General features: G+C 60.5%; 107 protein-coding genes, 2 tRNA genes and 2 rRNA genes (1 of these 111 only partly in view). 46 read left to right on the forward strand and 65 right to left on the reverse strand.

Features of this window, described 5'->3' with window-relative positions; all coding sequences use genetic code 11:
- The 5 genes from BLW22_RS00005 to BLW22_RS00025 form a co-directional block, all read left to right on the forward strand.
- Positions 1-2,846 (forward strand): 23S ribosomal RNA (locus tag BLW22_RS00005); the annotation flags it as partial.
- Positions 2,847-2,998: 152 nt separating this feature from the next.
- A 5S ribosomal RNA gene (gene rrf, locus BLW22_RS00010) occupies positions 2,999-3,114 on the forward strand.
- Positions 3,115-3,266: 152 nt separating this feature from the next.
- Positions 3,267-3,926, forward strand: a complete 660-nt coding sequence (locus tag BLW22_RS00015; protein WP_065923981.1) for a paraquat-inducible protein A — start codon at positions 3,267-3,269, stop codon at positions 3,924-3,926.
- Positions 3,913-4,536, forward strand: a complete 624-nt coding sequence (locus BLW22_RS00020) for a paraquat-inducible protein A (RefSeq protein WP_027606959.1) — start codon at positions 3,913-3,915, stop codon at positions 4,534-4,536. The genes BLW22_RS00015 and BLW22_RS00020 overlap by 14 nt, the downstream gene beginning before the upstream one ends.
- Positions 4,529-6,832 carry a PqiB family protein gene (locus tag BLW22_RS00025; RefSeq protein ID WP_074843604.1) on the forward strand — a complete coding sequence of 768 codons (2,304 nt, stop codon included), beginning with the start codon at positions 4,529-4,531 and terminating at the stop codon, positions 6,830-6,832. The genes BLW22_RS00020 and BLW22_RS00025 overlap by 8 nt, the downstream gene beginning before the upstream one ends.
- Before the next feature lie 60 nt (positions 6,833-6,892).
- Here BLW22_RS00025 and mksF read toward each other — a convergent pair whose 3' ends face one another.
- From mksF to mksB, 3 genes are read right to left on the reverse strand one after another with little or no spacing between them, the layout of a single operon-like run.
- Entirely contained in the window at positions 6,893-9,733 is a 2,841-nt protein-coding gene (mksF, locus tag BLW22_RS00030; protein ID WP_074843607.1) for an Mks condensin complex protein MksF, read from the reverse strand.
- Positions 9,730-10,437, reverse strand: a complete 708-nt coding sequence (gene mksE, locus BLW22_RS00035; RefSeq protein WP_065923985.1) for an Mks condensin complex protein MksE — start codon at positions 10,435-10,437, stop codon at positions 9,730-9,732. The genes mksF and mksE overlap by 4 nt, the downstream gene beginning before the upstream one ends.
- Complete coding sequence (mksB, locus tag BLW22_RS00040; RefSeq protein WP_065948505.1) at positions 10,427-11,704, reverse strand: Mks condensin complex protein MksB; 1,278 nt, start codon at positions 11,702-11,704, stop codon at positions 10,427-10,429. Before mksB ends, mksE begins: the two co-directional genes overlap by 11 nt.
- Positions 11,705-11,891: 187 nt before the next feature.
- On the opposite strand from mksB, the gene BLW22_RS00045 reads away from it, so the two are divergent.
- Together BLW22_RS00045 and rimI are read left to right on the forward strand one after the other, a co-directional pair.
- The gene (locus tag BLW22_RS00045) at positions 11,892-12,635 is read left to right on the forward strand and encodes a hypothetical protein (RefSeq protein WP_051429386.1); all 744 of its coding nucleotides are present in this window, start codon (positions 11,892-11,894) and stop codon (positions 12,633-12,635) included.
- Positions 12,628-13,080: a ribosomal protein S18-alanine N-acetyltransferase gene (gene rimI / locus BLW22_RS00050; RefSeq protein WP_003188286.1), complete on the forward strand. Its 453-nt coding sequence runs from the start codon at positions 12,628-12,630 to the stop codon at positions 13,078-13,080. The genes BLW22_RS00045 and rimI overlap by 8 nt, the downstream gene beginning before the upstream one ends.
- Before the next feature lie 74 nt (positions 13,081-13,154).
- Here the strand turns inward: rimI and BLW22_RS00055 are convergent, their stop codons facing one another.
- Entirely contained in the window at positions 13,155-13,559 is a 405-nt protein-coding gene (locus BLW22_RS00055; protein ID WP_065923988.1) for a serine kinase/phosphatase, read from the reverse strand.
- 151 nt (positions 13,560-13,710) lie between these two features.
- On the opposite strand from BLW22_RS00055, the gene can reads away from it, so the two are divergent.
- The gene (gene can, locus BLW22_RS00060) at positions 13,711-14,355 is read left to right on the forward strand and encodes a carbonate dehydratase (protein WP_003188288.1); all 645 of its coding nucleotides are present in this window, start codon (positions 13,711-13,713) and stop codon (positions 14,353-14,355) included.
- On the opposite strand, the gene BLW22_RS00065 is transcribed toward can, so the two are convergent.
- The 3 genes from BLW22_RS00065 to BLW22_RS00075 form a co-directional block, all read right to left on the reverse strand.
- A complete protein-coding gene (locus tag BLW22_RS00065) occupies positions 14,352-14,864 on the reverse strand; it encodes an SET domain-containing protein-lysine N-methyltransferase (protein WP_065948503.1) in 513 nt (170 codons plus the stop codon). The genes can and BLW22_RS00065 overlap by 4 nt on opposite strands.
- 143 nt (positions 14,865-15,007) lie before the next feature.
- Entirely contained in the window at positions 15,008-16,177 is a 1,170-nt protein-coding gene (locus BLW22_RS00070; RefSeq protein WP_074843609.1) for a hypothetical protein, read from the reverse strand.
- Between the two features lie 121 nt (positions 16,178-16,298).
- Positions 16,299-17,999 carry an acid phosphatase gene (locus BLW22_RS00075; RefSeq protein WP_074843611.1) on the reverse strand — a complete coding sequence of 567 codons (1,701 nt, stop codon included), beginning with the start codon at positions 17,997-17,999 and terminating at the stop codon, positions 16,299-16,301.
- A 158-nt stretch (positions 18,000-18,157) separates the two neighbouring features.
- Here BLW22_RS00075 and BLW22_RS00080 point away from each other — a divergent pair, with 158 nt between their 5' ends.
- A complete protein-coding gene (locus tag BLW22_RS00080; protein ID WP_053134104.1) occupies positions 18,158-18,448 on the forward strand; it encodes a nucleotidyltransferase family protein in 291 nt (96 codons plus the stop codon).
- On the forward strand, positions 18,445-18,789 hold the full coding sequence (locus BLW22_RS00085) for a HepT-like ribonuclease domain-containing protein (protein WP_053134107.1): 345 nt from the start codon (positions 18,445-18,447) through the stop codon (positions 18,787-18,789). The genes BLW22_RS00080 and BLW22_RS00085 overlap by 4 nt, the downstream gene beginning before the upstream one ends.
- A gap of 38 nt (positions 18,790-18,827) precedes the next feature.
- Here the strand turns inward: BLW22_RS00085 and BLW22_RS00090 are convergent, their stop codons facing one another.
- On the reverse strand, positions 18,828-20,246 hold the full coding sequence (locus BLW22_RS00090; RefSeq protein ID WP_027606949.1) for a short-chain fatty acid transporter: 1,419 nt from the start codon (positions 20,244-20,246) through the stop codon (positions 18,828-18,830).
- A 185-nt stretch (positions 20,247-20,431) separates the two neighbouring features.
- Between BLW22_RS00090 and BLW22_RS00095 the strand changes: the two genes are divergently transcribed.
- Positions 20,432-21,721, forward strand: a complete 1,290-nt coding sequence (locus tag BLW22_RS00095) for an MFS transporter (RefSeq protein ID WP_065923992.1) — start codon at positions 20,432-20,434, stop codon at positions 21,719-21,721.
- A gap of 3 nt (positions 21,722-21,724) precedes the next feature.
- Here BLW22_RS00095 and BLW22_RS00100 read toward each other — a convergent pair whose 3' ends face one another.
- The gene (locus tag BLW22_RS00100) at positions 21,725-23,095 is read right to left on the reverse strand and encodes a GntT/GntP/DsdX family permease (RefSeq protein WP_065923993.1); all 1,371 of its coding nucleotides are present in this window, start codon (positions 23,093-23,095) and stop codon (positions 21,725-21,727) included.
- 185 nt (positions 23,096-23,280) lie between these two features.
- Here BLW22_RS00100 and BLW22_RS00105 point away from each other — a divergent pair, with 185 nt between their 5' ends.
- Genes BLW22_RS00105 through BLW22_RS00115 form a run of 3 tightly spaced genes read left to right on the forward strand, consistent with a single transcriptional unit; the run spans position 23,281 to position 28,791 of the window.
- Entirely contained in the window at positions 23,281-24,501 is a 1,221-nt protein-coding gene (locus BLW22_RS00105; RefSeq protein WP_074843613.1) for a TolC family protein, read from the forward strand.
- An 18-nt stretch (positions 24,502-24,519) separates the two neighbouring features.
- Entirely contained in the window at positions 24,520-25,626 is a 1,107-nt protein-coding gene (locus BLW22_RS00110; protein WP_074843615.1) for an efflux RND transporter periplasmic adaptor subunit, read from the forward strand.
- An 18-nt stretch (positions 25,627-25,644) separates the two neighbouring features.
- Entirely contained in the window at positions 25,645-28,791 is a 3,147-nt protein-coding gene (locus BLW22_RS00115; RefSeq protein ID WP_074843617.1) for a CusA/CzcA family heavy metal efflux RND transporter, read from the forward strand.
- Here the strand turns inward: BLW22_RS00115 and BLW22_RS00120 are convergent.
- The 3 genes from BLW22_RS00120 to BLW22_RS00130 form a co-directional block, all read right to left on the reverse strand.
- Positions 28,715-30,151 carry a heavy metal sensor histidine kinase gene (locus tag BLW22_RS00120; RefSeq protein ID WP_074843619.1) on the reverse strand — a complete coding sequence of 479 codons (1,437 nt, stop codon included), beginning with the start codon at positions 30,149-30,151 and terminating at the stop codon, positions 28,715-28,717. The two genes, BLW22_RS00115 and BLW22_RS00120, sit on opposite strands and share 77 nt — an antisense overlap.
- Positions 30,148-30,822, reverse strand: coding sequence for a heavy metal response regulator transcription factor (locus tag BLW22_RS00125; protein WP_027606942.1), 675 nt, complete (start codon positions 30,820-30,822; stop codon positions 30,148-30,150). The genes BLW22_RS00120 and BLW22_RS00125 overlap by 4 nt, the downstream gene beginning before the upstream one ends.
- Positions 30,823-31,161: 339 nt before the next feature.
- A complete protein-coding gene (locus BLW22_RS00130; protein WP_065948498.1) occupies positions 31,162-32,481 on the reverse strand; it encodes an OprD family porin in 1,320 nt (439 codons plus the stop codon).
- Between the two features lie 225 nt (positions 32,482-32,706).
- On the opposite strand from BLW22_RS00130, the gene BLW22_RS00135 reads away from it, so the two are divergent.
- Both BLW22_RS00135 and BLW22_RS00140 read left to right on the forward strand, forming a co-directional pair.
- The gene (locus tag BLW22_RS00135; protein ID WP_065923999.1) at positions 32,707-33,039 is read left to right on the forward strand and encodes a DUF2790 domain-containing protein; all 333 of its coding nucleotides are present in this window, start codon (positions 32,707-32,709) and stop codon (positions 33,037-33,039) included.
- Positions 33,040-33,149: 110 nt separating this feature from the next.
- Entirely contained in the window at positions 33,150-33,725 is a 576-nt protein-coding gene (locus BLW22_RS00140) for a flavin reductase family protein (RefSeq protein ID WP_065924000.1), read from the forward strand.
- Between the two features lie 6 nt (positions 33,726-33,731).
- Here BLW22_RS00140 and BLW22_RS00145 read toward each other — a convergent pair whose 3' ends face one another.
- A complete protein-coding gene (locus tag BLW22_RS00145; RefSeq protein ID WP_065948496.1) occupies positions 33,732-34,541 on the reverse strand; it encodes an AraC family transcriptional regulator in 810 nt (269 codons plus the stop codon).
- 137 nt (positions 34,542-34,678) lie between these two features.
- Here BLW22_RS00145 and BLW22_RS00150 point away from each other — a divergent pair, with 137 nt between their 5' ends.
- On the forward strand, positions 34,679-35,317 hold the full coding sequence (locus BLW22_RS00150) for a LysE family transporter (RefSeq protein WP_065924002.1): 639 nt from the start codon (positions 34,679-34,681) through the stop codon (positions 35,315-35,317).
- Positions 35,318-35,361: 44 nt separating this feature from the next.
- Complete coding sequence (ddlA, locus tag BLW22_RS00155; RefSeq protein WP_065948495.1) at positions 35,362-36,456, forward strand: D-alanine--D-alanine ligase; 1,095 nt, start codon at positions 35,362-35,364, stop codon at positions 36,454-36,456.
- Positions 36,457-36,622: 166 nt separating this feature from the next.
- Here the strand turns inward: ddlA and pgeF are convergent, their stop codons facing one another.
- The 9 genes from pgeF to BLW22_RS00200 all read right to left on the reverse strand — a co-directional run bounded on the left by pgeF (position 36,623) and on the right by BLW22_RS00200 (position 47,718).
- Complete coding sequence (gene pgeF / locus BLW22_RS00160) at positions 36,623-37,345, reverse strand: peptidoglycan editing factor PgeF (protein WP_074843622.1); 723 nt, start codon at positions 37,343-37,345, stop codon at positions 36,623-36,625.
- Between the two features lie 23 nt (positions 37,346-37,368).
- Complete coding sequence (gene ggt, locus BLW22_RS00165) at positions 37,369-39,198, reverse strand: gamma-glutamyltransferase (protein WP_065948493.1); 1,830 nt, start codon at positions 39,196-39,198, stop codon at positions 37,369-37,371.
- Between the two features lie 36 nt (positions 39,199-39,234).
- A complete protein-coding gene (locus tag BLW22_RS00170; RefSeq protein WP_065924006.1) occupies positions 39,235-40,014 on the reverse strand; it encodes a PhzF family phenazine biosynthesis protein in 780 nt (259 codons plus the stop codon).
- A gap of 100 nt (positions 40,015-40,114) precedes the next feature.
- Positions 40,115-42,556, reverse strand: a complete 2,442-nt coding sequence (locus tag BLW22_RS00175; RefSeq protein WP_065924007.1) for a TonB-dependent siderophore receptor — start codon at positions 42,554-42,556, stop codon at positions 40,115-40,117.
- 104 nt (positions 42,557-42,660) lie between these two features.
- Positions 42,661-43,617, reverse strand: coding sequence for a FecR family protein (locus BLW22_RS00180; protein ID WP_074843624.1), 957 nt, complete (start codon positions 43,615-43,617; stop codon positions 42,661-42,663).
- Positions 43,610-44,137, reverse strand: coding sequence for an RNA polymerase sigma factor (locus BLW22_RS00185; protein WP_065948510.1), 528 nt, complete (start codon positions 44,135-44,137; stop codon positions 43,610-43,612). Before BLW22_RS00185 ends, BLW22_RS00180 begins: the two co-directional genes overlap by 8 nt.
- Before the next feature lie 132 nt (positions 44,138-44,269).
- Positions 44,270-45,103, reverse strand: coding sequence for an EamA family transporter (locus BLW22_RS00190; RefSeq protein ID WP_065924009.1), 834 nt, complete (start codon positions 45,101-45,103; stop codon positions 44,270-44,272).
- A gap of 226 nt (positions 45,104-45,329) precedes the next feature.
- Positions 45,330-46,280, reverse strand: a complete 951-nt coding sequence (locus tag BLW22_RS00195) for a transporter (protein WP_235865543.1) — start codon at positions 46,278-46,280, stop codon at positions 45,330-45,332.
- Between the two features lie 190 nt (positions 46,281-46,470).
- The gene (locus BLW22_RS00200; RefSeq protein WP_074843626.1) at positions 46,471-47,718 is read right to left on the reverse strand and encodes an acyl-CoA dehydrogenase family protein; all 1,248 of its coding nucleotides are present in this window, start codon (positions 47,716-47,718) and stop codon (positions 46,471-46,473) included.
- A gap of 226 nt (positions 47,719-47,944) precedes the next feature.
- On the opposite strand from BLW22_RS00200, the gene BLW22_RS00205 reads away from it, so the two are divergent.
- Positions 47,945-48,634, forward strand: coding sequence for an AraC-like ligand-binding domain-containing protein (locus BLW22_RS00205; RefSeq protein WP_074843628.1), 690 nt, complete (start codon positions 47,945-47,947; stop codon positions 48,632-48,634).
- Positions 48,635-48,927: 293 nt separating this feature from the next.
- Here the strand turns inward: BLW22_RS00205 and BLW22_RS00210 are convergent, their stop codons facing one another.
- From BLW22_RS00210 to BLW22_RS00235, 6 genes are all read right to left on the reverse strand, one after another.
- Entirely contained in the window at positions 48,928-49,605 is a 678-nt protein-coding gene (locus BLW22_RS00210; RefSeq protein ID WP_065924012.1) for an energy-coupling factor ABC transporter permease, read from the reverse strand.
- Between the two features lie 68 nt (positions 49,606-49,673).
- Positions 49,674-50,114 (reverse strand): nitrile hydratase accessory protein, encoded by a 441-nt coding sequence (locus BLW22_RS00215; protein ID WP_065924013.1) that lies wholly within the window; start codon positions 50,112-50,114, stop codon positions 49,674-49,676.
- On the reverse strand, positions 50,111-50,764 hold the full coding sequence (nthB, locus tag BLW22_RS00220) for a nitrile hydratase subunit beta (protein ID WP_074843630.1): 654 nt from the start codon (positions 50,762-50,764) through the stop codon (positions 50,111-50,113). The genes BLW22_RS00215 and nthB overlap by 4 nt, the downstream gene beginning before the upstream one ends.
- A gap of 20 nt (positions 50,765-50,784) precedes the next feature.
- Positions 50,785-51,417 (reverse strand): nitrile hydratase subunit alpha, encoded by a 633-nt coding sequence (nthA, locus tag BLW22_RS00225; RefSeq protein WP_074843632.1) that lies wholly within the window; start codon positions 51,415-51,417, stop codon positions 50,785-50,787.
- Between the two features lie 91 nt (positions 51,418-51,508).
- Entirely contained in the window at positions 51,509-51,997 is a 489-nt protein-coding gene (locus BLW22_RS00230) for a group I truncated hemoglobin (protein ID WP_074843634.1), read from the reverse strand.
- A gap of 716 nt (positions 51,998-52,713) precedes the next feature.
- Positions 52,714-52,790, reverse strand: a tRNA-Met gene (locus BLW22_RS00235).
- An 86-nt stretch (positions 52,791-52,876) separates the two neighbouring features.
- Between BLW22_RS00235 and BLW22_RS35570 the strand changes: the two genes are divergently transcribed.
- Complete coding sequence (locus BLW22_RS35570) at positions 52,877-52,999, forward strand: hypothetical protein (protein ID WP_268876142.1); 123 nt, start codon at positions 52,877-52,879, stop codon at positions 52,997-52,999.
- 151 nt (positions 53,000-53,150) lie between these two features.
- On the opposite strand, the gene BLW22_RS00240 is transcribed toward BLW22_RS35570, so the two are convergent.
- Positions 53,151-53,702 carry an RNA polymerase sigma factor gene (locus tag BLW22_RS00240; RefSeq protein WP_065924015.1) on the reverse strand — a complete coding sequence of 184 codons (552 nt, stop codon included), beginning with the start codon at positions 53,700-53,702 and terminating at the stop codon, positions 53,151-53,153.
- A 262-nt stretch (positions 53,703-53,964) separates the two neighbouring features.
- On the opposite strand from BLW22_RS00240, the gene sctW reads away from it, so the two are divergent.
- From sctW to sctU, 11 genes are read left to right on the forward strand one after another with little or no spacing between them, the layout of a single operon-like run.
- On the forward strand, positions 53,965-55,056 hold the full coding sequence (gene sctW, locus BLW22_RS00245) for a type III secretion system gatekeeper subunit SctW (protein ID WP_162844253.1): 1,092 nt from the start codon (positions 53,965-53,967) through the stop codon (positions 55,054-55,056).
- The gene (gene sctV, locus BLW22_RS00250; protein WP_027606910.1) at positions 55,053-57,146 is read left to right on the forward strand and encodes a type III secretion system export apparatus subunit SctV; all 2,094 of its coding nucleotides are present in this window, start codon (positions 55,053-55,055) and stop codon (positions 57,144-57,146) included. Before sctW ends, sctV begins: the two co-directional genes overlap by 4 nt.
- Positions 57,147-57,180: 34 nt before the next feature.
- On the forward strand, positions 57,181-58,098 hold the full coding sequence (locus BLW22_RS00255) for an FHA domain-containing protein (protein ID WP_074845109.1): 918 nt from the start codon (positions 57,181-57,183) through the stop codon (positions 58,096-58,098).
- A complete protein-coding gene (locus BLW22_RS00260; protein ID WP_027606908.1) occupies positions 58,095-59,453 on the forward strand; it encodes a FliI/YscN family ATPase in 1,359 nt (452 codons plus the stop codon). Before BLW22_RS00255 ends, BLW22_RS00260 begins: the two co-directional genes overlap by 4 nt.
- On the forward strand, positions 59,440-59,868 hold the full coding sequence (gene sctO, locus BLW22_RS00265; protein ID WP_074843636.1) for a type III secretion system stalk subunit SctO: 429 nt from the start codon (positions 59,440-59,442) through the stop codon (positions 59,866-59,868). Before BLW22_RS00260 ends, sctO begins: the two co-directional genes overlap by 14 nt.
- Complete coding sequence (locus BLW22_RS00270) at positions 59,865-60,326, forward strand: type III secretion system HrpP C-terminal domain-containing protein (RefSeq protein WP_065924017.1); 462 nt, start codon at positions 59,865-59,867, stop codon at positions 60,324-60,326. The genes sctO and BLW22_RS00270 overlap by 4 nt, the downstream gene beginning before the upstream one ends.
- Entirely contained in the window at positions 60,320-61,333 is a 1,014-nt protein-coding gene (locus BLW22_RS00275; RefSeq protein ID WP_065924018.1) for a FliM/FliN family flagellar motor switch protein, read from the forward strand. Before BLW22_RS00270 ends, BLW22_RS00275 begins: the two co-directional genes overlap by 7 nt.
- Positions 61,330-61,983 carry a type III secretion system export apparatus subunit SctR gene (sctR, locus tag BLW22_RS00280; protein ID WP_065924019.1) on the forward strand — a complete coding sequence of 218 codons (654 nt, stop codon included), beginning with the start codon at positions 61,330-61,332 and terminating at the stop codon, positions 61,981-61,983. The genes BLW22_RS00275 and sctR overlap by 4 nt, the downstream gene beginning before the upstream one ends.
- A 7-nt stretch (positions 61,984-61,990) precedes the next feature.
- Positions 61,991-62,254 carry a type III secretion system export apparatus subunit SctS gene (gene sctS / locus BLW22_RS00285; protein WP_027606903.1) on the forward strand — a complete coding sequence of 88 codons (264 nt, stop codon included), beginning with the start codon at positions 61,991-61,993 and terminating at the stop codon, positions 62,252-62,254.
- 10 nt (positions 62,255-62,264) lie between these two features.
- On the forward strand, positions 62,265-63,053 hold the full coding sequence (gene sctT / locus BLW22_RS00290) for a type III secretion system export apparatus subunit SctT (protein ID WP_074843638.1): 789 nt from the start codon (positions 62,265-62,267) through the stop codon (positions 63,051-63,053).
- Positions 63,050-64,147, forward strand: a complete 1,098-nt coding sequence (sctU, locus tag BLW22_RS00295) for a type III secretion system export apparatus subunit SctU (RefSeq protein ID WP_074843639.1) — start codon at positions 63,050-63,052, stop codon at positions 64,145-64,147. The genes sctT and sctU overlap by 4 nt, the downstream gene beginning before the upstream one ends.
- Here sctU and BLW22_RS00300 read toward each other — a convergent pair whose 3' ends face one another.
- The 18 genes from BLW22_RS00300 to BLW22_RS00385 all read right to left on the reverse strand — a co-directional run bounded on the left by BLW22_RS00300 (position 64,148) and on the right by BLW22_RS00385 (position 78,579).
- Positions 64,148-64,498, reverse strand: a complete 351-nt coding sequence (locus BLW22_RS00300; RefSeq protein ID WP_074845112.1) for a transcriptional regulator — start codon at positions 64,496-64,498, stop codon at positions 64,148-64,150.
- Between the two features lie 11 nt (positions 64,499-64,509).
- Positions 64,510-64,713, reverse strand: coding sequence for an HrpT family type III secretion system protein (gene hrpT, locus BLW22_RS00305; RefSeq protein ID WP_065924022.1), 204 nt, complete (start codon positions 64,711-64,713; stop codon positions 64,510-64,512).
- Entirely contained in the window at positions 64,710-66,833 is a 2,124-nt protein-coding gene (gene sctC, locus BLW22_RS00310; RefSeq protein ID WP_065924023.1) for a type III secretion system outer membrane ring subunit SctC, read from the reverse strand. The genes hrpT and sctC overlap by 4 nt, the downstream gene beginning before the upstream one ends.
- 14 nt (positions 66,834-66,847) lie before the next feature.
- Entirely contained in the window at positions 66,848-67,258 is a 411-nt protein-coding gene (locus BLW22_RS00315) for a type III secretion protein (protein WP_323145765.1), read from the reverse strand.
- Positions 67,242-67,460, reverse strand: a complete 219-nt coding sequence (locus tag BLW22_RS00320; RefSeq protein WP_065924025.1) for a hypothetical protein — start codon at positions 67,458-67,460, stop codon at positions 67,242-67,244. Before BLW22_RS00320 ends, BLW22_RS00315 begins: the two co-directional genes overlap by 17 nt.
- Before the next feature lie 84 nt (positions 67,461-67,544).
- Positions 67,545-68,138 (reverse strand): type III secretion system stator protein SctL, encoded by a 594-nt coding sequence (gene sctL / locus BLW22_RS00325; protein ID WP_065924026.1) that lies wholly within the window; start codon positions 68,136-68,138, stop codon positions 67,545-67,547.
- Positions 68,139-68,149: 11 nt separating this feature from the next.
- Positions 68,150-68,698 carry a type III secretion protein gene (locus BLW22_RS00330; RefSeq protein ID WP_065948507.1) on the reverse strand — a complete coding sequence of 183 codons (549 nt, stop codon included), beginning with the start codon at positions 68,696-68,698 and terminating at the stop codon, positions 68,150-68,152.
- A 13-nt stretch (positions 68,699-68,711) separates the two neighbouring features.
- Positions 68,712-69,512: a type III secretion system inner membrane ring lipoprotein SctJ gene (gene sctJ, locus BLW22_RS00335; RefSeq protein ID WP_065924027.1), complete on the reverse strand. Its 801-nt coding sequence runs from the start codon at positions 69,510-69,512 to the stop codon at positions 68,712-68,714.
- 5 nt (positions 69,513-69,517) lie between these two features.
- Positions 69,518-69,886 (reverse strand): EscI/YscI/HrpB family type III secretion system inner rod protein, encoded by a 369-nt coding sequence (locus BLW22_RS00340; RefSeq protein WP_074843642.1) that lies wholly within the window; start codon positions 69,884-69,886, stop codon positions 69,518-69,520.
- Positions 69,887-70,430: 544 nt separating this feature from the next.
- Entirely contained in the window at positions 70,431-71,354 is a 924-nt protein-coding gene (locus BLW22_RS00345; protein WP_065924028.1) for a sigma 54-interacting transcriptional regulator, read from the reverse strand.
- A gap of 312 nt (positions 71,355-71,666) precedes the next feature.
- Positions 71,667-72,767: a redox-regulated ATPase YchF gene (ychF, locus tag BLW22_RS00350; RefSeq protein WP_065924046.1), complete on the reverse strand. Its 1,101-nt coding sequence runs from the start codon at positions 72,765-72,767 to the stop codon at positions 71,667-71,669.
- 22 nt (positions 72,768-72,789) lie between these two features.
- Positions 72,790-73,374 carry an aminoacyl-tRNA hydrolase gene (gene pth, locus BLW22_RS00355; RefSeq protein ID WP_010213318.1) on the reverse strand — a complete coding sequence of 195 codons (585 nt, stop codon included), beginning with the start codon at positions 73,372-73,374 and terminating at the stop codon, positions 72,790-72,792.
- A gap of 167 nt (positions 73,375-73,541) precedes the next feature.
- Positions 73,542-74,141, reverse strand: a complete 600-nt coding sequence (locus BLW22_RS00360; protein ID WP_027606889.1) for a 50S ribosomal protein L25/general stress protein Ctc — start codon at positions 74,139-74,141, stop codon at positions 73,542-73,544.
- A gap of 138 nt (positions 74,142-74,279) precedes the next feature.
- On the reverse strand, positions 74,280-75,221 hold the full coding sequence (locus BLW22_RS00365) for a ribose-phosphate pyrophosphokinase (RefSeq protein WP_003171603.1): 942 nt from the start codon (positions 75,219-75,221) through the stop codon (positions 74,280-74,282).
- Positions 75,222-75,267: 46 nt separating this feature from the next.
- Positions 75,268-75,342: transfer RNA gene (locus BLW22_RS00370), tRNA-Gln, on the reverse strand.
- Between the two features lie 37 nt (positions 75,343-75,379).
- Positions 75,380-76,183 carry a 4-(cytidine 5'-diphospho)-2-C-methyl-D-erythritol kinase gene (ispE, locus tag BLW22_RS00375; protein WP_235865563.1) on the reverse strand — a complete coding sequence of 268 codons (804 nt, stop codon included), beginning with the start codon at positions 76,181-76,183 and terminating at the stop codon, positions 75,380-75,382.
- Between the two features lie 49 nt (positions 76,184-76,232).
- The gene (gene lolB, locus BLW22_RS00380; protein ID WP_074843646.1) at positions 76,233-76,850 is read right to left on the reverse strand and encodes a lipoprotein insertase outer membrane protein LolB; all 618 of its coding nucleotides are present in this window, start codon (positions 76,848-76,850) and stop codon (positions 76,233-76,235) included.
- 4 nt (positions 76,851-76,854) lie between these two features.
- A complete protein-coding gene (locus tag BLW22_RS00385) occupies positions 76,855-78,579 on the reverse strand; it encodes a tetratricopeptide repeat protein (protein ID WP_074843648.1) in 1,725 nt (574 codons plus the stop codon).
- A gap of 274 nt (positions 78,580-78,853) precedes the next feature.
- Here BLW22_RS00385 and hemA point away from each other — a divergent pair, with 274 nt between their 5' ends.
- From hemA to BLW22_RS00415, 6 genes are all read left to right on the forward strand, one after another.
- Positions 78,854-80,140: a glutamyl-tRNA reductase gene (gene hemA / locus BLW22_RS00390; protein ID WP_053131843.1), complete on the forward strand. Its 1,287-nt coding sequence runs from the start codon at positions 78,854-78,856 to the stop codon at positions 80,138-80,140.
- The gene (prfA, locus tag BLW22_RS00395; protein ID WP_027606884.1) at positions 80,137-81,219 is read left to right on the forward strand and encodes a peptide chain release factor 1; all 1,083 of its coding nucleotides are present in this window, start codon (positions 80,137-80,139) and stop codon (positions 81,217-81,219) included. The genes hemA and prfA overlap by 4 nt, the downstream gene beginning before the upstream one ends.
- Positions 81,220-82,050 carry a peptide chain release factor N(5)-glutamine methyltransferase gene (prmC, locus tag BLW22_RS00400; protein WP_074843650.1) on the forward strand — a complete coding sequence of 277 codons (831 nt, stop codon included), beginning with the start codon at positions 81,220-81,222 and terminating at the stop codon, positions 82,048-82,050.
- Entirely contained in the window at positions 82,044-82,799 is a 756-nt protein-coding gene (locus BLW22_RS00405) for a molybdopterin-synthase adenylyltransferase MoeB (RefSeq protein WP_074843652.1), read from the forward strand. Before prmC ends, BLW22_RS00405 begins: the two co-directional genes overlap by 7 nt.
- Positions 82,792-83,586 (forward strand): glutamate racemase, encoded by a 795-nt coding sequence (gene murI / locus BLW22_RS00410; protein ID WP_065924050.1) that lies wholly within the window; start codon positions 82,792-82,794, stop codon positions 83,584-83,586. Before BLW22_RS00405 ends, murI begins: the two co-directional genes overlap by 8 nt.
- 102 nt (positions 83,587-83,688) lie before the next feature.
- Positions 83,689-84,207, forward strand: coding sequence for an acyloxyacyl hydrolase (locus BLW22_RS00415; RefSeq protein ID WP_027606880.1), 519 nt, complete (start codon positions 83,689-83,691; stop codon positions 84,205-84,207).
- Between the two features lie 75 nt (positions 84,208-84,282).
- Here BLW22_RS00415 and BLW22_RS00420 read toward each other — a convergent pair whose 3' ends face one another.
- From BLW22_RS00420 to BLW22_RS00475, 12 genes are all read right to left on the reverse strand, one after another.
- A complete protein-coding gene (locus tag BLW22_RS00420; RefSeq protein ID WP_074843655.1) occupies positions 84,283-84,588 on the reverse strand; it encodes a YkgJ family cysteine cluster protein in 306 nt (101 codons plus the stop codon).
- 54 nt (positions 84,589-84,642) lie between these two features.
- The gene (locus BLW22_RS00425) at positions 84,643-85,131 is read right to left on the reverse strand and encodes a DUF2878 domain-containing protein (protein ID WP_065924051.1); all 489 of its coding nucleotides are present in this window, start codon (positions 85,129-85,131) and stop codon (positions 84,643-84,645) included.
- Positions 85,124-86,395 (reverse strand): SAM-dependent methyltransferase, encoded by a 1,272-nt coding sequence (locus BLW22_RS00430; protein ID WP_074843657.1) that lies wholly within the window; start codon positions 86,393-86,395, stop codon positions 85,124-85,126. The genes BLW22_RS00425 and BLW22_RS00430 overlap by 8 nt, the downstream gene beginning before the upstream one ends.
- Entirely contained in the window at positions 86,382-87,191 is an 810-nt protein-coding gene (locus tag BLW22_RS00435) for a DUF1365 domain-containing protein (RefSeq protein WP_065924053.1), read from the reverse strand. Before BLW22_RS00435 ends, BLW22_RS00430 begins: the two co-directional genes overlap by 14 nt.
- A complete protein-coding gene (locus BLW22_RS00440) occupies positions 87,188-88,435 on the reverse strand; it encodes an NAD(P)/FAD-dependent oxidoreductase (RefSeq protein ID WP_074843659.1) in 1,248 nt (415 codons plus the stop codon). The genes BLW22_RS00435 and BLW22_RS00440 overlap by 4 nt, the downstream gene beginning before the upstream one ends.
- Complete coding sequence (locus tag BLW22_RS00445; RefSeq protein WP_065924055.1) at positions 88,432-89,214, reverse strand: SDR family NAD(P)-dependent oxidoreductase; 783 nt, start codon at positions 89,212-89,214, stop codon at positions 88,432-88,434. The genes BLW22_RS00440 and BLW22_RS00445 overlap by 4 nt, the downstream gene beginning before the upstream one ends.
- On the reverse strand, positions 89,211-89,633 hold the full coding sequence (locus BLW22_RS00450) for a nuclear transport factor 2 family protein (RefSeq protein ID WP_065924056.1): 423 nt from the start codon (positions 89,631-89,633) through the stop codon (positions 89,211-89,213). The genes BLW22_RS00445 and BLW22_RS00450 overlap by 4 nt, the downstream gene beginning before the upstream one ends.
- Entirely contained in the window at positions 89,626-91,068 is a 1,443-nt protein-coding gene (phrB, locus tag BLW22_RS00455) for a deoxyribodipyrimidine photo-lyase (RefSeq protein WP_074843661.1), read from the reverse strand. The genes BLW22_RS00450 and phrB overlap by 8 nt, the downstream gene beginning before the upstream one ends.
- A complete protein-coding gene (locus BLW22_RS00460) occupies positions 91,069-91,998 on the reverse strand; it encodes a MerR family transcriptional regulator (RefSeq protein ID WP_065924058.1) in 930 nt (309 codons plus the stop codon).
- A gap of 15 nt (positions 91,999-92,013) precedes the next feature.
- Complete coding sequence (locus tag BLW22_RS00465; protein ID WP_074843663.1) at positions 92,014-92,979, reverse strand: YbgA family protein; 966 nt, start codon at positions 92,977-92,979, stop codon at positions 92,014-92,016.
- A gap of 112 nt (positions 92,980-93,091) precedes the next feature.
- Positions 93,092-93,307, reverse strand: a complete 216-nt coding sequence (locus BLW22_RS00470) for a TIGR02450 family Trp-rich protein (RefSeq protein WP_065924060.1) — start codon at positions 93,305-93,307, stop codon at positions 93,092-93,094.
- Entirely contained in the window at positions 93,304-94,290 is a 987-nt protein-coding gene (locus BLW22_RS00475; protein ID WP_074843665.1) for an NAD(P)/FAD-dependent oxidoreductase, read from the reverse strand. The genes BLW22_RS00470 and BLW22_RS00475 overlap by 4 nt, the downstream gene beginning before the upstream one ends.
- A gap of 212 nt (positions 94,291-94,502) precedes the next feature.
- Between BLW22_RS00475 and BLW22_RS00480 the strand changes: the two genes are divergently transcribed.
- Together BLW22_RS00480 and hemH are read left to right on the forward strand one after the other, a co-directional pair.
- Positions 94,503-95,402, forward strand: coding sequence for a TIGR01777 family oxidoreductase (locus BLW22_RS00480; protein WP_065924062.1), 900 nt, complete (start codon positions 94,503-94,505; stop codon positions 95,400-95,402).
- 15 nt (positions 95,403-95,417) lie between these two features.
- Complete coding sequence (hemH, locus tag BLW22_RS00485) at positions 95,418-96,443, forward strand: ferrochelatase (RefSeq protein WP_065924063.1); 1,026 nt, start codon at positions 95,418-95,420, stop codon at positions 96,441-96,443.
- A gap of 118 nt (positions 96,444-96,561) precedes the next feature.
- On the opposite strand, the gene BLW22_RS00490 is transcribed toward hemH, so the two are convergent.
- Together BLW22_RS00490 and algW are read right to left on the reverse strand one after the other, a co-directional pair.
- A complete protein-coding gene (locus BLW22_RS00490; RefSeq protein ID WP_074843667.1) occupies positions 96,562-98,658 on the reverse strand; it encodes a TonB-dependent siderophore receptor in 2,097 nt (698 codons plus the stop codon).
- Positions 98,659-98,770: 112 nt separating this feature from the next.
- Positions 98,771-99,925 carry a Do family serine endopeptidase AlgW gene (gene algW, locus BLW22_RS00495; RefSeq protein WP_053131789.1) on the reverse strand — a complete coding sequence of 385 codons (1,155 nt, stop codon included), beginning with the start codon at positions 99,923-99,925 and terminating at the stop codon, positions 98,771-98,773.
- Positions 99,926-100,027: 102 nt separating this feature from the next.
- Here algW and BLW22_RS00500 point away from each other — a divergent pair, with 102 nt between their 5' ends.
- The 3 genes from BLW22_RS00500 (at position 100,028) to cysN (ending at position 103,748) form a co-directional block, all read left to right on the forward strand.
- Positions 100,028-100,786: a Nif3-like dinuclear metal center hexameric protein gene (locus BLW22_RS00500; protein WP_074843669.1), complete on the forward strand. Its 759-nt coding sequence runs from the start codon at positions 100,028-100,030 to the stop codon at positions 100,784-100,786.
- A gap of 136 nt (positions 100,787-100,922) precedes the next feature.
- On the forward strand, positions 100,923-101,840 hold the full coding sequence (gene cysD / locus BLW22_RS00505) for a sulfate adenylyltransferase subunit CysD (RefSeq protein ID WP_017137614.1): 918 nt from the start codon (positions 100,923-100,925) through the stop codon (positions 101,838-101,840).
- Between the two features lie 9 nt (positions 101,841-101,849).
- Positions 101,850-103,748 (forward strand): sulfate adenylyltransferase subunit CysN, encoded by a 1,899-nt coding sequence (cysN, locus tag BLW22_RS00510; protein WP_065924067.1) that lies wholly within the window; start codon positions 101,850-101,852, stop codon positions 103,746-103,748.
- Between the two features lie 280 nt (positions 103,749-104,028).
- On the opposite strand, the gene BLW22_RS00520 is transcribed toward cysN, so the two are convergent.
- From BLW22_RS00520 to BLW22_RS00530, 3 genes are all read right to left on the reverse strand, one after another.
- Positions 104,029-104,928, reverse strand: coding sequence for an acyltransferase (locus BLW22_RS00520; RefSeq protein ID WP_065924068.1), 900 nt, complete (start codon positions 104,926-104,928; stop codon positions 104,029-104,031).
- Entirely contained in the window at positions 104,929-107,028 is a 2,100-nt protein-coding gene (gene pta / locus BLW22_RS00525) for a phosphate acetyltransferase (RefSeq protein ID WP_074843673.1), read from the reverse strand.
- A 79-nt stretch (positions 107,029-107,107) separates the two neighbouring features.
- Positions 107,108-107,398, reverse strand: coding sequence for a DUF3565 domain-containing protein (locus BLW22_RS00530; RefSeq protein WP_065948463.1), 291 nt, complete (start codon positions 107,396-107,398; stop codon positions 107,108-107,110).
- Here BLW22_RS00530 and BLW22_RS00535 point away from each other — a divergent pair.
- A complete protein-coding gene (locus tag BLW22_RS00535; RefSeq protein WP_027606858.1) occupies positions 107,397-107,882 on the forward strand; it encodes an FKBP-type peptidyl-prolyl cis-trans isomerase in 486 nt (161 codons plus the stop codon). The genes BLW22_RS00530 and BLW22_RS00535 overlap by 2 nt on opposite strands.
- 204 nt (positions 107,883-108,086) lie before the next feature.
- Here BLW22_RS00535 and rpsT read toward each other — a convergent pair whose 3' ends face one another.
- Positions 108,087-108,365 (reverse strand): 30S ribosomal protein S20, encoded by a 279-nt coding sequence (rpsT, locus tag BLW22_RS00540; protein ID WP_003188401.1) that lies wholly within the window; start codon positions 108,363-108,365, stop codon positions 108,087-108,089.
- A 253-nt stretch (positions 108,366-108,618) separates the two neighbouring features.
- Between rpsT and murJ the strand changes: the two genes are divergently transcribed.
- The 3 genes from murJ to ileS all read left to right on the forward strand — a co-directional run.
- Positions 108,619-110,157 carry a murein biosynthesis integral membrane protein MurJ gene (gene murJ, locus BLW22_RS00550; RefSeq protein ID WP_065948462.1) on the forward strand — a complete coding sequence of 513 codons (1,539 nt, stop codon included), beginning with the start codon at positions 108,619-108,621 and terminating at the stop codon, positions 110,155-110,157.
- Between the two features lie 119 nt (positions 110,158-110,276).
- Complete coding sequence (gene ribF / locus BLW22_RS00555) at positions 110,277-111,215, forward strand: bifunctional riboflavin kinase/FAD synthetase (protein ID WP_065924072.1); 939 nt, start codon at positions 110,277-110,279, stop codon at positions 111,213-111,215.
- A gap of 14 nt (positions 111,216-111,229) precedes the next feature.
- On the forward strand, positions 111,230-113,811 hold the 5' portion of the coding sequence (ileS, locus tag BLW22_RS00560; protein ID WP_065924073.1) for an isoleucine--tRNA ligase. It continues 250 nt past the right edge of the window; the window shows 2,582 of its 2,832 coding nt (coding positions 1-2,582); its start codon is at positions 111,230-111,232; its stop codon lies off the right edge, out of view.

Here is a 113,811-nt window from a genome sequence, read left to right on the forward strand (position 1 = left end):
GCGATGAAAGACGTGGTAGCCTGCGAAAAGCTTCGGGGAGTCGGCAAACAGACTTTGATCCGGAGATGTCTGAATGGGGGAACCAGCCATCATAAGATGGTTATCTTGTACTGAATACATAGGTGCAAGAGGCGAACCAGGGGAACTGAAACATCTAAGTACCCTGAGGAAAAGAAATCAACCGAGATTCCCTTAGTAGTGGCGAGCGAACGGGGACTAGCCCTTAAGTGGCTTTGAGATTAGCGGAACGCTCTGGAAAGTGCGGCCATAGTGGGTGATAGCCCTGTACGCGAAAATCTCTTAGTCATGAAATCGAGTAGGACGGAGCACGAGAAACTTTGTCTGAATATGGGGGGACCATCCTCCAAGGCTAAATACTACTGACTGACCGATAGTGAACTAGTACCGTGAGGGAAAGGCGAAAAGAACCCCGGAGAGGGGAGTGAAATAGATCCTGAAACCGTATGCGTACAAGCAGTGGGAGCCCACTTTGTTGGGTGACTGCGTACCTTTTGTATAATGGGTCAGCGACTTATTTTCAGTGGCGAGCTTAACCGAATAGGGGAGGCGTAGCGAAAGCGAGTCTTAATAGGGCGTCTAGTCGCTGGGAATAGACCCGAAACCGGGCGATCTATCCATGGGCAGGTTGAAGGTTGGGTAACACTAACTGGAGGACCGAACCGACTACCGTTGAAAAGTTAGCGGATGACCTGTGGATCGGAGTGAAAGGCTAATCAAGCTCGGAGATAGCTGGTTCTCCTCGAAAGCTATTTAGGTAGCGCCTCATGTATCACTGTAGGGGGTAGAGCACTGTTTCGGCTAGGGGGTCATCCCGACTTACCAAACCGATGCAAACTCCGAATACCTACAAGTGCCGAGCATGGGAGACACACGGCGGGTGCTAACGTCCGTCGTGAAAAGGGAAACAACCCAGACCGTCAGCTAAGGTCCCAAAGTTATGGTTAAGTGGGAAACGATGTGGGAAGGCTTAGACAGCTAGGAGGTTGGCTTAGAAGCAGCCACCCTTTAAAGAAAGCGTAATAGCTCACTAGTCGAGTCGGCCTGCGCGGAAGATGTAACGGGGCTCAAACCATACACCGAAGCTACGGGTATCACGTAAGTGATGCGGTAGAGGAGCGTTCTGTAAGCCTGTGAAGGTGAGTTGAGAAGCTTGCTGGAGGTATCAGAAGTGCGAATGCTGACATGAGTAACGATAATGGGTGTGAAAAACACCCACGCCGAAAGACCAAGGTTTCCTGCGCAACGTTAATCGACGCAGGGTTAGTCGGTCCCTAAGGCGAGGCTGAAAAGCGTAGTCGATGGAAAACAGGTTAATATTCCTGTACTTCTGGTTATTGCGATGGAGGGACGGAGAAGGCTAGGCCAGCTTGGCGTTGGTTGTCCAAGTTTAAGGTGGTAGGCTGGAATCTTAGGTAAATCCGGGATTCTAAGGCCGAGAGCTGATGACGAGTTAACTTTTAGTTAACGAAGTGGTTGATGCCATGCTTCCAAGAAAAGCTTCTAAGCTTCAGGTAACCAGGAACCGTACCCCAAACCGACACAGGTGGTTGGGTAGAGAATACCAAGGCGCTTGAGAGAACTCGGGTGAAGGAACTAGGCAAAATGGCACCGTAACTTCGGGAGAAGGTGCGCCGGTGAGGGTGAAGGACTTGCTCCGTAAGCCCATGCCGGTCGAAGATACCAGGCCGCTGCGACTGTTTATTAAAAACACAGCACTCTGCAAACACGAAAGTGGACGTATAGGGTGTGACGCCTGCCCGGTGCCGGAAGGTTAATTGATGGGGTTAGCTAACGCGAAGCTCTTGATCGAAGCCCCGGTAAACGGCGGCCGTAACTATAACGGTCCTAAGGTAGCGAAATTCCTTGTCGGGTAAGTTCCGACCTGCACGAATGGCGTAACGATGGCGGCGCTGTCTCCACCCGAGACTCAGTGAAATTGAAATCGCTGTGAAGATGCAGTGTATCCGCGGCTAGACGGAAAGACCCCGTGAACCTTTACTATAGCTTTGCACTGGACTTTGAATTTGCTTGTGTAGGATAGGTGGGAGGCTTTGAAGCGTGGACGCCAGTCTGCGTGGAGCCAACCTTGAAATACCACCCTGGCAACTTTGAGGTTCTAACTCAGGTCCGTTATCCGGATCGAGGACAGTGTATGGTGGGTAGTTTGACTGGGGCGGTCTCCTCCTAAAGAGTAACGGAGGAGTACGAAGGTGCGCTCAGACCGGTCGGAAATCGGTCGTAGAGTATAAAGGCAAAAGCGCGCTTGACTGCGAGACAGACACGTCGAGCAGGTACGAAAGTAGGTCTTAGTGATCCGGTGGTTCTGTATGGAAGGGCCATCGCTCAACGGATAAAAGGTACTCCGGGGATAACAGGCTGATACCGCCCAAGAGTTCATATCGACGGCGGTGTTTGGCACCTCGATGTCGGCTCATCACATCCTGGGGCTGAAGCCGGTCCCAAGGGTATGGCTGTTCGCCATTTAAAGTGGTACGCGAGCTGGGTTTAGAACGTCGTGAGACAGTTCGGTCCCTATCTGCCGTGGACGTTTGAGATTTGAGAGGGGCTGCTCCTAGTACGAGAGGACCGGAGTGGACGAACCTCTGGTGTTCCGGTTGTCACGCCAGTGGCATTGCCGGGTAGCTATGTTCGGAATAGATAACCGCTGAAAGCATCTAAGCGGGAAACTAGCCTCAAGATGAGATCTCACTGGGACCTTGAGTCCCCTGAAGGGCCGTCGAAGACTACGACGTTGATAGGTTGGGTGTGTAAGCGCTGTGAGGCGTTGAGCTAACCAATACTAATTGCCCGTGAGGCTTGACCATATAACACCCAAGCAATTTGCGTCGAAAGGCCAGATTGCGGTGTGTGAAGACGCAATGAACCGAAAGTTCGAGATTTCACAAAACACCGACAGCTGTCACATACCCAATTTGCTGAAGCGAGGCCAGCTGGCCACGACTCAGTACCCGAATTTCTTGACGACCATAGAGCATTGGAACCACCTGATCCCATCCCGAACTCAGCAGTGAAACGATGCATCGCCGATGGTAGTGTGGGGTTTCCCCATGTGAGAGTAGGTCATCGTCAAGATTAAATTCCGAAACCCCATTTGCGAGAGCAGATGGGGTTTTGTTTTGGGCGGTCGGAAAGTGCGGAAAGATGCACGACAAATTTGCACAGTTATTTCTGAACCAGACCACTAGAATAGGCACCTAACCTTTTTTAGAGTCAGAGCCCTACCTATGCCGGATCCGGTTGATGCCCTTGAGGTGTCGGATTTACCACTGGACAACTTGGTGGCATGCCATGAGTGCGACTTGCTGATGCGCAAACCCATGCTCGCCCTCGGTGAAAAAGCCCAATGCCCGCGTTGCGGTTATGAACTCTACGCTCACCGCCATAATGTCGTTGAGCGCAGCCTCGCTCTGGTACTCGCCGCGCTGTTGCTCTACGTCCCGGCGAACTTTCTGCCCATCATGCAGCTCAATCTGCTCGGGCAGTCCTCAGAGGACACTGTGTGGAGTGGCGTAGTCGGTCTATTCGATACCGGGATGCAAGGCGTCGCCGCCGTGGTGTTCCTATGCAGCATGGGTATTCCGCTGCTCAAGCTGCTTTGCCAGCTGGCGGTGCTGCTCAGTATTCGTTGGAAGATCGGCCGTAGTTACGGCCTGCTGCTGTACCGCATTTACCACCACATGAAAGATTGGGGAATGTTGGAGGTCTACTTGATGGGCGTACTGGTGGCGATCGTGAAACTCGCCGACATGGCCTCAATCACCATCGGCCTGGGTCTGGTTTGCTTTGTCAGCCTATTAATGGTTCAGGTTCTGCTTGAGGTGGTGATGTCGCCGCACCAGATCTGGCAAGCACTGTCAGGGGAAGATGATCATGCGGGCGATTGATGCGGGCATTCTGATTTGTACTGAATGTCACGAGCTGAACAAACAAGAGCCTGACACCGATGAGCAAACCTGCACCCGATGCGGTGCGCTGATCCACGCCCGTCGCCCCAACAGCCTCACTCGCACCTGGGCCTTGCTGATCACGGCGGCCATTCTGTATATCCCCGCCAACCTGTTGCCGATCATGACCGTCAACTCCCTCGGCCAGGGCGAGCCAAGCACCATCATGGCCGGTGTGATCCAGTTGGTGCAGCACGGCATGTTCCCGATTGCGGCTGTGGTGTTCATCGCCAGCATCCTGGTGCCGACGTTCAAGCTGGTGGGCATTGGCCTGTTACTGTTCTCGGTTCAACGTCACCAACCGCTTTCCGCGCAGCAGCGCATTATCATGTACCGCTTTATCGAATTCATTGGCCGCTGGTCCATGCTGGATATCTTCGTGATCGCCATCCTGGTGGCGGTCGTAAACTTTGGGCGGCTTGCCAGCGTCGAGGCCAACCTCGGCGCTGCAGCGTTCGCCAGTGTGGTGATCTTGACGATGCTTGCCGCAGTAACTTTTGATCCCCGACTGATTTGGGATAATACGGAGTCGGACGACGACCATGAGTGATTTGCCTAAAGCTAAAACCCGCCCGGCCTCCAACTGGTCAGCCATTTGGGTTCTTCCCCTGATTGCCTTGATCATCGGCGGTTGGCTGGGGTGGCGTGCCTATTCCCAGCAGGGTATTGAGATCCAGGTGCGCTTTGAAAGCGGCGAAGGCATCCAGGCCAACAAAACCGAAGTGGTCTACAAAGGCATGTCCGTGGGTAAGGTCAAGACCCTTGCCCTTGACGACGAGGGCAATAATCGCGGGGTGATTGCCACCATCGAGATGAACAAGGATGTCGAGCAATACCTCAAGACCAACACGCGTTTCTGGCTGGTCAAGCCCAGTGTCAGCCTTGCCGGTATCACCGGCCTGGAAACCCTGGTCTCGGGTAACTACATCGCCGCCAGCCCCGGTGACGGTGAGCCCACACGCAAATTCAAGGCGCTCTCCGAAGAGCCGCCTTTGTCCGATGCCAAGCCTGGCCTGCACCTGACCATCAAGGCCGACCGCCTCGGCTCGCTCAACCGTGGCAGCCCGGTGTTCTATAAGCAGATACAGGTCGGCCAGGTCAAAAGCTACTTGCTCTCCGAGGACCAGAGCACCGTCGAGATCAAGGTCTACATCGAGCCGACCTACGCCAACCTTGTGCGCAAACACACCCGTTTCTGGAACGCCAGCGGCATCAGCATCGATGCCAATCTCTCCGGCGTGAAGGTGCGCAGCGAATCCCTCTCCAGTATCGTCGCCGGCGGCATTGCCTTCGCCACGCCGGAGAATCGCAAGGACAGCCCGCCGACCGATCCGAGCCTGCCGTTCCGCCTGTACGAAGATTTCGATGCGGCCGCTGCCGGTATCAAGGCCAAGGTCAAGCTCACGGACTTCGAAGGCCTGCAAGCCGGTCGTACACCGGTGATGTACAAAGGCATTCAGGTGGGCAGCCTGAAAACCTTGAAGATCGACCCGGACCTGTCCAGCGCCAACGCCGAGCTGACCCTCGACCCATTGGCCGAAGACTACCTGGTTCAAGACACCCAGTTCTGGGTGGTCAAACCTTCCATCTCGCTGGCCGGCATTACCGGCCTGGAAGCCCTGGTCAAAGGTAATTACATCGCCATTCGTCCTGGCGACAAAGGCAGCGCCCCGCAACGCGAATTCGTCGCCCGCGCCAAGGCGCCACCGCTGGACCTGCGCTCCCCGGGCCTGCACATGGTGCTGTTCACCGACAACCTCGGCTCCCTGGATGTCGGCAGCCCGATACTCTACAAACAGGTCAAGGTCGGCTCGGTGCAGAGCTACCAGTTCTCGCGCAAGAACAAGCAGCTGGTGATCGGCGTTCATATCGAGAAGGAATACGAAAACCTGGTTAACGGTTCGACACGTTTCTGGAATGCCAGCGGTGTGACCCTGACCGGCGGCCTCACCGGTGGTATCCAGGTGAAGAGTGAGTCCCTGGCCAGCCTGATGGCCGGTGGTATTGCCTTCGAAACACCGCAGCCGAACGTACCGCTGAAAAAGCGCATTCCACGTTTCCGCTTGTTTGCCGACCGTGAGGCGGCCAATCAGCATGGCACCCTGGTGACCATCAAGGTCGACCGTGCTGACGGTATGCGTCCAGGCACACCGGTACGTTTCAAAGGCCTGGATGTGGGTAAGATCGAGAGCGTGGACCTCAGTGCCGATATGCAATCGGTGCTGCTCAGTGCGCGTATTACCCAAGTAGCGGACCGCATCGCGCGCGTCGGCAGCCAGTTCTGGGTGGTCAAGCCAGAACTGGGCCTGATGAAAACCTCCAACCTGGAAACCCTGGTCACCGGGCAATACATCGAAGTGCAGCCGGCTGCGAAAAACGCCGGTCCGCAGAAGAGCTTCGTCGCACTGGCCCAACCCCCTGAAGCTGTCCGTCAGGAGGCTGGCCTCAGCCTGACACTTAGCGCCGCACGCCGTGGCTCGTTGAAGGAAGGTGTGCCGGTGACCTACCGTGAAGTCACCGTGGGCAAAGTGACCGGCTACGAGTTGGGCCAGACCGCCGACCGTGTACTGATCCACATCCTGATCGAACCCAAGTACGCGCCGCTGGTACGCAGTGGCAGCCGCTTCTGGAACACCAGCGGCTTTGGCCTCGACTTTGGCCTGTTCAAGGGGGCGACGGTGCGCACCGAGTCCCTGGAGACTCTTGTGGCCGGCGGTATCGCATTTGCCACGCCAGACGGCGAGCGTATGGGCAACGCCGCGCGGCCGCAGCAAACCTTCCCGCTGTTCGACAAATTCGAAGAGGAATGGCTGACCTGGGCACCGAAAATCCCACTCGGCAAATAAAGCTACAAAAAAGGCCGCGATCCATCGGATCGCGGCCTTTTTATATTTCAGCGCAAAACGTCAGACCTCATCCAGCTCCGGCTCATCCGCCTGCACATTCACTGTCGCCTTCACCACATCATGGCGACGGATGTACTTCCAGTCCGCCTCATCGATGTAGATACCGTTCGGCCCGCTGCCGCCTTCCAGGTCGATTGCCACCTGGGCAGACACCTGTGGCTTCACACTGGCGAGGATCGGCACAAAGCCCAGTTGCAAACTGGTTTCCAGCAACGCCGCCTGATTCTTCTCATCGATATCCGCTGCTTCGTCGAGGTAGTACGGCAAGCGCACACGCCCGGCCTGGTCACGGTCCATCAAGTGCAGCAACAAGTACATGTTGGTCAGCGCCTTGATGGTCATGGTGGTGCCGTTGGACGCCGCGCCGTCGATGTCGGTGTGGATCACCGGCTGACCGTGCACCTTGGTGATCTCGAAAGCCAGTTCGAACAGGTCCTTGAGGCCCAACTGGTTATGGTTGGCCGCCACCAGGCGGGCCAGGTATTCCTTGGCTTCTTCGTTCTTGTTGTCCTGCTCGGCACTTTGGCTGAGGTCGAACACCGACAGGGTTTCGCCTTCTTCGTACTGGCCAGCACTGTGGATGATCTGGTCGATATGTTTGAGGGCTTCCTTATTCGGCGCGAGTACGATGCGGAAGCTTTGCAGGTTGGACACCTGACGCTTGTTGATCTCGCGGTTGAACAGCGCCAGCTGGTGTTCCAGGCTGTCGTAGTCGCTGCGGATATTGCGCAGGGTTCGTGCAATGTCAGTGACCGCCGCCCGGCGCGCCTTGCCCAGTGTCAGCGCCTCATCGGTGCGGTGCGCATAAGCGTTGATCAACAATTGCAGGCGACGCTCTACGTCATCCTCGCTGTCGAACTTGGCCACGCCCTTGAGGCGCACCTGAGCGTACAACGCCTCGATCTGGCCATCGGCACGCAGCAAGCCCTGCCAGCTGTCCTGATAGTCATTGAGCAGCGGCAGCAGGTTATCCATGGAGTCATCGACCGGGTCCATGAACGGCGTGCCAAACGGCAAGTCGGCCGGCAACAGCTGCCGGCGGCGCAAGGCGTCATCCAGCGTACGTTGCTTGGCTTCCATATCGCCGATCTGGCGGCCCACCAGCTGCAGCTTGGCGGACAGTTGCTGGACGCGCTCGGTGAACGCATCGCTGGATCGTTTCAACTCATCCTGGGCCGCTTCCATCTGTGCCAGGTTTTCCAGTTTTTCGCCTTCTTCGGCACTCAGGGTTTGCGCGCGACGGAAGTCTTCCAGCGCCTTTTGCGCGTCCAGCACCTGCTGGTACAGCGCTTCGGTCTGGGTCTTGCTCGCCGCGCGGTCGGAGGCCACGGCTTGCTGGGTTTTCAGCTGCTTGAGTTCTTTCTCCAGGCGTTCCTTTTGGTCGCGCAACGCTGCGCGGTCCGCCAGGGCCTGCAGCGCCGGTGGTTCGATGTGGGAGATGTCGATGGACAGCCCCGGCACTTCAAAACGTTCGCCCTTGAAGCCATCGAGGATCTGCTCCAGGGATTTGACCCACTGGCCGTCCTCATCCAGCGTGATGCCGTGTTCACCCAATGGCAGGCTGAACAACGAACTGTTGAACAGGCGCATCAGGCGCTCGACGTCCTGCTGCGAAAACTCTTCGCGCAGCTTGGCATAGCTGTTGTTATCCGCGTGATCCAGCTGCTGCTTGACCGACTTCAAGCGTTTTTCCAGATCGCGCAGACGCTCGTCCAGATCCTCGGCGCTGAACTGCCGCGACTGCGCCAGTGCGCCCGCCAGTTCATCGTGAGCGTCCTTGGCCGCCAGCAATTGCTGCTCCAGGACCCTGACGTCATCCACCAGGGCAAAGCGATGCTTGAGCACCGACAACTCGCCCAGCCAACGCTGGATGCCGCTGATTTCCCGCTCCAGGCGCATCAGCTCCTGGGTGCCGCCACGCTGGTCGTTCTGCAGTGCGTCCTGCTCGTTGCGGTAGTGCTCGGCCTGGATGGTCAGCTCTTCCTTGCGCGCACTGGCATAGTCCGACCAGGTGCCGAGCAGCGAATCCAGCAGCGGCGACAGGCGATGCAGCTTGCCGCGCAGGGCGTCGCGCTGGCGAACGCCATTGGCCAGGGCTTCCACCAGCGGGCCGGCAGCGACCAGGGCGTTGTAGTCCTGCTCCATGCGTCGCACATCGCGGAAGGCTTCTTCGCACGCTGCGATGTAATCCACACTACCCGAACGCAGGCTGTGCTCGAACGCATCGAGGAACAGCTGCTTGAGCTTGGCCGCGGTGATTTCGCGCATGTGCAGCAGGTTGATAAACAACGCGCGGAAAGTTTTCAGGCTTTGCTCACTGGTGGAGCGCAGCGGGATCAGGGTCAGGTCCAGCGGGATCGACGTATGACCACCCACCAGCAAACGGCGCAGTTCATCCGGCTTGAGTTCGTAGGCTTTCAGGCCTTCGCGCTCAAGGTTGGTGAACAGCTCCTTCTGACGCAGGCAGGTGTCGTTTTTCTGATAGTGGGCCAGGTCCAGCTTGCCGGCGTAGGCAAAGAACTGGTGCCCGAAACCACCGCCCGGGCCGCGCCCGACCACGCCGATTACGTGGGGGCCATGGGGCAGGGAGACTTCCACCAGGATGTAGCTGGTGTCGGTGGCGAAGTAGAAGCGTCGCGATTGCTCCAGGGTGTACTTGCCGAAACTCATGTCCGACATGCGCGCCAGGATCGGGAACTGCAAGGCGTTGATCGACGCGGATTTACCCAGGTTATTAGCGCCATACACCGACAGCGGTTCTTCCAGCGGGAACAAGCCCAAGCTGTAGCCGGCAGTGTTCAATAGCGCGAAGCGGCGGATGCCGTAGCGTTCCTTGCTCATGCGTCGGTCTCCTGTTCTTCGGCAATGGCGCGGGCCAGTGCGTCTTCTTCGCTTTCGTCCGCGAAGTCGCTGAGGTCCAGCGGGTCATCGGTCTTCAGCAGTTTTTCATCGCTGTCTTCGTCAATGATCACCGGCACCGGCAGTGGCAACACGCTGTGTACGCTGGCCGCCAGGTCGCGGTCCTGCTGCACCGAAAGGCACACGTCGAGGAAGCGGTGCATCGGCGGCAGGAAGCGGTAAATGCCGTTGTCTTCGCTGGCAAAACCCAGCTGGGTCATACGGCGCATGATTTTTTCTTCGAGTTCTTCCTGGGTCTGCACTTCGGCCTGGATAAACAGGTCGCGGTACTTTTCCAGCAGCGACGGCAGCTCGTCACGGCCCAGGCTGCCACCGTCGAGCACGGCGATCGGGTCGCGGCCCTGGTCGGCCAGGTGCTCGACAATGATGAAGGTGAACAGCGCCAGGCGCTGGGCGGTCTTGTTGACCTGCGCACTCGCAATCGCGGAGTCCGGCACGAAGTAGTAGAAGCCACGGGTATCGCACACCAGCTCAAAGCCCAGGGCCTTGAACAGCGTGCGGTACTGGTCCTGGAAGTTCGACAGTTGCGCGTACAGCTCGGGGTCGCGGCGGCTGACGTGGTAACCCTTGAACAGCTCGCGAAAGATCGGCGCCAGCTGGGACAGTTCGGATAGATCAAGATGCATGAGGTGTACTCGCAGGATGCTCGGCGGCGTCGGTGCCGGCCGGGAGCAGGGCGAATGAGCGCAGGCTGACCTGGTGCTCGTGTGTGTGGTAGTCGCGGCGTTCCAGGCGCTCGCGCTTGAAGCGTTTCTCCCGCGAGAGCCGCGAGAACCAGTACAGCAATTCGTCGGTGGCACCGTCCGGTTCCTGCTCCAGCAGCCAGGTCATCAGGTCCGGCATCGGCAGCGCGTCTTCGCAGCGCTCGAGCATTTCCTTGACCGTCCGAGGTGCGCGCTGGGCTTCGCCCTTGTGGGACTTGTGCGCCTTGGGGAACCGGGCCGGTTTCGGCTCGAAGTTCGCCAGGGCATACACATAGGCCTCGACCTGGCTGGCACTGCCGAGGAAGGTGCTTTGCGGTCGGGTAAACATCGGCATCGCCGCCTGCGGCACCGCGTCCAGGCCTTTACGGCGGATGGCCGACAGCGCCAGCGCCGCACCGCGGGTCACGGCATTGTGCCGACGCGCTTCTTCGCGCAGCGGCAACAGCAGCTCGCGGGCATGCCGCAAGGTCAGCTGGGCGCTGGTCTGCATTTCGAGGATGCGCGCGTGGGTGCGCAGCAGCATGTCGTCGTCCACCAGGTGGCCGAGGCGCTGTTGCTCGGTGAGCATGCGCAGCAGCACGTTTTCCACCTTGCGCACGCCTTGCTCGAAGGCACCGTCGGCGTTCACCAGCTGGATCATCGGTTCGACGTACTCGTCCCAGGTCGCCAGGACTTCGGCGTAACGCTGGCGCAGCGGGATCTGCCGGTCGCTGGTCTTGGCACGGTCGGCCACGGCCGCGAGGGCCTGTTCGTCGTTGGCGAGTTTTTTCAGTACGTCGCGTACGCGCATGTCGAGCAGGCGCAGTTGGCGGGCCAGGTCGTGGCCATCACGGATGTCGAAGGCATCCTGGATATAACCGGCCAGGCGCTCAAGATGGCGCAGGTAGGCTTCGATCTCCAGGCACAGGCCAAGCCGGTGCTCCTTGCGAAGATAAGCCAGGAAGTCGTGGATCTGCGCGTTGAGCTCGAAACGGTTCGGGCTCTTGGCGACAGGCACCAGGATATCCAGGCGAATCCACACGTCCAGCAGGCTGGTGATGTCCTGGGGCGTGCTGTCCAGTTGTTGGGCGGCCAGTTGTGCGCGCAGCTCGCCGAGGCTCAGGGTGCCTTGGTCGAAGTGTTCGCACAGTGGCTCAAGTAAGGCCCAGTGTTCGGCGAGGGCGCGCAGGACGCGCTTGGGTTCGATCATGGGAATGGCCGGCTGGTTGGCGATTAAAAGTCGCGATTGTACTGCATCAGGCGCGGGATTTATCCACAGCCGGTCAGTGCACAGTGGGCGATTGTTACCGAACAGCGGTAGAATCCCCGCTCTTTACTTATCCACAAGTGGCCGAGCTGTGCTTATCGAGTCCCGACGTCGCGCTTACTTGACCGCCATGCAGGTGGTCAACTGGCTGCCCCGCACCGAACTGCCGTTCGCCGCCCCGTCGCGGCCCGAGCTGTTAGCGGCGCTTGAGCCCTATGAGGCGTTCGAGGTTTCGGGGGAGGAGGCGGCTGCACCGGTGGCCGTGGTCAAACCCGTACTGGAAGCTCGTCCTGCGGTTGAACGCGTCAAGGTCGAGGTGCCGCGCCCGGGGCCAATGGCCAAGCCCGTAGTGGCCGAAGCGGCTGCGCCGGTTGCCAAGGCCCCCGTGGTGCCGCCGCCACGCTTTGCCCTGCAGTTATTGCGGGCCGGGCGTTGCCTGCTATTGGTGGAGTTACCCACCGGCGAGCGCTTCCAGACCCGCGACCCCGCCTACATGCTGCTCAAGGACATGCTGCGCGCCGCCGGCCTGCCCGACAGCCCGCAAATCGTCGGCGACCCGGTCCGTTGGCCGCTGCTGGTACGCGGCACCATGGACCAGGGCCCGGAAGCGGCGCGGGATTTCGTGCAAGGCTTCGTCTCGGCACGCCTGGAGGACGAACCCTGCGTGTGCCTGTGGCTGATCGGCCTGCCCGCCGTACGGTTTGCCGGTGAAGCGAACGCCGAAGCCTGGTACCGCGAACTGCAGGTCGAGGGCCTGGGCTCTGTATGGGCCCTGCCGGGCCTGGAATTATTAATGGAAGAGCCACAGCGTAAGGCTGATGTCTGGCAAGCCATGCGCCGGCTGATGGCGCGCTGGAAAACAACCGATGAGTGAGGCTTTATCCTTCCGCCCGATGACCGAGGCCGACCTCGACGCCGTGCTGAAAATCGAATACGCGGCATTCAGCCATCCCTGGACCCGCGGGATCTTTCTCGACGGGCTGGGCAAGTACCAGATCTGGCTGATGTTCGAAGGCGAGCAGCAGGTAGGCCACGGCGTGGTGCAGATCATCCTCGATGAAGCGCATTTGCTGAACATCACCGTCAAGCCGGAAAACCAGGGCCGTGGCCTGGGCCTGGCACTGCTGGAACACCTGATGTCCCGCGCCTATGCCGCCAACGCGCGGGAATGCTTCCTGGAAGTGCGCGACAGCAATACCGGAGCGTTCCGCCTCTATGAGCGCTATGGCTTCAACGAGATTGGGCGTCGCCGGGACTACTACCCGGCTGTCGGCGGGCGCGAAGATGCGGTTGTCATGGCCTGCACCCTCGTCGATTAAACACACGGACCAATGTGGGAGGAGGGCAAGTCGAATCGTCGCACCGCCCCTCCCACATTTGGATTTGCGCAGTGTCAGCGGTTTCCGTCTACCGGGTCCAGATCAGCCAGTTCCGCTTCATCCAGGCCATTTCCGCCGCCAATGTCATCTTCATCGACAATGCTCAGGTCAAAATCCGCCGGGTTGTCTTCCCCCGCCTCCCGAGCGTCCCGCGCACCGTCTTCATGGATCAGGGTTTCCGGGCTCATATCATCATCGGTCGACTCATGATCAGCCGTTGAAGCCCCGGTCAGTCCGGCCTCGCGCACCCGTTCGTCGGGCATCAGCTGTTCTCGCTCGCCACGGGGGATCTCATTGCCAATCTCCGCCGTCGGTTCTTCCTCGTCAAAATCCAGCTCGCGCATCGAGCCCATGCGGTCTTCGTTGTCGTCAATCGGTTCGGGCTGTGTAGCGCCGTAGGGACGTCGTGATTCAGTCATGGCCAATCCTCATACTGTGGGGCTTATAGTGTGTGGACAGGCATGGCCCCCCAAGATTCAAGTAATTGCCCGCCGGCTATCTTTATCATCGGCGTGACCCGGACGGGCGGTCGTCTGTCAAAGCTGCGCATCATTCCTGAGGCTTTCCCTGATGAACGAACTACAAGACCTGCTTGATAACAACGAACGCTGGGCGGATGCGATCAAACAGGAAGATCCCGAATTCTTCGCCAAGCTCGCCCGCCAGCAGACCCCTGAATACCTGTGGATCGGTTGTTCCGATGCGCGGGTACCGGCCAACGAGATCGTCGGCATGCTGCCCGGTGATCTGTTCGTACACCGCAACGTGGCCAACGTGGTGCTGCACACTGACCTCAATTGCCTGTCGGTGATCCAGTACGCGGTCGATGTACTCAAGGTCAAACATATCCTCGTCACCGGCCACTATGGCTGCGGCGGCGTGCGCGCCTCGATGCAGGACCGCCAGTTCGGCCTGATCGACGGCTGGCTGCGCACCATCCGCGATCTCTACTACGAAAACCGTGACGTGCTGGCCCAACTGCCGACCGAAGAGGAACGTGTGGACCGCATGTGCGAGCTGAACGTGATCCAGCAGGTGGCCAACGTCGGCCACACCAGCATTGTGCAAAATGCCTGGCACCGTGGGCAGAGCCTGTCTATCCACGGCTGCATCTACGGCATCAAGGACGGCCGTTGGAAAAGCTTGAACACCACCATCAGTGGCTTCGAGCAGCTGCCTCCGCAGTATCGCCTGCGTCCGCTGGGCGAAGCCTAAGGCCGTTTGCGGTCGCGCCAATGGGTCATGAACGCCTGGCCTTCGGCGTTCAAACACTCTGTGCTGCCGGTGATCCAGCCCCGGCAGTTCAGCTCGCCGCATTGGCAGGCGAACTGTCGGAACAAGGCGTCCTCGGTACTGGCGTAGTCCAGGGTCAGCGGGGCGCCAGCGACTATGGGCTGCACGGTCCATAGCTCCAGGTAGGTGGTGTCGAAAAACACATTCGGGTTGCAGGAGTGTCGCAGCAGGCCGCAGAACCAGCTGTCATACAGGTGGATGCGGGCGGACAGCTGCAGCGTACGTGGGCGTCGCTCGTTCACGGCGTAACCGGACACCCGGGCAATGCGCACGCGGCCGTCGAAACCCACGCGAGCCCTGACGCCGCCGCCGTCGCGCTCAACCTTAAAGTGCTTGGCCGAGGGATAGCCCTGTTCAACGAGCAGTGTCTTGAACGGGTACAAACCATCACTCACAGTGGTTTTAGCCTGGTCCATGGCTTGAGTTTTCATAACTCTCCTTGGTTAGGCTGCATCGACCTGCGGGTGGTGGCTGACTACCAGTCTTGCAGCGGATGGGCCCGGCTCAAGACTCGCTGAACGTGGAGCCGATTTCTACTGTCAACTTTGACAGTAGAAATCGGATTTTCTGCTGTCTACAGCGCAGGCGCCATGATGCTGGGGGCGGGCGCTGCGTTCTTCAGTTGCTTGAGCTGCGTCTTGATCGAAGGCGTGGCGCATTTGGCGTTCGCCTGTTCCGGGGTCAGGTTGCGCACCGAGGTGTAGAACAATTCGCAGGTCTGCTCTTTGCGCGTGACCTGCCAGGTGTTAATGCAGGCCTTGAGCAGCACATTCGGATCGCTCGCGGGTTTCTGGCCCATTCCGGCCTGCCAGCAGGCGGCGCTCAAGTCCTGGCCCATCACTTTTAAACCCGCGTCGTCGGCTTTCTGCTCGTTACCGTCATAGGTGTCCGGGCTGGCCGCGTACCAGATGTAGCTGGGGTGGTTGGCGCCCAGCACCGAGACGGTCTTGCCCGCGGCAGGGCTGATCTGCGCCAGGCCCAGTACACCCACGGTTTGTCCGTATTGCTGCTTGATCCAACTGCGCACCGGCGCGCCGAACGCGACCATTGGCAGCGAGCCGTTGGGGTGCAGGCTCAGTTCGCTGACCATGCGGGTCTGGTAGTCGGTGAAGTAGCCGTAGACGTTCTCCAGGTCCTTGCCCGCATTGGAAGGGGCGGCGATGGGGGCGATATCGATGATGGTCTGGTAGGCCGGGGTTTCGGTGGCCGGCACGCCGTTATCGGTGAGCAGGCTGGCCCAGCGGTCGGTGGTGGCCGACTCCAGGTAATCCTGGGCCTGGGTCAGCGAATAATCCGGCGGGAAATGCAGCAACTCGATGCTCTTGCGGTTTTCCAGGGCCATGCCCAGTGGCAGGAACAGGTACCAGTTGTACGCCCACTTGCCGTCGCTGTTGAGTCTGCTCGCGCCCTGGTAGGCCAGGTCAGCGGTATTGAGCAGCGCGGTCAGAGGCTGGCCGTAACTGTCGGGTACACCGCTGAAGGTCGCGGCGAGCTGCCCTTCATGGTTCTTGACGCTGACCTTGGCTCGGCTGTAGCCATCGCGCTGCAGGCTTTGGTTCAGGTAGTGCTCGGCGGTCTGCTCCAGCGTCCATGGCCGAAAGCAGATCACATTGCAGTTATTGGGGTAAGCGAACAACTGGGTCACCCGTTGAGTGCTGCCCAGCGGTACTTCGATGTCGGCGTGTACGACCGCACTGGCCATCAGTGCGGCCAGGGTGAAGGACAACCTGGTCGGTTTGAACATACTTGATTCCTTGTCAGCGAAAGCCCGTCTGCGCGGGGTGAAAGCCCACCTCCTCACAGTAGCGGTTGGCCAGGAAAACCGCGTGCTAAATCGCCAGGCATGTCGCTATTGGATAAGCGTCCTACACGCTGAACTGCAACGCGTTGCTCAAATCCCCCATGGGTTTCTGGCCTCGGGCAATCATGGCGTCATCGCGTTGCTTGAGCCCGTCCAGGGTCTCCAGCTGGAAGACCCGCGTAATCAAGCGCAGGATCGACGCGGTGTCGTACACCGTATGGTCCACGGTGCCTTTACGCGCGAAGGGCGAGACCACCAGCGCCGGAACCCGTGTGCCTGGGCCCCAGCGGTCGCCTTTGGGCGGGGCGACGTGGTCCCACCAGCCGCCGTTTTCATCGACGGTCACCACCACCACCATGTTTTTCCACTGCGGGCTTTCCTGCAGCACCTTCAAGGCGCGGACGATATGGCGGTCGCCCGACGCCACGTCGGCGTAACCGGCGTGCATATTCAGGTTGCCCTGGGGCTTGTAGAAGCTCACGGCTGGCAGCTTGCCGGCCTGGGCATCGGCGAAGAACTTATTGGTGCTCGCCTCATCGCCCAAACCGCCATCGCGCAGGCGCTTGTCACGCTCGGCACGGTTCTCGGGGCCCTGCTGCTTGAAGTAGTTGAACGGCTGGTGGTGGTACTGGAAGTTAGGGATCTTCGGGATACCGCCCGAATCCTTGAACTGATCCAGCGTTGCCTGCCATGCCCCGGCGTACCACGCCCAGTCGACGTTCTTTTTCGACAGCTTGTCGCCGATGTGCTCATGGGTCTGCGGCACCAGTACGTTGGGCAGGTCGGCTTTTGCGTAGTCCGGGTTTTCCGGGTCACGAATCCAGGTCGGCCAATACGGCGGCGCCAGGGTGTTCACGCCGTAACCGTCCGGGGTCAGCGCGCTGGGGCCGAACTGCGGCGGGCCGGTCATGGCGCTCGCCGGGGATTTATCCAGCGGCTTGAGACGCGGGTCGGTGGGGTCATCGCTTTGCAGCGTGGCGATCTGCGCCTTGGCCACCGACTGCGCGGCATTCGGGTAGAACGGCGCGGTGGCGCTGATCAGGTATTGATGGTTGAGGAACGAGCCACCAAACGCCCCCTGGAAGAAGTTATCGCAGAGCACAAACTCCTTGGCTACATCCCACAGGCGCAGGGAATAACGGCTCTGGGCGTAATGGCCCATGACCAGGCCGCCGGAGTCGGCCCAGGCGACGAAACCGTCGTTCTTGCCGCCGTTGATCTGCATCTGGTTCTGGTAGAACACGTGCCACAAGTCGCGGGTGACCAGGCTCAACGGCAGGTCTTCGGCGTTCGGGCCCTTGAGGGCGAACGGGGCGTTGGGCAGGTTTTCCTGGAATTGCACTTCGCTGGGGTAAGTCACCCCATCCACGCTTTGCGGGCCCACTTGCAGCACACCGCCCCAGGCCGGGGGCAGGGTGGTCAACAGGCTGCCGTCGCGGTCGCGTTGCTGTGTGTCGGCGGCGGAAAGCGCCGACAGCGGTTTCTCAACGCCTGGGAAGTCCGCAAACAGGTTGTTGAAACTGCGGTTCTCGGCATAGATCACCACCACGGTCTTCACCTGGTCGTGCAAGGCCTTGTCCAGCTCCTGAGGCGTGAGCGGCCGCGCCACGGGCTTGCCGGGCGCCTCACTGCTGTTGCCGCAGGCACTCAAGGTCGCGCCCACCCCCAACACCGCCGCACCCCCCAGGAAGCGCCGACGGCCGGTGTCTACCGGCGGTTGGGCTATGGAATCTGGGGAAGGGCGGTCTTCGTGATCATCACTCATTGCGGGGAGTCCTTGCTGGCGAGATGTTGCAAGATATTTCGCAGGACGGTAGCAATGCAATGTGACGGAACGAAGACAGCGGTGTGATGAGCAAGACGTGTCTACGCTTGGCCAGCGCTGCTAGACTTGCCCGATAATGGACATCACTGAGGTGAACCGTGAAACCTTCAACCGCCCTTGATCTAAAACGTGCAGCCGTCAGAGAAGTGGTGGGCCGATTTCGCATCTCAAACCCAAGGGTATTTGGGTCTGTATTGCTGGGTACCGACCAAGAAGGCAGCGACCTTGATTTGCTGGTCGATGCGCCGCCGGGAACCACTTTGTTTGATCTTGGCGGGCTGCAAGTCGAGCTTGAGGACCTGCTAGGGGTCAATGTCGATCTACTGACGCCTGCCGATTTGCCGTTGAAGTTCCGCGCAAAAGTGCTGGCTGAGGCACGGCCTGTATGACAGCAAATCGCCTCGGGGATTATCTGGATCACATAAGGCAGGCCACTGCTGACGCGATCAGTTTTGTAGAGGGCCTTAGCAAAGAAGAGTTTCTGGAAGACAGGCGTACTCAACAAGCAGTGGTCATGAGTCTGATCATCATTGGTGAGGCGTCGACGAAAATCATGGATCTGCACCCGCACTTCGCTGAGGCTCATTCACACATTCCTTGGCGCAGCATGCGGGGAATGCGTAACCGCATCGCCCACGGTTACTTCGATATCAACCTTGATGTGGTTTGGGACACCATCCAGAGCGCGCTGCCTGATCTATTGGCGCGTCTTCCTGTAACTGCAGTGTGATTGCACCTGTTGCAACAACAGGTGCAGTCATCAGTTATTCAAGGCATGACGGGCGGTAAATACTTCAACGTCGTCCCCAACGCCCACAGCAGGAACAATACCAGCGGCGTGTGCACCAGCAGCTGCACAAACGAAAACCCGATCAAATCCCGCGCCTTCAACCCCAACACTCCCAGCAACGGCAGCATGTAGAACGGGTTGATCAGGTTCGGCAGCGCCTCGGCCGCGTTGTAGATCTGCACCGCCCAGCCCAGGTGGTATTGCAGGTCATTGGCCACTTGCATCACATAAGGCGCTTCGATGATCCACTTGCCGCCGCCTGACGGAATAAAGAAGCCCAGCACCGCCGAGTACACGCCCATCAGCAGTGCATACGTGTCGTGGGAGGCGATGGACGTGAAGAAGGTCGAGATATGGTGCGCCAGGGTCTGGCCGTCGCCGCCCTTGACCACGGTCATCAGCGCCGCAATCGAGCCGTACAGCGGGAACTGGATCAACACGCCGGTGGTGGTCGGCACTGCACGGGCCACCGCATCGAGGAAACTGCGCGGGCGCCAGTGCAGCAGGGCACCGACCATGATGAACAGGAAGTTGTAGGTGTTCAGCCCCGAAATCGCGCTGATCGCCGGCTTGGTCGAGAACTCATGGAACAACCAGCCCGCCGCCAGCAATGCCAGCAGAATGGTCAGCAACGGGCTGTGTTCCAGCCATTCGCCGGGGCGGCCCGGTGGTTGCAGCTTGGGCAGGTTGAAGGCCGGGTCGACGCCACAGGCCTTGGCGTCACGGGCGCTGTTGGGGCCGGGCGCGGTGGCGTAGGCGATGATCAGCGACACCACGATCAGTGCCAGCAACAGCACGCCGGATTGCCACAGGAAGATGGTGTCGGTAAACGGGATCACCCCGGTGATCGACAGGATCGACGGCGGCAAGCTGGCCGGGTTGGCCTGCAATTGTGCGGCTGACGACGACAGCCCCAGCGCCCACACCGCGCCCAACCCAAGATAGGCCGCCGCACCCGCAGCACGGTAGTCCATGCGCAAATCCGTACGACGGGCCAGCGCACGCACCAGCAAACCGCCGAACACCAGGGACAGGCCCCAGTTGAGCAATGACGCCACCATGGAAATCAACGCAACCCACGCCACGGCTGAGCGGCCGTTCTTCGGGATACGCGCCAGGCGGTCGATCAGCTTGACCGCCGGTGGCGAGCTGGCGACCACGTAGCCACCGATCACCACGAAGGCCATCTGCATGGTGAACGGGATCAGGCTCCAGAACCCGTCGCCAAAGGCCTTGGCGGCTTCGGTCGGCGCGGCGCCCATGCCCAGGGTCGCCACGGCGACGATGATCACGGCGAGGGCGGCGAACACCCAGGAGTCGGGGAACCAGCGCTCGGCAAAGTTCGAGCAGCGCAGGGCAAAGCGGGCATAGCGGCTTTCTTCGATAGCATCGGCCACGAGTCTTTCCTCTTGTATTTATTATGGTGTCGGCAATTTTTCGGCATGTTCCTCCACGGCCATTGATATGGGAATGCAGTTATCTTCATCGATCCATGAGGAAAACAAATATATCTGCCGCGATTGCCATCAACCGGCGCAGCTCATAACCTGCACGCCATTTTGTTTGTCTGCCGAGCCTCAACATGACTGCCACCTCTGTTCCACAGGCGCAGCGTTTTTCCCGCTCCGACTACAAGACCCTGGGCCTGGCCGCCCTGGGCGGCGCCTTGGAAATCTACGACTTCATTATCTTTGTGTTCTTCGCGCTGACCCTCAGCCAACTGTTCTTCCCGGCGGAAATGCCCGAGTGGCTGCGCCTGCTGCAAAGCTTCGGCATCTTCGTCACCGGCTACCTCGCGCGTCCGCTGGGCGGCATCCTGATGGCGCACTTCGCCGATCACCTGGGGCGCAAGCGCGTGTTCAGCCTGAGCATCCTGATGATGGCGTTGCCGTGCCTGCTGATCGGGATCATGCCCACCTACGCACAGATCGGTTATTTCGCACCGCTGATCCTGCTGGTGCTGCGCGTGCTGCAAGGTGCGGCGGTGGGCGGTGAAGTACCCAGCGCCTGGACCTTCGTCGCCGAACACGCACCGCGCAACCATCGTGGTTATGCCCTGGGCTTCCTGCAAGCCGGCCTGACCTTCGGCTACCTGCTCGGTGCGCTGACTGCCACGCTGCTGGCACAGGTCTTCACCCCGGCCGAAATCCTCGACTACGCCTGGCGCTTCCCCTTCCTGCTCGGCGGTGTGTTCGGCGTGATCGGCGTGTGGCTGCGACGCTGGCTCAGCGAAACCCCGGTCTTCCTCGAAATGCAGGCCCGCCGCCAGGCCGCTGCCGAGCTGCCGCTGCGCACCGTACTGCGTGACCATCGCGCCGTACTGTTGCCGGCGATGATCCTCACCTGCGTGCTCACCTCCGCCGTGGTGGTGCTGGTGGTCATCACCCCGACCATGATGCAGAAAACCTTCGGCATGAGCCCCAGTCACACCTTTGCCTTGAGCGCCCTGGGCATCGTCTTCCTGAATATCGGCTGCGTCCTCGCCGGCCTGCTGGTGGACCGCATCGGCGCCTGGCGCGCGGTGCTGGTCTACAGCCTGCTGCTGCCGGTGGGTATTTTCCTGCTGTACGCCAGCCTGATCAGCGGCGGCATCTGGCTTGGCGCGGCGTACGCGCTGGCGGGCTTGAGTTGCGGGGTAGTGGGCGCGGTGCCGTCGGTGATGGTCGGCCTGTTTCCGGCGCAGGTGCGGGTGTCGGGCATTTCCTTCACCTACAACATCGCTTACGCACTGTGGGCGAGTACCACGCCGCTGATGCTGATCGCGCTGATGCCGACCAGCCCGTGGATTTGCGTGGGGTATTGCGTGGTTATGGGCGCGGTGGGGGTGGGGTGTGTAGCGCTGTTTGGCAAGCGCCACACCTTGGCGGCCTGAAGGTCAGGTCAAGAAGTGCCACAGCAACAGCGTACCGACCAACCCGACCACCGAAACAATCGTCTGCAACACCGACCACACCCAAATCGTCTGCTTCAGCTGCAAGCCAAAGTACTCGCGCACCATCCAGAACCCCGCATCATTGACGTGGCAGAAGAACACCGAACCTGCGCCGATCGCCAGCGCCACCAGTGAGCTTTGTGTCGCCGCCAACCCGGCCATCATCGGCGCGAGGATGCCGGCGGTCGTGGTGGTGGCGACCGTGGCCGAGCCGGTGGCCTGGCGCAGCGCCACGGCGATCAACCAGGCCAGCAGCAGGTACGGCATGTGCGCTCCTTCGGCGACTTTGCTGATGGTTTGGCTGACGCCGGCATCCAGCAAGGTTTGCTTGAGGCCGCCGCCGGCGCCGATGGTCAGCAGCAACACGGCGATGGGGGCAAGGGCCTTGCGCAGGGTGTTGCCGACCTCAGCGCGCGGCATCCCGGCGGCCCAGCCCAGGCAGATCACGGCGGCGATCACCGCCAGGCCCAGGGCGATCAGCGGTTCGCCGAGGAATTTCAGGGTCAGGCCCACGCTGCTTTCCGCTGGCAGCGCGACTTTGGCCAAGGTGCTGCCGAGCATCAGAATCACCGGCAACAGAATGATCAGCAATGACACGCCAAAGCTCGGCTGGCGCGGGGCCTTGGGCGGGGCGCTGAACAGCGCGCCGATGTCGGCCGGCTCATCCACATGCAGGCGCTTGGACAGCCAGTTGCCATAGAGCGGCCCGGCGAGGATCACGGCCGGCACCGCCAGGCAAAAGCCCAGCAACATGGTCAGGCCCAGGTCGGCGTGCAACGCGCCCACCGCAATCAGCGGCCCTGGGTGCGGTGGCATCAAGGCGTGCAAGGTGGTCATGCCCGCCAGCGCCGGGATGGCGATTTTCAACAGCGGCTGGTTCGAACGTTTGGCCATCACAAAGATGATCGGCACCATCATCACCAAGCCCACTTCGAAGAACAGCGGCAGGCCGATCACCATCGCCACCAGCGCCATCACCCATGGCAACGACTTGCCCTTGCCCAGCCCGAGCAGGGTGGTGGCGATGCGGTCGGCCGCGCCGGATTCCGCCATCAGCGCACCCAGCATCGAGCCCAGGGCAATGATGATCCCGGCTTCACCGAGGATCGCCCCGGCGCCCTTGCTGAAGGCCTTGGCCACCTCTTCCGCTGGCAACCCGGCGCCGACCCCGGCGATAAAGGTGCCGATCAGGATCGACAGGAACGGCGGCAACTTGGTCGCGCTGATCAGCACGATGATGCTGGCGATGGCCAGCAGTACGCAGAGCATGAGGCGGGTGTCGTGAACCATCCACGCGGCAGTCGATAACGCCAAGGCGAGACTCCTTATCGAACAGGTTGGGAAAATTGTTTCTTTTTGTTTCCTGGCCCAAAAGCATACCTGATAACGCCCGCCCCAGAGCCATTGCTGTCGGATTTGTAATCTTTGCTCCACCGCTTTGATAAGTCGCGAACGCTACATTCTCCCGGCTTTTACTTTATGGGCGTGGAACTCTCGTTATGGCAATTTCCGTTAGAAAGCTGGTGGGGGCGACGCTGTTGTGGGGAGCTGCCAGCGTTGCCCAGGCACAAACCCTCACCCTCGACGCGGCCCTGCAAACCGCCTTCGCCAACAACCCCGACCTGGCGGCCGCGCAATGGGAAATCGAGATCGCCGCGGGCGGTCGCCAGCAGGCCGGGTTGATCCCCAATCCGGTGGCGTCCTGGGATGCCGAAGACACACGTCGCGATACGCGTACCACCACCCTCAAGCTCAGCCAAACCCTGGAACTGGGTGGCAAGCGCGATGCCCGCATTGACGTGGCGACGCGTGCCCAGGACGCCGCCGTACTGGCCTTGGAACAGCGCCGCAACACGCTGCGCGTCGAGGTGATCGACGGCTACTACGGTGCCCTGCGCGCCCAGGAACGTCTCGACCTGGTGCAGCGCTCCCTGGCCTTGGCCGAGCGCGGGCTGGTGGTCGCCAACGGCCGCGTGACTGCCGGCAAATCCTCACCGGTGGAAGCCACGCGGGCCCAGGTGCAGTTGTCGGAGATCCGCCTCGAACTCAATCGCGCACACATGGGCCTCACCGACGCCTATCGCCGCCTGGCCGCCAGTACCGGCAGCGCGGCGACCGACTTCCAGACTGTCGCCACGCCAAGCCACTCCACACCGCCGTTGCCGTCCGCCACACAACTGTTGGCGCGCCTTGAGCAGACCGCCGAACTGCGCCTGGCCGAACTGCAGATCGTGCAGAACGAAGCCAGCGTGGGCCTGGAAAAAGCCCAGCGTATTCCCGACCTGGATGTGTCCATCGGCAGTCAGTACGACGCCAGTGTGCGCGAGCGGGTGAACCTGGTCGGCGTGTCGATGCCGATTCCGTTGTTCAGCCGCAACCAGGGCAACGTACTTGCCGCCACGCGCCGTGCCGATCAGGCCCGCGACCAGCGCAACGCTGCCGAATTGCGCCTGCGTACCGAAACGCGCCAGGCCCTGGACCTGTGGCAAACCGCGAACAGCGAAGTGCGCGCATTCAACCAGCAGATCCTGCCCGCCGCCCAACGCGCGGTGGACAGCGCCACCCGCGGCTTCGAGATGGGCAAGTTCAACTTCCTCGACGTGCTCGACGCCCAGCGCACCCTGATCGCGGCGCGCACCCAATACCTTGCGGCCACCGCCCAGGCCACCGATGCCTGGCTGCGCATCGAACGGATTTACGGCGACCTCGCCCGGTTTTGATTTTTTCTGGAGTGCCTTATGAATAAACGACACCGCGTGGCGCTTGCCGTCGCCTTGGGCCTGATGCTGTCCGGCGTGGCCAACGCCGAGGAAGAAGAAGGCATGCTCGAGCTGACTGAACAACAAATCCAGGCCGCCGGTATCGAGCTCGCCGAGGCCCAACCCCGGTCGATCAGCACATTGCTGACGCTGCCGGGGGAGGTGCGTTTCGACGAAGACCGTACCTCGCATATCGTCCCGCGCGCGGCCGGTGTGGTGGAATCCGTGAAGGTCAATCTTGGCCAGGCGGTGAAGAAGGGCGAGCTGCTCGCGGTGATCGCCAGCCAGCAGATTTCCGACCAGCGCAGTGAGCTGGCGGCCAGCGAGCGTCGGGTTGAACTGGCGCGTATTACCTTCCAGCGTGAACGCCAGTTGTGGCAGGACAAGATCTCCGCCGAGCAGGATTACCTGCTGGCGCGCCAAACCCTGCAAGAAGCTGAAATCGCCTTGAACAATGCCCGCCAAAAGATGACCGCGCTCAGCGGCAACACCGTGCTGGCCGGCGGCAATCGTTACGAACTGCGTGCGCCGTTCACAGGCGTGGTGGTGGAAAAGCACCTCGGTGTCGGCGAGGTGGTGAGCGAGACCAGTAACGCCTTCACGCTGTCTGACCTGTCCCAGGTGTGGGTCACCTTCGGCGTATTTCCCAAGGATTTGAACAAGGTCCGGCTCGGCAAACCGGTGAAAGTCAGCTCCACGGAAATGGGCACCGATGTGCAGGGCAGCGTGGCCTATGTCGGCAATTTGCTCGGCGAGCAAACACGCACCGCCACCGTGCGTGTGACGGTGCCCAACCCCGACGACGCCTGGCGCCCAGGACTGTTCGTCACCGTGCAACTGGCCACGGACACCTACCAGGCCAAGGTCACCGTGCCGCAAACGGCGATCCAGACCGTCGAGGAAAAACCCTCGGTCTTCGTACGCACGCCTGACGGTTTTATCACCCGCCATCTTGAGCTTGGCGCCAGTGAAAACGGCTACGTCGAAGTGCGCCAGGGCCTGGAGGCCGGTGCTCAGGTGGCCACCACCGGCAGCTTCATCCTCAAGTCCGAATTGGGCAAGGGCTCGGCCGAGCACGCCCATTGATCCTGCGAGTGATTTCCCATGTTTGAGCGCCTTATCCAATTCGCCATCGAGCAGCGCATCATCGTGCTGCTGGCGGTGCTGTTGATGGCCGGTGTCGGCATTGCCAGCTATCAGAAACTGCCCATCGACGCGGTGCCCGACATCACCAATGTACAGGTGCAGATCAACTCGGCGGCGGCCGGTTTTTCGCCGCTTGAGACCGAGCAGCGCATTACCTATCCCATCGAAACCGCGATGGCCGGCTTGCCGGGGCTGCAGCAGACCCGTTCGCTGTCACGCTCCGGCTTGTCCCAGGTGACGGTGATCTTCAAGGACGGCACCGACCTGTTCTTCGCCCGCCAGTTGGTCAACGAGCGCCTGCAAGTGGCCCGCGAGCAATTGCCTGTGGGGATTGAAACCGCGATGGGGCCGATTTCCACCGGCCTCGGGGAAATTTTCCTGTGGACCGTGGAGGCCGAGGAGGGCGCACGCAAGGACGACGGCACGCCCTACACGCCGACCGACCTGCGGGTGATCCAGGACTGGATCATCAAGCCGCAACTGCGCAACGTGCCCGGTGTGGCCGAGATCAACACCATCGGCGGCTTCGCCAAGGAATACCAGATCGCCCCCGACCCCAAGCGCCTGGCGGCCTATAACCTGACCTTGAACGATCTGGTCACGGCGCTGGAGCGTAACAACGCCAACGTCGGTGCCGGCTACATCGAGCGCAGCGGCGAGCAATTGTTGATCCGCGCGCCGGGGCAGGTGGCGTCCATCGACGACATCGCCAATATCGTCATCACCACGTCCGACGGCACGCCGATCCGTGTGCGCAATGTCGCCCAGGTCGAGATCGGCCGTGAGCTGCGTACCGGCGCCGCCACGGAAAACGGCCGTGAAGTGGTGCTGGGCACGGTGTTTATGTTGATCGGAGAAAACAGCCGCACGGTGTCCCAGGCGGTGGCTTCCAGGCTCGAACAAATCAACCGTTCGCTGCCCGAAGGCGTGGTGGCGGTGACCGTCTACGACCGCACCAACCTCGTCGAAAAAGCCGTTGCCACCGTGAAGAAAAATCTCTTCGAGGGTGCGCTGCTGGTGGTCGCGGTGCTGTTCCTGTTCCTTGGCAATATCCGCGCGGCGCTGATCACCGCGATGGTGATTCCCCTGGCGATGTTGTTCACCTTTACCGGCATGTTCACCCACAAAGTCAGCGCCAACCTGATGAGCCTCGGCGCGCTGGACTTCGGCATTATCGTCGACGGCGCGGTGGTGATCGTCGAGAACGCCATCCGCCGCCTGGCCCATGCGCAGCAGCGCCATGGTCGTTTGCTGACCCGCAGCGAGCGCCTGCACGAGGTGTTCGCGGCGGCCAAGGAAGCGCGGCGTGCGCTGATCTTCGGGCAGCTGATCATCATGGTCGTGTACCTGCCGATCTTCGCCCTCACCGGGGTGGCCGGGAAGATGTTCCACCCCATGGCGTTTACCGTGGTGATTGCGCTGCTGGGGGCGATGATTTTGTCGGTGACCTTCGTACCGGCGGCGATTGCGCTGTTCGTCACCGGCAAGGTCAAGGAAGAAGAAAACCTGGTGATGCGTACCGCACGCCGGGCCTATGGGCCGGTGTTGGATTGGGTGATGGCGCGCCGGCCACTGGTGTTCGGCTTGGCCGTGCTGGCCATTGTTGCGTCGGGCGTGGTGGCCAGCCGCATGGGCAGTGAGTTTATCCCCAGCCTCAGTGAGGGCGACTTCGCCCAACAGGCCCTGCGCGTGCCCGGCACCAGCCTGACGCAATCGGTGCAGATGCAGCAGCAACTGGAAAAAACCTTGATGGCCCAGGTGCCGGAAATCGAACGGGTATTCGCCCGTACCGGCACGGCGGAAATCGCCTCCGACCCGATGCCGCCGAATATTTCCGACAGCTACGTGATGCTTAAACCGAAGGCGCAATGGCCGAACCCGAATAAATCCCGCGAAACCCTGATCGCCGATATCCAGCGCGCCAGTGCGATTGTGCCGGGCAGTGCGTACGAGCTGTCGCAACCAATCCAGCTGCGTTTCAACGAGCTGATCTCCGGGGTGCGCAGTGATGTGGCGGTGAAGGTATTCGGCGACGACATGGCGGTGCTCAACACTACCGCCGCAGACATTGCCGAGACCTTGCAAGGCCTCGATGGCGCTTCGGAAGTGAAGGTCGAACAGACGTCCGGCCTGCCGGTGCTGACCATCAATATCGACCGTGACAAGGCCGCGCGCTTTGGCCTGAATGTCGGCGATGTGCAGGACACCATTGCCGTCGCCGTCGGTGGGCGCCAGGCCGGTACCCTGTATGAAGGTGACCGGCGTTTCGACATGGTCGTGCGCTTGTCCGACGCGCTGCGTACTGATATCGACGGCTTGTCGCGGCTGTTGATTCCAGTGCCGGCGGTGGCCGGGAATGCGGCGGGGCAGTTGGGGTTCATTGCGTTGTCCCAGGTCGCCAGCCTGGACCTGGTGCTCGGCCCGAACCAGATCAGCCGCGAGAACGGCAAGCGTCTGGTGATCGTCAGTGCCAACGTGCGCGGGCGGGATATGGGGTCGTTCGTGGAAGAGGCCGAGGCGGCGATCACGGCGCAGGTGAAAGTCCCGGCAGGTTACTGGACCACCTGGGGCGGCCAGTTCGAACAGTTGAAGGAAGCCGCCGAGCGTTTGCAGATCGTGGTGCCGGTGGCGTTGCTGCTGGTGTTCGGGTTGTTGTTCATGATGTTCAACAACCTCAAGGACGGACTGCTGGTGTTTACCGGGATTCCGTTCGCGTTGACCGGCGGGATCATGGCGCTGTGGTTGCGCGATATTCCGCTGTCGATCTCGGCAGGCGTGGGCTTTATCGCCTTGTCCGGCGTGGCGGTGCTCAACGGCCTGGTGATGATTGCCTTCATCCGCAACCTGCGCGAGGAAGGACGCTCGCTGTCGGTGGCTATCCACGAGGGTGCGCTGACCCGCCTGCGCCCGGTATTGATGACCGCGCTGGTGGCCTCCCTGGGGTTTATCCCCATGGCCCTGGCCACCGGCACCGGCGCCGAAGTGCAGCGTCCGTTGGCGACGGTGGTGATCGGCGGGATCATTTCTTCTACCTTGCTGACCTTGCTGGTGCTGCCGGCGTTGTACCAGTGGGCTCATCGCCGGGAAGAGGAAACACCAGGTTGAACCGTGTGAACCGTCCGGGCTGGCTGCTGACGTCGGTGTGCCCCTGATGCAGCTGCATGATCGACTGCACAATGGCCAGCCCCAGCCCGGTGCCACCTTCGGCGCGGGTGCGGCTGCTGTCGGCGCGGTAGAAACGTTCGAACAGATGCGGCAGGTGGTGTGCTTCGATGCCGCGCCCGGGGTTGCCTACCGACAACGACGCGCTCTGGTCATAGGTCTCCACCAGCAGCAGAACGCTGGAGCCTTCGGGCGTGTGGCGGATGGCATTGGACAGCAGGTTGGAAATGGCTCGCTGGATCATCAGGCGATCGCCCGTTACCCAGGCGTCGCCGCGCAGGCTGAGGGTCACGTGTTTGTCTTCGGCGCTGAGGGCGAACAGCGCCATCACCCGTTGTGCTTCTTCGCCCAGTGACACCGGGCCAAACCCGGCCCGCGCCGCCGGATGGCTGACCTGGGCCAGGAACAGCATGTCGGAGACGATGCGCGACAGGCGTTCCATTTCCTCGGTGCAGGATTCCAGCCCCGCCTTGTACTCCTCCGAGGGCCGTTCGCGGGACAGGGTCACCTGGGCCTTGCCCATCAGGTTGGTCAGCGGCGCGCGCAGCTCGTGGGCGAGGTCGTCGGAGAACTGCGACAGCTGCTGCACACCGGCGTCCAGGCGACGCAGCATTACGTTGATGCTTTGCGCCAACTCGCCCAGCTCCTGGGGCAGGTTGTCGATGGATAAGCGGTGGGTCAGGTCCTGGGTCGTTACCTGGGCCGCGACATGGCTGAACTGCTTCAAAGGTGCCAACCCACGCTGCACCAGCCACCAGGCGCCCATGCCGATAAGGATCAGCAGCATCGGCAGGGCGATGAGGGTGGCGCGCAGGTAGGCACTGAGCAGGGCCTGGTCATCCCTGCGGTCCAGCGACAGCAACACCCGTACGCGCTCGCCGCTGGCCAGGCGCATCAGGCTGGAGGCACTGAGTACCTGGTTGCCGTCTTGGTCTTGCCAGTTGAGGTAACCGAGGGTTTCCCGGGGGGAGAAGTCGGTCAGCAACGGTTCCTGGGGTTTGGCACCGACACTGAGCAGCACCGCGTTATCGGGTGCGGTGCCGACGATGGTCAGGTAGAAATTGTCGTGGCCCATCACCAGGTCCAGCAACGAGTGGGGACGGGCTTTGATTGCGTGGGTGTCCAGGCCCAGCGCGAGGCTGTGCTGGAGCTGTTCCATCTTGCTTTCCAGGCCCTTGCGCGCGAGCTTTTCCAGCTCATGGGTCAAGGCCAGGTAGGCCAGGGTCGCCAGCAGCACCACCAGCCCGGCGCCCATGAGGCTGACCGTCAGTCCCAGGCGCATCGACAGGCTGCTGGTCCTCATTGGCGCGCCTCCAGCACATAACCCACGCCGCGAATGGTGTGGATCAGCTTGACCTCGCTCTGGTCATCGACCTTGCCCCGCAGTCGGCTGATGGAGACCTCGACCACGTTGGTGTCGCAGTCGAAGTTCATGTCCCACACCAGCGAGATGATCTGCGTGCGGGTCATTACCTCGCCGGCCTGGCGCATCAACACATGCAGCAGGGCGAATTCCTTGGTGGTCAGGTCGATACGCCGGCTGCCGCGATAGGCGCGATGGCGGCGCGGGTCCAGCTCCAGGTCCGCGACGCGCAGCACATCCGGCAGCGGGATATGTTCGCTACGGCGCAGCAAGGTGCGCACACGGGCCAGCAGTTCGGGGAACTCGAAGGGTTTGACCAGGTAATCGTCGGCGCCCATGTCCAGGCCCTTGATCTTGTCGGCCAGGCGGCCGCGCGCGGTCAGCATCATCACGCGCTGGTTGCCGTCCCGGCGCAGTTGTTCCAGTACCTCCCAGCCGTCGGTGTTGGGCAGGTTCACGTCGAGGATCACCAGTTCGTAGGTGTGCTGCCGGGCCAGGTGCAGGCCGTCGATGCCGCTGGCGGCGCAATCGACGACGTAGCCACTTTCGGTCAGGCCTTGCTGCAAGTAATCGGCGGTTTTCTGCTCGTCCTCAACCACAAGGATACGCATGGGGATTTACCTTCAAGGAAAACGAAAGGAGATGGCCTCATAGAGGCTTGAATAGGCTGTAGGAAAACTCTGAAGCCTGAAGTAGCTTTAGGGTCAAGCCGCGTCAGGCCGGTGCGACGATTCGTCACTGACCGGGCACGCAAAAAAAACGCCCCGGCTGGGGCGTATAAAATTCATCTCTGTTCCAAAGGAGCTACACAAAAGCCGCAGAGATGAGAAGTGTTCGATGCGCAGTATAAAAAGTGCAACTTAACGAGAAGGTGAGGCCGATATTACAGTTCTGACAGACTTCAACCTGTGAACAGATGTAGGGCATCGGCAAGTGAATGTAAGCGCGTCTTAAAGCACCGCCAGTGGGTATTCGATAATGACGCGGACTTCTTCAAGGTCGGACTCGAATGAACTTGAGCGCACGGTGGCCTGGCGCAGACGCAGTGATAAATCCTTCAAGTTGCCGCTTTGCACCACGTACTTGGCTTCGATATCCCGCTCCCAGCGGCGCTGGTCGGTGAGCGGATCGCCGGCGGCATCGCGGCGCATATACACCGCGTTGGCGTTGCTGTAGTCGGCGCCGGTGCCCTTGCCGTAGCGGGTCATGAACGACAGGCCGGGAATGCCGAATGGCTGCATGTCCAGGTCGTAGCGCAGCATCCACGAGCGCTCCTTGGGCGAGTTGAAGTCGCTGTACTGGATCGAGTTGTTGAGGAAGATCGAGTCCGACTGGCGCAGGTAATCGAAGTCGTCATCGCCGTTGTTGCGCTGGTGCGACACGGCCAGGCTGTGGGCGCCCACCTTCACGCCGAGCCGGGCGCTCCAGATGCTGTTATCGAATTCACCCAGCAGCTTTTTGCCTTCATCCACGGCCTTGTAGTAGTTGATGTCGCCGAACAGCGAAACGTCTTCGTTCAGCGGGTAACTGGCGGCGCTGCCGACGTAGTACTGGTCCCAGGCGTCCTTCAGGCGGCTGCTGTACAGGCTCAGGCCGAGGTGTTTGTTCACGGTGTAGTCGCCGCCGAAGTAGCCGATCCAAGGTGAATCGACCGGGCCGGCGTAAAACGTTGCGAACCCTTTGTTCATGCCGCTTTCGTTGGGTTGGCTCATGCCGCTCAAACGCCCGCCCTGCAAGGTCAGGCCTTCCAGGCTGGTGTTTTGCAGGGTCACGCCACGGAAGCTTTCCGGCAACACCCGCGAATCGCCGTAGGCCACCACGGGAGTCAGCGGGAACACGTCGCCGGCCTTGATCACCGTGTCCAATACCCGCAGTTTCGCCGCGCCGCCGACCTTGCTGTAGTTGTCTTCGGGATGGTTGTTGCTGTCCACCGGCAGCATGCCGAACGAGCCCTTGCCGCCGCTGCGGCCGGTGCCCGAGTCGAGTTTCACGCCGACCATGGCGAAGGCGTCCAGGCCAAAACCCACGGTGCCCTGGGTAAAGCCGGATTCGAATTTACCGATCAGTCCCTGGGCCCAGGCTTCGGAATAGCCATTACCGGTGGGGCTGGATTGGCCCTTGCGGTCATCGCGATTGAAGTAAAAATTGCGCGCCAGCACGTTCACGCTGCTGCCTTCGATAAACCCTTCAGGTTTGTCTTCCGCGGCCGCGGCTGCCAGGGGCAATGTGGCGATCAGTGAAAGGGGAAGGGTGTAGTAACGGATCCGCATGTTTCGCTCCTCGGTGTTGGCAGTTATCAGCTTCTTATGGAGGCGGGCGTTCTTATTGATCTGGCCCGGGCTGATAGTTGCAAACCGTGGATAACGATTGGGTGGCGTGAACATTACAATTCTGGAAGCTCGTCGCCACCTAACAAATAAGTAATGTTCTGGTGAACATCGCGTCAGGGTTCGTTCGTTAGTCTCGGCACTGAACTTTCAGTCGAGGAATAGGTGATGAACTTTTATAAAACCGCTCTGGGTGTATTAACGGCCGTCCTGTCTTTCGGTGCATTGGCCGAAGGCGGCGGTGATCGCACCTTTGCCCTGATGATGGAGCGCAATGAAAAGGCCATGGCCGATTACGCCGTGAGAAACGGCAAGCCAGTGCCCCAAGTGCAGGCGTATCGCTATGGGATGAAGCTGGACATTGCCAAGGTGGTCAACGTGACGCCGCCGATCCGCGCGTGCAGTACCGTGCCTTCGCGCATGACCTATGAAGACTCCAGCGGCAAGCTCACTACGTTGGAGTACCAAGTCATGGGCGTGTGTCGAAATAACGGCAGTTAAATATGCTGGCGCTCAACGCGTAGGACGATTCACTAACCAACTGTCGAGCTGATCCATAGGGCTGACGCTTGGGGTATCGTAGGCTTTTTCGTTTGAAGAGCCGATCCTCCATGAGCCCTACTCACTGCCGCCCCGTTCCGTTGTCCAAGTCCTACCGTTTGCTCAATCACGGGCCAACCGTACTGGTGAGTGCGGCCCACAACGGCCAGCGCAATATCATGGCGGCTGCCTGGGCTATGCCGCTGGATTTCGAACCGCCGAAAGTCGCGGTGGTGTTGGACAAGGCCACCTGGACTCGCCAATTGCTGGAAGGCTCCGGCACCTTCGTGCTGCAGGTGCCCTGTGTGGCCCAGGTCGACCTCGTGCAGACGGTCGGCAGTACCACCGGCACCGAGCGTGACAAGTTCGCCGCTTATGGCCTGCAAACCTTCAGCGGTGAACACACGGAGGCGCCGTTGCTGGAAGGCTGTGTAGCCTGGCTGGAATGCCGCTTGCTCCCCGAGCCCCACAACCAGCAGACCTATGACCTGTTCCTCGGCGAAGTAGTTGCGGCCTATGCCGACGAGCGCGTGTTCAGCGAAGGCCGCTGGCACTTTGAAGGGCATGATCAGTTACGCACCTTGCACCATGTAGCGGGTGGGCATTTCCTGAGCATCGGCGAGCCCATCGATGGGCATTCGCTATAAGCGCACTCAGCGCCCGAGCATCTTCACCCATCGCGACGGCGGCATACCGTAGGTGCTGCGAAATTGCCGGGTCATATGGCTCTGGTCGGTGAAGCCGGCGGTCAGCGCCGCGTCCACCAGCGACTGCCCCTGCGCCAGCAGACTGCGCACCAGGTCCAGCCGGCGCATCGTCAGGTAGCGATAGGGGCTGGTGCCGAACAGCACGCGAAAGTCCCGTGACAATGCCCAGCGGTCGCGGCCGGCGTGGTCGGCCATTTCGTCCAGGGTGATGCTGCGGCCCAGGGCGCTGTGGATAAACTCGCGGGCGCGCTCGGCGGCGACGTAATCGAAGGTCTTGCGGCTGACGATGGCGCCAGCGGCGTTGCTCAACGCGTGGGCCAGGTCGAACATCGCGTCCTGTTCCTGCAACGGGTCAATCGGATGATCAAGGTTCTGCAGCAGCACTTCGCTGGCGCGGAACAGCCTTGGGTCAGTGGATAAACCACTGGGGATAAACGGCAACGGCTTGCCGCCAAGGATCTGCTGGATCAGCGACGGCTCCACGTAAATCATTCGGTACTTGAAACCCTCGTCACTGCCGGCGTGACCGTCATGGGTCTCATCGGGGTGAAGCACCATAGTGGTGCCGGGCAGGCTATGGATCATGTCGCCGCGGTAGTGAAAACTCTGCACGCCAGACAAGGTACGCCCGATGGCATAGGTGTCGTGGCGATGGGGGTCGAAGGCGAAACCGGCGAAGTACGCCTCGATACGGTCCAGGCCGCTGGCATGGGGGGCACGGTGCAGCCAGTCGAAGTTGCGGGTCGGTTTGCCCATGGTGGCTTGTCACAAAAAGAGGTGGAAACACGTTAACCCAGTCTGCATCCCTTGTCTGCCGGGGTCTTGTACGTTTGTGCAGGCGGCGGGCGAGGTCTATGCTCCCTGCTCGTGCCCTGCGCTGATGGAACCGCCCAATGGAATTTATCAACCCCACCTATGTGGCGCCTCTGGTCTCGCTGGCCCTGCTGTGGACGGTGGCGGTGGTGACGCCGGGTCCCAACTTCTTCAATACCGCGCAGTTGGCCGCCAGTTGTTCGCGCCGTCATGGCGTGGTGGCGTCGGCGGGCGTGGCTACCGGCACGATCATGTGGGGGCTGGCGGGTGGGCTGGGCATCAAGTCGCTGTTTACCGCCGCGCCCATGTTGTACCTGGCGTTCAAGATCATCGGCGGCTGCTACCTGATTTACCTGGGGCTGAAACTGTTCAAGCGCTCGGCACCGGCGATGGGCCAGAGCTTGTTGCCGGACGAAGCGCGCCGCTCGTTGTTTTCCGCCTGGCGCCTGGGGTTACTGGGCAACCTGTCCAACCCCAAGGCCGCATTGTTCGTCGCCACCATCTTCGCCTCCACCATGCCGCCGTCGCCGTCGCCGATGCTGCTGACCCTGGCGGTGATCACCATGGCCAGCTTGTCGTTCAGCTGGTATGCCTGCGTGGCCCTGGTGTTTTCCAGTGCGCACATGGCCAACCTCTACAGCCGCTCGCGCAAATGGCTCGACCGTTTTGCCGGCGGTTGCTACGTGTTGTTCGGCGCACACCTGGTAGCGAATCGCTGACCGTCCGTGGTAAGAAGCCTTACTTTCAACAGTGAGGCCGGGTCATGAGCAAGGTGCGGGTAGGGATTATTTTTGGTGGCCGTTCGGCCGAGCACGAAGTCTCGTTGCAGTCGGCGCGCAATATTGTCGATGCACTCGACCGCACACGCTTCGAGCCGGTTTTGATCGGCATCGACAAGGCCGGCCACTGGCACCTCAACGACACCTCGAACTTCCTGATCAACCAGGAAAACCCGGCACTCATCGCCCTTAACCAATCCAATCGCGAATTGGCGGTGGTACCCGGCAAGGCCAGCCAGCAGGTGGTGGAAACCTCCGGCAACGGGCTGCTGGCACACATCGATGTGATCTTCCCCATCGTCCACGGCACCCTCGGCGAAGATGGTTGCCTGCAAGGCCTGTTGCGCATGGCTGACCTGCCTTTCGTCGGCTCCGACGTGCTCGGCTCGGCAGTGTGCATGGACAAGGACATCAGCAAACGCCTGCTGCGTGATGCCGGTATTGCCGTGACCCCGTTCATCACCCTGACCCGCAGCAACGCCGCGCGTACTTCCTTTGACACAGCGGTGAATAAACTCGGCCTGCCAATGTTCGTCAAACCGGCCAACCAGGGGTCTTCGGTGGGTGTGAGCAAGGTTGGCAACGAGGCTGAGTACCACGCCGCGGTTGAACTGGCCCTGGGTTTTGATCAAAAGGTGCTGGTGGAGTCGGCGGTCGAGGGCCGCGAAATTGAATGCGCCGTGCTGGGCAACGAAAACCCTGTCGCCAGCGGCTGTGGCGAGATCGTGGTGAACAGCGGCTTTTACTCCTACGACAGCAAATACATCGACGGCCAGGCGGCCCAGGTGGTGGTGCCGGCCGACATCAGCCATGCAGCCAGTGAGCGGATCCGCCGCTTGGCCCTTGAGGCGTTTGAAGTGTTGGGGTGCGCAGGGTTGGCGCGGGTCGATGTGTTCTTGACCGACGATGGTGAAGTGCTGATCAACGAAATCAACTCACTGCCCGGCTTCACCCGCATCAGCATGTACCCCAAGCTGTGGCAGGCAGCGGGCATGAGCTACAGCGAGCTGGTGAGCCGGTTGATTGAGCTGGCGTTGGAGCGGCATGCGGGGCGGAAGGGGTTGAAGATCAGCCGTTAACGGATGGGATAAATACCTGTGGCGAGCGGGCTTGTCCCGCGTTGGGCTGCGTAGCAGCCCCAATAAGAGCGCTGCAGTGTGCCAAGCAGGTCCGGGGCTATGTTTTGGGGCTGCTTCGCAGCCCAACGCGGGGCAAGCCCGCTCGCCACAAGGGCGCGTAGGTTCGTCAGGGTCTACGAGCAATCCACGAATAAATCAACGTCTTCGCTTCCTCCGGCTGATGCGTCCTTCTGCGGTAGCTGGCAAACGTCGGCGACGTGCAGTAGGTGCACACTTCGCTCACGTCGATCTGCTCACGCTTGACACCCGCCGCTTGCAGCAGCAACAAACCATACCCGCTCAAGTCAAACCACGCACTGCCTGCTTGTCGTGCATGGGGCGGGGTAATTTCCGGGGACCGCAGCGGTGCCGGTTGCACGAAGCACCACGGTGCCTGGGCGTGTTGCCACAGGTGCCCTTGGTCACTCTGGAACTCGGCGATAAACCCTTCGCTCACTTCATAACAGCACGGCTTGATCGATGGGCCGATAGCCACTTGCAGTTGGTCGGCTGCAATCCCCTCGGCGGCAAAGTGCTGCATGACGTTGGCGATAATCCCGCGTTGCAGCCCCTTCCAGCCGCCATGGACTGCGGCTACCCGTTCGCCGGTTTTCGACGCGAACAGAATGGGCAGGCAATCTGCGGTGATCACCGCGATCGGGTGAGCGTGGTGCGTCAACACACCATCGGCCTCGATCGTATTGGCCACCTGGCCGGCCTGCCATTCAATCACCGAGGCGCTGTGCACTTGCTTGCAGATGAACACTTCATCCGGGCGCCGTGGGTCATCGATCGAACAGAAACCGTGGTCGATGCCAGGGATGGCAGCGAGATTTTCAGCCTGATGCAAGGGATCACCTCCGTTCAATAAAGTCAGTCGCCGAGCGCTTCGCCTTCGCGCCGAGGGTCGGCGCCGCCGCTGAGCGACACCTTACCCTGGGCGTCCCGCTTGAGCACGATGGCCTGGATGCCGCTGGTCATGTCGATCTCGCTCAGCTCATGGCCCTTGTCCTTCAACACCTGCTTCAGGCCTGGGCTGAACAAGCCCGCCTCCAGCTCGGTAGCCCCATTGCGGCTGCCGAAATTGGGCAGGCCGATGGCGGTTTGCGGGTCGAGGTTCCAGTCGAGCATCGCCACCAGGGATTTGCTCACGTACTCGATGATTTGCGAGCCGCCCGGCGAACCGAGCGTGGCCAGCAACTCACCGCTCTCGCGGTCGAACACCAGGGTCGGCGCCATGGCCGAGCGCGGGCGTTTGCCGGGTTGCACGCGGTTGGCGACCGGCTGGCCGTTTTCTTCGGGGATGAAGGAGAAGTCGGTCATCTGGTTATTGAGCAAAAAGCCTTGGACCATTACATGGGAGCCAAACGCGGCTTCCACCGTGGTGGTCATCGACACGGCGCCGCCCAGGTCATCGACGGCGACGACTTGTGACGTGGAGATGCGCAGTGGCGAACGGTCTGGTGCGTAGGCGACTTGAATACCCGCCGGTCGGCCCGGCTTGGCGATGCCCATGCTGCGCTCGCCGATCAGCGTGGCACGCTGTGCGAGGTAATTCGGAGCCACGAGGCCGGCCACCGGCACCGGTGTGAAGTCCGCATCGGCCACGTACAGCGCGCGGTCGGCAAAGGCCAGGCGACCGGCTTCGGCGATCAGGTGCACGGCCTCGGGCGTGGGCTCAAGCCCGGCAGGCGAGGCGCTTTTTATCGGTGTCATCGGCGCGATGGCCAGGTGCGGGTCGCGGGCTTCCAGGGCCTGCAATGTGCCGAGCATCTGCGCCACCGCAATCCCGCCTGAGGACGGCGGCGGCATGCCGCAGACTTTCCAGCGCTTGTAATCGGTGCACAGCGGCACGCGTTCCTTGGCGACGTAGCCCTTGAGGTCGGCTTGAGTCAGGCTGCCCGCATTACGGTTGCCCTGCACCTTGCGCGCAATCTCATCGGCAATCGGCCCGTGGTACAAGGCGTCCGGTCCTTCCTTGGCGATGCGCTTGAACACAGCGGCCAGCGCCGGGTTTTTCAGTCGTGTACCGGTGGCTTTAGGCGTGCCATCGGCATTCAGGAAGTAGGCCGCCATCTCCGGCGATTGCGGGATAAAGCGGTCAGCGGCGATCAGGCTGTGCAAGCGCGGTGAAATCGCGAAGCCCTGCTCCGATAAGCGAATCGCCGGCTCGAACAGCTGGGCCCATTGCAGGCGGCCGGTCTTCCTATGGGCCATTTCCAGGGCCCGCAGCACCCCTGGCGTGCCCACCGAACGCCCGCCGATCTGCGCGTCGGTGAAGGCCATCGGCGTGCCGTCGGCGTTCAGGAACAACCGCTCGGTCGCCCCGGCCGGGGCCGTTTCCCGCCCGTCATAGGCGTGCACGTTTTTCCCATCCCACAGCATGATGAACGCACCGCCGCCAATGCCGGAGGATTGTGGTTCCACCAGGGTCAACACCGCCTGCATCGCAATGGCAGCGTCAATGGCCGACCCGCCCTGGCGCAACATCTCGCGTCCGGCCTCGGCCGCCAGCGGGTTGGCAGCGGCGGCCATATGGCGCTCGGCATGGCGGGTGCTGAGGTCGGTGCGATAGCCCGAGCCCAACTCCGGTGCCGGTGGCTGTTCGTTGACCGGGGTGTGGCAGGCAGCCAGGGCAAGGGCTGCCGCCATGAGCGACAGTTGGCGGCGGGAAATCGAAAACACGTGCTGAACTCCGTTCATTGTGCGAATGATCTGTTGTCCATGGGGCGCTGCGGTTTACAGGTAAATCGTGCCTTGCATGTACAACACTGCCTTGCCGGAAATAATCACGCGGTCGCCCTGCAGCTCGCAGTGCAATTGGCCCTTGCGCTGGCCCCCTTGCTCGGCCGTCAAGTGCGATTTGCCCAGGCGCTCGGCCCAGAACGGTGCCAGCGAGGTGTGTGCCGAGCCGGTGACCGGGTCTTCATCGATCCCCACATTCGGCCCGAACCAGCGCGAAATGAAATCAAACCGGGTGCTCTTGGCGGTGACTGCAATCCCGCGCTTGGGCAGGCCCTTGAGCCGCGCAAAGTCAGGCGTCAGCGCGGCGACCTGGGCTTCGTCGTCCACCAGCACGATGTAGTCATCGGTGCCGAACACGTCGGCGCTCTCGATCCCCAGGGCACTCAACATTCCAGCGGGCGGTTCGCAACGCTGTGGTTGCCGGGCGGGGAAATCCATCGCCAGTTCATCGCCATTGCGCGTCACCCGTAGCTCGCCGCTGCGGGTGGCAAAGCGCAGCACCTGGGGTGCATCCGCCAGCGCGTGAATCAACACCCACGCCGTCGCCAGCGTGGCATGGCCGCACAGGTCGACTTCGACTTGCGGGGTAAACCAGCGCAACTCGTAGAACCCATCGCGGGGCACGAAGTAGGCGGTTTCGGATAGGTTGTTTTCGGCAGCGATATGCTGCAGTTGCTCATCGGGCAGCCACTCGGTAAGCGGGCACACCGCGGCAGGGTTGCCGCCGAAGGCATGTTGGCTGAAGGCGTCGACTTGGTAGATGTCCAGTTTCACCGTGAAGCACTCCGTGCGTGGGGGGAGGCTGGACACTAACAGTGGTAAGGGAGGGCGTCAAAAGCGGCCTACCCCGGGATAGGCCGTGTGGCTCAGGCAATCAGAAGTCCCAGCGCGTGGTCAGCATGAAGTGACGCGGTGCGCCGTAGATGGCGGAGTTGTAGAAGCCTACGTTGGTGTAATACGGCTTATCGAACACGTTATTGAGGTTCAGCGTGGTCGACAGGTTTTTCGTGAATTGGTAGCGCGTCATCAAGTCCACCACCCAGTAGGACTCCTGGGAAAATTTCTCGGTGGTGTTTTTGGGGCTGTTGTAGATGTCCTGCCACACCGTATTCTGCCAGCGCAGGCCACCGCCGACGCTGACTTTGTCCAGCTCGCCCTTGAGCTTGTAGATCGTGAACATGCTCACTTGATCCTCGGGCTCGAAGGTCGAGATTTTTTTGCCGGCGTCGTCGCGTACCACCTTGTGGGTGTAGCCGCCCTGCAACTGCCAGCCTGGAGCGATTTCGCCGGACAGCTCCAGTTCGTAGCCCTTGGTCGTCGCGTCGGTGCCCTTGAAGGCAAAGTTGGGCGGTGTCGGGGTCTGGTTGTTGTACGCATCGTCGGGCAGCGAGCGGTTGCTTTCCTTCACCTCGAAGTACGCCAAGCTGGCGTTCAGGCGACCGTCGAGGAACTCACCCTTGAGGCCCACTTCATAGTTCTCGCCTTCGTCCGGGTCAATCAACTTGCGGTTACGGTCGAGGTTGTAGCTTTCCTGGGGCATGAAGACATCGGTGTAGCTGACATAGGCCGACAGGTTGTCCGTGAGGTCATAGATGGCCCCGGCATAGGGAATGAAGCGTCCGGTTTCACGGTAGGTATCGGTGCTGCCGGTCAGGGTGTAGTCGACCACGCGCCCGCCGAGCAACAGTTTCAGGTCGTTGCTGAGGTTCCAGCGGGTGGTGAGGTACATGCCGGTCTGGCGAATGGTGTCGTCGGTGACTTGGGAGGCCACGCCCCAGTCGGGCTTGGCCAGGTTGCCATGCCAGTTGACGTAGTCGACCAGGTTGGCGGTGGGGAAGGTTTCGTCCCAATAGCCCTTGCCCTTCCAGTGGGCGGTGCTGATGGATCCACCGACCACCAGGTCATGTTCACGCCCGAGGAAATTGAACGGGCCGCTGATATACAGGTCGGCCGAGTCGCTGGTGGTTTCGCCCTTGTAGCGCTGGGCGTTGATATTGGCAGTGCCGTCCGCCGCCGGCTGGTAGAACTGGATCGCACCCATCTGGGCGTCGTAGCCGTTGAGCTTGTGGTCCAGTTGCAGTTTGGTCACCCAGCCGTCGCCGAGGTCGTGCTCCAGGTTCGCGAACACCGTGCGGGTGTATTGCTGCCAACTGCTCCAATCAGTGGCATTGCTGAAGGAGCGCTTGGCATTGTTCAACTCGCCGGCATAGTTGAACAGCGGGAAGCTGCCGGACCAAGTGGAGCCTTTGGGTTTGCTGTCCTGATAATCGGCGCCCACGGTGAGCAAGGTGTCGGGTGACAGGTCGAACTCGAGAATGCCGTAGAACACCGAGCTTTTGTTCGAGTAGCGGTCGATCCACGACTTGTTGTCCTGATAGGCCGCCACCGCACGCCCACGCACATTGCCGGTTTCGGTCAGCGGGCCGCTGACGTCCACTTCCGTGCGGTAGTGATCCCAGGTGCCCGCCGCCGTGGTGATGTGGCCGAGAAATTCCGCCGTAGGCTTCTTGCGCACCAGGTTGATGGTGCCGCCCAGGGAACCGGCGCCGCTGAGCAGGCCGGAGGCACCCTTGAGCACTTCGACCCGGTCATAGATCGCCATGTCGCTCAGGGTGTTGCCCGCCGAATAGGCCACGTTGCGTACGGCTGAGGGAATACCGTCGTACTGGAAATTGTTGATCGAAAAACCGCGCGAGTAGTAATTGCTACGGTCGGTGTCGTAGGCCGACACGGTAATGCCAGGGGTATGGCGCATCACGTCGTCGACACTGTCAAGGGCGAAGTCATCCATGTGCTGGCGGGTAACGACACTGATGGACTGCGGCGTTTCACGCGGGGTCAGCACCAGGCGCGTGGCCGTGGCGATGGTGCCCGGGGTGTAGGAGCCGGTGCCTTCGGTGACGGTGCCCAGTTGGTTGCTGATCACGGTGGTGGTGCCCAGTTGCAGGGCCGCGCCGGGTTGTGCGGTGCGGGTCAGTATGACCGCGTTGGGACCATTGAGCTCGAAGCTCAGGGGCGTGCCTTTGAGTAACTGGGCCAGCGCCTCCAGGGCGGTCATGCGGCCGCTGACGCCAGGCGACTCGACGCCTTGGGCCAAGTCCGCCGCATAGGCAATTTGCAGCCCACTCTGCACACTCAATTGATCCAGGGCATTGACCAGCGACTGACGCGCTATGGCAAAGCTGCGGGTATCTGCTGCTTCACGAATGGCCGGCTTGCCCGCCGGTTCCACGGCAACCGCAGTGTTGCACGCCAGGCAGACAGCAAGCGCAAGGATGCTACGGGCGTGGGTCGGATTGAGTGCTGGAAAGTACATGTGAGCCCCGTTAGAAATAGGAATGATTTGCAAAGGCAAAGTTCTTGACGGGTTGAAGCTTCGAAAGCCGTAAAACTTTTTGCGACGGTGTCAGGGGCTCTGTATCAGCGAATAATCAGGATGCCACCCGGCAGGCGCTGGATGTGGGTGGAAGTGACTCTACTCAACGCCTGCACGATCGCCTGGGGGTCATCCAATTGGTAATTGCCGCTGACCCGCTCACCGGCAGCGGTATCGTTCAATAGCAGGATCGGTGAGGGGTAATAGCGACGGATCTCTGACAACACCTGTGCCAGCGGCGCGTTCTGGAACGACAGCCGTCCGTTGATCCAGGCCATCTGCTGTTCGCCACCTTCCAGGGAAAGCGGTTGCAGATGCCCACCCAGCAACTGTTGCCAGTTGCCCGCCTGCAACAGGCTCTGTTCGCCCTTGCGGTTGGCGAAGCGCACCTGGCCTTGTCGCACGGCGACGGTGACGCCCCCGTCGCGCTGGCTGACGCTGAATTGCGTGCCGACTACGGTCACGCTGGCCTCGGCGGTTTCGATGCTAAGAGGGCGCTCTGAGTCGTGTGCGGCTTCGACGTAGAGCTCGCCACGCAGCAGCTTGATGCGGCGATGAGCGCCGTCGAAAGCGATGCTGATTGCGCTGCGGCTGCCCAGCACGATGTGCGAGCCGTCCTCCAGGTCAAAGCGTTCCAACTGCGCAACGTCGGTCATGTGGTCAGCCTGCAGGCGCATCGGCACATCGGTCATCCAGCCGATGCCCAGCGTGATCAACACGGCAGCGGCGGCAGCCATGAAGCGTGTCTTGCGGTGCGTGGCGGCTTGCGGGGCAGGGGGCAATTCCAGGTCGCTGGCGAGGTTTTTCAAGGCTTGCTCGAAGGCGCGGCTTTCCCACATCGCGGCCAGTTCCGCATACGCCGTGGCGTGCCGGGGATCCGCATCACGCCACTGCTCAAAGCGCTGGCGGGTGATGGGGTTGCGCACCGTCTCATCGCGCAGGGTGAACCAGTCGGTCGCCTGCTTACGTATGGCATCGGGGGTGTCGGCGCGATCAATCATGGTCGGTCGTTTGCTTGACGCAGGCAGTGAGGGCTTGGCGCAGATCTTTTTCCACCGTGCTCAACGACACCTGCAGGCGTTGGGCGATTTCGCTTTGGGACAGGTCATGCAATCGATGCAATACCAGGATTTGTTGCTGGCGTTTGGGCAAGGTAGCGAGCACCTGTTGAAACTGCAGCAGTTGTTGTTGGCCCTGGGCCTGGCTCTCCGGACCGGGTGCCGTGGTGGGCACCTCGACAACCAGGCTTTCGGCCAGATGGCACTCATAGCGCCTTTTACTGCGCACACTGCGCAGATGATCAAAAGCCAGGTACTGCGCAGTTTGATAAAGAAACGGCTTCAAGTGTTCGATAGGGCGAGCGTACAGCGCTTTCGCCACCTTCAGGTAGGTTTCCTGGGCCAGGTCCTCCGCCTGGCTCGAACAGCCGACGACGCGCGACAGCATACGGATTAACGCACTGCGCTGCCCGATAAAAACGGCGCTGAGTTTTTCCTGATCCCCTGGCGTCCCTGTCTCCATGGCCCCGATACCCTGATGCGGCGTTGCGCGAATAGCAGGCATATTAATGAGAAGCGGTCTCATTTGATAGGGCGGCGGGTGATTTGTTTGGAGAGCAGTCCTGCCGGGCGTGTCATGGGTTCGACCGGCGCGTCAGCCCAGCCGCAACACCATAGCTCCACTGGCAATGATGCACGCAGCCATGATGCGGCGGCGGGTCAGTTGCTCTTTGAGCACCAGTGCCGAGATCACCACGCCAAACAGGATCGACGTCTCCCTGAGCGCCGAAACCGTGGCGATCGGTGCCGCCGTCATTGCCCAAAGCGCCAGGCCGTAGGACACGACGGTGCCGAAGCCACCGATAACACCTGGGCGCCAGTGGCGCGCCAGATAGCGGCAGAATTCGCGCCGCCTGACGGCAAATGCCCATACGGCAAGCGCGATGCCGGTGAGCAGGAATATCCACAGCGTATAGGCCGCCGGGGCGCCGGATTTGCGCACACCCACACCGTCGATAAGGGTGTAGCCGGCGATGACCGCCGCGTTGACCAGCGCCAGGAGCATCCCTTTTCGCTGACCGATGCTGGGGGCGGCAGCCATGCTCAAAATGCCGATGCAGATGATGGCAATGCCGAGCCAGGCAAATGAGGACAAGGATTCGGACAACAGTCCCACGCTCGCTGTCGCCACCAGCAACGGCGCGGTACCGCGCATGATCGGGTAGGTCTGGCTCATGTCGGCAATGCGGTAAGTCGAGGCGACCAGCACGAAATACACCACCTGCAAAATCACCGACGCGCCGATGAAGGGCCAACTTTCCTTGGCCGGCAGCTCTAGAAACGGAATGACCGTCGATGCGATCAGCGATGCAATGGACGCGATCATGCAGGTGGTCAGCAGCTTGTTGTCACCGCCCTTGACCACGGCATTCCAAGTCGCGTGCAACGCCGCGCCCAGCATGATGATTGCGAACACATCAAGGCTCATGAAGGGACATCCTATTGGCTCAGTTCTGTATCCAGGAGGGGGCTGCGAGTATGCCCCAGGCACTTTTTTCAAGGCATAAAAAACGCTCTACCTTTCGGTAAGCCGTTATCAGTAGCGGGTTACGCGTCAATTGAGGGCAAATGCTGTTCGATTACGCCTGGTCGCCCCATGCCCGGATATGTTTCAACGCCAGGCGTTATCGAGTAGCCCTGAATGAGATTTTTGCTCAGAACACCTGCAACAGTCGAACGTTGATGCGGGCGCTTTCCTTGAAGCCATTTTCCACCTCAAGGTCGCGCCCGAGCGCCACCAGCACCTGCGTCTTCGGGCGGATGAAGTAACTGCCACCCACGCTGATTTTTCGTTGCCGAGCCTCGTCGTCGCTGTCAACGCCATTGACTCGGGTCTCACCGCCCCAGGTCTGCGACAGGCCGACGAAAGCGTTGGCTCCGGGCGTGAACTGGTAACGCAAATATCCCTGCCCCTGGTAGAGCTGTTTCTGTTTGAGCGTGTCGCCGGCAGCGCCGTAGTTGTCGTTCTTGCCGTGGAACATGACGTCGCCGGTCAAATCGACATACCAATTGTCGGTCAGCCCTTTGACGAAACCTACCTGTAAATCAAATTTCCAGCGGTTCTCACCCAGATTGAGCGGGCGGTCGTGGCTATAGCTACCCGTTGGAAGGTACAGATAGGGCGCTATGGCTAGATAGGTGCGAGACGCTGAGTCGTTGATCAACCAGATTGGTGCGGCCAGGATAATGTCACCTACCCCGCTGGTCTTGCCCAGTGCACTCGTGTCGCGCCCGGCATCCAGCCGGCCAAACGGTACCAGGATCTGGGGGCCTACCGTCAGCCCGCCAATCGTGGTGTAGTGCACCAGCCTCCCGATACCGACATCCGAGACCAGCCGAGGATCCCGCGCCGTCTGCCGTCCCTGGGCATAGAGTTTGTTGCGCTCGGCATGCTGCAGGTACAGCAACCCCGCCGTCGTACCCTCCGGCGCCGGGACGAAATCACCGATGTCCACATCGATGGCGCGCGCGGTCATCGGCACCATCGTGACCATCGGTAGACAGGCCAAGGCCAATACCTTGTTCATGCAGCTCAGGGGCGAGTGGGTACCGGCCTTTGACACGTGGCCGGTCCTGCGGGCGACGCTGGAGAATGCTTGGGTCATTACGGAAGTCCTCTCTCGAGTAGTCATCTGTCATTGATCGGTCGGCGAAGTGCGGCGACACAGGACAACGCGGCAGTGCGCATGACAAAGATAGGGGGGACGTGCCCCAAGTCGCTTTGTTGGGGCGGTCATTCGTTGTGCTGGGAAGGACAGTTGCTCGGCGCTTACGCCTCGTGGCCTGGGGGCCGTTTCAATTGCGTGCCTCTGCGCCGGCCATGGCGTCGTAGGCCGGCGAGCGCAGCAGCGCATGGAGTTGCCGGCGGCGGACCCCCACGTTGCCGCCGTCGTACAGGGGAAAACACAGCGCGTCCTGCATCAGGCCGGCCAACGGGTAGAGGTCGGTATAGGCATCGACACCGACAACGCGCATGGCATCGTAGACAGCCTGAACGCACAGTTCCGAACAGTGAACCTTGGTGATGATGGCCAGTTCGCGGCTGCGTCCCTGGGTGATATCGAGCTGGTGACAGGCTTTCCAGGTCAGGTAGCGCGCGGCCTCGATGCGCATCTTGATATCGGCCAGCATGAAGCCAACGTTCTGGTGCTCAATCACAGGCACCGTGCCGGAGCGCTTGTCGGTGCGGGCAAACTTCAAGGCGACGTCGAAGGCCGCGCGCATCACACCTACGCAGGCCGCGCCGATGAGCGCCGCAGTCCAGGAGAAGGCATCTTCCACCATGGCAATGCCATCGCCCGGCTTGCCCACAATATTGGCCGCCGGCACGCGCACATTGTTGAAATGGATGCGCGGCGAGATCGTCGCGCGATGGCCGACGGTATCGAGAAAGCCCGCGATCTCGATGCCCTGGGCGCTGCCGGGCACCATGATGACCGCCAGCGATTGCTGCGGCGGCAGGGCCGCATCGGTGCGGCATATGACGCTGTACAGGTGCGCGCCCTTGCCGTCCCAACCGGTGCTGTTGGTGGTGTAGTGCTTTGCGCCGTTGATGACCCATTCGTCGCCTTCGAGGCGGGCGAATGTCTGCACACCGGCGGAGGGGTCGGAGCTGTCGTAGTTAGCGCCGCCGGTGACCTCAGTGAAGGCCAGGGCGGCCAGGCGCGAGCCATCTTCGACGAAGTCCGGCAGGAAGCGGCGCTTCTGCTCCTCGGTGCCGTGGTGCAGCACCGCGTGCAAACCCAGGCCGGTGCCCAGCAAGGCCGAAGGCAAGTTGACGTCGGCGGCGGCGAGTTCTTCGGCAGCCAAGGCAAAATCCAGCGTGGTCAGGGCGCTGCCGCCGAACGAGGCGGGCAGCAACGCCTTGATGAAGCCGGCGTCGACCATGGCATCGTAGAACGGCCGCGTGGCGTAGAACCGGTCTTCCGGTCGCGCGATTGGGGCGATGGTGGGGGCGACCTTGCTGAGGACTTCGGTGGCGAAGGTTCGCGCGCTTGCCTGTAAAGCCTTCTGTGATTCGGTGAGCTGGAAATCGATAGCCATGGGAAGCGACCTTTCTTGCGGTGGGTTAGGTAACGGACAACTCATCGTAGGCAGCCGGACTGCCTCGGTCTCGCTGGAGCGTGCAAGCCCAATTGACGATCTGTGCAACAGGAGGCACACATGACACGTCTGAGCGGCCCGCCCTACCGTGACATTGGCTCAGAAATCAGTCGCTGGCTTGCGCTCGCGATGATTGTCTTTTGCGCCACTGAGGGGTGACCGCAGGATGCAAATCTGGACTACCGAAGCGTGCGTGCAGCGCGAAAGATTCAGCTACTGGCGTGAGGTCCTCTGCGAAGCCTTCGTCTCGCTCAATCCCATCCTCAAGCAAGAGCCTGCAGGATCGGACTTCACGGGCGAGGTGAGCTCCCGGCCCCTTTCCATGAGCGCGCAGACCCGCGTGTTTTCCCGTGCGCAGTTCGTCCAACGACGTTGGGATGAAATCCGCCGCAACCCGGTCGAGTTCTGCTTCGCGAACTTCCAGTTGGAAGGGTCATGCGTGGTCCGTCAGGATGGGCAGGAGACACTGGTGATGCCCGGTGACTTCTCCGTCGTGGACTCCACGCGTCCCTACTTTCTCGATTTCAGGGAAGATTGGCGCGTGCTGTCATTCCCTATACCCAGGGAGCAACTGGTGTCCAGGCTCGCGGCACCGCGCCAGGCGACAGCGCGCTGCGTCAGTGGCCTGATCCGGGAGCTGCGCTTGCGGCACAGCGCGCGCGATCTCTGCAGTTCCGGCCATCCTGGCGTGCTCGCCGTAGCGCTGCGCTGGGGATTTAACGATGCCTCGCATTTCTCCCGGTTGTTCAAGCAACGGTTCGGGATCTCCCCACGCGGACTCGCAGCCAGCGTCGAAGGTGAAGCCAAACCAGGAACGAACAGTTGTGGATCGGTCCAGGATCTTCTGATCAGGTGAAGACAAGGTTCAGGAACTACAAAGGCGATCAAGGTGCGAGGTGCGGGGATGCGACGCGGCGCAGGGTGACCTGCGGTCATCTGTTGGTAGTCCCCGTTCATCACGGCGCCTTTCGCCATGAATATGGAGCCAGCGGTACTCCCCGGACTGACTTGCGGGGGCTATTTCTGAAACGCATCAACTACCTCCAGTTTTGCTCACGAGGTGTTGAGGTCGTTCTCGCTCTTGATGCCCCGAGCATTGCGGTCTTCGAATGCCCAGGGACAGTCTGGCTTGGACTGGCGTCTGTCGACTCAGGCGGTCTGGTACAGACGGCGCTCGACCAGCCTGCTGTTACGCAGGCGATGCGTTGCCTTGGCACCGGCCAGCACGGCCAGGTCCAACAGCGGTTCGAGGATGACGACGGTCATGTAGGCACTGCCGAAGGTCAGGACTGACAGTGCGTTCTCTGCCGTGAAGCCCTTCCCGTAGAAGGCCCAGAAGGCAACCCAGGCGACGATGCCTGACTGGAAGGCCGTCGACAGGCCCAGTGCCTGGCGATAGCCCAGATCAACATAGGGCGTGTTTGGCGCGATGATACGCCGCGCCAGGGCAGCAACTGCCAACAGCGGTACCAAAAGGGTGGTGACGTTCATGCCGTACTGCGGCAGGTCGAATGGGGCGAAGAACAGACCCTGGATTAACAGCCCCAAAGCGAGACCTACTGCTGCAGGTGCTGCACCGAACAACAGGAACAGCGTCGAGCCGAGTATGAGATGCACCTCCGAGACGCCAACCGGATGATGCGGTAGCAGTTCAAAGAAGCCAAACACCAGCGCCGTGGCGGCGGCGGCGCGAACTACCAGCGAGACGGCACCTCGTTCGCCAATGGCGTCCGCAACGAGTTTGACGGTGTAGGTGCCGACGCTTGCGGCGGTAACATAGCTCAGCCAGAGTTTTCCGGCTTCCACGAGGCCAGGTTCGATATGCATGACGATGACTCCTTGGCCGCCTCTGCGGCTTGCTAGGTAAAAAAGGACAACAAAAAACTGCTCCGCCCTCAGTTAGAGGCTCGGCTGATCGCCACGGGCTCGCGATGCGGCAGATGCTCACCGGTGTGCCCGTGGGCCGGTGGACAACTTGCATTGAGCAAAACCACCGGTTGTCCATGGGGAGTATTCAGGTAGGCCTGCCTCCATTCCTCGCCCCGCTGGACGATGTCCTCCATCCCGGTCAGGCCAAGGGTGGTGACCATTCTTTCCATGGCCGTGATCCATTGCCGGTAATAGGCGTCATTGACGCCTTCTCCGGGTTGCGCCGGGGCGGCCTTGATCTCTTCGCTGAATACCTGCACCCAGTCCTTCCAGGGGAACACGCCGGCTTGGTGCAAGTGCACCAGCAGGGAAAAAGCCTGAGCCTGCCAAGGCTTGTCGAACACCGGGCCTTCATCGTCGAGAGGGAGGCCGACGGCCTTGTAGTCGTGGCGCATGCTCGTGTTCATACGGCCTCCAGGTAGTTGTCCCATAGGTCGATGCACACACTGTCCGGTCGCCGTACTCCCCACAATTCTTCGGCACTGAAGCGTACGGCATAGACCTGCTGCGGCTGTTCGCCCAAACCATGGGCCATCGTGTCCGGGGTAGCGAACGCGCCATGTGCAATCACGATTGTGCCGACCTTACCGCGCGCGTAGCGTGGCAGCCGGGTGTGATTGGTTGGGTTGAGGCACTTCGTTCGCACCCGGTCACCGACTCGGAATTGGCCGGGGACATCTTCTTTTGCCCGCGACGAGGCGCCGCCGAGCACTACGGCGTCGACGATGTCCGGTGTTAACACCGTGACGGGCTGTGTCGGTGGGGTAGGTTTGGCCGTACCCTGCAGTTCGGCGGCGCTGATGACGCCCTTTTCTGTCAGCAGGGTCTCGAAGGCGTACAGCCAGTGCTCGTAGTAGCTCGACTGCAGGTATTCGGCCGGCTTCATGCGTTCGATGGCGTGGCGGAATTCGTCCACGTTGAAGTACCCGCCGACGAAGAGCGAGGCGAAGAGCGGAAAAACCCTGCGCTCCCAATCATGATGGAAGATGGGTTCGTGCTCTTCCGTGAGCACTGGGCCGAAACCATGCATGCCGCCCAGGTCGTGTATACCATTCATGGGTTTTCTCCTTTTCAGGTTCAGGCTACTTGATCCGGATTCTTAGGCAGTCCGGTGCCGATCATGGCGTCGCGAGTCACGAGTTCGACCAGTTGTTCCTCGTTCCAGCCATCAGTACCCGCCGGACGTTCCGGCAATACCAGATAGCGCAGCTCAGCGCTGCTGTCCCAGACGCGAACTTCCTTGTCATCAGGAATCGTCAGACCGAACTCCGCCAGCACGCCGCGCGGGTCAATGACTATCCTCGAGCGATAAGGTGCGGACTTGTACCAGACCGGTGGCAGGCCCAGGGTCGGCCATGGGTAGCAGGAGCACAGTGTGCATACCGTCACGTTGTGCACGGTCTGGCTGTTCTCCACGACCACCATGTCTTCACCCTGAACACCAGAAAAGCCCAACTCGGCGATGGCTGCGGTGCCATCTTCCAGCAGCCTGTGTTTGTACAGAGGGTCGAACCAGGCTTTCGCTATGACCTGGGCGCCGTTTCTCGGGCCGACCTTGTGTTGGTAGGTGTCCACCAAAGCATCCATGGCTACGGGATCGACCAGGCCCTTTTCCGTCAGCAGGGACTCGAGCGCTTTGACGAGTAGCGCTATGGCCTCCGGTGGCTCAGTGTGGTCGTGATCGTGATGATGTTCGTGCGTATGACTCATGTCTTTGCCCCCTCTGAAGTTGGTGAAATCGCTCCCTGCATTACTCGACGAATGCAGCAATACCAATATCCGGCGCCAGCTTTTTCACAGGTTACTTCCCTCGGTTCGGCCAAATTACCCCAACGCTTTTCATTCCTTTGGCGGGGTCCATTTCGGGGTGTGCGAGTACTACGTCGCGGTAGGAGGGGCTACCAATCACGGCGGGTTTAAACTTGATCAGAAAGTCATTGACCTCTTTGCGCAGATCCGGTGCCAGATCGTAGTCGTTGTAGCATTCCTCAAGGCAATCGAGCACGGCTTGCCAGTGCACCTCGGTAAGACCCATTCCGCGATGCGCGGTGACCATGTCCCTACCTCGGTATTTGGCGCTGCCACCCCAATGTTCAGAAAGGAAATCGACAAAGTTGATGTGTTCCTTCTGGAATGTTGATTCGGACATGTGGGCCCAGATATGGCCGATAGCGGGATGTCCCATGGTCTTCCTCAAAACTGCCCCTGCGAACTGATAAATGACGTCGTAGCCCCCAAGACGCGCATAGAGGGAGGGCTGTTGTTCCACGGATGGTTGCTGGTCGGTCATGATGCGGTTTCTCCGTTTCGGCTGGGGACGATCTCATTCGCTCAATGTTGCGTTCCGCATGGTTGATAAAGGGTGCGAGAACTTGCGACGAATCCAAATTAGAGCTGCTGTCGAGCGCACGCTTTGCTGGCAAGGACAATCGTTTGGTCTAGACGGACAACGGCTTAGGAAAACCGTGCTTGCAGCAGACGCAAAATGCTGACATCGGAACTGGTCCTGCGGCCATGGGGGTAGATATGGTCCGTGACTGGGGTTCCTCTATTTCTGCCTTGACCGGACGGTTCGCTGTTCTAGATCGCCGTGGACGTTGGTGTTTTACGATTGGTCCCATTCCATCGGCGTTGCAGCACCAAGGTCCCGAGTTGCAGCAGGTAAGTGGCAAACTCTTCGGGTGCCATGTCCCATCTCTGTAAAAACCAGGATGAATCGGATAGTCGCTGCTGTTCTCGTAGATGCATGAGACACCTCGTCATTTGTGTTTTTAGGGACACGGCGTGGAGTGAACATTATCTAGGGGAGATGAAGTGTGCTTGGCTCGAATGGACAACCGTTTGGTTAAAAAGGACAGGTATAGATGTCCGGCATGCCAGTGGGCAGCGATGGTGCGGGGTGGGGAGGGATAGACAGGGATAAACGGCCACATACAAGAAAGCCCGCACGAGGCGGGCTTCTTGAGGTGATTCATAGACTGCTGTAGACATCTATGGATCGGTACTTGGTGGCTACACAGGGACTTGAACCCCGGACCCCAGCATTATGAATGCTATGCTCTAACCAACTGAGCTATGTAGCCAAGTGGCGCGCATTATTCGCGTAGAACGGGAATGCGTCAAGCATTTATTTTGAATTTTTATCTACGCTTTCAATTGTTTATCGGAAATGAGCGAGTTGGGCGACGAGTGGTTGCTGATTCGCTTCTCCCGTGAAGAGACACCCATGGCGCCGAGCAATCCTCGACCGCCGCGCAAACCTGCCCGCCGCTCCTGCTGGCAGCTGGACTGATCGCCCGAGAGCCGTGGGGCTGATGTTCGGTGTTGGTGGGATCGGTGCGGTACTGTCAGGAGGCTGGGCGATCTGCCTGGCACGTATGAAAGAGGTCTGGTTCGGTTGGGCAGATATCCTTGTCGCCCAACGCTTTGCCAGTCAGCCGGATTTACGATTGAAACGGATTCTGGGTGGCGCGCTTGAGTTGTTCGCGTGCGCGCGACAGTCGCGAGCGAACGGTGCCGATGGGGATGTCCAATACATCGGCTGTGTCCTGATAGCTGCCGTCGGTTTCCAGGGAGGCGTACATCGTCTTGCGCATTTCCGCCGGCAGGTGGTCAATGGCGCTCAGGGTATTCTCCAGGCGGCGGTTGATCTCAAACTCCCAATCCAGGTTGTTGTTTTCTTCCTGTCCATGCCACAACGATTCATCAAATTCGCAATGCACGGGTTTGGCATACATGCGCCTGAAGTGGTTGCGAATCAGGTTTTGCGCGATGCCGCACATCCAGGTGCTGAGCGAGGCGTTACCGCAGAAGCGCTCGCGGTTGCGCCAGGCCTCCAAGTACGTCAGTTGCAGAAGATCATCCGCATCTTCGGGGTTGAGTACGCGCTTGTGAATGAAGCGCCTGAGTTTTTTCTGCTGGTCGTCTGTCAGGTGATGCATGAATTGAGGCGAGCTGCCAACGAGGTGAGCTAAAGCTTCAATGGGGAGATTCATGTTTTTTTTCCTTAGGGTAGACGCAGTCGAGCGGGTGTCGACAGGTCCCCTTAGCACTCCCTGTGCCAATCGAAAAAAATACATAACTGTATGATTTACATATATAAATATTTTTGGCTGGTGGGTTTTTATGCAGTGATTTGCATGCGGCGCCGAAGGCTTTTGCAAGTTTTTTCAAATTCCCAGTGAGCACGGATTTTGATGGAACTGCATGGGGAGACGTTGCCACACAGGGAAACACTCTTCCTGTACTGGCGTGTCCATGGAACAAGTATCCCGTAAAACAACTGACCCTCGTAACGATGTGCGCACCCACCCCTCTGAGGGTGAAGCGGTTGTCAGCCATGCCTCAGCGCAAGTGCACACATCCGCGAAGGGCATCGATGAGCTTGCACATCTGTTTGGTCAGGAGGTGGAGCTCAACAGCCGGGCGCTGAGCGAACGGAAGATGGCGGTACGCGTGCTTCCGGCCGAGCAGCTTGCGCAACTTTATGATCAGTTGGGCCATCCGGCCAAGAAAACGCTGGCTTTCCTTTCACTGCTCTTCAGGCAGCAATTGCAGGACAGACCTACTGTCGAAAAATTGCTGAAGCTTGCGGACGGGGACCCGGCGCGCGCGTTCGTGGTGCTCAAGCATGTGGTGGCCAAGGCAGACAGCGAGGGCCGCCCGTCCGACACTACGTTGTTGGCGCGCGATGCAATTGCCAATCTTGAAGCTCGTTTCAAAGGGGAGATCCAGGCCGGCCTGAACATTGCCTTGGCATTGCAGTCAGCCGGGGTCGACCCGCAGGAGCGCCAGGCACTGCGTGTGCTCTACTATGCCAGTGTGGTCACGCGCCAGTCCCTGCCGACGATGATGCAGGCTTTGCTGGGTGTATACGGTGGTGAGCAGTTCCACGTCGGGCTCAAGGTGATGCGTAAGGCTTTGGCGGATGACATTGCGGCCGCGGTGTCGTCAATGCCCACACCCCTGTTGCGCACTTTGCTGATGGGCCTGCGGGACTGCGGGCAACTGAGCAGCGTATTGGGCGGTTGTCACACGCTGATCCAGCGCTTGAGTATTGAGCATAACGCCGTGAGCTTGTTGCAACGCCTGCTGGGGTACGCCGGTACCGGTATCGCGGTCGATGAATTGCTGCGCTTGGGGGACGAACTGGGAGGCGGTCCGCTTGACCGTCAACTGATGTCCCTCAATGCCCTTTACCCTCTGTTTCAGCAATTTCCCCTGGCATTGTGGTCCGAAAAGCGAATACGTCTGGAAACCCTGCAGATCCTGCTGACGGTGATCGATGAACTGGACCGCGCCTTGCGTGGACCCACACGGTATGCCGGTGAGCCGAGGCTGATGACGTGACCGCACTGTCGGCCATCAACCGTGGGTTGCTCAAAGTGGCACAACGCGCCGAGGTGCTGGGCGCTGTGGTGGTCATGGCCATCGTATTCATCTTTATCGTGCCGTTGCCCACCTGGCTGGTGGATATTCTGATCGCCCTCAATATCTGCATTTCGTGCCTGTTGATCGTGCTTGCGCTTTACCTGCCGGGCCCCCTGGCGTTTTCTTCGTTCCCCTCGATCCTGCTGTTGACCACCATGTTTCGACTGGCCCTGTCGATTGCAACCACGCGTCTGATCCTGCTGGAGCAAGACGCCGGCGATATCGTCGAGGCCTTCGGTAATTTCGTGGTGGGGGGCAACCTGGCGGTGGGGATGGTGATTTTCCTGATCCTGACCCTGGTTAACTTCCTGGTGATCACCAAGGGCTCCGAACGGGTTGCCGAGGTCGCGGCGCGGTTCAGCCTGGACGCCATGCCGGGCAAGCAGATGTCCATCGACAGCGACTTGCGTGCCGGCCTGATCGACGGCACGCAAGCGCGGGACAAGCGCGAGCAGTTGTCCCGTGAGAGCCAATTGTTCGGCGCGATGGATGGGGCGATGAAGTTCGTCAAGGGCGACGCTATCGCGGGGTTGATCATCGTCGTGGTCAACCTGTTGGGCGGCTTCTCTACGGGCATGTTCCAGCACGGCTTGAGCGCCGCTGATTCAATGGCGTTGTATTCGGTGCTGACTATCGGTGATGGCCTGATTGCACAGATTCCGGCGCTGCTGATCTCCCTGACCGCCGGCATGATCATCACCCGGGTGGCGCCGGAGGGGCGCAAGGGCATCAGTAACATGGGGGCCGAAATTGCCCGGCAAATGACCAGCGAGCCCAAGAGCTGGATAATCGCTTCGGTGGGCATGCTCGCCTTTGCGATAGTGCCCGGTATGCCGACCGGGGTATTTATCCTTATTTCGCTGATAACCGGCACATTGGGGTATTACCTGATGCGCCAGCGTCAGCGAGAGGCAGCGCCCGCGGCCGAAGCCTCCGAAGCCGTGCGTCCCGAAGAGAACGGAAAAGAGGACTTGCGCGGGTTCGATCCGTCGCGCCCCTACCTGTTGCAGTTTCCCCCGGTGTTGCGTGGGACGCCTGAGGTGACGGAGCTTATTCATGGGATTCGCCAGTCCCGAAATGCACTGGTTGCCAATATTGGCCTGACCCTGCCGCCCTTCGAAGTCGAACTCGATGACTCGCTGGCCGCCGACGAAATGCGTTTCTGTGTGCATGAAGTGCCGATGGTCAAGGCCTCGGTTGTCAACTATCTGGCCGTTGAGCGTAACGCCTTGACGGTCGAGCCCGAGCATGGAATACCCGGCCTGGCTGAGCGTGATGAACAGGACTGGGTCTGGCTGGCACCGGATGATCCACTGCTCGACGATCCGCAACTGGAGCGCTTCACCGCGACCAGTCTGATCATCGAACGCATGAAGCAGGCCATGATGCTCAGCGGCCCGCAGTTCCTGGGGATCCAGGAGAGCAAGTCGATCCTCAGCTGGCTGGAGCACAACCAGCCGGAACTGGTGCAGGAACTGCAGCGAATCATGCCGCTGTCGCGCTTTTCGTCGGTGTTGCAACGCCTGGCCAGCGAAGGGGTGCCGCTGCGGGCCGTACGGCTGATTGTCGAATCGCTGATCGAGTATGGCCAGCATGAGCGTGAACCGGAAGCATTGGCCGACTACGCGCGTATTGCGCTCAAGGCGCAGATTTTCCACCAGTACAGCGAGGCCGACGGCCTGCATGCCTGGCTGCTTTCACCGCATACGGAAAACATCCTGCGCGAGGCATTGCGACAGACCCAGACCGGGGTGTTTTTCGCGCTTGACGATGAGCACAGCGCTGCGTTGATCAGCCTGCTCAACCAGGCCTTTACCTTAAGGGCCAAGAGTAAAAGTGTGCTGTTGGTGGCGCAGGACCTGCGAAGTCCCTTGCGTACCTTGCTGCTGGAAGAGTTCAACCATGTCCCGGTGCTGTCGTTTGCCGAGTTGGGGAGCTCCTCCAAGGTCAAGGTGCTGGGGCGCATTGACCTGGGCCAGGACGAGCTGATGCGTGGTGCGGTGGCATGAGTATTCGGCCATGGCCAGCGTGGAGGTTGCGATGATGTTTGAGTTAAGGGTGCTTGATGGGCTGCGCCAGGGCGCTGCGTTGCCGTTATTTGGGGAGCGATGGAGTATTGGTGCGCACGCGGACGCTGACCTGATGTTGAACGATCCGGGAGTCGTCGAGCAGCATGCGTGCCTGCGGTTTATCGACGCCAACTGGTTGGTGCAGGCCGAAGCCGGACTGTTGCGAGACCCCGAAGGCCAGGTACTGGCGCAGATCGCCAAACTGGAACTGAACGTGCCGTTTACAGTGGGGGGGGTGCGGCTGTGCGTGACCTTGGCCGAGCAACCCTGGCCTCAACCCGCAGCCCCTGCGCCGGTAGTGCCGGTAGTGCCGGTAGTGCCGCTAGCGGCCAATGTGCCTGCGCAGGCGATGACGTTATCGTCAATTTCGCCCTCCCAGCAAAGGCGCCTGATCAGCCTGGTGCTGGTGGTGACGGTAATCATTGTGGCAGTGGGCATGGTTTCCACTGGGGAGCGTGAGGCGCAGGCTTCGCTGATGCCGCCCGCGGTGCAGAAACAGGAATTGGCTTCGTCTTTTGAAGTCCGTCAGCAGTTGTTGAAGATGCTCAGCGAGCGTGAGTTGAGTCAGCGGGTCACCTTGCAAGTGATCAATGACCAGGTGGCGCTCAACGGAGAAGTCTCACAGGACGAGGTGGAGCTGGTAGCGCGCATGCTCAGCCGTTTTGGCGAGCAATTCGACAGCTCGGTGCCGGTGATCAGCCGTGTGCGTGTGCGCGACGGCACACTGCCATTCAGGATTGTGCAAATCGTTGGCGGGCCGAATGGTCACGTGGTCCTGGAAGAAGGCAGCCGACTGTTTGTGGGCGACGAAGTGGAAGGGCTGCGGCTGGTGCTGATCGACAACGGCAAAGTGGTTTTTGATGGTGCGCAGCGTTACGAGGTGCGCTGGTGAGTGCGGAACTGCAAGCTCGTCTGGACGCCTGGCAACAGCGTCAGGCCCAGTCACTGAGCACCTTTGCACCGGTGACGATGCGTGGCCGAATCCAGCGCGTCAACGGCATGCTGCTGCAGTGCCGGCTACCCCAGGCGCGTATCGGCGACTTGTGCCAGGTGGAAAAAAGTCCGGGCGACTACATGCTCGCCGAGATCATCGGCTTCGATCAGCAGGACGCGGTGCTCAGCGCCTTGGGTAATTTGGAAGGCGTGCGGGTAGGCGCTGGAGTGGAGCGCCTTGGGGTATCGCATCGAGTCCAGGTCAGCGAGGCCCTGTTGGGCCAGGTGCTGGATGGTTTCGGCCGGCCGATTACAGGGCAGGGCGTGAGTGCGTTTGTCGAGGCCGACTTACCGGATACCAGTGCGGTGTTGTGTGAAGCGCCGTTGCCCACCGAACGGCCGAGGATTAACCGTGCGCTGGCCACCGGCGTGCGTTCGATCGATGGCCTGATGACGATTGGCGAGGGGCAGCGTGTAGGCCTGTTCGCCGGGGCCGGTTGTGGCAAGACCACCCTGCTGGCCGAGATCGCGCGTAACGTCGAGTGCGATGTCATCGTGTTCGGCCTGATCGGCGAGCGGGGGCGGGAGCTGCGTGAATTTCTCGACCATGAGCTCGATGACCAGCTGCGCGCCAAGGCGGTACTGGTGTGCGCCACCTCCGATCGCTCCAGCATGGAGCGCGCCCGCGCCGCGTTCACGGCCACGGCATTGGCCGAAGGTTTTCGGCGCAAGGGGCAGCGGGTATTGCTGCTGATTGACTCCTTGACCCGTTTCGCCCGGGCCCAGCGTGAGATCGGCCTGGCTGCCGGCGAACCCTTGGGGCGCGGAGGTTTGCCTCCTTCGGTATACAGCCTGCTGCCACGGCTGGTGGAGCGTGCCGGGTTGACGCGTGACGGTGTGATCACCGCGATCTATACGGTGCTGATTGAGCAGGACTCCATGAACGATCCGGTGGCCGACGAAGTTCGCTCGCTGCTTGATGGGCATATCGTGCTGTCCCGCAAGCTTGCCGAGCGTGGGCACTACCCGGCGGTGGATGTGTTGGCAAGCCTTTCACGGATCTTGAGCAACGTCGCGGAGCCGGAGGACATCCAGGCGGGTACGGCATTGCGACGGTTGTTGTCGGCGTACCAACAGATCGAGCTGATGCTCAAGCTGGGAGAGTATCAACCCGGCAGCGATGCCCTGACCGATCTGGCGGTGGACAGCCGTCAGGCGGTCGACGGGTTCCTGCGCCAGGACTTGCGTGTGCCTACGCCGATGGTGGCGACGCTGGAGCAACTTAAGGATCTGACCGCCCATGTCCCATTCTGATGTGCTTCTCGGTGAAGTGGAGACGTTGCGGCGCCTGCGCAGGCACAGGGCTGACCGCGCTGAGCGCGCCCTGCGTGAGGCCAGGCGCGCCCAGCAGGCCCTGCTCGCACATATCCAGCAGGCTAAGGATGCGCTTGAGCAGACTCGGCAGGAGGAGGCCCGGCAAAGTGCTGAATTGCTCAGTCAGCATCAGGGTCAGGTGTTGAGCCTCAAGGCCTTGAAATCCTGGGGCGCGCAGGAGCGCTCCCTATCTGCCAGTACTCAGCGGGAGATAGGCCAGTTGGAGGCATTGCGGGGCCAGCAGGGGGAAAGCGAAAGTCGGATTGGCAGCGCCCAGAAACACGTCACGGAGTGCCTGCGGCAGGTGGAAAAACTTCAGGAGTTATCCCTCTTACTGGCTCGGGAGCCGACATGACCCAGGTTTCAAATAAACCCACTGAGCGTCCGCGCCAGCGCGAGCCGCGGGAGGAGCGTGAGCCGGGGGCCACGACAGCCGTGTCCATGGAACTCGGGCGATTATTCACTCAATTTTTTACTGGAGACGATGGCGGCGCTGGTGCGGGGACTGCCTTATCGGGCAAACAGGCGTCCGCCGGTATAGCCCTGATCGAGGCGCTTGCCGAGCAACTGGCGCCTCGTGTGCAGGCTGCGTCGCAGTGGCCGTTGCAGGCGGTGCTGTACTTGCCTCGCCTGGGGCGGATCAACGCCAGCGTGCGCCGCGAGCAGGGCGCCTGGACGATTGAGCTGGAGGCAGAGCAGGACGCTACGGCGCGCTGGCTTTGCGGTGTACGCCAACAGTGCGAGGGTCGATTCGCGGGAGCGCTGGGGCTGCCGGTGAACTTGCTGATGCCCAGCGTCGGTTGCGCATGCTGATGCCGGCGCTGACCTTTCCCTTGATTAATAGCGATACGGTTGCCGCGCGCCGTCGATTGGGGCGCGGCCTGCGCCTGCCGTTCACGGTGGCCGGGCAGGCCGGCGAGTTGCTGATTGAGCCCGGGCGTGCCCCAGCTGGCGGCAAGGCTTTGTGCTTTGAGACGGTGTGTGGCGTGCTGGCGCTTGTAGAAGCAGGGCCGTTGCTCAGTCTGCTGGGTGAGTGCCCGGTGACCCTGTCCCAGGTTGGCAACGATCCGGACTCCTGGTTCTGGGCCTTGTACCAGTACCACATGAGTCCCCAGGTGCGGGCGCTGCTGGGTTATGTGCGCTTGCTGGAAACGGATCGACCCAAGGGGTTTGGCTGCCGGCTCAGTGTGACCCAGGGGGCGTCCCGGGTTGAAGGCTACCTATGGTTGACCCCCCAAAGTTTCCTGGCCTTGTGTGAGGCAGGGCCTTGGCGCGCCACTGCGGCAGCTTTGCCGGCGCCGTTTCAACTGGCAATCGCCGTGACCCTGGGCCGCGTGCAGTTACCGATTGCGCAGGTGCGCAGCCTGCGTACCGGTGATGTGCTGGTGCTCGGCCCGTATTTTTTTTCCGCCCAAGGCAGCGGCTACGTGCAGGTTGGGAGGCAACGTTTGCATGGCCGCATTGACGATGACACCGGGCCGTTGTGCCTGACGCTTACTTCTATCGAGGACTCGTCTGTGGACGAAAATTTTGCAGCGCCCCATTACTCGGAGCATGAGGATGATGAACCGGTCGTGGATGTATTTGGCCACGAACCATTCGATGAGTTGAGCATGGCGCTGAATGTGCGTTGTGGAACGCTGAACCTTACCTTGGGCGAACTGCGTAACCTCGCGCCCGGTTCGGTGTTGGGCATTAGCGGTTACGCTCCCGGCATGGCCGGCCTGTATTACGGCGATCGGCCGATTGGCCAGGGGCAGTTGGTGGAAGTCGATGGGCGCCTGGGGTTGCAGTTGTCTCGCGTGATGTTCGGCCGATGAGTTTGCAGGGGATAGACCCCCTCATTCTGGCGGTATTCCTGGGGGCATTATCGCTGATGCCCATGCTGCTGATCGTCTGCACATCGTTCTTGAAGATCGTCATCGTGCTGATGATCACCCGCAACGCCATCGGTGTGCAGCAGGTACCGCCCAGCATGGCCATCAATGGCATCGCGTTGGCGGCCACGCTGTTCATCATGGCACCAGTGGGTTATGAGATCGCCGAGAGCGTCAAGGCATCGCCCCTGGACATGAGTAACGTGCAAACGTTTCTGCAGACGGGCAATGAGGCCATCACACCGTTACGCGCATTCATGCTGCGCAATGTGGACCCGGATATATTGACGCACCTGCTGGAAAACACCACGCGCCTCTGGCCTCCACAAATGGCGCAGGAGGTGCAACGCGAAGATCTGATCCTGGTGATTCCGGCTTTCGTGTTGTCCCAGCTGCAGGCAGGGTTCGAGATCGGCTTCTTGATCTATATCCCCTTCATCGTGATCGACCTGATTGTTTCCAACCTGCTGCTGGCGCTGGGCATGCAGATGGTCTCGCCGATGACCATTTCCCTGCCGCTCAAATTGCTGTTGTTCGTGTTGGTGTCGGGTTGGTCACGGTTGCTCGACAGCTTGTTCCTTTCCTATCTCTGAGTGGCGTATGGACCCGATTGTGCTGTTCAAGCAGGGCATGTTGCTGGTGGTGGTGCTGTCGGCACCGCCATTGATTGTAGCGGTGGTGGTGGGGGTGCTGGTGTCTCTGGTGCAAGCATTGATGCAGATACAGGACCAGACGCTGCCTTTTGGCATCAAGCTGGTGGCGGTAGGGGTTACGTTGATCCTGACGGGGCGCTGGATTGGCGTGGAGTTGATCCAACTGATCAACTTGACCTTCGAAATGATTGGCCGTTCGGCCCGGAACTGAGGCCTCACCCGTGTTGGCTTATCTTGATTTCCTTCCCAGTCTGATTATCGGCATGGCGCGAATCTACCCGTGCGGAATACTCGTGGCGGCGTTCTGTTTCCAGCATATACGCGGCATGCTCCGGCACATCCTTGTAATGGTCATGGCGCTGATGCCCGCGCCGGGTATTCATGCTGCGTTGACGGAGCATGATTACTCAGCGTTTGTGCTCGCTGCATTGGCGCTCAAGGAGTTGGCGCTGGGGGTGCTGCTGGGGATGTTGCTTGCGATGCCGTTCTGGCTGTTCGAGTCGGTGGGGGCTTTGCTCGATAACCAGCGCGGAGCCCTGGCCGGTGGTCAGCTCAATCCTTCACTGGGGCCGGATGCGACGCCGATAGGGCATTTGTTCAAGCAATTGGCGATTTTTCTATTGATGGTCACCCTGGGGTTAGGCGCGTTGACTCAGGTGATCTGGGACAGTTACCTGATTTGGCCACCCACCGTATGGTTCCCACTCCCGGCGCCTGATGGCATGAGCGTATTTGTCAGCCTGCTGGGCGACACGTTCACCCATATGATGCTCTACGCTGCTCCCTTTATCGCGGTGCTGCTGTTGCTGGAGTTCGGCATCGCACTGCTGGGGGTCTACAGTCAGCAGCTACAGGTGAGTACGCTGGCGCCACCGGTCAAGTGCCTGGCGGGGATCGGTATTCTGCTGTTGTATTTTGCGCTGCTGCAGGACTTGATCGTGGGGAGTATGAGCCAGCTGAGTGACCTGAAGCACTCGCTGGGCCTTTTATTCAAGGCTCCGATGCCATGAGTGACTCGGGGGAAAAAAAGCACCCGGCGTCAGCCAAGAAGCTGCGTGACCAGCGCCAGAAAGGCCAGGTCGCTCAAAGTCAGGATGTGGCCAAGTTGATGGTGCTGGCGGCCATCAGCGAGATCGCCTTGTTCACCGCCGATACCAGCTTGCAACGTTTCCAGCAATTGATGGTGTTGCCGATCTCACGCCTGGACCAGCCCTTTGTACGGGCGTTGGAAGAAGTGCTGATTGAAGGCCTGGTGGTGTTCTTCTCATTCGGCCTGCTGATGGCCGGTGTGGCGATTGCTATGAAGCTGATCGCCAGTTGGATGCAGTTCGGATTGCTGTTTGCACCCGAGGCTCTGAAGCTCGATTTCAATCGCCTCAACCCGATCAGCCAATTTAAACAATTCTTTTCTGCCCAGTCGCTGATGAATCTGTTGATGAGCATCGCCAAGGCGTTTCTTTTGGGGCTGATCGTATTCCTGGTGGTCTGGCCCTCTCTTGGGACGTTGATCAACCTGGCCAACAGCGATCTGCAAAGTTACCTCCTGGCATTGATCGCCCTGTTCCGCTATCTGCTGCATGCCTGTCTTGCATTGTTACTGGTACTGGCGGTTATCGATTTCACCTTGCAGAAGCACTTCTTCGCCAAGCGCATGCGCATGACCCAGGTCGAGGTCGTCAAAGAGTACAAGGATATGGAAGGCGACCCGCATGTGAAGGGCCAGCGCCGTGCGCTGGCGCAGCAATTGGCCCAGGAGGAACCGAAGGTCAAGCTGCCAAAGCTGGAGGAAGCCGACATGCTGGTGGTCAACCCGACCCACTTTGCTGTCGCCCTGTATTACCGCCCGGGCAAGACGCCGCTTCCGCTGCTGGTCAGCAAAGGTACGGATGCCGTCGCCCGCCAGTTGATTGCGCAGGCGAAGGCCGCCGAGGTGCCGGTCATCCAATGCGTATGGCTGGCGCGCTTGCTCTATACCAAAGTGTTGGGAGCAAGCATTCCCCGCGAATCCTTGCAGGCTGTGGCACTGATCTATCGCACCTTGCGTGAGCTTGATGATGAAGCCAAGCGCGAAACGCTGGAATTGCCTGAGTTGGAACGTCGCTGATCAGCAGGTGGAGCGTGTGTCCAGGGCTTGGAGATTGGCCAGGGAAAGCACCCGGCTGAGGATTCCGTCGAGCGCATCGTTTGCAGCCGGCAGCGCGTGCCAGATTACCAAGGCATCCTGCGCGTCCAGGTAGATAAAACAACCATCGAACACCACGGCAAGCTCAAAGCGCCGCTCCAATACCTGCTGCAACTGCCCTGCCTGTAATGCTGAACGAGCGACATGCAAGGCCATGCCCGGGCGTTTGCCGGCGTGCAGTGCACATGCTTTGATACCGGGAGCGAGCATCAGGTGAGCGGCAGCGCCACTCACCAGATTGTCCAGAAATACCTGGCGTTGATTGTCGGGCATTTCCTGGCGGCTCATCGTTCCAGCGAGATAGTCTGGTAATCCGCACGTTCCCCGGCGGGACCAGGCTCGGCACGCATCTGCGGTGGCCACCAGATCACCATCTTGTCCTTGCTCGATTGTGGGCGTGAGCAGGAGTCGCCCTTGCAGGTGGGCGTGCAGCCGGCGACAAGCAGTGCCGTTGCGATCAGGGTGACGCACAATAAGCGGTGTTTCATGGCGTGGCCTTCTGAGCAGGAGTAATCAAGGAGGGGCGGGGCACGCTGAGGTGTTCGTCCTTCACCACCGGGCGCATGGCGATAAACACCTCGGCTTCTTCACCCGGCTTGAGCCAGGCGCGCGGCCACACGCTGACGGCCAGGGTCTGCGAGTTGCTGCATTCCTTTTCGTCGATACGCACGTGGCGTTTGACCTGGTTGCGCAGGACCACTACCGCCACGTTGTAGTCCGGTCCCGCATACCATTGGCTGCGTTCGGTGTTCAGCGCGAGCAAGTCGCGGGTGCTGCACAAACTGTCCAGCCCCAGGGGCATTGGTGCCGCCTTGAAGGCCTTGGGCACTTTCCCGCTGACCATGTGCGCCAGGGTACTGATGATGTCGCTGCGCTTGATTACCGGCTGGTGAGGGCTGTAGCGCCGCGCCAACGGTGCGAGGGCTGCCTGCAATTCGACCTGGTCGGCCTGGGGCAGGTAGCGCGACGGATCGGCCTGGTCACCGATGACGCGCGGGGTGAGGATGAACAGGCGTTCACGTCGATTGTTCTGCCGTTCTGTCGAGGAAAACAGCGCCTTGCCCAGTAGCGGGATATCACCCAATAGGGGGACTTTGTTGCGCTTGTCGCTGCTTTCGGTGACGTGGAAACCACCGACCACCAGTGAGCGTTTTTCCGCCATGACGGCCTGGGTGCTGACCTTGCCTCGGCGTACATCGAGGTTGCCGGGAGTGGGGTTGGTTTCGTTGAAATTGCCATCTTCGATATCCACCGCCAAATGGATCTGGTGGCTGCCACGGCTGGTGATGACACGGGGGACCACCTGGAAGCTGGTGCCCACGGTGACCGGTAAAATGGTTGCATTCTCCCGGCCGGGGGTCAGGTACTGGGTGCGGTTGAAGTCGATGACCGCCGGTTGGTTTTCCAAGGTGAGCACCGAGGGGTTGGAGACCATGCTTGCCAGCCCCTTGGCTTCCAGCGCGCGTATATCTGCGTAGAAGCGCTCACGGTTCTCAATCGACACCTGCGAAGAGGTGCCCGGTGCCATATTGACGCCGCCACGGAATCGGCTGTTCTGAAACCCCCAGTTCACCCCGAACTCTCGCAATTGCGTGCGCTCGATATCGAGAATGATCGCGTCGATTTCCACCAGTTTGCGCGCGACATCGAGTTGAGTGATCAACTCTCGATACATGCCCTGCCGCTCAGGCAGGTCATAGATCAGCACAGCGTTATTGCGTACATCGGCTTCGACGCGAACCCTGCTGGGTGAGACCGGGGCTCGCGAGGTGAGTGTCGGGAGCGGATCCAACGGCCCGGTGTTGACGTTTGTACCCAGCATCTGCCCCAGTAAGGGGTTGCTCAATCGGGGAATGTTCGGTACGAGCGGCGCAGGCTGTGACGGGGAGGGTTGGTTCAGACTGTTGAGGGTCGAATTGGAACGCGGCTCCAGCAATCCACGCAGAATGCTGGCCACCCCCGGAATAGTGAGCTTCTCGCCGCGGTAATCCACTTGACGATCCGTCGCATTGGCGAATTTAAGCGGGAAACTCAGCACGCTCTGCTTTTCATCCGGAGAGCGGCGCTGGGTACTGAACTGTTTGATCTGCTCGATATAGCGTCGAGGGCCCGAAACCAGTACCACGCCGTCTTCGGGCAACTCGCCCCAACCGAAACGGCTATCGAGCAGGCCAATATCGGTGAGCGCTTGCTTAAGGTCGGCAATGGTCTCGGAAGAAACCTCCAGGCGCGCCGAGTCTTGCTGGTCCAGCGTGCTGATATAGAGGGTGTTGTTGTACAGGTACCACTGGAAACGGTGTTCTACCCCCAGACGGTCGAGCATCGACTGCGGGGTATTAGCGCGAATCTTGCCATTTACGTTGCCTTCCAGCAGGCCCTCGACATGTAGTTGTGTCCCAAAGGTCTGGGCGAAATCCTCCAGCACTTCCCGGAGGGGCTTATGTTCAGCTTCATAAGCGTAGGCGGTGTTTTTCCACTCGGGGGGGATGGCCGCCAGTGTGTTCCCTGCTGGGATCAGCAGCCAGGAAAGCAGGATAGCGTTACGCCAGGGAAATCCCTTGGGCGAAGCACGGCGTAAGCGACTGTGCTCGTGGTTCTTGTTATGCATTGCCGGTTCTCTGGTTAGTACGACAGTGAGCGTAGTGAGGTGGGTTTGAGGTTTTGGGGGTGGCGAGCAAGGCGCGCGACTGTGGCGCGCCAGGTGTCGCGTTGGTTCAGCAGGGCTTCAAGGTAGCCGAGTACGTATGCCTCTCCCTGCCCACCTGGCAGTTTCTGGATCAGCCACAGCTCACCGCTGTCCGCTTTTTGAGCCAGTGCGCCATGGAAGTGATTCAGGCTGGCAGCGCCCAGGCGCATCCAGCGCTGCAAGGTGGCGGTGTCTGGGCGAGTCAAGGTCAGTTGAACACTCAGCACCAAAGCGTCTCCCTGACGATTCAGCATGATTTCGTCATCGCCCTCAAACAAACGGAGTTGTTCTTTGCCGCTGATTAACCAATCACGGACTAACGCTTGCATATTATTGGAAACTTTCAAAAGTGCTTTTGAGCAACATATGCGAAACACGCGTATGTTCCAGATATGCCATCTGGGACAGGGTGCTCTTTACTGCAAGCTCATAAAATAACTTTGCATCAGCCTGCTCTTGAGATGTGAGGGTATGGAGCTTTTTATAAAGTCTATGGGCATTTTTGGCGTTTTTAGAAAGCTCCTCTGGAAGGTTGTTGAAAATACTCATTAGTTACCCTCTTTATTATGTGGAGGTGCATGGATTAATAAGGTTTTGTCAAGGCTCGTTGTCGGCGATGCATAGCGGATGCAATTAAATGTCTATCCGGTAGTCTCTCCCATGATTGAAAAAGGCATCGAGCATTGAATTCCAGCTGATACGGAAATCACCCTCGTCGGTTTTCAATACAAGTGTCTGAGCAGGGATTGTTTCGTCGTGGTGAAGCTTCCAGAGCGTGGCTTTGTGATGGGCGAGATACTGTTTTACCTCCTCAAAGTCCTGGGGGTGACAGAGAAGCGCCGCGTCGATCTCCTGAATCTGGTCCGCCAGCAATTGCTTCAGCAGGGCTGACAGCCGCTGAGGGGCTACCGTTTCGCCAAGCAGGCGTCTAATTGCTTGGTTGGTGATCGATGTTGCGTACTCCTCCAGGTTGTCACACATCGCTTGACGGTCACGTTCCCAGCGTTTGAATTGGGCGTCTGCGCGTTGCCAGACATCCAGGGACGCCTTTTCCAGCAGAAGTTCGCACTGTCTCTCTGTCTGGTTTATCAGTTCATCGGCCTGTGCCTTGGCGTGGCTGATGAGCTGGTTGGCGTGCTCCCAGTTTGCAAGTTCCTCCCGGGGAATCAGGCAACGTGACAATCCCGCAGCATCCTTGGGCAATTCAACGGTGTATCGACATAACATCTCTGTTTTCCTTACGCGTTCGAGTCAAGGGACAGAGGGGCGTTCGCCGATGTCGTCACGCGCCAGACTACGGCTTGCCAGAGCGTGTTCAGTCGGCTGCTTGAGTTTTCGAGTGAGATATTACTTTTCTCAACCGCACATACGCGGTTACGGGGGAACCGCAATCGAAGGCGCTGCCACGTATCGGGTTCTATCCAGCTGGAAAGCAATTGCAGCGGATCAGCATCCGGCGACAGCATGGTAGGGGGCAACGCCTTGGACAAACGCATGCACCACAGATGCTGACTTTCGCTCAACGGCGGTGCGGCCTCGGGATTGAACGTGCCGTGAACCAGTGTCAGCGCCAGGTTGAGTTGCTCCGTTGATGCGAGGGCCAGGCGAAGTACGGTGGGGTGGGGGGCCGGAGGCAAGCACGCGGCAATGCTTGTGAGACCATCCGGGGCGGAACGTCTGCTGTGATAAAGCACGCTAATTGAAGTGTACTTGTCACCTCTCCAGTCCTCGTGAGCGTGCTCCCAGGGAAACGCCCACCATTCAGCCCAGGCCAGGCGTTCACTCATTGAATGATCGAATCTAGGCGTCATGAGCTGGGCCAATTGGTTCCTGCGCTACTTGCGGCCCTCGCAGAAGAGGCTGACGTCGATTGAGCAGGAACAGTGTACCGGCCACGGATGACAACACGCCGAGAAGTGCCGCGATAACGCTGCCTCGCCAAAAACCGAGATCATCGCTGGGCACCAGGAACGGGCCGAAATACACCAGCCGTTGCTGCTCCTGATAAGTGGCAGCAGGCACAAAGATCACGCTGAGTTTCTGCAGGTTATCCACGGCTGTGGTCATGCCTGGAATGCTGCTCGCTACCATCCTGCGAACGCGTGCGCGGATATTATCGGGGTCCAGGCGTGGGTCATGCTTAATGAAGACTGATGCGGATGCGGGCTGGACCGGTTCCCCTGGCGCGATGCGTTCCGGCAATACCACGTGTACCCGGGCAATAATCACCCCGTCAATGTTGGACAAGGTGGCTTCTAGCTCTTGGGACAAGGCATAAATGTAGCGTGCCCGTTCTTCCAGTGGGGTAGAAATAACCCCTTCCTTGCGAAAGGTATCGCCCAGCGTCGTCCGCGCCATTCTAGGTAGCCCTGCGGCTTCCAATGTACGTACGGCGCGTCCAATATCGGTGGCGTTGACCGCCACGACGACACCGTCTTTGGCCGGGATTTTTTGGGCGCGAATATGTTTATCTGCCAATTCCGCGACCACCTCATTGGCTTCTTGCTCAGAAAGTTGCCGATGAAGTTCAACGCGGTCGCTGCAACCGTTTAACGTGCATACAAGAATAAAAAGCAGGGCGGCGGGCAGGGATTTAATCATGTTCACTATTGCATGTTACAGATTTTGTCGATGCATTGGCTTGTCTTGCCAAGGCTCTTTACTAACAGTTGGGTAGTGAGCGCCACATTAGAGAGTTCGCGCGGGTACTCTCTGAATTTTTCAGAGTCCATGCCTTTACTTGATGATTTCAGCGCCCGCGCGAGGCGGTTTTTTTTATTTTCGATATAACTTGAATGCTCCGCCAGCATGGCTAATACAGCAGGGGGGGCGACGGCAGGCGTGCTGGCTTTCGAGCCTTCGAGCATTGACGCGAAGAAACTTACATCCGTGCTGGATATTGAGTTTTTCTGTGTAACATCAGTGCCTCCGCGACGCGTATTCAGCGTTGAAAAATCAAATGCTTCTATCTGCATATAGGGCCTGCGGTATGGGGGCTGAAGCAGGTTGGTGATAATGGCGGATGCCGCATTTGCGATTTAAGCTCATATGACACCTCCCCGGCTAATGAGCCAGGGAGGTGGTCCTGTTACGAGCGGATTTCTTTAGCTGCGGCGTACAAGCCAGTGATCATCTTTGCCTTCAAGCTCTCTTGGAAAGTCGCCTCTGCGACGGCGGCTGCGCGATCAGACGCGGAACCTGCACCACCTCCACCACCAGCTACCCCATCGGCACCACCGAACATCGAGGCGTTGTTGTATGCGTTTGAACCGTACGAATTACTACCGGATATACCAGCCATAATAAGACTCCGAGTTTGATGTTTTGAACGTTGATTCACTTGTCGTGAGTCAAGCTTCGTGGATGTCTGGAACTTTTTGTAACTTGAACCAGGCTGTGAGTAGGTGGTTCATGGGGCTAAACCGTTCCAAACAGGTTTGTGGCTATTTGTTTCTATATATGTGGTTTTTGAGTTGGAAGGATGGAGTTTTACTGAGTATTTAATAGTTCCCTTTGTCCTCAGGACAGTGGGATGTCCAATTTCTTCATCCTGTAGTACAGCGTGCGTTTTGCCATACCCAATTCAATCGCCACGGTATCCACGCAATACAGGTGGCGGTGCAGCGACTCTTCAATCAAGGCTTTTTCAATGTGCTGCAGGCGTGTCTTAAGGTTCACCTGGGCATCCTGCAGCTCGCTCACTGAGGTTGAAAACGGTGGCAGGCCCAGCACGAACCTTTTGGCCGTGGAGCGTAACTCCCGAACATTACCCTGCCAGGTATGGCACAGCAGTTGTTGCAGCAGCCCGTCGGAGGGCGGCGGGGCAGTGCGTTTGAACCGGTGGGCTTCCTGCTGAATCATCTCCAGGAACAACGGGATGATGTGCTCTCGCCGATCACGCAAGGCTGGAAGCTGGATGTTGACGACATTCAGACGGAAGTACAGGTCGCGCCTGAAGGTTCCGAGTTCGACCATCTGGTGGAGCGATTGTTGGGCAGACGCGATCACACGCATGTCCACCGGGATGAAGCGGGTTGAGCCCAGGCGCTCCACCCCCCGCGACTCCAGCGCGCGCAGCAGTTTGGCTTGCAGGTTCAACGGCATGCTATCGATCTCATCGAGGTACAGGGTGCCGAGATGGGCTGCCTCGATAAAACCGGCACGGGACTGGATGGCGCCGGTATAGGCACCGCTGTTGACGCCGAACAATTGGCTTTCGGCGAGGCTATCAGGAATAGCCGCACAATTGACCGCGACAAAATTGCCCCGCCGGGTCGATAGGCGGTGAACCCGCTGCGCCAGGGTATCTTTGCCAGTGCCGGTTTCTCCCAGCAACAGTATGTCTATGTTGAGGGGGGCCGTGCTGCTCAGTGTGTTTTCAATATCCGTGTCTTCGAAGAGTGAAGTATCTTTTTCATTTTCTCCAAGGGTGGAGACCGACATCGAAGAGTTCTCCATTATCGCTCGACTTCAGTGTTGAGAGGACAGTCTATGCTCGTCAATCAGGAATGAGGGTATAGAACTTATACTGGGATATTGACGTAAGTGTGGGCCGGAATAATGTAGGAAAACCCCGGCATTATTGAGGTTAAATTGTGCAACTGCCTGGCTGCATTAAAGGCGGAGGGGGGTAAGTAGGGGAAGTCTGGTAGTGAAGTGTGAACGATGCTTGTCCTATGTTAGGAAGTTTCACCTACAAAAAAGCCGATGCAGTGCATCGGCTTTTTTATTTGTCGTAGACTTCGCAGGTAGCGTTTACACGTTAAAGCGGAAGTGCATCACATCGCCATCTTTAACAATGTATTCCTTACCTTCCAAACGCCATTTACCCGCTTCCTTGGCACCGGCCTCACCCTTGAACTGGATAAAGTCGTTGTAGGCGATCACTTCCGCGCGGATAAAGCCTTTTTCAAAGTCGGTGTGGATCACACCGGCAGCCTGTGGCGCAGTGGCGCCGACTTTTACGGTCCAGGCGCGGACTTCTTCGACACCGGCGGTGAAGTAGGTCTGCAGGTTGAGCATTTCGTAGCCGGCGCGGATCACGCGGTTCAGGCCAGGTTCTTCCAGGCCCAGGGCCTCAAGGAACATGTCTTTTTCTTCGCCGTCATCCAGCTCGGCGATTTCCGCTTCAATCTTGTTGCACACCGGCACCACGATGGCGCCTTCTTCGTCGGCGATGGCCTTGACCACGTCGAGCAGAGGGTTGTTCTCGAAGCCGTCTTCAGCGACGTTGGCGATGTACATCACTGGCTTGGTGGTCAGCAGGTGGAAACCCTTGACCACGGCCTTCTCGTCAGCGCCCATGGTCTTCATCAGGCTGCGTGCCGGCTTGCCCAGGGTGAAGTGCGCGATCAACTGTTCCAGCAGGCCTTTCTGGACCACTGCGTCCTTGTCGCCGCCTTTGGCGTTGCGTGCGACTTTCTGCAGTTGCTTCTCGCAGCTGTCGAGGTCGGCGAAGATCAGTTCCAGGTCGATGATCTCGATGTCGCGTTTCGGGTCGACGCTGTTGGAGACGTGAATCACGTTCTCGTCTTCAAAGCAGCGGACCACGTGGGCGATGGCATCGGTTTCACGGATGTTGGCCAGGAACTTGTTGCCCAGGCCTTCACCTTTCGACGCGCCGGCTACCAGGCCTGCGATGTCGACGAACTCCATGGTGGTCGGCAGGATGCGCTTGGGATTGACGATGGCCGCCAGTGCTTCCAGGCGCGGATCGGGCATCGGCACGATGCCGCTGTTGGGTTCGATGGTGCAGAAGGGGAAGTTCTCCGCCGCAATACCGGACTTGGTCAAAGCGTTGAACAAGGTGGATTTGCCGACGTTGGGCAGGCCGACGATGCCGCAATTGAATCCCATGGTGTTTCCCCTCGGAAAAAAGTCAGGCCTTCTGGCTGTGCAGGTTTTTCATCGCGCGGTTCCATTCACCGGCGAAGATATCCGGCAGCACGCCGAGGGCAAAGTCGATGCTGGCATCGAGTTTTTCCTGTTCGGCGCGTGGCGCACGACCCAGGACGAAATTTGAAACCATACTGGCGACGCCTGGGTGGCCAATGCCGAGCCGCAGGCGGTAAAAATTATTCTGATTGCCCAACTGCGCGATGATGTCGCGCAGGCCATTGTGCCCGCCGTGCCCGCCGCCGAGCTTGAGCTTGGCAACGCCGGGTGGCAGGTCCAGTTCGTCATGGGCCACCAGGATTTCTTCGGGTTTGATCCTGAAGAAGCCCGCAAGCGCCGCTACAGCCTGGCCGCTGCGGTTCATGTAGGTGGTGGGAATCAACAGACGAACATCCTGACCCTGATGCGAGAAGCGTCCGGTCAGGCCAAAATATTTGCGATCGGCCACCAGGTTTACACCTTGGGCGTGGGCGATGCGCTCAACAAAAAGGGCCCCTGCGTTATGCCGGGTCTGTTCGTATTCGGCGCCTGGATTTCCCAGGCCAACGATCAGTTTAATGGCAGTCACGACAGGGGCCCTTCCTTTGGAGTTGTGGATAACATCGCTACACCCGCGTGCGGCGAAAGTGGACGACAAGAGATCATTTACTCAAGAGTAAACGCCGCGTTATCGCCCGCTTTCTCGCTACGTTTCGGTCCGCGATGTTTCCTCAAGCTCCGGCAATACAGAGTGAATTACTCTGCAGCGCCTTCTTCAGCTTCTGGAGCAACGCGTGGAGCGTGTACGTTTGCAACAGCTTTGTCATCACCGTGAGCCAGTGCGACAAACTCAACGCCTTTAGGAGCCTTGAGGTCGGACAGGTGGATGATTGCGCCGATTTCCAGAGCCGACAGGTCGACTTCGATGAACTCAGGCAGATCTTTCGGCAGGCAAGTCACTTCGATTTCGTTCAGGACGTGAGAGATCTCGCCGCCTTTCTTGACCGGAGCTTCTTCACCAACAAAGTGCACAGGCACGATAGCGGTCAGTTTCTGGCCGGCTACTACGCGTACGAAGTCAGCGTGCAGAACGTGACCCTTGGATGGGTGACGTTGCAGGGCTTTGATGATGACGTTTTGCTTTTTGCCGCCAACGTTCAGTTCGATAACGTGGCTGTAGGCCGCATCGTTTTCGAGCAGTTTGGCAACTTCTTTAGCCAGCATGCTGATGGATTCAGGGGCTTTGTCGCCACCGTAAACTACAGCTGGAACCAGGCTTGCGAGACGACGCAGGCGGCGGCTCGCACCTTTCCCCAGGTCGGAACGCACTTCAGCATTCAGAGTAAAATCGTTCATGTTGTATCTCCAAAATAACCACATTCGCCCCAGCGTTTGCGACCAGCGCTAAAGGCGATATGGGCAAAAAAGCCCCGCCCCAACAGTATGCTGGGGCGGGGCGCTTTTCGTCAGTGAGGTGTTCCGAAGGTTTGACCCTTAGCGGAACATCGCGCTGATCGATTCTTCGTTGCTGATGCGGCGAACCGCTTCGGCAACTACCGGTGCAATATCCAGTTGACGGATACGCGCACAGGCTTGAGCGGCGGCGGACAACGGGATGGTGTTGGTCACCACCAATTCGTCCAGCACAGAGTTCTCGATGTTCTCGATCGCTCGGCCCGACAGCACAGGGTGTGTGCAGTAGGCGAAGACTTTAGCTGCACCGTGCTCTTTCAAGGCTTTGGCCGCGTGGCACAGGGTGCCGGCGGTGTCGACCATGTCATCAACCAGAATACAGGTACGCCCTTCGACATCACCGATGATATGCATCACTTCAGAGTGATTGGCTTTCTCACGGCGCTTGTCGATGATCCCGAGGTCCACGCCCAGGGATTTGGCAACAGCTCGTGCACGCACGACGCCACCAATGTCCGGGGACACGATCATCAGGTTTTCAAAGCGCTGGTCTTCGATGTCATCCACCAAGACGGGGGAGCCGTAGATGTTATCTACCGGAATATCGAAGAACCCCTGGATTTGGTCAGCGTGCAGGTCAACCGTGAGCACACGGTCGATACCTACCACGGTCAGCATGTCAGCAACGACTTTCGCGCTGATAGCCACACGTGCGGAACGCGGACGGCGATCCTGGCGGGCATAACCAAAGTAAGGGATTACAGCTGTGATTCGAGTCGCTGAGGAGCGGCGGAAGGCATCAGCCATCACGACGAGTTCCATCAGGTTATCGTTGGTCGGAGCGCAGGTCGGCTGGATAATGAAGACGTCTTTACCGCGGACGTTTTCATTGATCTCGGCTGTAATTTCGCCGTCGGAGAATTTACCGACAGAGATGTCACCGAGAGGGATATGCAGCTGACGTACGACACGTCGAGCCAGATCGGGGTTGGCGTTCCCCGTAAAGACCATCATCTTGGACACGCGCAGTACCTAGAGGCTGAGGGTAACCTGGATGAGTATTAGAAAATGGCAGGGGCGGCTGGATTCGAACCAACGCATGGCAGGATCAAAACCTGCTGCCTTACCGCTTGGCGACGCCCCTGTATCTGTTGCAACGAGTACCCAGTACTCGATTCCTTTTAGAGCAGACTTTGCAGCTTGCGATGCAACATCGAAACGTTGCTTCCTTTTGCTACAAACCCTGTAAGGGTCTCTGTAAGAAGGGCCGAGACTTTATCAGCTTCAGCTTTGCTTGGGAAGCCCCCAAACACACAACTTCCAGTTCCGGTTAATTTTGCTTCGGTAAATTTACCTAACAAATTCAAAGCGTTACGTACCTCTGGATAACTCCTTGCTACAACCGGTAAGCAGTCATTTCGACTGTTTCCCTTGGGAACGGGGCGCACTTTAATGGGAGGAGAGTTACGTGTCAACAGCGGATCTGAAAAAATTTCTGCTGTACTTACAGATACTTGCGGGACAAGCACGACATACCACGGCTCTTCGGGGTATTCCGGGGTGAGTTTTTCCCCCACGCCCTCAGCAAAAGCGGCGTGTCCACGCACGAAAACCGGGACGTCGGCGCCCAGCGTGAGGCCCAGCGCAGCCAGGCGATCATGGTCCCAGCCCAGTTGCCACAAATGGTTCAGACCCAGCAGTGTGGTCGCTGCATTCGAGCTGCCACCACCGATTCCGCCACCCATGGGCAGAATTTTATCGATCCATATATCGATGCCCTGGGAACAGCCGGACTGCTCCTGGAGTTTTTTCGCGGCCCTCACGATCAGGTTGCTGTCGTGGGGCACACCTTCGAATTCAGTGTGCAGCTGGATCACGCCATCGTCGCGCAGGGCGAAGGTGAGCTCATCGCCGTAGTCGAGAAATTGAAACAGTGTCTGCAGCTCGTGGTAGCCGTCTTCACGGCGACCGAGAATGTGCAGCATCAGATTGAGTTTGGCAGGAGAGGGCAGGGTCAGTTTTTGTACGGCCACGTTATTGCCCCAGCTTGCGCGGTTGCCAGTCCTTGATCACCAGCGTGACGTCAAGGTCGGTGCCATGCAGCTTGATGCGCTCTGGCAGCCAATAACCGCCCTGTTCCACGTAGCTGAGGTACTCGAGCTGCCAGCCATCCTGTTCCAGGGTGGCCAGGCGGCTGTCACCGTTGAGGCTCAGGCGGCTCTTGCTGTCCGGCGCGGGCAAGCCGCGGACCCACCACACCAGGTGCGAGACAGGCAGTTTCCAGCCAATCTGCTCTTCCAGCAGCGCTTCGGGCGAGGTGGCCTCGTAGCGACCCTGGTTGGCGACTTCGAGGCTGACTTGTCCCGGGCGGCCGGTCAGGCGCGCGGCGCCGCGCCCCAGGGGGCCGGACAAGCGAATGTCGTAGTAATCCTGGCGTTGCAGCCAGAACAAGGTGCCGCTGCCGGAATCTTTCGGTGCGCGCACCCCGACTTTGCCTTCGATCTGCCAGCCGTCGATACTGCCGAGCTGATCCTTGTGCTGCTTCCATTGCGCCGGGTTGCCCTGGCCCTCAACGGATTCGCGGGCACCGAAGCCCGCGCAACCGGCGAGCAGGGCGATGAAGCTGAAAACGATAACGTGGCGCAAGAACATAAGCTTAAAGGGTCTCGGATCCGGTCAGGCGCTTGATGGTACCGCGCAGGATGGGGCTTTCTGGTTGTTCCTTGAGGAATTTTTCCCAGATCTGGCGGGCTTCGCGCTGCTTGCCATTGGCCCACAGCACCTCGCCCAGGTGTGCAGCGACTTCCTGGTCGGGGAAGCGCTCCAGGGCCTGGCGCAGCAAGCGTTCGGCTTCGTCGAGGTTACCCAGGCGATAGTTCACCCAGCCCAGGCTGTCGAGTACGGCCGGGTCTTCCGGGTTGAGCTTGTGCGCCTGTTCGATCAACGCCTTGGCTTCGTCGTAGCGCGTGGTGCGGTCGGACAAGGTGTAGCCCAGGGCATTCAGGGCCATGGCGTTGTCCGGGTCGCGCTTGATGATCAGGCGCAGGTCTTTTTCCATCTGCGCCAGGTCATTGCGTTTTTCCGCCTGCATGGCGCGGGTGTACAGCAGGTTCAAATCGTCGGGGAATTGCAACAAGGCCTGTTGCAGCACCTTCCAGGCGCGCTCGCCCTGATTATTGGCTGACAAGGTCTCGGCCTGGATCAGGTAAAGCTGGATCCCGTAGTCCGGTTCGGCATCCCGTGCAGCGGCCAGGCGTTTTTCTGCCTCATCGGTACGCCCGTTGCTCATCAGGATGTCGGCCTGGCGCAGTTGGGCCGGCAGGTAGTCGTTGCCTGGGCCGACCTGTGCGTATTCGAGCAGGGCGGCCTGCGGGTCGCTGCGCTCTTCAGCGATGCGACCCAGGTTCAGGTGCGCCGAGTCGACATGGCTTTCGCGCTCGATCAGCTCTTCCAGGTAACCCTTGGCCTCGTCCCAGGCCTTGGCTTCCAGGCACACCAGCGCCAGGGAGTAACGCAGTTCATCGTCATCGGGGTATTGCTGGAGCAGGTTGGCGAACTGCACTTTGGCGTCCTCCATGCGGTCCTGCTCCACCAGGGTGCGTGCGTAAGTCAGGCGCAGGCGCTTGTCGTCCGGGTATTTCTTGATGCTTTTTTCCAGCAGTGGAATCGCTTCCTTGCCGCGGTTGAGGTTCTGAAGCAGGCGCGCGCGCAGCAGAATCGGCGCGATCTCGCCGTCTTCCGGCGGGTTCTGTTCCAGCAGCTTCAGTGCGGCTTCGGCTTCATCATCCTGTTGCAGCAGCAGGGCCTTGCCGAATATCAGTTGGCTGTTCTTCGGGTGTTTTTGCAGCAGGCGGTCGAAACTCTTCATCAGGCCATTGCGGGTGTCCTGGTCGGTGTCGGCAGCCGACAGCGCAAGGAAGTCGAAATGGGTGTCGCCCTTGCCTTGCAGGACTTTCTCCATATAGACCATGGAGTCGTCATAGCGCCCGGCCCGCGCCAATTGAATGGCGGCTGCCCGCTGGGCTTCCAGATCGTCCGGCGCGTTCTTTGCCCAGATCAGCGAAGTATCCAGCGCGGCCTGATCGGCCCCGAGGTACTCGGCAATGCGGAACGCCCGCTCGGAAATTCCCGGATCCTGGGTGTTGATGGCCTGGGTCACGTAGTTATCCAGCGCAATATCGAAGCGATTGCGCTGGCCGGCCAGTTCCGCACTGAGCAGGCTGAACACCGTTTCTTCACTGAACGAGGAATAAACCTTGGGCTTTTCAGGGGCGGGTGTGCTGTCTTCCACCGGCGGTGTACCGTCCGGCGACACGGGGGCCATGGCCTGGCAGCCGCTGAGGAAGACAAAAGCAAGGAGCAACGCGGAAGATCTATTCATATAGGAAGAGGACGACTAACCTGCGGTCGGATCATCATGACACAAGCCTTCGGCCAAACATAACCGTGTAGGAGCGAGCTTGCTCGCGAAAAGCCTGAGGACAACGCGTTTTCTCAGGAGGCCGCGTCATGGTTCACGACCATCGAGAGCAGGCTTGCGCCTACAGATGGCCTTTTTATAGGCATAAGCTACTAGGACAATAGACGACGGTGGTTGTTCTGAATCTTTCGAAGTAGGACAATTGTCGGCTTCCCGACATCATCAGCGATATTGAATGGCCTTCCTCGCACTCGGTATTAACCACAAGACTGCTTCCGTAGACGTGCGCGAGCGCGTGGCGTTTACGCCAGAGCAGTTGGTTGAGGCCTTGCAGCAGCTCTGCCGTCTCACCGACAGCCGCGAAGCTGCGATCCTTTCGACCTGCAATCGCAGTGAGCTTTATATAGAGCAGGAACATCTTTCAGCGGATGTGGTACTGCGCTGGCTGGCCGATTATCACCATTTGAGCCTCGAAGACCTGCGCGCGAGCGCCTATGTGCACGAAGACGATGCGGCAGTTCGTCACATGATGCGCGTGGCATCCGGCCTCGATTCGCTGGTGTTGGGCGAGCCGCAGATCCTGGGCCAGATGAAATCCGCCTACGCCGTGGCGCGCGAGGCCGGCACCGTCGGTCCGCTGCTGGGCCGTCTGTTCCAGGCCACCTTCAATTCCGCCAAGCAGGTGCGCACCGACACCGCCATCGGTGAAAACCCGGTGTCCGTGGCGTTTGCCGCCGTCAGCCTGGCCAAGCAGATTTTCAGCGACCTGCAGCGCAGCCAGGCGCTGTTGATCGGCGCCGGCGAGACCATCACCCTGGTTGCCCGCCACCTGCATGACCTGGGCGTAAAGCGCATCGTGGTCGCCAACCGTACCCTGGAGCGCGCCAGCATCCTCGCCGAACAGTTCGGCGCCCATGCGGTGCTGCTGTCGGACATCCCCGCCGAACTGGTGCGCAGCGATATCGTCATTAGCTCCACCGCCAGCCAACTGCCGATCCTCGGCAAGGGCGCGGTGGAAAGCGCGCTGAAACTGCGCAAGCACAAGCCGATCTTCATGGTCGACATTGCCGTTCCCCGGGATATCGAGCCCGAAGTCGGCGAGTTGGACGACGTTTACCTCTACAGCGTCGACGATCTCCATGAAGTGGTCGCCGAAAACCTCAAGAGTCGCCAGGGCGCTGCCCAGGCGGCTGAAGAGATGGTCAGCGTCGGCGCCGAAGAGTTCATGGTGCGCCTGCGTGAGCTGGCGGCGGTGGATGTGCTCAAGGCGTATCGTCAGCAGGGCGAACGCCTGCGTGATGAAGAGTTGATCAAGGCCCAGCGCCTGCTCGCCAACGGCAGCAGCGCCGAGGAGGTGCTGATGCAACTGGCCCGCGGCCTGACCAACAAGTTGCTGCATGCGCCCAGCGTACAATTGAAAAAACTGACTGCCGAAGGCCGCCTCGATGCGCTGGCCATGGCCCAGGAACTCTTTGCCCTCGGTGAGGGCGCGCCCAGCTCTTCGGATAAAAAATCGCAATGAAAGCGTCACTGCTCAATAAACTGGACGTGCTCCAGGACCGTTTCGAAGAACTGACCGCCTTGCTCGGCGACGGCGAAGTCATTTCCGATCAAACCAAGTTCCGCGCCTATTCCAAGGAATACGCCGAAGTTGAGCCCATTGTGGCCACGTACAAAAATCTCACCAAAGTGCAGGCCGACCTCGAAGGCGCCCAGGCGCTGCTCAAGGACAGCGACCCGGACATGCGTGAAATGGCCGTGGAAGAAGTCCGCGAGGCCAAGGAAAAGTTGGCCGAGCTGGAAGGTGACCTGCAGCGCATGCTGCTGCCCAAGGACCCCAACGACGGGCGCAATGTGTTCCTTGAAATCCGTGCCGGCACCGGCGGTGATGAAGCGGCGATTTTCTCCGGCGACCTGTTCCGCATGTATTCACGTTATGCCGAGCGTCGCGGTTGGCGGGTCGAGATCCTGTCCGAGAACGAAGGTGAGCATGGCGGCTATAAAGAAGTCATCGCGCGGGTCGAAGGCGACAACGTCTATGGCAAGCTGAAGTTCGAGTCCGGTGCCCACCGTGTGCAGCGGGTTCCCGCGACGGAATCCCAAGGTCGCATCCACACCTCGGCCTGCACGGTGGCCGTGTTGCCCGAGCCGGACGAGCAGGAAGCCATCGAGATCAACCCGGCCGACCTGCGGGTCGACACCTACCGCTCGTCGGGCGCCGGTGGCCAGCACGTCAACAAGACGGACTCGGCGATTCGTATCACTCACTTGCCGTCGGGCATCGTGGTGGAGTGCCAGGAAGAACGTTCCCAGCACAAGAACCGTGCACGGGCCATGTCCTGGCTCTCGGCCAAGCTCAATGACCAGCAGACCAGCGCCGCCGCCAACGCGATTGCCAGCGAGCGCAAATTGCTGGTGGGCTCGGGCGACCGCTCCGAGCGCATCCGTACCTACAACTTTGCCCAGGGCCGGGTCACCGACCACCGGGTCAACCTCACCCTTTACTCCCTGGACGAGATTCTCGCGGGTGGCGTGGATGCGGTGATCGAGCCATTGCTCGCCGAATACCAGGCCGATCAGCTGGCGGCGATAGGTGAATAAATGACCATTATCGCCAGCCTGTTGCGCGCCGCCGACCTGCCCGACTCGCCCACGGCGCGCCTGGATGCCGAGTTATTGCTGGCGGCGGCCTTGGGCAAGTCCCGCAGCTACCTGCACACCTGGCCGGAAAAAATCGTCAGCAGCGAACACGCCCTGGCTTTTGCTGGCTACCTGCAACGCCGCCGCGCCGGTGAGCCGGTGGCCTATATCCTCGGCCAGCAAGGTTTCTGGAAGCTGGACCTGGAGGTTGCACCCCACACGCTGATCCCGCGTCCGGACACCGAGCTGCTGGTGGAAGCGGCCCTGGAATTGTTACCGGCCACACCGGTCAAGGTCCTCGATCTCGGTACTGGCAGCGGCGCCATCGCCCTGGCCCTGGCCAGCGAGCGTCCGGCCTGGCACGTCACGGCCGTCGACCGCGTGCTGGAAGCCGTGGCGCTGGCTGAACGCAATCGCCAGCGCCTGCACCTCCATAACGCCACGGTGCTCAACAGCCATTGGTTCGGCGCCCTGGCAGGCCACGCCTACGACCTGATCATCAGCAACCCGCCCTACATCGCCGCCAACGATCCGCACCTGGTGGCGGGCGATGTGCGTTTCGAGCCGGCCAGCGCCCTGGTGGCGGGCCATGATGGCCTGGACGACCTGCGGTTGATCATCGCCCAGGCCCCGGCCCACCTGAACGTCGCGGGTTGGCTGCTGCTGGAGCACGGTTACGACCAGGCTGGCGCGGTGCGCGACCTGTTGCTGAGCCAAGGCTTCGAGCAGGTGCACAGCCGCATCGACCTTGGCGGTCACGAACGCATCTCCCTGGGACGCTGGCCGTGCTGACCGATCAGGAGCTGTTGCGCTACAGCCGACAGATTCTGTTGCAGCATGTCGACATCGACGGCCAATTGCGCCTGAAAAACGGCCGTGCGTTGATCGTCGGCCTCGGTGGCCTGGGTGCCCCGGTGGCGATGTACCTGGCTGCCGCGGGTGTCGGTGAATTGCACCTGGCGGATTTCGACACCGTCGACCTCACCAACCTGCAACGCCAGATCATCCATGACACCGACAGCGTCGGGCAGGCCAAGGTCAATTCGGCCATGCGCCGCCTGAGCGCCCTCAACCCCGAAATCACATTGGTCGCCCACCCCATCGCGCTGGATGCCGATACCTTGGCGGCGGCGGTGGGGGGTGTGGACGTAGTGCTCGATTGCAGCGACAACTTCTCCACCCGCGAGGCCGTCAATGCCGCCTGCGTGGCGGCGTCCAGGCCATTGATCAGCGGCGCGGCGATTCGGCTTGAAGGGCAACTGTCGGTGTTCGATCCACGTCGTGCCGAAAGCCCGTGCTATCACTGTTTATACGGGCACGGCAGCGACACTGAACTGACCTGCAGCGAAGCGGGTGTGGTCGGCCCACTGGTGGGCCTGGTCGGTAGCCTGCAAGCCCTGGAGGCCCTGAAACTGCTGGCGGGTTTCGGCGAGCCGTTGGTGGGACGCTTGCTGCTGATCGATGCGTTGACCACACGTTTTCGCGAATTGCGGGTCAAGCGTGATCCCGCTTGCAGTGTCTGCGGGACGCAACATGGGTAAGGACGCGCCAATCGGTGTGTTCGATTCCGGTGTCGGCGGCTTGTCGGTGCTGGACGAGATTCAGCAATTGCTGCCCCATGAGTCCCTGTTGTACGTGGCCGATTGCGGACATATCCCCTACGGCGAGAAAACCCCCGCGTTCATTCTTGAGCGCTCCCGGTCTGTCGCCGGGTTTTTCCGCGAGCAGGGCGCCAAGGCTTTTGTGATTGCCTGCAACACCGCAACCGTGGCGGCCGTCGCGGATTTGCGCCAGGACTACCCCGATTGGCCCCTGGTGGGCATGGAGCCCGCGGTCAAACCCGCCGCGGCGGCCACGCGCAGTGGCGTGGTCGGGGTGCTCGCCACTACCGGCACCCTGCAAAGCGCCAAATTCGCCGCGTTGCTCGATCGGTTTGCCACCGATGTGCGGGTGATCACCCAGCCGTGTCCGGGCCTGGTGGAGCTGATTGAAACCGGTGATCTGGACAGCCCGGCCCTGCGTCAGTTGTTGCAGGGCTATATCGACCCGCTGCTCAGCGCCGGCTGCGACACCATCATCCTCGGCTGTACCCACTATCCCTTCCTCAAGCCGCTTCTGGCGCAGATGCTGCCTGCCAGCATCATCCTCATCGACACCGGCGCTGCCGTCGCACGTCAGCTCAAGCGTTTGCTGGGCGAACGCGACCTGCTGGCCCTCGGCGATCCTGAGCCTGCACAGTTCTGGACGAGTGGCGATGTGTATCACCTAAGAAATATCCTACCGACACTATGGAAACATTCTGCAGTTGTGCGAAGCTTCGGGTCGTGAAAATTTCGTGAAATGTCGCTGAACTTCTGAGTGTGCGTCGGCTTCTATAGCGAGATGGCCTGTAAAAAATCATACAACTTTGTTTTCAAAGGACTGTTTCTTATGAAGCGCTTGTTCTGTTTGGCCGCGATTGCGGCCGTAGTGGTGGGACACTCTGTTTCGGCCCAGGCCGCAGGCCTGGAGTTTGGGGTGGGCAGCACCAGCGATTCGACGTTGACCTATCGACTGGGCCTGACCTCGGATTGGGACAAAAGCTGGATGCAGAGCGACGTCGGTCGTCTGACCGGCTATTGGAGCGGCGCCTATACCTATTGGGAGGGGGATGACCGTGCAGGTGCCAGCAGCCTGTCGTTCTCGCCGGTATTTGTGTATGAATTCGCCGGCCAGTCGGTCAAGCCTTACATAGAAGCCGGGATTGGCGTGGCAGTGTTTTCCCGTACCAAGCTGGAAGACAACAACATCGGTCAGGCTTTCCAGTTCGAAGACCGCCTGGGCTTTGGCCTGCGCTTCACCGGTGGGCATGAAGTCGGCATTCGCGCCACGCACTACTCCAATGCCGGGATCAGCAGCAATAACGATGGTGTAGAAAGCTACTCGCTGCACTACACCATGCCGCTGTAATTCCCAGGAACGCTGCAAGACAGTGTGGGCGGGGGCAAGCCCTCCCACACTTTTTGATCGTCATCAGTCTTCAGATCAGCGGTAGGCCGTGGCGATGCCTTCGCGTTCGGTCAGGCACTCCGGTGCGCCCATCTCGAACTCCCGGCAGATCAGCGGCCGACGTTCGTAAATCGCGCACATCATCGTGTCCCGATCCAGCGCCGCGCACCAGCCGTCATCCAGGCGCAGCATCACCTCACCGCCCCAATCGTCAGTGTCGATATAGCGCTCCGGCACGCCGGTGTCGGTGATCAGCATCACTTCCAGCTGGCAGCAGCAGGCCGCGCAGGTCGAGCAGGTGACGGCGGGTTCGGTGATTTGAATGTGGGGGATGTTGGTCATAGAGCAGCAGCTTCAAGCTTTAAGCGCCAAGCTGCAAGTAGAAGCCGACCGGCTTCAACTTTTGCGCATTGCGGCAACTGTCAACAGGGTGAAAACCATGGCCCAGAGCACAGCAAGCCCAACCAGGGTCGGCGCCGCGCCGAATCCGAACTGCACCCCCGCCAAGTGGCTGCCGGCGTAATACGACATTGGTCCGCCCAGCGCACCCATTAACGCCGCACGCCACCAGGGCCGTGCACTCCAGGCCAGGCAATGGCGCAGGGTGGTTGCCAGCAGGGCCCACAACAACATCAGCCAGAACGGAATCAACGGTCCCGGCTCGTTGAACTTGAACACGCCCAAAGCGCGCAACACCGTGTCCAATAGCGTGCCGGCCAGCGTCACGCTTATGATCAGCGTCGCGTCCCCAGCCCCTTTACTTATCCACAACAGATGGATAACCAGCACCGCCAGCCCCACCAGCAACCAAGGGCTATCGCCACCGAGTACGCAGGCAAACCACCCGCACTGGAACAGCACGGCATTGGCCAGTGGTTTAAGCACTGAAGCGCCCGAGCAACGGAGGGTTGATGGCCGACGGTTTGGCCAATAGCAATTGCGCGGTGCCAATGGTGCGCTCCATAAAGCCGCCCTCGCAGTAGCACAGGTAGAACTCCCACAACCGCAGGAAATATTCGTCGTAGCCCAGCTCCGTCAGGCGGCCGTGGGCGTGGCGAAAGTTCTCGTGCCACAGGCGCAGGGTTCGCGCGTAGTGCAGGCCGAAGTCCTCCATGTGCAGCAGGTTCATATCGGTGTCGCGGCTGACGATGTGCAGCATGTTCTGCACACTGGGCAGGGCACCGCCGGGGAAGATATAGCGCTGGATAAAGTCGACGCTGTTTTTCGCCTGCTCGAAGCGTTGCTCACGGATGGTGATGGCTTGCAGCAACATCAGGCCATCACGCTTGAGCAGGTGCGCGCACTGCTTGAAGTAGGTCGGCAGGAAGCGATGGCCCACCGCTTCGATCATCTCGATGGACACCAATTTGTCGTACTCGCCGGTCAGGTCGCGGTAGTCCTGCAGCAATAACGTGACCTGGTCTTGCAAGCCCAGGGCTGCGATGCGTTTTTCGGTGTAGGCGAACTGCTCTTTGGACAAGGTCGTGGTGGTGACCTTGCAGCCGTACTGCTGCGCCGCATACAGCGCCATGCTGCCCCAGCCGGTGCCGATTTCCAGCAGATGATCGGTGGGTTTGAGTGCGAGCTTCTGGCAGATGCGTTGCAGTTTGTTCAGTTGCGCCTGTTCCAGGCTGTCGTCGGGCGTCAGGAACTGCGCGGCCGAATACATCATGGTCGGGTCGAGGAATTCCGCGAACAGCTCATTGCCGAGGTCGTAGTGGGCGGCGATGTTTTTTTGCGAGCCCTTGCGCGTGTTGCGGTTGAGCCAGTGCAGGCCTTGGGTGAACGGCCGTGCCAATCTCGCCAGGCCACCCTCCATCGCGTCGAGCACATCCAGGTTACTCACCATAACCCGCACCACCGCCGTCAGGTCCGGGCTGGTCCAATAGCCGTGGATAAAGGCCTCGCCCGCACCGACGGAACCGTTGGCCGCCACCAGGCCCCAGACCGCCGAATCGACAATCTGGATTTCCCCCAGCAGGTGCGCTTCCCGTGCGCCGAATACCTGGCGCTCGCCGTCCTCGATCACCACCAACTGGCCATAGCGCAGTTGGCTGAGTTGGCGCAGCACGCCCTTGCGCAGCAGCGCACTGGTCATGCCGTTGACGTTCAGGCGGTTGGTCTTGACCGATAAGCTAGGGGATTTCATGGCGGCGATCCTTGGTGTACCCGACAGCTGTGCGAGAGGCGCCGTCGGCGGCCTGATGGGAAAAAATCGGTGTGCGCTTGAGCAACAGGCGCAGGGCCTGCCAATAGATGGCCAGGCAGGTCTTGGCGGTCATCCACGGATAGCGCCACAGGTAACGGTGCAGGCTGGCGCGGTTCAGCGTTTCCCTGTGCAGGCTCAAGGTGGCGTCGAAGACTTTCACCTCGCCCTGCCAATCGGCCATGTGCACGCCGAGCCTGGCGGCGGGCGGGCTGAAGCTCATGCGGTATTCCAGGTCGCGCGGCAAAAACGGCGACACGTGAAACGCCTTGGCCACGGCGAAGTGTTGGTGCTGATCCGCGCTGAGGGCCTGGGCCGGCAGCACGTAGTGATAGCGTTCGCGCCATGGGGTGTTGGTCACTTCGCACAGGATCGCGGCCAGTTGCCCATCGGCCTCGAAGCAGTAGAAGAAACTCACCGGGTTAAAAGCCAGGCCCCAACTGCGGGCCTGGGTCAGCAGGCAGATAACGCCCAGGGGTGTATGCCCCAGGGCCTTGCCGACTTCCTGGCGCACAGCATCGGTCAAGCTCATGCCGTGGCGCGTGAATTCACGCAGGTAGTCCTGCTGGCGAAAACCGAAGGGCGCCAGGCGGCTTGCGCCGGCCAGGGGCGACAGCCCGAGCACTTGGTCTTGTTCGCTTAAGTCCAGGTACAGCAGGCCGATGCGGTAGCGAAAGGCATGGGCCTTGGGTGCAAACCGCCGATGGGCGATCCAGCCGCTGTACAGGGCGCTGTTCACAGGCTTTCCCCGAAGGCTTCGGCTACGCGCAGGGCGCTGACGACGCCGTCTTCATGGAAGCCGTTGGCCCAATAGGCGCCGCAGTACCAGGTATGGCGGGTGCCGTTCAGCTCCTCCCAACGCGCTTGTGCGGCTACGGCGGCCAGGCTGTATTGCGGGTGGGCGTAGGTATAGCGCGCGAGGATCTTCAGCGGGTTGATCATCGACGTCTGGTTGAGGCTGACGCAAAAGGTGGTGGCGCTGTCGATGCCTTGCAGGATGTTCATGTCATAGGTGACAGCGGCCTGGGTCTGCACGTCGCCGCTCAGCCGGTAGTTCCAGCTGGCCCAGGCGAGTTTGCGGTCGGGCAGCAGGCGCGTGTCGGTATGCAGCACCACGTCATTGTCGGCGTAGGGCAGGGCGCCGAGGATCTCCTGCTCGGCCTGGCTCGGGTCGCCGAGCAAAGCGAGTGCCTGGTCGCTGTGGCAGGCGAACACCACCTTGTCGAAGGCTTCGGTGCCGGCGGCGCTGTAAATGATTACGCCCTCTGCGTCACGCTCGACCAGATGCACCGGGCAGTCGAGGCGGATCTGCTCGCGAAAGCTGCGGGTCAGCGGTTCGATATAACGGCTGGAGCCACCCTCGATCACGCACCACTGTGGACGGTTGTTCACCGAGAGCAAGCCGTGGTTCTTGAAGAAGCGCACAAAGAACTGCAGCGGAAAGTTCAGCATGTCCGCCAGGGACATCGACCAGATCGCCGCGCCCATCGGTACGATGTAATGCCGTATAAATCGCGGCCCGTAACCCCCAGCCTCGAGGTAGTCACCCAAGGTCATCTCGGCGCTGATGCGCTGCTCTTGCAGGTCCAGCGGCGCCTGGCGATTGAAGCGCAGGATGTCACGCAGCATGCCCCAGAAGCCTGGCGAGAGGATATTGCGGCGCTGGGCAAACAGGCTGTTGAGGTTGTTGCCGTTGTACTCGAAGCCGCTTCCCTGGTCGCACACCGAAAAGCTCATCTCGGTGGGTTTGAAGGTCACGCCGATCTGCCCCAGCAAGCGGATGAAGTTGGGGTAGGTCCAGTCGTTGAACACGATGAAGCCGGTATCCACCGCATAGGGTTTGCCCTCGACGGTGACGTTGACCGTGTGGGTATGCCCGCCGATACGGTCGCCCGCCTCGAACAGCGTGATGTCGTGACGGCGGCTGAGCAGGTAGGCGCTGGTCAGCCCGGCGATGCCGCTGCCGATAATGGCGATCTTCACAGGTCGTCCTTTTTCGGTGGCGGGCTGCGCAACATGCGTTTGCCGATGATCAATTGCGCGCGGTTCGGCAGTTTCGACAGCGGCCACAGCGTGGCGATAAACAGTGCGGGGAAGGCGATCTCCAGCGGGCGTTTTTCCAGCTTGGCGAAGATATGCCGCGCGGCCTTGTCGGCTGGCCAGCTCAGGGGCATCGGGAAGTCATTGCGCTCGGTGAGTGGGGTGTCGACGAAGCCCGGGCTGATCACCGTGACATCAATGTTTTCGGGCGACAGGCTGATGCGCAGGGATTCGAACAGGTAGCGCAGCCCGGCCTTGGACGCGCCATACGCTTCGGCCCGTGGCATCGGCAGGTAGGTCACGGCGCTGGCGACGCCCACCAGGTGTGGTGTGCGCCCGGCGCGCAACAACGGCAGCGCCGCTTCAATGCAGTAACTGCTCGCCAGCAGATTGGTGCGCACCACGTGTTCGATAATCGAGGCATCGAATTGCCTGGCGTCGACATATTCACAGGTGCCGGCGTTGAGGATCACGCTGTCGACCGAACCCCAGGCCGCGCCGATGTGTTCACCGATCTCGCGCACGGTCTGGCTGTTGGTCAGGTCGCCGGCCACCACGAGCACCTGGCCGGGGTACCGTTGGGCGAGCGCTTCCAGCGGGCCTTTGGTGCGTGAACTGAGGGCCACGTGGGCGCCGCTGTTGAGCAACTCCACGGCCAGCGCGGCGCCGATGCCACTGCTGGCACCGGTCAGCCAATAACGACGGGGCGGCAGTGCGTTCATCCCACTCTCCTTTTCAACCAACTGACGACCCCACCCAGCACGGGAAGGTGTTCGTACAACAGGGCGCCGGCGTCGAAGTAATCGCGGTGGCGGTACACCTTGTCACGCCACATCAAATGCGAGCAGCCCTCCACGCGGATGATCTTGCCTTTGCCCAGGCGCGGGTGGCAGAAACTCATGTTCCAGCGCAGGTAACCTTCGCCTTCGGCCACCTGGTCGAAACCATGGAAGTCGAAGCGCAGCTGGCTGACGTTGCTGTACAGCTCGGCGAAATACGTGTGCAGCGCGGTCAGTCCATGGACTTCATGCAGCGGGTCGGTGAACGCGATGTCCTGGCTGTAGAGGCTGTCGAGCAGTTGCAGGTTGTGCTTGTCCAGCGAGGCAAAGGCCTGGGCGAAGCGGCGCAGGAAGTCACTCATGTTCGGCGACCTCCTGGCGTGAAGGCAGGTTGCGAAAGGCTGCGAGGGCGCGTTCGCGGGATTTTTTCAGGTCGACAATCGAGCGCGGGTAATCCGCCACGCCAAACAGGCCGCCGAGCGCCTGCGGGTTGTGCACTTCCTTCTTGTTCAACGTGGCCAGCTCCGGCAGCCAGTGCTTGATAAACACGCCTTCGCTGTCGAATTTTTCCGACTGGCTCAGCGGGCTGAAAATCCGGAAATACGGCGCCGAATCGGTGCCGGTGGATGAACTCCATTGCCAGCCGCCGTTGTTGGCGGCCAGGTCGCCGTCGATCAGGTGGCGCATGAAGAAGCGCTCGCCTTCGCGCCAGTCGATCAACAGGTTCTTGGTCAGGAACATCGCCACCACCATGCGCAGGCGGTTATGCATCCAGCCGGTTTCCAGCAACTGGCGCATGGCGGCATCGATGATCGGCAGGCCGGTGCGCGCCTGTTGCCAGGCGGCGAGGTCCTCGGGCGCATCGCGCCAGGCCAGGGCTTCGGTCTCGGGACGGAAAGCGCGGTGACGGGAGACCCGTGGGTAGCCGACCAGAATGTGCTTGTAGAACTCACGCCATAGCAGCTCGTTGATCCAGGTGATGGCGCCGATGTCGCCGCTTTCGAACTCGCCCTGGTTGGTTTGCAGGGCGGCGTGCAGGCATTGGCGCGGCGAAACCACGCCGGCGGCCAGGTAGGCGGAGAGCTGGCTGGTGCCGGGCTTGGCCGGAAAATCCCGTTCGTCTTTGTAGTAGCTGATCTGCTGGTCGGCAAAGGCGTCGAGGCGGCGACGGGCTTCGTCTTCGCCGGCGGGCCAGAGGGCGCGCAAGGTGTCGCTGGGCGGTTCGAAGCCGTCGACCTGTTCGGGAATCGGATCGCTCTTGAGCGTGAGCACGGCTTGGGCCTTGGGCGTTGCGACCCGACGCGGAAGGGCGCTGTGCAGGCGCGCGTAGCAGACCTTGCGGAACTGGCTGAACACCTGGAAGTAGGTGCCGGTCTTGGTCAGCACGCTGCCCGGTTGGAAAAGCAGTTGGTCCAGGTAGCTGTGGAACGTCACGCCGCCGGCTTCCAGCGCCTCAGCGACAGCTGCATCGCGACGGCTTTCATGGATGCCGTATTCCTCGTTGACGTGCACCGACTCTACGGCCAGTTCCCGGCACAGTTCACTTAACACGGCGGGAACCTGATCCCAGGTAGCAGCGTGGCGGATCAGCACGGGAATGTTCAGGGTGCCCAGGGCCTGGCTCAAGTGCTGCAGGTTGCGCAGCCAGAAATCCACTTTGCAGGGGGCATCGTCATGGGCCAGCCATTGCTCGGGCGTGACCAGGTACACGGCCGCCACCGGGCCTCGCTGGCAGGCCGCGGCCAGGGCGGTGTTGTCGTGAAGGCGCAAGTCGGTGCGCAGCCAGATCAAGTGCATTTAGATAAGTCCACGCTGGATCAGGAGCTGATGGGCCGACAACGGGTCTTCGGCCACGAACAATTGCGCAATGTCTTGGGTTAATACGGCCAGCTCGGCCTGGTGGATGCAGACCGTGGGGCCGACGAGCAGTTTTGCGCAATTGACGCCAGCCAGCAGCTTGGTCAATGCCGGCAATTGCAGGGCCTTGCTCGAGTACAGGAGCACGGCGCGCGGTTGCAGGTGTTCCGCCGCAAGGGCCAACTCGCCCGTGGGCAACGGCCAGTCGAAGACTTCCACCGGGCAATCGGCGCTGCTGGCCAGCCAGGCGCTGAGCCACAGGTGCGGCTCCAGGGGCAGGTCGGAGTGGTTGACCAGCAGCAACGGCGCGCCGTGCAACTGCCGGTTGTTGTGGTAGATGCGTGCACCAAACTTGCTGCGCAGCCAGGACAGGAAAAACACCCGCTCCATCTGAGCGCCAAACTGGCCTTGCCAGCGCTGTTCCAGCTCCTGCAGCAGCGGCAGCAGCAATTGCTCGCACAGGGTGCGCGGCGGGTACAGCGCCATGGCCTGGTTAAACACATCGTCCACCCGGCGTTCGGCCAGTTCGCTGACGGCCTGCACCAGGTTCTGGCGCAAGGCTTGCCATTCGTTCTCTACGGCATCGGGAAGGGCCTGGGCGGAATCGATCAGGCCTTTTACCTGGCTGACCGGCACGCCGCGATTGAGCCAGGTGAGGATGGTGTGGATGCGTTGTACATGCTCGGCATTGAACAGCCGATGGCCCTTGGGGGTGCGCTGGGGCACGATCAGGCCATAACGGCGTTCCCAGGCGCGCAGGGTCACGGCGTTGACGCCGGTCTGGCGCGCCACTTCACGAATCGGCAGCCAGCCGTCTTCGAGGGCTTGGGCGATGTCTGCACCGGGTTCGTCTTGCAAGATAGCGGTCATGACGCTTTTCATGGTTTAGATCGCATTACGCAGGCTGAGATTTTCCGGGTGCGGCTGCAAGTAGGCCTGCTGCGCGATGTAGCGGTCCGGGTGTTGGCGAAAGTGATGCTTGAGCAGGGTCAATGGCACCACCAGCGGCACGATGCCCTGGTGATACTGGCTGATGACTGTCTGCATTTCCTGTTTGTCATCGGCGCTGATGGCCTGCTTGAGGTAGCCGCTGATGTGTTGCAGCACGTTGGTGTGGGTGCCGCGGGTGGCGCACTTTTTCAGGCCGGTCATCAGGTCGCTGAAATAGCAGGCGGCCACCTCGTCGAAGTTGACGTCCCTGGCCATGCTGCCGAGGCGGTGGCCCAGGCTCTTGTAATGCATCAGGCTGTGGGCCATCAGCAAATACTTGTAGCGCGCGTGAAACGCCAGCAGGCGGTGGCGGGTCAGGCCCTCTGCCAGCAGTTGCTGCCAACTGGCGTAGACGAAGACGCGGGTCAGGAAGTTTTCCCGCAGTACCGGGTCATTCAGGCGGCCATCTTCTTCCACAGGCAGGTTCGGGTGGCGCGCGCAGAACGCCTGGGCGTAGATGCCACGCCCGCCGCCCTCCACCGGCGCTCCGTTTTCACGGTAGACCTTGACGCGTTCCAGGCCGCAGGACGGCGACTTCTGCATGAAGATGTAGCCGCACAGGTCGGTGTGTTCGGCGGCCATTTTGCGGCCGTATGCGTCCAGCGGCGCGGTGACATTCAGTTCGCGGTGTACGGTGCCGACGGCCTGGGGCTGCTCGGCATCGCCCACCAGGCGAATGGTTTCACGGGGGATACCCAGGCCGATCGCCACTTCCGGGCACAGCGGCACGAAGTCGAAGTACTTGGCGAGGACCTCGCTGCATAGCTGGGATTGCTTGTGACCGCCATTGAAACGCACGTTTTCGCCCAGCAGGCAGGCGCTGATGCCAATCTTCGGCTTGATGGATGGTGTGCTGGGCATGGCCAAACCTCTGCAAGATTCCTGTACAAGATCTGAAATCTGTACAACTAAATCTCATCATAGGTTTGATGCTGTACAAGTCAAATATTTTGTACAAGTATTTGCGCGGAGGCTATTTCCAGCCGATTTGCCAAGCCTCGGCATTTTGCAGGGTTTGCCAGGCCAGGCGCTCAGCGCGCAGGGTCATCACGGCTTGCAACTCGATTTCCAGCACTGTGCCGTCCTCGTCACGAAACAGTTCGGTGACCAGGAAGTGTTTTTCCTTGTTGCGGGGCCGGGCTGCCGTCCACTTCGACAGCAGCAATTTGGCCGGGTTGATGCGGTTCATTGCAGGTGCTCGATCAATCGTCGCGCGGCTTCCTGGCCACTGAGCCATGCCCCTTCCACGCGCCCCGAGAGGCACCAGTCGCCACACACGTACAGGCCCAGGTCGGCGTCGGCCAGCACCCCGAACTCATGGGCGCCTGACGGTCGTGCGTAGAGCCAGCGGTGGGCCAGGCTGAAGGACGGTGGGGGCATGGCGCTGTGCAGCAATTCGGCGAAGGCACCGTGCAGGTGTTCGATCACCGCGTCCTTGGACAGGTCCAGGTGGGCCTTGCTCCAGGTGCTGGTGGCGTGCAGCACCCAGGTATCGAGGGTCGTATCGCGCCCGGGCTTGCTGCGGTTGCGCGCCAGCCAGTCCAGCGGGCTGTCTTGCACGAAGCAGCCTTCCATGGGGGTATCCAGGGGCTTGTCGAAGGCCAGGGCAATGGCCCAGGACGGGTCCATCTTCACGCCGGCGGCGGCACTCGCCAATTTGGGCGCTGCCGCCAACAGGGCCGTGGCCTGGGGGGCGGGCGTGGCGATGATCACATGGCTGAACGGGCCGTGGTTTTCGCCGTCGGCATCCAGCAGGTTCCAGTGTTGCTTGCCTTGGAACACCTCGGTGATCCGGCAGCCGAACTCCACCGGCAGGTCGTCAAGCAGGGCGCGGGTGATGGCGCTCATGCGCGGCGTGCCGACCCAGCGGATCTGTTCATCGGGGGAGGGGGTGAGTTGGCCGGACTTGAAATTGTACAGCTGGGGCTTCCATTGCTCGGCCCAGCCGTTGCTTTGCCAGCGCTGCACTTCGTTGACGAAGCGTCGGTCGCGGGCGGTGAAGTATTGGGCACCCATGTCCAGTGCGCCGGCGTCGCTGCGCTTGCTGGACATGCGGCCGCCGCTGCCGCGGCTTTTATCGAAGAGTTGTACAACGTGCCCGGCGTCTTGTAACGCTCGGGCGGCGGAGAGACCGGCGATGCCGGTGCCGATGATCGCGATGGGGACAGTCATGGGAGGCCTCGTTTTACCGTTGGGTACAGGCTACGCCGACACCAATAGCTGTACAATATTATTTTTTGGTATAAGTTTTGGCGTACCTGATCGCTTGGCGTGACCTATGGTTAACCATGAGGCTTAAACAAAAGTCACGCTCGATTACAAATTGATCCCTGCTTATAAAATAGACTAGTGATCGGCGGCGAACGTTACATGAGGAGCGTCCCATGCATATTTTGCTGACCGGCGGTACCGGCCTGATCGGTCGCCAACTCTGCCAACACTGGATTGCCCAAGGTCATCGCCTGACGGTGTGGAGCCGCCATCCTGAAGACGTCGCCCGGTTATGCGGTGCAACGGTGCTCGGGGTGGCTCGTCTGGAGGAGGTGATTGGCGCGGTGGACGCGGTGGTCAACCTGGCGGGTGCGCCGATTGCTGACCGTCCCTGGACCCACAAACGCAAGGCGCTGCTCTGGAGCAGCCGCATCGGCTTGACCGAAACCCTGCTGGCCTGGCTCGAAAGCCAGGCGCAGAAACCGGCGGTGCTGGTTTCCGGTTCGGCGGTGGGCTGGTACGGCGACGGTGGCGAGCGCGAACTGACCGAGGCCAGCGGCCCGGTACAGGACGATTTCCCCAGCCAACTCTGCATCGCCTGGGAAGAAACCGCCCAACGTGCCGAAGCGATGGGCATCCGCGTGGTGCTGGTGCGCACCGGCCTGGTACTGGCGGCCGAGGGCGGCTTTTTGTCGCGCCTGTTGCTGCCGTTCAAACTCGGGCTGGGCGGGCCTATCGGCAACGGGCGGCAGTGGATGCCGTGGGTTCATATCAAGGATCAAATCGCCCTGATTGATTTTCTTCTGCACAAGGATGACGCCAGCGGTCCTTATAATGCCTGCGCGCCGCACCCAGTGCGTAACCGCGAGTTCGCCAAGACATTGGGCCAGGCGCTGCACCGCCCGGCGTTCATGCCGATGCCGGCCTTTGCATTGAAGGTGGGTTTGGGCGAGTTATCGGGGCTGTTGCTGGGCGGGCAGAAGGCGATCCCCGAACGCTTGATGGCCGCCGGTTTCATTTTCCAGTTCACTGAGTTGCATGCGGCTTTGGATGACTTGTCCAGCCGCCTCTAAGAGATAGGATGTTGCATGACGGATCACGCGTTGTTACTGGTCAACTTGGGTTCACCGGCCTCCACTTCGGTGGCCGATGTGCGCAGCTACCTCAATCAGTTCCTGATGGACCCTTATGTCATCGACCTGCCGTGGCCGGTGCGGCGCTTGCTGGTGTCGTTGATCCTGATCAAGCGCCCCGAGCAATCTGCGCATGCCTACGCCTCTATATGGTGGGACGAGGGTTCGCCGCTGGTGGTGCTCAGTCGTCGCCTGCAACAGCAGATGACCGCGCAGTGGACCCAGGGGCCCGTGGAGTTGGCGATGCGTTATGGCGAGCCTTCCCTGGAAACGACGCTCACGCGGTTGGCCGCCCAAGGTATTCAGAAAGTGACTCTGGCGCCTCTGTACCCGCAGTTTGCCGACAGCACCGTGACCACGGTGATTGAAGAAGCCAAGCGGGTAGTGCGCGAGAAAAAGCTCAACGTACAGTTCTCGATCCTGCAGCCATTCTACGATCAGGCGGAATACCTCGACGCGTTGGCCGCCAGCGCCCGACCTTATATAGACGCGCATTACGACCACTTGCTGCTGAGCTTCCACGGCTTGCCCGAGCGCCATCTGAAAAAGCTCGACCCGACCGGCCAGCATTGTTTCAAGGATGCGGACTGCTGCAAGAACGCCTCGCCTGAGGTGCTCGCGACCTGCTACCGCGCACAATGCTTCAGCGTTGCCCGCGACTTCGCCGCGCGCCTGGGCTTGCCTGACGACAAATGGTCAGTGGCGTTCCAGTCGCGCCTGGGCCGTGCGAAGTGGATCGAACCCTACACCGAGGCACGCCTGGAAGCGCTGGCCCGTCAAGGGGTGAAAAAGCTGCTGGTGATGTGCCCCGCGTTTGTTGCCGACTGCATCGAGACCCTGGAAGAGATCGGTGATCGTGGTCGGGAGCAATTCCGCGAGGCGGGCGGTGAGGAGTTGGTGCTGGTGCCGTGTTTGAATGACGATCCGCAGTGGGCGGCGGCGCTCAATACGCTCTGCGAAAGAGCACCGCTGTCACTGTAGGAGCGAGGGGGACGCCTAGTTCTTGCTCGCGAAGGTCGTTAACGATAACGCAGCGCCTCTGGGGTAACGCGTCGCTCTCAGGTGCTTCGCGAGCAAGCTCGCTCCTACAAGGGGGGGGTTACAGGTTGAGGGTCAAGCTTACGGTGAGATTGCGCGGCTCGCCGGGATTGACCCAGTAATTGCTGTAGGACCGCTCGTAGTACTTTTCATCGAACAAGTTGTTGAGGTTCAGGCCCACGGTGACGTTCTGCGTGGCCTTGTAATGGGCCAGCAAATCGACGGTGTGGTAGGCGGGCAGTTCAAAGCGGCTGCCGGCTTCACCCGAGCGATCCCCTACATAGGTGAACGCCGCGCCCAGGTCTGAACCGCGCAGCGCGCCGTCCTGGAATTCATACACCCCCAACAGGCTGCCGCTGCGCTTGGCTACGCCGAGGATGCGGCTGCCCGCAGGAATGGCTTTATCACCCTTGGTCACTTCGGCATCTATGTAGGCAAAGGCGCCGATCACGCGTACCGCATCGGTCAGTTGTCCTGTCAGTTGCAGGTCGAAGCCCTGGCTGCGTGCCTTGCCCATGGCGCGGTTGGTATTGGTGGCCGGGTCCAGGGCCAGCACGTTTTCCTTTTCGATATGGAAAGCGGCGAGGGTGGCGCTGAGGCGGTCGTCGAACAGCTCGCTCTTGATCCCCACCTCATAGCCCACGCCTTCTTCGGGCTTGAAGGTCTTACCGCTGGCGTCCAGGCCGCTGTTGGGCTTGAACGAGGTGGAAGCGTTGGCGAATACGCCGACCTCTGGCGTCAGTTGATACAGCAGACCTGCGCGCTGGGTAAGTGCGTCGTGGGTTTGCCGACTCTTGGCGTGGTTGCGGGTGAAGTCGTCGGTGCTTTGTTCGAAATGCTCGAAGCGCGCGCCGACCATGCCGCGCAGGCGGTCAGTGAAGATGATCTGGTCTTGCAGGTTCAGCGCCTGGCTTTTGGTCTGTTCGAAGAAGTCGGTGCCGGAGCGTGCGCCATTGGGTTTGGGCTGGCCGTAGACCGGGTTGTAGAGGTCGATGGCGTAGGGGCTGCCGGCTATGGCGGTGACGCGCTCCTTCTTGCGGTAGTCCTCGTATTCGGTGCCGACCAGCAATTCGTGCTGCCAACTGCCAAGGTCGAACAGGCCGCGCAGTTCCAGCTGGGTGATGCTGTCGTGCCAGCCCGTGGAGCGTTCGCGGTAACGGCGGTTAAGGGTATGGCCGTCGGTGTTCAGTGCGCGGTTTTCCGAGGCGTCGCCCCACAGGCTGCCTTGTTTGTAATGGCTGGCCAGGCGCAGTTTCCAGGCGTCGTTGAGATGATGCTCGAGGGTGGCCTGGATGCGGTTGTTGTGGTTGTCGATAGTGCCGTCGTTGGGTTCGCCGAGGAAGGTGGAGCGCGATACGCCGGGGGCGTCGACGATGCCACGGTCGAAGGTGGAGCTGTGGCGGACGAATTCGCTCTCCACCAGCAGGGACGTGTCCGGGTCCAGCTGCCAGCTGAATGAGGGCGCGACAAATACACGCTTGCTCTCGACGTGATCGCGGAAGCTGTTGTTGTCTTCCACCGCCAGGTTGACTCGTGACAGCAGGTTGCCCTCGCTGTCCAGCGGCGTGTTGACGTCCAGGGCGGTGCGATAACGGTCCCAACTGCCGGCGCTGGTTTGCAGGGTGGTGAAGGCTTCAGGCTGGGGCTTTTTGGTAACGATATTCACGGTGCCGCCGGGATCACCACGGCCATACAGGCTGGCGGCCGGGCCCTTGAGCACTTCGATGCGCTCGATATTGGCCGCGTCCGGCGTGCTCGGGTAGCCGCGGTTGGCGCTGAAACCATCCTGGTAGAACTCCGACGTGGTGAAGCCGCGCACGCTGTATTCGTAGAGCGTGAGGCCGCCAAAGTTGTTCTGCTTGGACACCCCGCCGGCAAACTCCAGGGCGCGTTCCACGTTGGTGCTGCCCAGGTCCGTGAGTACCGAGGCGGGAATCACACTGATGGACTGTGGGATATCGCGAAGGGCGGTGTCAGTTTTGGTCGCGCTGGCAGAGCGGGTGGCGCGGTAGCCGTTGACCGGGCCGGTGGCGGATTCATAGGCGTCGGTGGTGACGCTGATGGTCTCCAGCTCAACGCTGTTGTCTTCGGCAAAGGCGGGATCCAGCAGCAAACCCAAGGCCAGGCCAGCCAGGGGGGCAAACGTTCGAGACGGCATGATAGAGCGTTCCAATGGCAACATTGAAACAATATAACATGTCTAATGAGAATGCTTTTGCTTTGAAATATATGCTTACAGGTACCCGCGAACGGGTACCTGTGGAGGCGGTTTATTCCTCTTCTTTGACCGGCGCAGGCGGTGGGCGCAAGCCGATCTCCGCCAGCAGCTTGATCTCTTTACCGTTGCGCATCACCTGGATCGCCACCTTGTCGGTCGGCTTGATCCGAGCCACCTGGTTCATCGACTTGCGCCCATCACCGGCCGGTTCGCCGTTGATGCTGAGGATCACATCCCCCAGCTGCAGGCCGGCTTTCTGCGCCGGGCCATCGCGGAAAATCCCGGCGACCACGATGCCAGGGCGCCCGGTCAGGCCAAACGACTCGGCCAGTTCCTTGGTCAACGGCTGTACTTCAATCCCCAGCCAGCCGCGAATTACCTGGCCGTGCTCGATGATCGACTTCATCACTTCCATCGCCAGCTTTACCGGGATCGCAAAGCCGATGCCCTGGGAGCCGCCGGACTTGGAGAAAATCGCCGTGTTGATGCCAGTCAGGTTGCCATTGGCATCCACCAGTGCGCCGCCGGAGTTGCCCGGGTTGATCGCCGCGTCGGTCTGGATGAAATCTTCGTAGCTGTTAAGCCCCAGTTGGTTACGCCCGGTGGCGCTGATGATGCCCATGGTCACCGTCTGGCCCACCCCGAACGGGTTGCCGATGGCCAGTGCCACATCACCCACCCGCAGCCCATCGGAGCGGCCTAGGGTGATGGACGGCAGGTTTTTCAAATCGATCTTCAGGACCGCGAGGTCGGTTTCCGGGTCGCTGCCCACCACACGGGCCAGGGTTTCGCGGCCGTCACGCAGGGCCACCACAATCTGGTCGGCGCCGGTGGTCACATGGTTATTGGTGAGGATGTAGCCTTCGGGGCTCATGATCACCCCCGAACCCAGGCTGGACTCCATGCGGCGCTGTTTGGGCCCGTTGTCACCGAAGTAGCGGCGGAACTGCGGGTCTTCAAACAGCGGATGGGCCGGCTTGTTGATGACCTTGGTGGTGTACAGGTTGACCACCGCGGGAGCGGCGATGACCACCGCGTCCGCGTAAGTCACCGGGCCTTGCACCACCGCGCTGGTCTGCGGTGCCTGTTGCAGGTTGACATCAAGGCTGGGCAAGCCCACCCACTGGGGATAACGCTGAATAATCAGCATCGCGATCAGCACGCCAGCCAGCAATGGCCATCCAAAAAAACGCAGTGCCTTGAGCATCAAGTAAGTCCTGACAGGTTGCAGGGGGCGGGAGAGCGCCCATAATGTCGCGCATTATACGAGGCTGCGAGCGCCTCGGAACGGGATATTTAGGAGTCTTTTATGGCCGTCCCCCTTACCACTCTCGTCGAGGAAGCGGACCGCTACCTTGGCAGCGCAAAAATTGCCGATTACTGCCCCAATGGCCTGCAGGTCGAGGGGCGGCCGCAAGTGATGCGCATCGTCAGCGGCGTTACCGCAAGCCTTGCCCTGCTGGACGCGGCCGTCGAAGCCCAGGCCGATTTGATCCTGGTGCACCACGGTTATTTCTGGAAAGGCGAAAACCCCTGTATCACCGGCATGAAGCAACGCCGCCTGAAAACCCTGCTCAAACACGACATCAGCCTGCTGGCCTACCACCTGCCGCTGGACCTGCACCCCGACGTTGGCAATAACGTGCAACTCGCCCGCCAGTTGGACATCACCGTCGAAGGCCCACTGGACCCGAGCAACCCCAGGATCGTCGGCCTGGTCGGCTCGCTCGCCGAACCGCTGTCGCCCCGCGACTTCGCCCGGCGTGTGCAGGATGTGATGGGCCGCGAGCCGCTGCTGATCGAAGGCAGCCAGATGATCCGCCGCGTCGGCTGGTGCACCGGCGGTGGCCAGGGTTACATCGACAACGCCATCGCCGCGGGCGTCGACCTGTTCCTGAGCGGCGAAGCTTCCGAGCAGACCTTTCACAGCGCGCGCGAAAACGACATCAGCTTTATCGCCGCCGGACACCACGCCACTGAGCGTTACGGTGTACAGGCGCTGGGCGATTACCTGGCGCGGCGCTTTGCCTTGGAGCATCTGTTCATCGATTGCCCCAACCCGATTTGACTGCCAAACCTTGGGGCATATTGATATACCGTTTCGATCTAGCTGGTGCCCTGAATAGAAGAAGGTGCTGTGCTAGCATGCCCCGCTCGAACACGGCCCGCTGGCCGTCCATAAGATCGTTTTTCCGTGAGTAACCATGGTCGACAAACTGACGCATCTGAAACAGCTGGAGGCGGAAAGCATCCACATCATCCGCGAGGTCGCCGCCGAGTTCGACAACCCGGTGATGCTCTACTCGATCGGTAAAGACTCCGCCGTGATGCTGCACCTGGCGCGCAAGGCCTTCTTCCCGGGCAAGCTGCCGTTCCCGGTGATGCACGTCGACACCCGCTGGAAATTCCAGGAGATGTACAAGTTCCGCGACAAAATGGTCGAGGAGCTGGGCCTGGACCTGATCACCCACGTCAACCCGGATGGCGTGGCGCAGGGCATCAACCCGTTCACCCACGGCAGCGCCAAGCACACCGACATCATGAAGACCGAAGGTCTCAAGCAGGCCTTGGACAAGCATGGTTTCGACGCCGCCTTCGGCGGTGCCCGTCGCGATGAAGAGAAATCCCGTGCCAAAGAGCGCGTGTACTCGTTCCGCGACAGCAAGCACCGATGGGACCCGAAGAACCAGCGCCCGGAGCTGTGGAACGTCTACAACGGCAACGTCAACAAGGGTGAGTCGATCCGTGTGTTCCCGCTGTCCAACTGGACCGAGCTGGACATCTGGCAGTACATCTACCTGGAAGGCATCCCGATCGTGCCGCTGTACTTCGCCGCCGAACGCGATGTCATCGAGAAGAACGGCACGTTGATCATGATCGACGACGACCGCATCCTCGAGCACTTGTCCGACGAAGACAAAGCCCGAATCGTCAAAAAGAAAGTACGTTTCCGTACCCTTGGCTGCTACCCGTTGACGGGCGCGGTGGAGTCCGAAGCCGAGACGCTGACGGACATCATTCAGGAAATGCTCCTGACGCGAACTTCCGAGCGCCAGGGCCGTGTCATCGACCACGATGGTGCCGGCTCGATGGAAGATAAAAAACGTCAAGGCTATTTCTAAGGGGCTGTCATGTCGCATCAATCTGATTTGATCAGCGAGGACATCCTCGCCTACCTGGGCCAGCACGAGCGCAAGGAAATGTTGCGCTTCCTGACCTGTGGCAACGTCGACGACGGCAAGAGCACCCTGATCGGGCGCCTGCTGCACGACTCCAAGATGATCTACGAAGATCACCTGGAAGCCATCACCCGTGACTCGAAAAAGTCCGGCACCACCGGTGACGACATCGACCTGGCGTTGCTGGTCGACGGCCTGCAGGCCGAGCGTGAGCAGGGCATCACCATCGATGTCGCCTACCGCTACTTTTCCACCGCCAAGCGCAAATTCATCATCGCCGACACCCCCGGCCATGAGCAGTACACCCGCAACATGGCCACCGGTGCATCCACCTGTGACCTGGCGATCATCCTGATCGACGCGCGCTACGGCGTGCAGACCCAAACCCGTCGCCACAGCTATATCGCCTCGTTGCTGGGCATCAAGCACATCGTGATCGCTGTCAACAAGATGGACATCAATGGCTTTGACCAAAGTGTGTTCGAGTCGATCAAGGCCGATTACCTGAAGTTCGCCGAGGGCATCGCCTTCAAGCCGAGCACCATGGCATTCGTGCCGATGTCGGCACTCAAGGGCGACAACGTGGTGAACAAGAGCGAGCACTCGCCCTGGTACACCGGCCAGTCGCTGATGGAGATCCTCGAGACTGTCGAGATCGCCAACGACCGCAACTACACCGACCTGCGTTTCCCGGTGCAGTACGTCAACCGTCCGAACCTGAACTTCCGTGGGTTTGCCGGCACCCTGGCCAGCGGCATCGTGCATAAGGGCGACGAAGTCGTGGTGCTGCCGTCAGGCAAGAGCAGCCGCGTCAAATCCATCGTCACCTTCGAAGGTGAGCTGGAACACGCCGGCCCAGGCCAGGCCGTGACCCTGACCATGGAAGACGAGATCGACATCTCCCGTGGCGACCTGCTGGTGCATGCCGACAACGTGCCGCAAGTGACCGACGCCTTCGACGCCATGCTGGTGTGGATGGCCGAAGAGCCGATGCTGCCGGGCAAGAAATACGACATCAAGCGCGCCACCAGCTACGTGCCGGGTTCCATCACCAGCATCGTGCACCGTGTGGACGTGAACACCCTGGCCGAAGGCCCGGCGAGTTCGCTGCAGTTGAACGAGATCGGCCGGGTCAAGGTCAGCCTCGACGCCGCCATCGCGTTGGATGGCTATGACAGCAACCGCACCACCGGTGCGTTTATCGTCATTGACCGCCTGACCAACGGCACCGTGGGCGCCGGCATGATCATCGCACCGCCGGTCACCCACGGCAGTGCGGCGCATCACGGCAAGTTGGCCCATGTCGCCACCGAGGAGCGCGCCCAGCGTTTCGGCCAGCAACCGGCTACCGTGTTGTTCAGCGGCCTGTCAGGCGCGGGCAAGAGCACCTTGGCCTATGCGGTCGAGCGCAAGCTGTTCGACATGGGCCGTGCGGTGTTCGTGCTGGATGGCCAGAACCTGCGCCACGACCTGAACAAGGGCTTGCCCCAGGACCGTGCCGGACGTACCGAAAACTGGCGCCGTGCCGCTCACGTGGCGCGTCAGTTCAACGAAGCCGGCCTGCTGACCCTGGCCGCATTCGTCGCCCCGGATGCCGAAGGCCGTGAACAGGCCAAGGCGCTGATTGGCAGCGACCGCCTGCTGACCGTGTACGTGCAGGCCTCCCCGCAGGTGTGCGCCGAGCGTGATCCGCAGGGCTTGTACGCGGCGGGTGGGGATAACATCCCTGGCGAATCCTTCCCGTACGACGTGCCGTTGAATGCCGACCTGGTAATCGACACCCAGGCCCTGTCACTGGAAGACAGCGTCAAGCAAGTGCTGGAGCTGTTGCGCCAGCGCGGCGCGATCTAAGCCTCGCGGCCACAAAAAAGCCCGCCACCGAGTGATCGGTGGCGGGCTTTTTCACATCTTCAAGACCTGGCGCGGTCAAATGTGGGAGGGGGCAAGCCCTAATGCCAGTCAGTTAAGCTTACATCGCCTCCTGTAGGAGCGAGCTTGCTCGCGAAAAACGTCAACGATAACGCGTGCTTCCTGAATGAGCGCGGCGCCTGTGAGTTTTTTGCGAGCAAGCTCGCTCCTACAAAAAGCCTTAACTGACTGGCATTTGGGCAAGCCCCCTCCCACAGGTTGATCATCGCTTGCTTGGGAATTCGGTGTGAAGCTGATCCAGCAACGCATCCTTGGTTTCCCACAGCTGGTTGATCCACCCCTGGAACGCCAGTCGATACTCCCCATCCTGCTCATAATTCCTGCCGATAAACTCTGCCGGAATCTGCACCTCTTCAAACTGCACCACCACGTCCTGCACCTTCCCGCACAGCAGGTCCCAATACCCAGGACGTCCGCCAGGGTAGTGAATGGTCACATTGACCAGTGATTTCAGCTGTTCCCCCATGGCATCCAGCACAAACGCGATACCACCCGCCTTGGGCTTGAGCAGGTAGCGAAACGGCGACTTCTGCTGCGCATGCTTGCCCGGTGTAAAACGCGTGCCTTCGGCAAAGTTGAAAATACCCACGGGGTTGTCGCGAAACTTCGCACAGGTCTTGCGAGTGGTTTCCAGGTCCTTGCCTTTCTTCTCCGGGTGTTTTTCCAGGTAGGCCTTGGTGTAGCGCTTCATGAAGGGAAAACCCAGTGCCCACCACGCCAGGCCAATCACCGGCACCCAGATCAACTCCTGCTTGAGGAAGAATTTCAGCGGGCGAATCCGACGATTGAGCACGTATTGCAGGACCATGATGTCGACCCAGCTCTGGTGATTGCTGGTCACCAGGTACGAGTGCTGGTAGTCCAGGCCTTCAAGGCCTTTAAGGTGCCAACGGGTATGGCGCACCAGGTTCATCCAGCCCTTGTTGTTGGTGACCCAGGCTTCATGGGTGTGGTTCATCAGCCATTCGCTGAAGCGCTTGGCGAAGGGCAACGCCTTGAACAGCGCCACGATAAACAGGAACGAACACAGCAGGATCGTATTCAGCGCCAACAGCAGCGAAGCGATCACCCCGCGTACGGCGGCAGGTAGAAAATCCAGCATTTAGATATCCATAGGTCGGTTGGCGGCTTGGATCGCAGTCAGCGCGATGGTGTACACGATGTCGTCGACCTGGGCGCCGCGTGGCAGGTCGTTGACCGGTTTGCGCAGGCCCTGGAGCATCGGCCCGAGGCTGACGCAATCGGCACTGCGTTGCACGGCCTTGTGCGTGGTGTTGCCGGTGTTCAGGTCCGGGAACACGAACACGGTGGCTTTGCCGGCGACCAGGCTGTCGGGGGCCAGTTGGCGGGCGACGGTTTCGTTGGCGGCGGCGTCGTATTGCAGCGGGCCGTCGATCAGCAGTGAGCTTTGCTGTTCATGGGCGAGCAGGGTGGCTTCGCGGACTTTCTCCACTTCCTCACCGCTGGCCGAGTCGCCGCTGGAGTAGCTGATCATCGCCACACGCGGGGTGATGCCGAAGGCGGCGGCCGAGTCGGCGCTTTGCAAGGCGATTTCCGCCAGCTCGGCGGCACTTGGGTGCGGGTTCATCACGCAGTCGCCGTAGACCAGCACCTGCTCGGGGAACAGCATGAAGAACACCGACGACACCAGGGTGCAGCCCGGTGCGGTCTTGATCAACTGCAGGGCCGGGCGAATGGTGTTGGCGGTGGAGTGGATAACCCCGGAAACCAAGCCGTCCACTTCATCCAGTGCGAGCATCATGGTGGCGATCACCACGGTGTCTTCCAGTTGCTGCTCGGCCATCGGCGCATTCAGGCTCTTGCTCTTGCGCAGGGCAACCATGGGCTCCACGTAGCGCTGGCGAATCAGGTCCGGGTCGAGAATCTCCAGGCCTTCGGGCAATTCGATGCCCTGGGCGCGCGCGACCGCTTCTACGTCAGCCGGCTTGGCCAGCAGCACGCAGCGCGCGATGCCCCTTGCCTGGCAGATAGCGGCGGCTTGCACGGTCAGCGGCTCGCTGCCCTCGGGCAGCACAATGCGTTTGTTGGCCGCCTGGGCGCGCTGGATCAACTGGTAGCGGAACACCGCCGGCGACAGGCGCATCTCCCGTGGCGTGCCGCAACGCTGGTGCAGCCAGCGCGCATCGAGGTGGCTGGCGACGAAATCGGTGATGATCTCCGCGCGCTCGCGGTCATCGATGGGGATTTCCTTGTTGAGGTTGTTGAGCACGTTGGCGGTCTCGTAGGAACCGGTACTCACCGACAAAACCGGCAGCCCAGCCTGGAACGCGCCGCGGCACAGATCCATGATGCGCGGGTCTGGCAGGGTGTCGCTGGTCAGCAGCAGGCCGGCCAGGGGCACACCGTTGATCGCGGCCAGGCTGACGGCGAGGATGATGTCGTCACGGTCGCCGGGGGTCACCACCAGCACGCCGGGCTTGAGCAGCTCCACGGTGTTACGCATGGTGCGGGCGCAGATGATGATCTTGGTCATGCGCCGGGTTTCGTAGTCGCCGGCGTTGAGGATCTGCGCGCCCATCAGGTCGGCCACGTCGCGGGTGCGCGGCGCGTTGAGTTCCGGCTGGTAAGGAATGCAGCCGAGCAGGCGGAAATCACCGCTGCGCAGCAAGGGCGAATGCTCCTTGAGGCGCGCCGAGAAGGCTTCCATGCTTTCGTCGGTGCGCACCTTGTTCAGGATCACGCCGAGCACTTTCGGGTCTTTCGGGCCGCCGAACAGCTGGGCCTGCAGTTCCACGCGGCCGGAGAGTTCGGTGAGCACTTCGTTTTCCGGGGCCGAGACCAGGATCACTTCCGCATCCAGGCTCTTGGCCAGGTGCAGGTTGACCCGGGCCGCATAGCTGGCGCTGCGGGTCGGTACCATACCTTCGACGATCAGCACGTCCTTGCCCACGGCGGCCTGCTGATAAAGGGTGATGATTTCTTCGAGCAGCTCGTCGAGCTGGCCGTCGCCGAGCATGCGTTCCACGTGAGCCAGGCCTAGCGGTTGTGGCGGCTTGAGGCCATGGGTGCGAGCCACCAGCTCGGTGGAGCGTTCGGGGCCGGTATCGCCGGGATGTGGCTGGGCAATCGGCTTGAAAAAACCGACTTTCAGGCCGGCTCGCTCAAGGGTACGCACCAGCCCAAGGCTGATGGAGGTCAGACCCACACCAAAATCGGTGGGCGCGATAAAAAAAGTCTGCATGCGAATTCTCTGGAGGTGCATGGCTTCGGTGGCGCCCTATGGTTGAGTGCCTACCGGGAATCAGGCGCCAAGGTTATCGTTATTCGGGCGCTTGCGCACACCAGCCGCAGGCAAAGGGCTGGCCTATTTTTTCCAGGCGCTGTGTGGCGTCGAGTACCCAGGCGCGAGACTGCCATGGCGGCTGGTGGCGCAGGTGCTGGGTGTGGCCGCAGGACAGCTCGGCAACCCAGTGACCCTCCTCGTCCTGGTGGAAGCCGATGATCAAGGATGCCGTTGATCGGCCCCGTCCGTCCGGGTTCTGTTCGCTTTCGGGCAAATCCTTGTTTAGACTTGTCCGTTCTTCATTCTTATGCAAAAGGTCTCGCCCCATGACGATCGCCGCTAACAAGGCTGTCTCCATCGACTATACCCTGACCAACGACGCTGGTGAGGTCATCGACAGCTCAGCCGGCGGCGCGCCGCTGGTCTACCTGCAAGGCGCAGGTAACATCATCCCAGGCCTGGAAAAGGCTCTGGAAGGCAAGAGCGTTGGTGATGAGCTGACCGTTGCCGTAGAACCTGAAGATGCCTACGGCGAATACTCCGCCGAACTGGTCAGCACCCTGAGCCGCAGCATGTTCGAAGGTGTTGATGAGTTGGAAGTGGGCATGCAGTTCCACGCCTCCGCGCCGGACGGTCAAATGCAGATCGTCACCATTCGTGATCTGGACGGCGACGACGTCACCGTCGACGGCAACCACCCTCTGGCTGGCCAGCGCCTGAACTTCCAAGTGAAGATCGTTGCCATCCGCGACGCTTCCCAGGAAGAAGTGGCCCACGGTCACGTCCATGGTGAAGGCGGTCATCACCATTGATTGATGTTTTGATCAAGTGGTAGCAAAAAAAACGCCCCGACTGGTTCGGGGCGTTTTTTGTGCGCTTGAAAATCTCTACCGGATCCCCCCGCCACATTTTGATCGTGGTGTATTTTCAGGCACAAACAAAAATGCCCCAGACCTTTCGGTACGGGGCATTTCTTAACTGTTTCGCAACCTGGGCTGCGTGGCAGTTGTTACCACTTAGGCAGCAGCAGGAACGCTCAGAGCCTTGATGTGGCCATTCAGGCGGCTCTTATGACGAGCGGCCTTGTTCTTGTGGATGATGCCTTTATCGGCCATACGGTCGATGACTGGCACAGCCAGAACGTAAGCTGCTTGAGCTTTTTCAGCGTCTTTGGTGTCGATGGCTTTAACTACATTCTTGATGTAGGTACGAACCATGGAACGCAGGCTGGCGTTGTGGCTGCGACGCTTCTCAGCCTGTTTTGCACGTTTTTTGGCGGAAGGTGTGTTGGCCACCGTCGAGCTCCTCGAAAGACTTTTTAGGAAATAGCAAACAAAATAGGCCGCGAATCATGCCGATGACTTGATGTGTTGTCAAGGCCGGCTGATGCGAACTGCTGAGTGGTCGATCTGAAGAGGCGGGTGATTTATTTCCGGCGCTTGACCTGTAAACTCGCGAGCTTTGGCGCTGTGCTGTTGCAGGCGCGCAGTATCGCATAAGTAGGCGCTTAGTTCGCCTGCTCTTTATCTATAGGCGCAAACTCTTTCAATGAATCTGCTCAAATCGTTGGCCGCCGTCAGCTCTATCACGATGATCTCCCGGGTTTTGGGGTTCGTGCGTGACACCCTGCTGGCGCGTATTTTTGGCGCCAGCATGGCCACGGATGCGTTCTTTATTGCGTTCAAACTGCCCAACCTGCTGCGGCGGATCTTTGCCGAGGGCGCGTTTTCCCAGGCGTTCGTGCCGATTCTGGCCGAGTACAAGACCCAGCAGGGGGAGGAGGCGACCCGTACCTTCATTGCCTATGTCTCGGGCCTGCTCACCCTGGTGTTGATGCTGGTGACCATCGTCGGCATGCTCGCCGCGCCCTGGGTGATCTGGGCCACGGCGCCGGGTTTTGCCAATACGCCGGAAAAATTCGCGCTGACCACTGACCTGTTGCGGGTGACCTTTCCTTATATATTGCTGATCTCACTGTCATCCCTGGCCGGTGCGATCCTCAACACCTGGAACCGTTTCTCGGTGCCGGCGTTCGTGCCGACGCTGCTTAACGTCAGCATGATTATTTTTGCGCTGTTCCTGACACCTTACTTCGATCCGCCGGTCATGGCCCTTGGCTGGGCCGTGCTGGCCGGTGGCCTGGCGCAGTTGCTCTACCAACTGCCGCACCTGAAAAAGATCGGCATGCTCGTATTGCCGCGCCTGAACCTCAAGGACACCGGCGTCTGGCGCGTGATGCGCAATATGTTGCCGGCGATCCTTGGGGTGTCGGTGAGCCAGATTTCCCTGATAATCAACACCGCGTTCGCCTCGCTGCTGGTATCCGGCTCGGTGTCATGGATGTATTACGCCGACCGCCTCATGGAACTGCCGTCTGGCGTGCTGGGCGTAGCCCTCGGCACCATTTTGCTGCCGACGCTGGCACGCACCTATGCCAGCAAGGATCGCCAGGAATACTCGCGCATCCTCGATTGGGGGCTGCGCCTGTGTTTCGTGCTGGTGCTGCCGTGCGCACTGGCGTTGGGGATCCTGGCCGAGCCGCTGACAGTGTCGCTGTTCCAATACGGGCAATTCGATGCCCATGACGCGTTGATGACCCAGCATGCGCTGGTGGCTTATTCCGTCGGCCTGCTCGGCATCATCGTGATCAAGGTGCTGGCGCCTGGCTTCTATGCCCAGCAGAACATCCGCACGCCGGTAAAGATCGCGATCTTCACCCTGATCGTCACGCAACTGCTCAACCTGGTGTTTATTGGTCCGCTGGCCCACGCCGGCCTGGCCCTGGCCATCAGTGCCGGTGCGTGCATCAATGCCGGCCTGCTGTTTTATCAGCTGCGCAAACAACAGATGTTCCAGCCTCAGCCTGGCTGGGGCATGTTCGCCCTCAAGTTGCTGGTGGCGGTTGCGATGATGTCGGCGGTATTGCTCGGCCTGATGCACTTCATGCCGGCCTGGGATGAGGGGCATATGCTGGAGCGCTTCATGCGCCTGGGCGTGCTGGTCGTGGCCGGCGTGGTGGTGTACTTCGGGATGTTGTTGCTGCAAGGCTTCCGCCTGCGGGATTTCAATCGCAAGTCGTTGAGCTAGAGAGTTTGCCGCGATAAAACGGTTGTTTTATCGATTCGATCCATTTGCCCTGCGCTGTTGCCTGTCGTCCGGGGCCGGGTGTGGTTATAATCGACCACTTTATGAGCAAGAAGCGCGTTATGCAGCTGGTTCGAGGTCTCCACAACCTGCGCCCTGAGCATCGGGGCTGCGTCGCCACTATTGGCAACTTTGACGGTGTTCACCGTGGCCACCAGGCTATCCTGGCCCGGCTGCGCGAGCGTGCGGTCGAGTTGGGCGTACCCAGCTGCGTGGTGATTTTCGAGCCGCAGCCGCGGGAATATTTCACCCCGGAAACGGCACCGGCACGTCTGGCCCGTCTGCGGGACAAGCTGCAACTGCTGGCCGAAGAAGGCGTGGACCGCGTCCTCTGCCTGGCTTTCAACCAGCGTTTGCAAAGTCTCAGCGCTGCCGAGTTCGTCGACCGCATACTGGTAGATGGCCTGGGCGTACAGCATTTGGAGGTCGGCGACGACTTCCGTTTTGGCTGCGACCGGGTCGGGGATTTCGAGTTCCTGCAACACGCCGGTATCACCCAGGGCTTTACCGTCGAAGCCGCGCAAACCGTCGAACTGGACGGCCTGCGCGTGAGCAGCACCCAGGTGCGTAACGCCCTGGCCGCTGCCGACTTCGCCTTGGCCGAGCGTTTGCTCGGTCGCCCGTTCCGCATTGCCGGGCGGGTACTGCACGGCCAGAAGCTGGCGCGCCAACTGGGCACGCCAACCGCCAACGTGCAACTCAAGCGCCGCCGTGTGCCGCTGACCGGGGTTTACCTGGTGAGCGTCGACATCGACGGCCAATCGTGGCCGGGAGTCGCCAACATAGGCGTCAGGCCCACGGTTGCAGGTGATGGCAAGGCCCACCTGGAAGTTCATCTGTTGGATTTTGCCGGTGATCTGTATGACCGGCGTTTGACGGTGGTTTTCCACCAGAAGCTGCGTGAAGAGCAGCGTTTCGCCTCGCTTGAGGCGTTGAAAACGGCGATCAATGCGGATGTCGCCGCCGCCCGTGCACTAGCCGCACCTAGCGCCCATCGCTAACCGAAGAGCCTTAAATGACCGACTATAAAGCCACGCTAAACCTTCCGGACACCGCCTTCCCAATGAAGGCCGGCCTGCCACAGCGCGAACCGCAGATCCTGCAGCGCTGGGACAGTATTGGCCTGTACGGAAAGTTGCGCGAAATTGGCAAGGATCGTCCGAAATTCGTCCTGCACGACGGCCCTCCTTATGCCAACGGCACGATTCACATCGGTCATGCGCTGAACAAAATTCTCAAGGACATGATCCTGCGCTCGAAAACCCTGGCGGGTTTCGACGCGCCTTATGTCCCAGGTTGGGACTGCCACGGCCTGCCGATCGAACACAAGGTCGAAGTGACCTACGGCAAGAACCTGGGCGCGGATAAAACCCGCGAACTGTGCCGTGCCTACGCTGCCGAGCAGATCGAAGGGCAGAAGTCCGAGTTCATCCGCCTGGGTGTGCTGGGCGAGTGGGACAACCCGTACAAAACCATGAACTTCAAGAACGAGGCCGGTGAAATCCGTGCCTTGGCCGAAATCGTCAAGGGCGGTTTCGTGTTCAAGGGCCTCAAGCCCGTGAACTGGTGCTTCGATTGCGGCTCGGCCCTGGCTGAAGCGGAAGTCGAATACGAAGACAAGAAGTCCTCGACCATCGACGTGGCCTTCCCGATCGCCGACGACGCCAAGCTGGCCGAGGCCTTTGGCCTGGCAAGCCTGAGCAAACCGGCTGCCATCGTGATCTGGACCACCACCCCGTGGACCATTCCCGCCAACCAGGCGCTGAACGTGCACCCGGAATTCACCTACGCCCTGGTGGACGTCGGTGATCGCCTGCTGGTGCTTGCCGAGGAAATGGTCGAAGCGTGCCTGGCTCGCTACGAGCTGCAAGGTTCGGTAATTGCCACCACTACCGGTTCCGCGCTGGAGCTGATCAACTTCCGTCATCCATTCTATGACCGTCTGTCGCCGGTGTACCTGGCTGACTACGTCGAGTTGGGTTCGGGTACAGGTGTGGTTCACTGCTCGCCGGCCTATGGCGTGGACGACTTCGTGATCTGCAAGAAGTACGGCATGGTCAACGATGAGATCATCAACCCGGTGCAAAGCAACGGTGTTTATGTGCCGTCGCTGGAGTTCTTCGGCGGCCAGTTCATCTTCAAGGCCGACCAGCCGATCATCGACAAGCTGCGTGAAGTCGGTGCGCTGATGCAAACCGACACCATCAAGCACAGCTACATGCACTGCTGGCGCCACAAGACCCCGCTGATCTACCGCGCCACCGCGCAATGGTTTATCGGCATGGACAAAGAACCGGCCAGCGGCGACACCCTGCGTGTGCGCTCGCTCAAGGCCATCGAAGACACCAAGTTCGTCCCGGCCTGGGGCCAGGCGCGCCTGCATTCGATGATCGCCAACCGTCCGGACTGGTGCATCTCCCGTCAACGCAACTGGGGTGTGCCGATCCCGTTCTTCCTCAACAAGGAAAGCGGTGAGCTGCACCCACGCACCGTCGAACTGATGGAAGTGGTGGCCCAGCGTGTCGAACAGGAAGGCATTGAAGCCTGGTTCAAGCTGGACGCCGCCGAGTTGCTGGGTGACGAAGCGCCGCTGTACGACAAGATCAGCGACACCCTCGACGTATGGTTCGACTCCGGTACCACCCACTGGCACGTGCTGCGCGGCTCGCACCCGATGGGTCACGAAACCGGCCCGCGTGCCGACCTGTACCTGGAAGGCTCCGACCAACACCGGGGCTGGTTCCACTCGTCGCTGCTGACCGGTTGCGCCATCGACAACCACGCCCCGTATCGCGAGCTGCTGACCCACGGGTTCACCGTCGACGAGACGGGCCGCAAGATGTCCAAGTCGCTGAAGAACGTGATCGAGCCGAAAAAGATCAACGACACCTTGGGCGCCGACATCATGCGCCTGTGGGTGGCGTCGACCGATTACTCCGGCGAGATCGCCGTGTCGGACCAGATCCTGGCCCGTAGCGCCGATGCCTACCGCCGTATCCGTAATACCGCGCGCTTCCTGCTGTCGAACCTGACCGGTTTCAACCCGGCCACCGACATCCTGCCGGCCGAGGACATGCTCGCCCTGGACCGTTGGGCCGTGGACCGTACCCTGTTGCTGCAGCGCGAGTTGCAGGAGCACTACGGCGAATACCGCTTCTGGAACGTGTACTCGAAGATCCACAACTTCTGTGTGCAGGAGTTGGGTGGTTTCTACCTCGACATCATCAAGGACCGCCAGTACACCACCGGTGCCAACAGCAAGGCCCGCCGTTCGGCGCAGACCGCGCTGTACCACATCTCCGAAGCGCTGGTGCGCTGGATCGCACCGATCCTGGCCTTCACCGCCGACGAACTGTGGGAATACCTGCCGGGCGAGCGTAACGAGTCCGTCATGCTCAATACCTGGTACGAAGGCTTGACCGAACTGCCGGCCGACTTCGAACTGGGCCGCGAGTACTGGGAAGGCGTAATGGCCGTCAAGGTTGCGGTGAACAAGGAGCTGGAGGTTCAGCGTGCGGCCAAGGCCGTCGGTGGCAACCTCCAGGCCGAAGTTACCCTGTTTGCCGAGGAAGGCCTGACTGCCGACCTGACCAAGCT

Source organism: Pseudomonas marginalis (assembly GCF_900105325.1).
GTDB lineage: Bacteria > Pseudomonadota > Gammaproteobacteria > Pseudomonadales > Pseudomonadaceae > Aquipseudomonas > Aquipseudomonas marginalis.

Coding starts and splice junctions, on each gene's coding strand:
- cysD (WP_017137614.1), top strand. CDS start 100,923: ATGGTCGACAAACTGACGCATCTGAAACAGCTGGAGGCGGAAAGCATC.
- BLW22_RS00075 (WP_074843611.1), bottom strand. CDS start 17,999: ATGAGTGATGATCACGAAGACCGCCCTTCCCCAGATTCCATAGCCCAA.
- BLW22_RS00020 (WP_027606959.1), top strand. CDS start 3,913: ATGCGGGCGATTGATGCGGGCATTCTGATTTGTACTGAATGTCACGAG.
- murI (WP_065924050.1), top strand. CDS start 82,792: ATGGGTAAGGACGCGCCAATCGGTGTGTTCGATTCCGGTGTCGGCGGC.
- sctC (WP_065924023.1), bottom strand. CDS start 66,833: ATGCATAACAAGAACCACGAGCACAGTCGCTTACGCCGTGCTTCGCCC.
- ispE (WP_235865563.1), bottom strand. CDS start 76,183: ATGCTGCACATTCTCGGTCGCCGTGAAGACGGCTACCACGAGCTGCAG.
- nthB (WP_074843630.1), bottom strand. CDS start 50,764: ATGAATGGTATACACGACCTGGGCGGCATGCATGGTTTCGGCCCAGTG.
- BLW22_RS00275 (WP_065924018.1), top strand. CDS start 60,320: ATGCTGATGCCGGCGCTGACCTTTCCCTTGATTAATAGCGATACGGTT.
- BLW22_RS00085 (WP_053134107.1), top strand. CDS start 18,445: ATGACAGCAAATCGCCTCGGGGATTATCTGGATCACATAAGGCAGGCC.
- sctU (WP_074843639.1), top strand. CDS start 63,050: ATGAGTGACTCGGGGGAAAAAAAGCACCCGGCGTCAGCCAAGAAGCTG.
- BLW22_RS00255 (WP_074845109.1), top strand. CDS start 57,181: ATGTTTGAGTTAAGGGTGCTTGATGGGCTGCGCCAGGGCGCTGCGTTG.
- BLW22_RS00230 (WP_074843634.1), bottom strand. CDS start 51,997: ATGACCGACCAGCAACCATCCGTGGAACAACAGCCCTCCCTCTATGCG.
- sctL (WP_065924026.1), bottom strand. CDS start 68,138: ATGTTATGTCGATACACCGTTGAATTGCCCAAGGATGCTGCGGGATTG.
- mksF (WP_074843607.1), bottom strand. CDS start 9,733: ATGAGCAAGGAACGCTACGGCATCCGCCGCTTCGCGCTATTGAACACT.
- BLW22_RS00430 (WP_074843657.1), bottom strand. CDS start 86,395: ATGAAATCCCCTAGCTTATCGGTCAAGACCAACCGCCTGAACGTCAAC.
- BLW22_RS00185 (WP_065948510.1), bottom strand. CDS start 44,137: ATGGAGACAGGGACGCCAGGGGATCAGGAAAAACTCAGCGCCGTTTTT.
- lolB (WP_074843646.1), bottom strand. CDS start 76,850: ATGTTCTTGCGCCACGTTATCGTTTTCAGCTTCATCGCCCTGCTCGCC.
- BLW22_RS00330 (WP_065948507.1), bottom strand. CDS start 68,698: ATGAGTGAACGCCTGGCCTGGGCTGAATGGTGGGCGTTTCCCTGGGAG.
- sctJ (WP_065924027.1), bottom strand. CDS start 69,512: ATGATTAAATCCCTGCCCGCCGCCCTGCTTTTTATTCTTGTATGCACG.
- hemH (WP_065924063.1), top strand. CDS start 95,418: ATGACGGATCACGCGTTGTTACTGGTCAACTTGGGTTCACCGGCCTCC.
- BLW22_RS00025 (WP_074843604.1), top strand. CDS start 4,529: ATGAGTGATTTGCCTAAAGCTAAAACCCGCCCGGCCTCCAACTGGTCA.
- prfA (WP_027606884.1), top strand. CDS start 80,137: ATGAAAGCGTCACTGCTCAATAAACTGGACGTGCTCCAGGACCGTTTC.
- BLW22_RS00385 (WP_074843648.1), bottom strand. CDS start 78,579: ATGAATAGATCTTCCGCGTTGCTCCTTGCTTTTGTCTTCCTCAGCGGC.
- ribF (WP_065924072.1), top strand. CDS start 110,277: ATGCAGCTGGTTCGAGGTCTCCACAACCTGCGCCCTGAGCATCGGGGC.
- BLW22_RS00190 (WP_065924009.1), bottom strand. CDS start 45,103: ATGAGCCTTGATGTGTTCGCAATCATCATGCTGGGCGCGGCGTTGCAC.
- BLW22_RS00065 (WP_065948503.1), bottom strand. CDS start 14,864: ATGAAAACTCAAGCCATGGACCAGGCTAAAACCACTGTGAGTGATGGT.
- BLW22_RS00465 (WP_074843663.1), bottom strand. CDS start 92,979: ATGCCCAGCACACCATCCATCAAGCCGAAGATTGGCATCAGCGCCTGC.
- BLW22_RS00045 (WP_051429386.1), top strand. CDS start 11,892: ATGCAGGTGGTCAACTGGCTGCCCCGCACCGAACTGCCGTTCGCCGCC.
- ddlA (WP_065948495.1), top strand. CDS start 35,362: ATGAGCAAGGTGCGGGTAGGGATTATTTTTGGTGGCCGTTCGGCCGAG.
- BLW22_RS35570 (WP_268876142.1), top strand. CDS start 52,877: ATGAGCGAGTTGGGCGACGAGTGGTTGCTGATTCGCTTCTCCCGTGAA.
- BLW22_RS00095 (WP_065923992.1), top strand. CDS start 20,432: ATGACTGCCACCTCTGTTCCACAGGCGCAGCGTTTTTCCCGCTCCGAC.
- BLW22_RS00205 (WP_074843628.1), top strand. CDS start 47,945: ATGCAAATCTGGACTACCGAAGCGTGCGTGCAGCGCGAAAGATTCAGC.
- BLW22_RS00130 (WP_065948498.1), bottom strand. CDS start 32,481: ATGCGGATCCGTTACTACACCCTTCCCCTTTCACTGATCGCCACATTG.
- algW (WP_053131789.1), bottom strand. CDS start 99,925: ATGCTCAAGGCACTGCGTTTTTTTGGATGGCCATTGCTGGCTGGCGTG.
- BLW22_RS00110 (WP_074843615.1), top strand. CDS start 24,520: ATGAATAAACGACACCGCGTGGCGCTTGCCGTCGCCTTGGGCCTGATG.
- murJ (WP_065948462.1), top strand. CDS start 108,619: ATGAATCTGCTCAAATCGTTGGCCGCCGTCAGCTCTATCACGATGATC.
- ggt (WP_065948493.1), bottom strand. CDS start 39,198: ATGAACGGAGTTCAGCACGTGTTTTCGATTTCCCGCCGCCAACTGTCG.
- sctS (WP_027606903.1), top strand. CDS start 61,991: ATGGACCCGATTGTGCTGTTCAAGCAGGGCATGTTGCTGGTGGTGGTG.
- hemA (WP_053131843.1), top strand. CDS start 78,854: ATGGCCTTCCTCGCACTCGGTATTAACCACAAGACTGCTTCCGTAGAC.
- phrB (WP_074843661.1), bottom strand. CDS start 91,068: ATGCACTTGATCTGGCTGCGCACCGACTTGCGCCTTCACGACAACACC.
- BLW22_RS00460 (WP_065924058.1), bottom strand. CDS start 91,998: ATGACCGCTATCTTGCAAGACGAACCCGGTGCAGACATCGCCCAAGCC.
- BLW22_RS00210 (WP_065924012.1), bottom strand. CDS start 49,605: ATGCATATCGAACCTGGCCTCGTGGAAGCCGGAAAACTCTGGCTGAGC.
- BLW22_RS00445 (WP_065924055.1), bottom strand. CDS start 89,214: ATGAACGCACTGCCGCCCCGTCGTTATTGGCTGACCGGTGCCAGCAGT.
- BLW22_RS00490 (WP_074843667.1), bottom strand. CDS start 98,658: ATGCCGTCTCGAACGTTTGCCCCCCTGGCTGGCCTGGCCTTGGGTTTG.
- BLW22_RS00145 (WP_065948496.1), bottom strand. CDS start 34,541: ATGGGCAAACCGACCCGCAACTTCGACTGGCTGCACCGTGCCCCCCAT.
- sctR (WP_065924019.1), top strand. CDS start 61,330: ATGAGTTTGCAGGGGATAGACCCCCTCATTCTGGCGGTATTCCTGGGG.
- can (WP_003188288.1), top strand. CDS start 13,711: ATGAACGAACTACAAGACCTGCTTGATAACAACGAACGCTGGGCGGAT.
- BLW22_RS00140 (WP_065924000.1), top strand. CDS start 33,150: ATGAGCCCTACTCACTGCCGCCCCGTTCCGTTGTCCAAGTCCTACCGT.
- BLW22_RS00535 (WP_027606858.1), top strand. CDS start 107,397: ATGACGATCGCCGCTAACAAGGCTGTCTCCATCGACTATACCCTGACC.
- BLW22_RS00520 (WP_065924068.1), bottom strand. CDS start 104,928: ATGCTGGATTTTCTACCTGCCGCCGTACGCGGGGTGATCGCTTCGCTG.
- hrpT (WP_065924022.1), bottom strand. CDS start 64,713: ATGAAACACCGCTTATTGTGCGTCACCCTGATCGCAACGGCACTGCTT.
- pta (WP_074843673.1), bottom strand. CDS start 107,028: ATGCAGACTTTTTTTATCGCGCCCACCGATTTTGGTGTGGGTCTGACC.
- sctO (WP_074843636.1), top strand. CDS start 59,440: ATGTCCCATTCTGATGTGCTTCTCGGTGAAGTGGAGACGTTGCGGCGC.
- BLW22_RS00470 (WP_065924060.1), bottom strand. CDS start 93,307: ATGAACCGCATCAACCCGGCCAAATTGCTGCTGTCGAAGTGGACGGCA.
- BLW22_RS00070 (WP_074843609.1), bottom strand. CDS start 16,177: ATGTTCAAACCGACCAGGTTGTCCTTCACCCTGGCCGCACTGATGGCC.
- rimI (WP_003188286.1), top strand. CDS start 12,628: ATGAGTGAGGCTTTATCCTTCCGCCCGATGACCGAGGCCGACCTCGAC.
- BLW22_RS00475 (WP_074843665.1), bottom strand. CDS start 94,290: ATGACTGTCCCCATCGCGATCATCGGCACCGGCATCGCCGGTCTCTCC.
- BLW22_RS00150 (WP_065924002.1), top strand. CDS start 34,679: ATGGAATTTATCAACCCCACCTATGTGGCGCCTCTGGTCTCGCTGGCC.
- BLW22_RS00055 (WP_065923988.1), bottom strand. CDS start 13,559: ATGACTGAATCACGACGTCCCTACGGCGCTACACAGCCCGAACCGATT.
- BLW22_RS00120 (WP_074843619.1), bottom strand. CDS start 30,151: ATGAGGACCAGCAGCCTGTCGATGCGCCTGGGACTGACGGTCAGCCTC.
- BLW22_RS00480 (WP_065924062.1), top strand. CDS start 94,503: ATGCATATTTTGCTGACCGGCGGTACCGGCCTGATCGGTCGCCAACTC.
- BLW22_RS00125 (WP_027606942.1), bottom strand. CDS start 30,822: ATGCGTATCCTTGTGGTTGAGGACGAGCAGAAAACCGCCGATTACTTG.
- mksE (WP_065923985.1), bottom strand. CDS start 10,437: ATGCATCTTGATCTATCCGAACTGTCCCAGCTGGCGCCGATCTTTCGC.
- BLW22_RS00115 (WP_074843617.1), top strand. CDS start 25,645: ATGTTTGAGCGCCTTATCCAATTCGCCATCGAGCAGCGCATCATCGTG.
- BLW22_RS00015 (WP_065923981.1), top strand. CDS start 3,267: ATGCCGGATCCGGTTGATGCCCTTGAGGTGTCGGATTTACCACTGGAC.
- BLW22_RS00200 (WP_074843626.1), bottom strand. CDS start 47,718: ATGGCTATCGATTTCCAGCTCACCGAATCACAGAAGGCTTTACAGGCA.
- BLW22_RS00415 (WP_027606880.1), top strand. CDS start 83,689: ATGAAGCGCTTGTTCTGTTTGGCCGCGATTGCGGCCGTAGTGGTGGGA.
- BLW22_RS00345 (WP_065924028.1), bottom strand. CDS start 71,354: ATGTCGGTCTCCACCCTTGGAGAAAATGAAAAAGATACTTCACTCTTC.
- BLW22_RS00360 (WP_027606889.1), bottom strand. CDS start 74,141: ATGAACGATTTTACTCTGAATGCTGAAGTGCGTTCCGACCTGGGGAAA.
- BLW22_RS00530 (WP_065948463.1), bottom strand. CDS start 107,398: ATGGGGCGAGACCTTTTGCATAAGAATGAAGAACGGACAAGTCTAAAC.
- BLW22_RS00240 (WP_065924015.1), bottom strand. CDS start 53,702: ATGAATCTCCCCATTGAAGCTTTAGCTCACCTCGTTGGCAGCTCGCCT.
- BLW22_RS00420 (WP_074843655.1), bottom strand. CDS start 84,588: ATGACCAACATCCCCCACATTCAAATCACCGAACCCGCCGTCACCTGC.
- BLW22_RS00500 (WP_074843669.1), top strand. CDS start 100,028: ATGGCCGTCCCCCTTACCACTCTCGTCGAGGAAGCGGACCGCTACCTT.
- BLW22_RS00215 (WP_065924013.1), bottom strand. CDS start 50,114: ATGAACACGAGCATGCGCCACGACTACAAGGCCGTCGGCCTCCCTCTC.
- BLW22_RS00320 (WP_065924025.1), bottom strand. CDS start 67,460: ATGAGTATTTTCAACAACCTTCCAGAGGAGCTTTCTAAAAACGCCAAA.
- BLW22_RS00180 (WP_074843624.1), bottom strand. CDS start 43,617: ATGATTGATCGCGCCGACACCCCCGATGCCATACGTAAGCAGGCGACC.
- BLW22_RS00135 (WP_065923999.1), top strand. CDS start 32,707: ATGAACTTTTATAAAACCGCTCTGGGTGTATTAACGGCCGTCCTGTCT.
- BLW22_RS00340 (WP_074843642.1), bottom strand. CDS start 69,886: ATGCAGATAGAAGCATTTGATTTTTCAACGCTGAATACGCGTCGCGGA.
- BLW22_RS00175 (WP_065924007.1), bottom strand. CDS start 42,556: ATGTACTTTCCAGCACTCAATCCGACCCACGCCCGTAGCATCCTTGCG.
- cysN (WP_065924067.1), top strand. CDS start 101,850: ATGTCGCATCAATCTGATTTGATCAGCGAGGACATCCTCGCCTACCTG.
- BLW22_RS00300 (WP_074845112.1), bottom strand. CDS start 64,498: ATGCCCGACAATCAACGCCAGGTATTTCTGGACAATCTGGTGAGTGGC.
- BLW22_RS00195 (WP_235865543.1), bottom strand. CDS start 46,280: ATGACCCAAGCATTCTCCAGCGTCGCCCGCAGGACCGGCCACGTGTCA.
- ychF (WP_065924046.1), bottom strand. CDS start 72,767: ATGGGATTCAATTGCGGCATCGTCGGCCTGCCCAACGTCGGCAAATCC.
- nthA (WP_074843632.1), bottom strand. CDS start 51,417: ATGAGTCATACGCACGAACATCATCACGATCACGACCACACTGAGCCA.
- prmC (WP_074843650.1), top strand. CDS start 81,220: ATGACCATTATCGCCAGCCTGTTGCGCGCCGCCGACCTGCCCGACTCG.
- sctW (WP_162844253.1), top strand. CDS start 53,965: ATGGAACAAGTATCCCGTAAAACAACTGACCCTCGTAACGATGTGCGC.
- BLW22_RS00450 (WP_065924056.1), bottom strand. CDS start 89,633: ATGAGTGACTTCCTGCGCCGCTTCGCCCAGGCCTTTGCCTCGCTGGAC.
- mksB (WP_065948505.1), bottom strand. CDS start 11,704: ATGATCGAACCCAAGCGCGTCCTGCGCGCCCTCGCCGAACACTGGGCC.
- BLW22_RS00270 (WP_065924017.1), top strand. CDS start 59,865: ATGACCCAGGTTTCAAATAAACCCACTGAGCGTCCGCGCCAGCGCGAG.
- BLW22_RS00105 (WP_074843613.1), top strand. CDS start 23,281: ATGGCAATTTCCGTTAGAAAGCTGGTGGGGGCGACGCTGTTGTGGGGA.